A 115,343-nucleotide genomic window follows, 5' to 3' on the forward strand; every position below is an offset into this window, starting at 1 on the left:
GTTGCAGCCGAGACAGCACCCATCCTTGGCTTCAACGACGGCAACACCTTTGCGCTGGTCCCTCAGCCTCTGGTAACGCTTCACCATGGTTGCCGGAAGGCCTTTGACCGTTGCGTCTTTAGCTGAAATACCCACGGCGATCTCAGATTCCAGCTTGTCCACCTTTGACTGTACTTCGCTCTGCTGGGCGGAGATATTCGTTTCCAATGACTTGAGGTTTTCCTGCTTTTCCGCTATCTGGGCCTGCAATTCTTCCAGCTGGGCGGATTTCTGCAAAATCTGCTCTTCCAACTCGGCAGTTAGCTTCTTGGCGCTGGAGATTTCCTTGGAAACCGCCTGGTATTCCTTCTGGGTTTTTATTTCCTTCAAACGGGCTTCGGATCGGACGATGTTTTCCGCTTCAGTGGCTAGATTTTCTTCCAGGCTCTTTTTTGCCGCCTCCAGCTCTTCCGCTTCGTTGTTTTTCTCCTGAATCGCATTGCGAGCAACAGTCACGTTGTCTTCCAGCGCAGCTATTTCCCCCAGGAGTGCATCTTTCTCTCCATGCAGCACGTCAATTTTAAGGTCAATTCCCTGCAACTCGCCCAACAGTTTCAAATTCTTCCGCAAAATCAGCCTCCCGTTACCTTTATTTTCTCACATCGGAGAGATCACACATATTGAAATGGATCTTTCTCCCCTTTGTATCCGACAACTTCCGTTCCATAGCCCTTTTCTCCCAATGCCCGGGTTACCCTCGCGGCAACGCCGTCAATCATGATGGCTTCAGTTGGGAAATGCCCTGCATCCATAAGCGCGAGACCAAGAGCCTCAGCCTCCCGCGCATCGTGATATTTGATATCACCGGTCACCAGCACATCCGCCCCCTGGCGCACGGCAGTCTTCACCAGGGAAGCCCCGCTTCCGCCGCAGACGGCGATCTTTTTCACCGGCCGGCAGGCATCCCCCACAAACCGGATACCGGTGGCGTCAAGGCCTTCTTTGACCATGCCGGCAAATTCCCCAAGAGGAACAGCCTCGGCAAGGACTCCGATCCTGCCCAGGCCACGGGCTTTACCCCGATTCAGGAGGGGATAGAGGTCATAGGCAGGCTCTTCATAGGGATGCGCTGCGACCATGGCATTCACGGCAGCAGAGATATTCTCTTTATTCAGGAGCACCTCGATGCGGGTTTCCGCAGCCTCTTCCCGCGTTCCAACCTGGCCGAGAAAAGGACGGGCGCCATCCAGCGGCGTAAACGTTCCCACACCACTGGTTCGAAAGGTGCAATCACGGTAATTGCCAAGCCTTGCGCCGAAACGATACAGCGATTCAAGCACCTGCGGCTCGTGATCCCTGGGGACAAAAACGCTCAGTTTTACCAATTCATCGGACCCTGCAGCTTTGAGCGGCTCCCAGGAAACGAGTCGCAGCCGTTCGGCCAGAAGGTCGTTCAGCCCACCTTCGGCAATATCGTAATTGGTATGCAGGGAGAGTATCGACAGGTTGTTTTGCAATAAAAGTGCAACGATTTGGCCGGTAGGATCGTTAAGGGTGATCTTTTTGATCGGAGAGAAAAACAAGGGGTGGTGGGTAAGCAACAGCTGACATCGGGACGCAACCGCCGCCTCGACTGCTCCCTTGCCGGGATCGAGTGCCACCATGATCTTTTCCACCGGCGAGGCGGGGTCGCCTGCCTGGAGCCCCACATTGTCCCATTCTTCTGCATGGCTAAAAGGGGCAATTCTATTAATGATTCCAACTATGTCCGAAACTCGCGGTGTTTTCATCGGCCTCAAAAGAAAAAGAGTGCAACCTTTCGGTGTGCACTCTTTTTCCTCACGTGCTGCGTATGTCTTCTTCTGACCAGGTGCTTTAAGGGCATCCCCACATCATCCTGTTTTTTAGATGGTGGGCCCACCAGGACTCGAACCTGGGACCGACCGGTTATGAGCCGGTAGCTCTAGCCAACTGAGCTATAGGCCCGCAAAGCGAAAATTCATAGTATGATAGTACGGAAAAGGTGTCAAGATTTTTTTGGCCTTTTCCGTAACAAACTAAGGGTTTTCCTCAATAGAGTTCATACCTTAAAAGCCTGCATTCAATTGGGCCGTTATAGAGAACCGTCCGTCGCGAAGCTTTCAGCCCCACATATTTGGCCAGCTCCAGGTTGCCGGTAAAGAGATGGGCCACGTAGCCCTTGCAACGCTGCTTCATGGTATCTCCCATTTCCCGATAAAGCGCCTTCAGCTCTTCCACCTCGCCCAGCCTCTGCCCATATGGAGGATTGAAGAGAATTATCCCCGGACCTGGCGGGGGTGCCATGGAGCGCATATCCGCCACCTGCAACCGGATCATGTCCTGCACCTCGGCTCTGGCGGCATTGCTGCAGGCAACTTCAATCGCCTTGGCCGAAATGTCGCTACCGATTATGGGCGCGGCAACCGCCTCCTCCACCAGCTGTCGCGCCTCCCGCACCAGTTCTTTCCACCTGCCCGACTCAAATCCGGGCCAGCGCTGGAAGCCGAAACCGTCTCGCAACAGGCCAGGCGCGCATTTGGAGGCCTTGAGAGCCGCCTCGATGGGAATAGTGCCCGAGCCGCACATGGGATCCACCAGCGGCGTCGTTCCATCCCAACCACTCAATGCCAAAAGCCCTGCAGCCAGGGTCTCCCTGAGGGGAGCTGCGGTTCTCTCCAGCCGGTAACCGCGCCTGTCCAGGGGAGAGCCGGAAGTGTCCAGACTGACGGTACAGTGGTTGCGGAAGAGATGCAGGTTGACCTGCAGATCGGGATTCTTCACATCAACATCGGGTCTGTGCCCGCAGCGATCGCGGATCTCATCGACAATGGCATCCTTCGCCTTGAGTGCCGCAAAACCGGAATGGGTCAGGGTTGAATCGCGCAGGTTGCAATCGACAGCCACCGTCATCTTCGGATTCAGGAAATCATTCCACGGGATCGCCCGCACCCCGTCATAAAGGCTCTGGGGCGAATCGCAGGGAAATTCCCCCACAACCATCAGCACCCGGTTTGCCGTCCTCAACCAGAGGTTCGCCCGGTAGCATGGGGCCATGTCACCGGAAAAGCCGACCCCACCGCTCCGGACATCCAAGTCGCTAATATCCAGGTCCTCCAGCTCGCGGGCAAGGACCTGCTCGAGCCCTTTGGCGGTAGTGACAAAAAAACGCTGATCCATTAAGGTAATCTCCAGGAATTGATGTGATGGCCCCCTTGAGAGTATGCCGTGCAGCACTACCATTACCCCAAAAGCGGCCATAAGGAAAGGGGGATATTGGCGCGTCCCCTTTCCACCACCCTTTTGCTTTTCTGCAACGCCTCATTTAAATAAAGCGATATAATTGGAGAATCTTGCTCCGGTCGCCTTTCTTGAAATCGACAGAATTTGTGGTAACCGTAAAGGCAATTAATTCGGAAAGGGGTTCCTGTGAACATACACGAATACCAGGCAAAAGAGATCCTGAGCGCATTCGGCATAGCGGTGCCGCGCGGCAGGGTCGCCCTGACTTCGGACCAGGTTGAGCGGGCGGCAAAGGAAATGGGGGGGCGGTGCATCGTCAAGGCGCAGATCTATGCGGGGGGCAGGGGCAAAGCCGGTGGCGTCAAGCTGGTTCACCATCCCGAACAAGCACAGGACCTGGCCAAGGACCTTTTTGGGAGAAAGCTCGTCACACCTCAGACAGGAGCCCAGGGGCTCAAGGTACGGAGGATTCTCGTCGAGGAGGCGGTGGAAATAGCCCGGGAATTCTACCTCTCCATCACCCTCGACAGGGAAACGTCGCGGTATTGCCTGATCGCCTCCGCAGAAGGAGGGGTTGAGATCGAGGAGGTGGCCCAAAAGTCGCCGGAAAAAATCCATATTCTCACCATCGATCCCTACACCGGCCTACGCCCCTATCAGGCGAGAAAAATTGCCCTGGCCCTGGAGCTCAAGGGAGCCATCTGTGAAGATTGCGTCGAGCTCATCCTCAATCTCTACCGTTGCTGTCTTGAGCGGGACTGCTTCCTCGTGGAGATCAACCCCCTTGTCATTACAAAAGCGGGATGGCTCATGGCCATGGACGCAAAGATCACCTTCGACGATAATGCAATGTTCCGCCACCGGGAATATCCCGACATGCAGGATTACTCCCAATTGGACCCGCTGGAGATCAGCGCTGGCAAGTTCGATCTCTCCTATATCAAACTGCAGGGAAACATTGGCTGCATGGTCAACGGCGCCGGTCTGGCCATGGCCACCCTGGACGTGCTTAAGGAATCGGGGGGAGAGCCTGCCAACTTCCTCGATGTGGGAGGTGGGGCAACGCGGGAAAAGGTCACGGAGGCCTTCAAGATCATCCTCCAGGATACGGACGTCAAGGGGGTGTTCGTCAACATCTTCGGCGGCATCATGCGCTGCGACATCATCGCCCAGGGAATCATCGAAGCCGCATCGGAAGTCCATTGCGCCCTCCCCATCGTCGTCAGGATGGACGGCAGCAAGGTGGAAGAGGGAAAGAAGCTCCTCCTGCAATCGGGGCTCAACGTGCAGATCGGCAACAACTTGGGTGATGGTGCCACTAGGATCGTCCAGATGCTGAAGGCGGGGCGCCCCCAATGATCATGACAAACACGGAGAATGCTCATGTCGATTTTGTTGAATAAGGACTCGAAAATCCTCGTCCAGGGGATCACCGGACGTAGCGGGCTCTTCCATACCCAGCAGTGCCGCGATTACGGCAGCAGAATCGTTGCCGGAGTCACTCCCGGCAAGGGGGGCATCCATATCGAGGGCATCCCGGTCTTCAACACTGTTGAGGAGGCGGTGCATTATACCCAAGCCAACGTCTCGATGATCTTCGTCCCCCCTCCGGCAGCAGCAGATGCCATCCTGGAAGCGGCCGATGCGGGAATGGATCTGGCGGTCTGCATCACCGAGGGGATTCCGGTGCGGGACATGGTCCTGGCCCGTCGGGTGCTGGAAGGAAAAAAAATGCGGCTGGTGGGCCCCAACTGCCCCGGGGTCATCACCCCCGGCGAATGCAAGGTCGGCATCATGCCAGGACATATCCACAAGAAAGGAAGAATCGGCGTCGTCTCGCGCAGCGGCACCCTCACCTACGAGGCGGTCAAGCAGCTGACCGATGTGGGGCTCGGTCAATCCACCTGCGTCGGCATCGGCGGCGACCCGATCATCGGCATGAAGTTCATTGACGTACTGAAACTGTTCAATGAAGACCCGGCCACCGACGGGGTCTTCATGATCGGCGAGATCGGCGGAGCCGCCGAAGAAGAAGCGGCTCAATGGATCAGGGACAACATGAAAAAGCCGGTGGCAGCATTCATAGCCGGCATCACCGCCCCCCCGGGCAAGCGGATGGGACATGCGGGAGCGATCATCACCGGTGGCAAAGGGAAAGCGGAAGATAAGATCCAGGTTTTGCGGGAATGCGGAGTAACCGTCTCCACCAGCCCGACGAAAATGGGGGAGACCATGCAGTCGGTCATGGGAACGGGGAAAGGCAGGGGGAAGAAGTCGTGAAGCAAAAACAGGCGCCGGCAACACTACCGACGCCTGTCGGCAGGTAACGATCAGAAAAAGAGGAAAAAACCATCGATGAACCAGGCAATGCCGAAAAGGCCAACACCCGATCCGATCAGCCAGATATAGCGCTTCTTCAAGAGAGCGGCGATGGAAGAAAGCAGGATGGCAATCTGCAGGAATATGACGGCCAGGCCGAATGACTGTGCGTGTTTCTGGGCATCGTCACGGATTTTCTCGAATCGCTTGGCATCCTTCTGAATGGTCGCTTTCTCTTCCTCGTATTTGGCAATCTTCTTGCCGTAGGTCTCTATCTTCTTCCCATATTCCTCAGCCAGGGCGCGGGGCAGCCTGCCGCCGTCAGCTTTGAGCTCCAGCTCTAGTTTTTCCTTCTGCATCTCATAGAGGTAGCCCTTGATGCTCTTGGACTGGAAGAAGGCCCACTGGTCCGACGCCTGTGTCTGGCTCATCACCGAACGGGTGGAAAATCCACCTCCTTTGAAGGTGGAAAGGGTGGCGCAGACTGCCAGGATAATGGTGGTCAGTGCCAGGTAATTGAGCCACGGTTCTTTTTTCTCTTCTGCCACACATACCTCCTCGATCTCCGAGCGGAGTTGTTACAGCCCACCGACAATCAACCAGCCCCGCCCCGGTTCCTTGCGCAGGCGTATCGATTCTTTCCCCTCCAGTTCCAGTACCTGACTTTTCCTGGCGATTTTCAGCCGGTAGCTTCCCGACACGATTGCCCCGCTGCCATCGATGACGATGTCGTAACCGTCGGAACGGTATTCGATCCGGTCAAAGGAAGCGAAGTTAGCCGCAAGTTCCTGCTTCTTGGCGGCCAGATCCTGGCCTTTGTCCAGATAATGGGGAGATATGAGCGAAAGGTAACTGTCGATATCTTTACTGCGGAGCGCTTGCTGTCGCTGCATCATGACCGCCTGTATCGCCTGCCGCTCATCGTCTCCACGCACGCAGCCCGAAACCAGCAGGACGGCCGGAAGAGCCAGGAGGAGAAAATGGAGCAAGCAGCACCGCAAAAGGTCGGCAGGCAATCGGTTCCTCAGGAAACGCATCTTCAGTAGTATTTTTCCATCACCTGCCGCGCCTCATCCAGATATCTGCTGGATAGATACTGCTTGGCCAGCCGGTTGAACGCCTCTTTCCCCTTCGCCTTGTCGCCGGAGAGGAAATAGGCCTTGCCGATATAAAAGAGCGCCTCATCGGAATTCTGCGCCCGTGGATACTTGGCGAGGGCCTCTTCGAGCCGCTTTATGGCCGCCTGGTACCTACCGGAACGGAGGTAGAAGCGACCAACATAGACCTCGTATTCCACCTGTTTGCCGATACATTCGGCGAGCTTTGCCTGGGCTTCCGGCACAAACTCTGAATTGGGGTAGAGCTTCAGGAAGGATTCGAAGAATTTCACCGCATTTTTAACCGGCGTCTGATCGGTATCGATACCGGTGATCTGGTTGTAGTGGCATAGGCCCAGGCGGTAATAGGCATAGGCTGCCTGGGGATGATTGGGATGAAGCTTGCGGAAATCGTCGTAGGCGGCAGCAGCTTCGATATAGCTGTGGCTCTCGAAATAGGCATCGGCTATCTTCAGCTCGGCCATGGTCGTAAGCTCCGGAGAAGAAAAGGTCTCCTTGACCTTCTTCCACTCGGCAATGGCGTCCTCATAGCGACGGGAGGCATAGAAGTCCTCTCCCTCCTTGAAGTAGGTATCGGCCGTCTTTACCGTCTCGGTGGTACCGGCACAGCCGGCAACAAAAAAAACGAGCCCGAAAAGAAATCTTCTCATATTCATAGGTCCACCTGCAGTTTTTTTGAAGAAAGTAGTGTAAAACCCTGAAGTTGTCAAATTCAAATCTGCATTGAAAAGGTTGTAAAAAAGGCGAAGGAAGATCCTTCGCCTTTTTGCTTACTTGGATGACCGCTTGCGCCGGTTCGGATCGAGTTCCTTCTTGCGAAGCCTGATGGACTGGGGGGTCACTTCCACCAGTTCATCGTCATCGATGAATTCCAGGGCCTGCTCCAAAGTCAGCAGGCGCGGTGGCGTAAGTTTGATGGCATCATCGGAACCGGAAGCCCGGACGTTGGTCAGCTTCTTCCCCTTACAAGGATTGACGTCCAGGTCGTTGTCCTTGGCGTGCTGACCGATAATCATGCCGCCGTATACCTCCACACCCGCGCCGATGAAGAGGACACCCCTCGGCTGCAGGGCATCCAGGGAATAGGCGGTCGTCTCGCCGTTTTCCATGGCAATGAGTACCCCGTTTTTGCGCCCAGGAATATCCCCCTTGTAGGGTGCGTAATCGTGGAAGGTGTGGGTGACGACAGCGGTGCCCCTGGTTTCGGTCATGACCTCTCCGCGGAGGCCTATCAGGCCCCGGGCAGGGATGACGAATTCCAGGCGGATGGTGTCTCCCATGGGATTCATGGCAACCATCTCCCCCTTCCGGGGACCCATCTTCTCGATAATTGCCCCCTGGTACTCGGAAGGGACATCCACCACCAGGTACTCCATTGGTTCGAGCTTCTTGCCCCCCTCCTCGCGGAAGATCACCTCCGGTTTGGAGACCGCCATTTCGAAACCTTCACGCCGCATGTTCTCGATGAGGATGGAAAGGTGCAATTCGCCTCGTCCGGAGACCTTGAAGGTATCGGGATTAGCCGTATCCTCCACCCGCAGGGAAACGTTGGTCCGCAGCTCCCGGTCAAGGCGCTCGCGAATGTTACGGGAGGTGACCATTTTCCCTTCCCGTCCGGCAAATGGAGAATTGTTGACTATGAAATTCATGGCAATGGTCGGCTCATCTATGGAGACATAGGGGAGGCCGACCGGGTTGTCTGCCGACGCCAATGTCTCGCCGATCCCCACTTCGTTGAAACCGGCTACGGTGACTATATCGCCGGTACATGCCGAAGGGATCTCCACCTGTTTCAGCCCCTCGTAGCCGAGTAGTTTGGAAATTCTTCCCTTGACGACGCTGCCGTCCCGTTTTACCAGGGCAATGTTTTCACCGGCTGCGACCTTACCGTTGAAGATCTTACCGGTGGCGATCCTGCCGATGTAATCGTTGTAATCGATGTTGGTGACCAGCATCTGGAAGGGAGCGGTCTGATCCCCGGTTGGGGGACGGACATTGGACTCGATGACGGCGAAGAGCGGCTCCATGCTGGAGGAGGCGGCATTCATGTCCAGCATGGCGTAGCCCATTTTGGCGCTGGTATAGACGATGGCGAAATCCAGCTGTTCATCGCTTGCGTTCAGTTCGCAGAAAAGATCGAACACCATATCCACCACCTCGGCCGGACGGGCTCCCGGGCGGTCAACCTTGTTGATGACGACGATCGGCTTCAGTCCCAGGTCGAGGGACTTCTTCAGCACGAAACGGGTCTGGGGCATGGGGCCATCGAGGGCGTCCACCAGGAGCAGCACCGAATCCACCATTTTCAGGACCCGCTCCACCTCGCCGCCGAAGTCGGCATGGCCGGGAGTATCGACGATGTTAATCTTATAGCGTCCATGGTGCACGGAAAGGTTCTTGGAAAGAATGGTGATACCCCGCTCCTTTTCCAGGTCGTTTGAGTCCATCACCCGTTCGGTGATCTGCTCGTTTTCCCTAAAGACGCCGGCATGCTTGAGCATGGCGTCAACCAGGGTCGTCTTGCCATGGTCAACATGGGCGATGATGGCGATATTTCTTATCATTTCCTGCATTACAACACTCCTCTTTCCTTTTGCAGCGTCTGCCACAATTATTGAAGCCTTTGACAAAAAGAAAAGACGGGCTGTGAAGCCCGCCTTTTCGGACGCCAATATGGCAGGTTTTACCGACAAATACAAGCTTATTTTCTAATGATGCGCCTCTTCACACCCATGGCCGCCATCTGCTGCTTCTGGATAGTGCCGATGCTCTCCAGGTGGAACTGTAGCCACATGTCGCCATAGGCTTTCATCTTCATTTTCTTTCCCTCGTTCAAGAGCTGCAGATTCTGCTTGAGCTTCTCATCCCCGGGAAGTTTCTTCAGGCCTCGCTCAAGCACTTCCTTCGCCTTGCCGGTGTCGCCGCTGTCGCTCAGACAATAGGCATAGAGGCTCCAGAGCAGCGATTCCTTCGGGCTGGCGACCACCGCCTTTTCGAAGGTGTCCTTCATCTTGTCCTTCTTATTGCGCTTCATGTAAGTGATGGCCAACATGCCCATTGTCACCCAGTTTTTAAAGAATCCCTTTTCCAGGTAGGGAAAGGCATTGGAAAAATCGCGTTTCACATAGTAGACCATGCCGATGGTGGAATTGATCTGTCCGGTGACGTAGATCTGCCACTTGCCGTATTTGAAGGCGCTCTTCAGCTCGCGCAGCCCTTTTTCGAAGCGCTGTGCCTGGATGTCTTTCATGGCGCCGGACATGACCGCTTCCAGCTTTTTGGCAACAATGCGGGAAATGAGCAGAAACGAACCGAGGAAAAAGGGCAAGGCGATCAGGAACGCCCCCCACCAGGGAAGGTGAACGGCGAATTTCATCAGTATGAAGACAATGATGGCGGTGCCGGCGGAGATCAGCAGATTGTACATCTTTATATCCTTTCAGGTATGGATCGTTGCATGATGGGGAGTAGACAGCTCAACCGTTATCCTCGGCACTGGTCATTTCGCCCTTCTTTTCCACATACTTGGCGACGATAATCCGTTTGCCGGGGCGTAGCGCAACCTTTGCCTTGATATTGTTCCATGCGGACAGGATCTTGGCGGAGACGTTGAAGCGTTTGGCGAGGGAAGCAAGGGTATCTCCCTTCTTCACCGTATAGTACTTATTAAAGGTCTGCTTTTCCGGGACGGCCGCAGGAACCGGTTTGGGCGGCTCTTTCGCCACGGGCGCTGCAGCTGAAGCGACTTTTAGCGGAACAATCAGGGACCGCCCCTGCAGGCGCCTCACCTTCCCCAAATGGTTGAGCTCCTCCAGAACGGCAGCGGTGGTGCCGAAACGTTTGGCAATGGATGCCAGGGTATCCCGCTTTTTCGCCCGGTAACGGGTGTATTCCGTTTTCTCTGCGAACCTCTGGTCCGCCGGAATCTTTGCGTATTCAGTCTCGAACCCCCCCTTCTTCCCCTTGGGGATCTTCAGCTGGTAATCGGGATAATCGGGGGGCGTGGCCGAGCGTCTGAGCTCGGGATTGAGCCCCTTGATCGCCTGATAGGGAACGTCGCATATTTTGGCGACCAGCTCCAGATCGGTCATGGAAGGGACCGTTACCGTATCGAATTCAATGGGGGGCAGGTATGCCACATCGGCAAAGCCGTATCTGGCCGGCTCTTTGGCAATTATTGCCGCAGCAAGCAGCTTCGGCACGTAATCCTTGGTCTCGCGCTTGAGGTACGACCCCTTGGACAACTCCCAGAAATCCCGGCTGTTATACCTGCTGATGGCGCGCAGGATCTTGTTTTCCCCAGCATTGTAGCCGGCTGCAGCAAGATACCAGTCGTTGTTGAACAGGGCATAGAGTTCTTTGAGATACAATGCCGCGGCAACGGTTGACTTTAGCGGATCGCGCCGTTCGTCGATCCAGGAGTTGATACGCAGGGAATACCGTTTGCCTGTGCCGGACATGAATTGCCACGGTCCCACAGCTGCAGCAACGGAATAGGCATGGGGAGAGAAGCCGCTTTCGATCATGGCAAGGTAGACGAGATCTTCGGGAAGCCCCTCTTTTTTCAGCACCTGACGCATCATGGGAATAAAGCGTTCCGACCGGGAAAGCCACTTGGAAAAGGCCTTCCTGCCGCTGGTCTGAAAATAGCGGATGAAATACTCCACCTTGTTGTTGAAGGTCAGGGGGATGTCCGACTCGGGAAGTTCTTCATCGGGCAGTTTAAGCTCGAATCCCTCTTCCACCTGCTTGGTCAGGGCTTGTTCCAGAGAGAATATTTCCGACGGGGACAGCTCCACCCCTTCGCTCACCCTCATATCAGCAGGCAGAGCGGCGACCTTATCAAGAGGCTGGTTTGTATCCGACGCACCAGGCAGAGGCACTTCCGGCCTGGCAAGAGCCGCGTCATGGGTCATAATTTCCTGCAGCAGGCGAGGATGCTCTGCTGCCGCATGGGAAACACCCGCAGAGAGCACGATCATTGCCACAAAGAGGAGCTTTTTCATTGGAATCCCTTCCACGATAAATTGACGGACAGAAGCAATGGAAGCCGCTTATGGCAGAAGACGCGAAGGGCAAAGGGTAGCCGAAAAACGCTGTTTTGTCAACCGAAAGGCCGCTGATACCTCGGCTGGTCCAGCGGGAAGCACAGGAGCGGCGTTGAAAATGAAAAGGCCCCCTTTTTTACGAGGGGGCCTGGTGAGAACGCCCGCCGCCGCAACGGCGGGCTAACTAGGGCAACCTTCTTTGCAGCGGGTTACCGGACGAAGCATATAGGTTGTAGTCCACATAGTTCGGTTGGTCTCCTTTCGCTGTTATTTTCCACCCCTCATTTTCCTTGAGGATGTCTCAATAATAATCCGGAAGGGCGACATGTCAACGGCCCAGTGCAATATATAGATTTATTTAAATGATTTAATCATCTTCAACAGTGCCCCTTCTACGACATCCAATGCTCCTTCCGGGCAGAGTTCGCGGCAACAGAAACAGCGGATACATGCATGATAATCGAAGGTCAGTTTGCCATCCCGTACTCCGATGGCATGGGGAGGGCAAGCATCTTTGCAGATGCCGCACAGCCTGCAACGTTCTGTATTTACAGCCGGGCGGGAGGTGAGATAATGGCGCAGACGGTTCTTCAGGAACAGGGGCAGGCCGAACTGCACATCCGAGATGTGGGGCAAGCGAAAATCCGCCACGCGTGCCTCATGGAGGGGCAAACCGACGGTCTTGATCGCGGAGCGTTCCGCACCGGAAATTCCGAGCTGTGCCGCCACCCTTTCCATGGGGAGCAGCTTTTTCGGAATGCCGGCAATCTCGGCAGCAATCACATCGACCGCCACCGCGCTCTGCCCCGCCAGGAGCAACCCCACGTCGCATGGATCGCCGTTTCCCGGACCGTCCCCTTCCATGGCAACAATGGCATCCACGATATTGAGATCCGGTTTTCGCACCAGATAGAGTTCCACCAGCATGCGGGCAAAGAGCTCTCGGTCCGCCCCCGCCTTCAGGTGCCAGCCCGCCTTTGCCGTCCCCACCACGGAACCGAAGAGATTTTTGACGGCACAGGTCATGGTCATCATCTCATGGGTTTTCAGTTTCGGCAGGTTGATGATCTTGTCCGCCTCAAGGTATGGGCGGGCCAAAGCAAAACGTCTGAAAACTCCCTCGCCCGAAACCTCGACCGCCTCGGAAAAATCAGCGAATTCGGCGCCGGTCTCCCGGATCACCTGCATAAGGCCCGTCTTCTCCGCCACACGCATGCTACTGCCGACACCGGGAGAGTCGCCGACAAGAACAATGCCCCCTGCTTCCTGCACCAGCCTGATGACGGCCCGCACCACTTCCGGATGGGTCGTCACTGCAGCATCCGGCGTTTTTGCCGAAAGCATGTTCGGCTTCAGCAGCACCCGCTCCCCCGGCCGGACAAAGGCTTCCATTCCTCCCAGCGGTCTGAGAAGGCGATCAATGCCCGCCTCCACGGCGGCACGCCGGTACGTACCGACCCGCTCTATGACGACCAGGTTCACGGTCTTCCCCCATTACCACAGTTAAACATTGTAAAAAAGGCGCTCATTGTTTAAGTTCATACCATGAAAGCACTGGTCGATCAATTCTGCCGCTACCTTGCCGTTGAGCGGAATGCCTCTTCCCACACGGTTGCCGCCTACCGCAGCGATCTTGACTTTTTTCTCTCCTTCCTTGCGCGGGAAAGGGATGCTCAGCTCGATGTGGCCACCATTGATCACCTGCTGATCAGGCGCTACATAGCGAGTCTTTACCGGGACCACCAGAAAAGCACCATCGGTCGGAAGCTTGCCGCCATCCGCGCTCTGTTCAAGTATCTGCTGCGCCAGGGGATTGTTGCCAGGAACCCCGCGGAACTAGTCAGCACCCCGAAAAAAGAAAAAAAAATTCCCTACCATCTCACCATTGACGAGGTGACGGCCCTGGTTGAAGCGCCGCGGCAGGAAAACCTCCTGTCACTCCGGGACCGGGCTATACTGGAACTGCTCTATTCGTGCGGCATGCGCGTCTCTGAGCTGACAGCACTCAGCGTGGAGGAGGTGTCAATGGACGAGCGGTTGGTCCGGGTCTGCGGCAAAGGGAACAAGGAGCGTATCGTGCCTATGGGCAGAAAAGCCCATCAGGCACTGGCAGCCTACCTCACGGCGCGGGGAAATCCTGCCGCTGAAGCACCTCTGATTCTCAATGTCCGCGGGACGCGCCTGACAAGCCGCAGCGTTGCCCGCATCATAGATCGGCACATCATCAAAATCGCCGCTATGAAGAAAATTTCCCCACACACCCTGCGCCACACCTTTGCCACCCATATGCTGGAGGGAGGCGCCGACCTGCGCGCCATCCAGGAACTTCTCGGCCACGCATCACTCTCCACTACGCAAAAATATACCCATGTGAGCATTGACCGCCTCATGGAAGTGTACGACAAGGCACATCCCAAAGCCCATAAGAAGTAGATGCGAAAGGTCATTTGATGCCGAGGACACCATCGCGCAGAAAGCTGTAGTTTTTATAACCGAATTTCTCCAGGTAGTACTGCAACCATTCCACCTGCCTCCCCACTGCGTCGAAAATCAGCAATTCCCTGTCTTTGAATTCACCCTTTCCCAGCCGCTCCAGCAGTTGATCCAGTGGAATGCTGTGCAAGTTTGGAAACCTGGGTATCATCCTCCGCTGGAAAGGGTCGCGAATATCGATGACGACAGCTTTGCGACTCTTTGCTTTCTTTCTGAAGTCGTTGAGGCTTACTTTTCTTTTTGCCAATTTTTCCGGGGGAATAAGCACCTGTGCCGGAGCAGGAGAGATCCCCATCAGCGTTGTTTTTTCCGGATGCAGTGTCACCCAGTCATGGATGCCGGAATCGTAGACGAAGATTTTTTTGAACTTCCATTCCATTGCCAACTCGGCAGCTTCATAAGCCTTAGCACAGCTGTGGCCGTTGCAATAGAAAACAATCGGCTCGCTGCCATCTTTGCCGGTAGCTTTTTCCAGGTTCCTGATAAAAGAGAGCTCGGCGACCGGAATATGCAGGGCCTTTGTGATATGGATCACGTCGTATTCCAGCCTGGATCTCACGTCGACAATGAAACAGTCACCATATTCTTCGTTGAGTTTTTCGCTGGACATGGTTTTTATTTGGGGAAACTGCTGGCGCAGGGGATAACCTTCATCGGCCAGGGACGGGGAAATGGCGGTTGTGGCAAAAAACCCACATATGGCCAATGCATGTACCCACAAACTGTTCATAGCGTCATCCCCCTGGATAGCACGGGCAAGAATTCCAGCTCCGTCTGTCGATTCCATATGCAGTGTATCTCAGGCTAATACTGCCCAAGCACCTTGTCCATATTTTATAAAAAGGGGCGTCGACCATGCCGACGCCCCTTTTGGCTCTTGATTTTTCAAGTACTTACATTATTGACACTTCTGAACTGGAAGGCCGGCACCGAAGATCAGCTGCGAGCTTGCGGAGGTGCCCACTTTTGTTTTGGTTGCATCGCGCCATCCCGTCATGCCGAAACGAAGGGTCCAGGCATCGTAGCCGAGTATTCCCAGCACTGCATTGCTGATACTTGCCGTATGGCCGGTATTGCAGATGACGAGGATCGGCTTGTCTTTGGGCAGCTTGGCAAGGTTCTCCGGTTTGGCAAGCTCGCTCATGGGAATGTTGACGGCACCCGGAACGGTGCCGGCGCAATATTCGGCAGGCGTTCTGACATCGAGGAGAAAGTAATCACCCAGTTCATCGGCCAGGTTAAGGTCGTCTTTACCGTCCATCAGGCTATCGGCATAGATGGTGCGATGCCCTCCTGGAGGGGTGCTTAGGAAAGCATCGGCATATTTTGCCACCATTGCATAATTCCCCGGCGGGATAACCTTCGTCGCCCCTTTCGGTGCCGCCTCGCTGACCAGTTCGCCAAGCCCCTCGTCGCTGAAGGCCGGAACAGCACATGCCATCAGCCCTCCGACAACCATCATGGAAAACAATCGCTTACCTACTTTCATACTGGTTCCCCCTTGGATTGAAATACCCGGTTCCGGCCGGGTTGCTACACCACATCGGTAACAAAAAACGCCTACCCCCGCGAAAGGAGTAGGCGCATGTAGACGGTGAGCCCGTTCACATACCGCCACTTCGACAAGCCCCTCTTTCCATTACTGGACAGGTAGCTTTGTGCCGCCAGGTTCCCCTGGTTTTACCCTTTCGGTGGCTACATCGTTTAATTTTTTTATTTAGATACTATTTTATTTTAATATTTAATACAAGCGATATTTATATATTTTTTCATCTTATTTCACACTCAGCACGCCGTCCTTGAGAAAACTGTAATTGCTGTAGCCGTTCTTCTCCAGGTAATACTGCAGCCATTCAACTTGCTTCCCCACAGCATCGAAGATGAGCAGATCGTTGTTTTTGAATTCTCCCTTCTCCAGGAGGCTCAGCAAGCGATCGGAGGGAATGTTCCGCAGTTTGGGAAACGGGGGGATGACCTTGCGCTGAAAGGGCTCCCGGATATCGACGACGACTGCTTTAGGCCCCTCGGCTTTCTTCTTGAACTCGCCCAAGGAGATTTTCTTTTTCGCCAGTGCCTCGCCAGAAATCAGCTTGTTCTTCGGAGCAGGAGTAACACCCATCAAGGTCGTTTTTTCCGGATGCATCTTCACCCAGTCATGGATTCCCGCATCATATGCAAAGACGTTTTTGAACCCGGCCTGCATCGCCTGTTCGGCAGCCTCGTACGCCTTGGCGCAGCTGTGACCGTTGCAGTAAAAGACGGCCGGTTTGCCGTTTTCCTTGCTTCTGGCCTTTTCCAGGTCCTTGACGAAGGTGGCTTGGGCAATGGGTATGTGCAGGGCCTTATTGATGTGTATGACGCTGTATTCCAGGTCTGATCGCACATCGACAATCACCGCCTGGGCATAATCACGATTCAGCGCTTCGGTCGTCACGTATTTCACCTTGGGAAACTTTGCCCGCAGGGGAAACCCCTCTTCGGCAAACGAGGCGGAAACGGAAACGAGAACACCCAGGGCGGCCACGGCCAGAACTCTCTTCAAAAATTTCTTCATGATCTTCTCCTTACGAAAGATATACGTACTTCAGACCTGGCATGGAACCGGCACCGGCAGGGCTTCCTCAGCCGGAACGGCCTCAATCGGGGTATCATGCCGGACATTGAAGATGCTCACTTCCCTGCGCAGGCTCTCCATCTCATCACGCATCCCGCTGATGAATGCCGCGATTTCGTTGACTTCACGTACTGTTTCGTTAGCCGTTCCCACCATGGCAGCAAGGGATTCTATGATTCTTTCGTTCAGCCGCTGCTGGTCTCCGGAGGCGGTGGCAATCTCTCCCGTCTTCTGGTTTGCAAAGTCAATATTGGTGGAGATGAGCCGGGCGCTTCCCGCTTGCTCTTCGGTAGCCTGCCGGGTCATCTCCATGGCATCCTTGATGGGGCTGATATTCTGCAGCAGGTATTCGGTGCTTTTCATCTGCTCTGCCGCCGCCCGATCCACCTCAAGGATACCCTTCCGTATCTGCTCCGTGGCGCCGACCACGAATTCCAGTCCAGTGGTTTGATCGAGTGAAGCATATTCTATGTTCTTGGCCATTTCCGAAGCACGCTGGGAAGCGGTGAGAATATCCGTAAGGACAAGGGAGGTCTTGTCGACGACGGTGGTGGCATCATTTATCATCACCACGGTCTCGGCAATGCCGGTAACGACCTCGCCGATCTCCCCATTGATATCGCTGACAATCCTCTCGATCTCCTTGGTGGAACCGGCAGTCTTGTCGGAAAGGGCTTTCATCTCGTTGGCGACAACAGCAAAACCTTTGCCCGCCTCCCCCGACTGGGAGGCGATGATCTGGGCATTGAGGCTCAATAGCCGGGTCATTTCGGTAACACCGACAATAACCTCGATGATGGTGGCGATATCCCGGGAACGGGCATTGAGCTTTTCAATGACTCCATTCAGCGAGGTCATGAATTCCCGTACCCCATTCATGCGGGTCGCCGCCTCGATGACCGCGCTCATTCCCTGCTCGGAAACGAGGGCCGTCGTCTGCTGGCTCAACTCCGCCGATTCCTTGACGAAAGTCTCCACTTCCTTCACCGATTTATAAACGGTGGAAACGGAATCGGAGGCATGGCCTACCGCCTGGGATACATCGCTGGACATGGCGGCAATCTGGCGCGCCGTCTGCGTCAACTGTGAGAGGGTCGAATAGGAATTCTGCAGGTTGCTGTTGAGGCTTACCGTATTGCCGGCTATCTCTTCGGAGGTGGCGCGCATCTCCAGCAAGGCGGAAACATTGTCGCTGGAGAGGGAAAGCAGTCTCTCCGTGGCGGTGACGATCTGCTTCTGGGAATCGGTGGCTTCCTTAACTGCCAGGGACACATCGTTGGTCAGGCAGTGCTCGTGGTCCACATTGGTCTGGACCCTGTTGAAGATATCCTGCAACTGTTGCGCGGCCCGGGTGACGTTTGCAGAAATCCCGTCAATCTTCCTGATGGTGCCGGAGAGGTTTTCAGACAGGAAGCCCACCCCTTTGGCAATGCTGCCGATTTCATCTTCCTGCAGGACCGGTACCTGCACCAGCAGGTCACCCGCCGTGATCCTGTCGATGGCCCGGTTGATCTCCATGAGCGGGCGCTTCACCGCCACACTGAACAACCGTATCAAGACCAGCGCCAGGACTACGAGCAGAGTTCCCTGGTACAAGGGAATGAGGAGGAGACTGCGTCTCATGCTTTGGTCGATGGTACCGGTGGTATATTCGATGGCCACTTTGCCGATGGTTTCCCCCATCAGCACAATGGGCTGGGCAAGCTTGAAGGCGCCTTTCCTGCTGCGCCCCTTTTCCTTGATGATCTTGCCTTCCTTGTCGTAAAACTGCATGGTGGCGATGTCCCGGTCCTTGAGCACCTCTTCAAGGTAGGCATCGATCAGGGTAAAGTTGTAATTGAGGATGGGCTCGGCGGTAATGCCGGCGGATTCACGGATAGTGCGCTGCATCCGTTCGTGGAGTGCCGAGGTCAGAATGGATCTGTTGTACTGCAGATAAAGGAAGGTCCCCAATCCCTGCCCGGCCACGAGGATGACCAGAAGCACGAGGATGAACTTGGCCGTAATGGAGTTTCTCAAGCTCATAGGAAAGTTGCCCTCTGTTGATGCGATTCGCCCTGGACAGCCTCAAGCCGCTGCAGTGCGAGGGATTAACCCACACAATGAACTCAAGAATTATTTATTTCATGACGAACTGTCAAGGAGATTATGCATATTAAATGATATTTAATCGTATTCTACAGTACTTTCTGAAGATAAATATATGTAGTTCTTACACTAACCGGTGTTAAAACTCCAATTCCCTTTACAAGCACATGGAGAACGATACAATCGAGAGGAAAGAAAGGGAGAGATTGATGACTCTGAACCAGCATCTTGCCATAACAGGCGTCGCAGCAGCGGCACTGCTTTCCTTCTGGTCAAAGATGGAAATCGCTCTGTTCTGTGTCGGCGGGATATTGATCGATGTGGACCATTATCTATGCTATATCCGACGCACCAGGCGCCTCAGCGTTGCCGGGATGTTCCGGTATTTCGAGGAGTTGTGGAAGATCGAGCATGGCATTCCCTACTATGGTCTCTGTCTCTTCCATACCGTCGATTTTTTCCTGCTCGTCGCTCTCGCAGCGTTCTATTACCCCCTTCTCATACCGCTGTTGGCGGGGCTTTTGTTCCACTTTGCCGTTGATCTGTTCGATCTGCTTCGCAAAAAGATACCCTTCATCCGCGCCTACTTCCTCGTTGAGCACCTCATAAGGCGGCGACAGAAAGGATATCCGTTCTTTTAGCAATGATGGGAGGAGTTATGAGAAAGGAAATGGAGGAGTTCTTTAAAGCAGAGGCATTCGGGGTGGTCGGGGCATCAAGCGACCGCGGTAAATACGGCAACCGGGTGCTGCGTTGCTACCGGGAGCATCGCCTGCGCGCTATCCCGGTCAATCCCCGGGAAAAGGAGATCGAGGGAGAAGCATGCGTGGCATCGGTTGCGGAGTTGCCTCCCGAAGTGACCAGCATTTCGGTCATCACTCCGCCGGCAGTAACGGAGAAGGTTGTGGAAGAAGCAGCCGGCAAAGGGATCAGGAATATCTGGATGCAGCCGGGAGCAGAGAGCCAGGCCGCCATCGAATTGTGCCGAAAACGCGGCATCAACGTCATCGGCGATGGCAGCTGCATCCTCATCACCCTTGGTTTCAGCGAACATTAGCTGTAAGAGTAAATCCCTGCATCTCCTGCTGGAGCGATGCGGTATTCACCCCCATGGTGTTCCCCCCCCCTGTCCACGACCTTGGTTTCATCCAAAACCGTAGCGGTAGACGCCTGGATGCTCGCCACCATCTTACTGATGCGTAGACTGCCCCCTGCCTGCTCCCGGCACGCCTCACTGATGCACCAGCTGGACGCCAAGCACGATCAGCAAAAAGCTGAGCAGGGGAATGGACATGATCTTCAGCAAAATGGGCCAATTGCGATAGCGTTTGATTTTCATAATTTTTCCACTTTCCATCAGCAAAAGTAGTAGCCATAAAAGCAGCATACAAGGGGCGTATTGGCTTTATACACATCTTTATAACTCTGTTGACAAAAAAGTGGAGCGGCGACCGGAAAAAGAGAGCGCCTTGACAACGCACAGTCGATTGTTAGAGTTTATCAATATAATGTCAATCGCGGATAAAGAGAGGAAATAATGGAAAAGGGAACGGTAAAGTGGTTCAACGAAAGTAAAGGTTTCGGCTTCATTTCCAGGGAGAGCGGAGAGGATGTCTTCGTCCATTTTTCCGCCATTGTCGGCGAAGGATTCAAGACCCTCAGCGAAGGGGACTCTGTGACTTTCGACGTGGTCAAGGGGCCGAAGGGGCCACAGGCCGCCAATGTAAAGCGCGCCGGATGACGATCAGTCCTGGTGCGTCTTATCCCGGTCGCTTCTCATCTGAATGCCTTCCTCCTTGAGATCGATGTACCCCTCCTTGTAAAGGCCACCGATGGCTTTTTTGAAGGTCCTTTTACTCATCTTAAGCACGTCGGCGATGAGATCGGGAGAGCTCCTGTCGGTCAGCGGAAGAAAGCCACCTGTTGTGGCAAGGGTTTTGAGAATTCTCTCCCGGCTGAGATCGTGGCCGTGGGCGGGGCTTTTTTTCAAAGTCACATCGATCTTTCCGTCATCCCTCACCTTTTTCACATAGCCTTTGAGCCGGCTGCCCAAGCCAGGCCTACCATACAGTTCGCTTTTGAACAAAAGCCCTGAATGCATGCCATTGATGACGACCTTCGCCCCCAGATCTGTGAACTGATAGAGGATAAGGTCCACCTCGTCCCCCTGCTTCAATTGGATCCGCTCATTGTTCAGGAAGCGCTCGATGCGCGCCGAGGCCGATATTCTCCCGGAGCGATCCAGGTACACCCTGACCAGGCGCTTCTCCCCTTTCTTCATGGGAACTGGCTGCTCGGCAAAGGGGACAAGGAGGTCCTTGTCGAGTCCCCAGTCCAGAAAAGCACCGACCGCACCTGTTTCCTTGACGTTCAACAGGGCGAATTCCCCCACTTGAGCCCGCGCCTTCTTCGTTGTTGCCACCAGCCTGTCTTCCGAATCCAGGTAGATGAAAACCCGCAACCTGTCGCCAGGCTTCAAAGCTGACGGAACGTATTTACGCGGCAAGAGGATCTCGCCCTCTTCCGACAGGAGGTAGGCGCCCTGGGGGGTCAGCTTTTTTACCTCCAGCTCGTGGTATGTACCGATTTCTAGCATTACAACTCCTCACTTTTTATCAGTCACTTTCCTGAACTCTCTGCCAAAGCCTGACGAAGAGTATCATCATAGCCGGTCAGAGCCATTGGCAGCAGATCTCTGATCCTGTTATCCCTGCAGATTACCTCATTTTTCAGCCCTTCGATCAGCGGCATCGAGATGGAGGGTTTGACCGGTGTTATCAGCCCGACCCAGTAGGATGACAGGCGCGGGGTCAGGAGCGGGACCGGAATGATGGTCGTGAACCTCCCCCTGATCTTTGCGAAATGTTCCATCATTTCACGGTAGGTGAGCACTTCAGGCCCACCGATATCGAAGACCTCGCCGGCAGTCCGCTCATCCTTGAGACAGCCGACGAGATACCGGATTACATCAGCCACGGCTATGGGCTGGCACTTGGTGGAAACCCACCGCGGTGTTATCATGACCGGCAAACGTTCCACAAGATGGCGGATCATTTCATAAGACGCGCCACCGGATCCAATAATAACTGCAGCCCGGAGAATAGTCGTGCTGAACCTGCCGCTTTTCAGGATATTGGCCACCTCCAGTCGGCTTGCCAGATGCTCGCTGAGCTTTGCTGCCACCTCCCCCAATCCGCCCAGATAAATCACCCGACGTACACGGGCTCTGTCTGCCGCAACGGTAAAATTACCTGCGGCTGTTCTGTCCCGTTCTTCGAAACCAGCCCGTTTTCCTGCCATGGAATGGACAAGGTAGTAGGCCGTATCGACACCATTGACAACCGCAGGTATCGTAGCCGGTTGGAGCAGGTCGCCTTCCACCTGCTGGACAGTTTTAGGAAGCGTGTTGTTCCGATTTCTTACCAGGCATCGCACCCGGAAGCCGTCTTGTAGAAGTGCGTTTACCAGTCTGGCGCCGATAAATCCCGTTGCCCCGGTAACAAGGACCGTACTATCCGGTTTCATGCTGCCTCCCGTTCCGTAGGGTGTTCATAGGCAGTGTTACACAGATTGGGGCAAAAGCAACCTGATGAAGCCCTCCCCGGAGAGCTGCAAAGACAACGAAGGCAGTCTGTGTTACATTAACACATAAAGGGGGAAGGAGATGCCGCCGGCCGGGGATGAAAAACTGGAGGTATGGTCACAGCAGTTTCTGCTGTCGGACGCCTCGGTCTACTCAAGACAGTGGTTAAAGGTCCGGCACCTTCTGCCGTTGATAATGCCCGAAAACCTCCTTGACCTCTATCTGGACCATATCAGGCGCTGTACTTTGTCTATCATCAGGCCGCTGCAGTTACAGGGAGAAGGGGTTCAGTTCCGACTGCTCAATACCAGCATCAGCCTCCTCAGTTTTTCAGCTCCCCAATGCTTGCATCAAGGGAATTCATACCAGGTCACCCTTTGCCTCAACGGTGGATTCCTCGTCCAGCCGGGGGAATGCGGGCGGGGCAGGTTTTCCCTGGGGACATGCAGTGACGGCGGCGATCTCATCATCAGCGTCGAACTCAGCGACTACTGTCCCCTTATTCTGGGGAGCAGCAGCCCTTCCAGGCTAAGAAAGGTCCTCTATCGGCTGACCCAAGCATATATTCACAAGGTTGTGACGATTAGATTCCTTGCCCGTCTCCATGCGCGCCTCACCGGTCGTAAGCTGCCGGTTAAGGTAAAAAAACAGGTCTCCGATCTGGGAGAAGAAATCTGAGAGGTCCCCCTCAGGCAGCAGCATCAACCCGCGATTTGGCAAGATAATAGGAATAATCCCCCTCATAGACCCGCATTTCGCCATGGTCTACCTCAAAGACCCGGTCCACCAGCAGCCGGAGAAAATGCCGGTCATGGCTCACCAGTACGACCGTGCCGGAGAAATTCTGCAATGCATCCAGCAGGATCTCCCGGGACCTGATATCCAGGTGGTTGGTCGGTTCGTCAAGGATCAGCAGGTTCACTGGCCTGGCCAGCAGAGTCGCCAGCACCACCCGGCTCTTCTCTCCCCCAGACAGGTTGCCGACCCGCTTATCCACCGCATCCCCCTGGAAAAGAAACGCGCCAAGCAGGTTACGGATGACGCCGATCGTAGCCAGCGGCATGGCATCCTGTAACGTCTCGAAAACCGTCTTTCTTGCATCGAGCAGTTCCATGGCATGCTGGCTGAAATAGCCCACCTCCACGTTGGCCCCCAGGACGACGCTGCCGGTCGTAGCTTCGGTCTGACCCGCGAGGATCTTCAAGAAGGTCGATTTGCCGGCGCCGTTGACGCCGACGACCGCTACCTTGTTCTGGCGGCGGATGATGCCGGAAACGCCGCCGAAAACCGACTTCTCGGCTCCGTCCGGAGTCAACCAGCATTTTCCTAAACAGTCCATGGCCACGACGTCGTCACCGCTTCTCGGTGGATCATTGAACTGGAAGCGTACCGTTCTTTCCTCTGCAGGAATCTCGATCCGGTCGATCTTCTCCAGCTTCTTCACCCTCGATTGGACCTGGGCGGCATGGGAGGCCCGGGCGGCAAAGCGGGCAATGAATTCCTCTTCCTTGGCCAGCATCTCCTGCTGCCGCTTATGGCTTGCCAGGAGCTGCTCGTGGCGCACGGTGCGCTCCCGCTCATAAAAGTCGTAATTGCCCCCGTAGGTGGTGACGGTCTTGTTGGCCACCTCTACGATGCGGCTGACGATGCGGTTCATGAAATCCCGGTCGTGACTGGTCATGAGCAGGGCACCCTTGTATTCCGTTGCCAGCCATTCCTCCAGCCAGATGATCGATTCCACATCAAGGTGGTTTGTGGGTTCGTCCAGAAGCAGCACGTCGGGATTCAGGGTCAGGATCTTCGCCAGGGCGATGCGCATTTTCCAGCCACCGCTGAAGGACTCCACCGGATGGTTGAACCGGTCGGGACCGATCCCCAGTCCGGTTAACACCGCCTGGGCACGGGAATCCAGGTCGTAGCCCCCCTTGTGCTCGAATTCCTCCATGGCGGCACCGTACCGTTCCAGCAGCTCAGCCATGGCATCGTCCGCCATGGGGAGGCACATGGCCTCTTCCATCTTTTTCAGCTCGGCCGCCAACTGCACGGTATCCCCGGCACCGGACATGACCTCGGCCAGGACGGAACGCCCTGCCATGTCCCCCACATCCTGGGAAAAGTAGCCGACCACCGTGTTCTTTGACACGGTAATCTCGCCGGCATCCACCTCCTCTTCGCCGGTGATGATACGGAATATACTGGTCTTCCCTGCGCCGTTAGGGCCTACTAGGCCGGTGCGGCTGCCGGGCAGGATCTGAAAGGAAGCGTCGCGGAAAAGCAGTTGGGAGCCGTGCTGCTTGGTAATATTCGACAGGTGAATCATTGATTTATTCTCTCCGTTTATTTAAATCTGGCGGTTGAATAACAATACATCCCGCCGGATATCCAACATCAACGAAAAAAGGCCCGCACCGGCAGACCTTTCGTCTTTCAGCCTCTCATGGGAACGATGCTAGGGCTTTTGTCCCTTTTCGTTCACCAACTTGATGATTGCATCGGTAACATCCTGCACATCGACACCCGACGCCAGATACAGGACATCCTTCTTTACACAGATGGCCGTGAAGCCATTGGCTTTGCCGTAGCTATCCACCACCTGCTCGATATCCTTGTATAATTTGCGGGAAACATCCTCCTGCAGGGTCTGCATCTCCTTTTCAGCCTTCTGCACGTATTTCTGAAAGTCCTCAACCTTGCGATCGAATTCCTTTGCCTTGGTCGCACGCTGCTCAGGGCTCATACCGGCCAGTTTTGCCTGAATGGCCTTCTTCTGCTTCTCCAGCTGTTTCTGCTTGGCGGCAATCTGCCCCTGGTACTTTTCTGCCCTGGCCTCGAATCTGGCCTTGGCCGTCTTTCCCTGGGCCGAATCGCTGCCGACTTTCACCATATCCACATAACCGAATTTTATTACCCGCTCTGTTTTCGCCGGTCCGGCAGCAGGCTGCTCCACAGCCGTAACCGGAGCCGCCGCCTGCGCAACAGCTTTGTCGGCCGAAGCGGCCTTCGTTATCCCCTCTTCGGCAAAAGCTAAGAAGGGAACGGCGGTAAGCATGAGAATAAGTGCGGCTCTTCGGCAAAGGCGCTGCATAAGAACTCCGTTTTCCATGGAATGTCAAGCAGTGGCAAGAATATCCGGTTTGGGACAAATAGGCAAATAAAGAAGTGTGAAAAGGGATTTCAACCTAAGTTTTTCCCCACCCCATGCCGAAGAGTATAACAGAGAAGCAACATCTTCTTTCTATGCAGGAAATCCATGGCCGAGACCATTCTTTTTGTGGATGATCAGAAAATTTACCTGGACTACACGCGAGAACTTTTCGGAAACCGGGGGCTTGCCGTCATGACTGCCGCCTCGGGAAGCGAGGCGCTGCGGATAGTCAACGAAAATATCATTGCCGTAATCGTGGCTGATAACCAGATGCCCGGCATGAATGGACTTGAACTGCTGGCAAAGGTAAAGGAAATCTCGCCCCACACCGTAAAGGTCATGATGACTGGCAGCGCCGACCTTGCCACGACCCTTTCCGCCATCAACAACGGTGAAGTATTCCGCTTTGTCGTCAAACCCTGGAAAGATGCGGAGATGGTCAAGGCCGTAAAGGACAGCATTCGCAGATTTCGTATTTTGCAGTCGCTGAAGCGGGAAGATGAATTCGTACTCCACTCCCTGGCCCAGACCATCGAGCTGAAGGATGCCTGCACCAAAGGGCACTGCGACCGTGTTGCCACCATTGCCCTGCAGATTGCTGCCAAACTCGGTTTAAGCGAAGGGAAGCAGGAAGAGATCAAATTCGGCAGCTGGCTTCACGACTGCGGCAAGATCGGCGTCCCGGAAGCCGTTCTCAACGCCCCCCGTCCCCTCACCGAAATGGAATTCGAGCTGGTAAAAAACCACTCCGTATGGGGGTGCACCGTGGTGCGCAAGGCGAATCTCTCCGAAACGGTGCAGAACGTCGTCCTCTACCACCACGAACGCTATGACGGTCGAGGGTATCCGTCAGGTCTGCAAGGAAAGGAAATCCCTCTGGAGGCCCGGATCGTGGCAGTTGCAGATGTCTTCGATGCCCTCTCCGTCGACCGTCCCTATCGCAAGAAATTGTCCCGGGAGCAGATCATCGAGACCATCGACGGCATGCGCAACACCCATCTCGACACGGAGATCGTCAATGCCCTCTTTGCCGTCATCGGAGCCTGAAGTCATCCTCCATAGTTCGCGGCAGTCCCGATCTTTCCAGTACCAGTGACAAAAAAAGCCCCACGGAAACCCGCGGGGCCTGCATTACATCACATTCTCCGAAAATTCTATTCACAAAGATCGATCTTTACATCCCAGTTCTTGATTTTCATGGTGCCGTTGCGCTCCAGGTTAAGATGCATCTTGAAGGCGCGGTCCCACAGCTGGGGCTCGTGGCCCACTTTGCGCCTCAAGCAGTCGGCGGAAGCAATCTCAAGGTACTCGGTGAGGATCGGCTTGTACTCAGGATGGGCGCATTTTTCGATGATCCGCTTGGCCCGGTCTTTCGGGGCCATACCACGGAGGTCAGCCAGACCCTGCTCGGTGACGACGCAGTCCAGATCATGCTCAGTGTGGTCGATGTGCGAGCAGTGCGGCACGACGCAGGAGATACCAGTCGGGTCGGTCTTGCTCGGGCGGCTCGACGGGGTGTGCATGATCTTCAGGAAGCCGTTGCGGAGGAAGTCGCCGGAACCACCGAGGCCGTTGATCATACGAGTACCGCCAACCAGGGTGGAATTGGCATGGGCATAGATGTCAATCTCGACCGGAGTGTTCATGGCAATGCACCCGAGGCGACGGATCGGCTCAGGAGCGTTGGAGATGGATAGCGGACGCAAGGTGATCTTGTCGAAGTATTTTTCCCAGTTCTCGAAGAAGCGGGGGAAACCCGGGGTCTCGGAAAGGGACAGGGAGCAGGATGAAGCGGCATCCAGCTTGCCCGAGTCGAACAGGTCGAGCATGGTGTCCTGGAGGACCTCGGTGTAAACGGTCAGGTTGGAGAAAGGACCCTTTGCCAGACCGCCGATAACGGCATTGGCAATGGAACCGACGCCGGATTGCAGCGGCAACAGGTTCTTCGGCAGGCGGCCCGCTTTCACCTCATGGCTGAAGAAGTCGATAATGTGGTTGGCGATGGCCTCAGAGGTATCATCCTGCTCGGCAAAGGCACGCCCTTTATCGCGGAGCTTTGACTCGACGACGGCAACGATCTTGCTCGGGTCACAAGGGCAGAAGGTGGTGCCGATGCGGCTGCCGGCCTTGGTGATGTTGAAAACTTCACGGTTAGGCGGAGTCTTGCAGGAGAGGATGTCATGAATCCCTTCGAAAGATGGCTCGCCGGTATTGACCTCGACGATGATCTTGTCGCAGATCATGAGAATTTCGGGAATGACACCGCATGAGGTGGTGGGTACCAGGCCGCCGTCTTCGGTAATGGCCGAGACTTCGATGATAGCCAGGTCCAGTTTACCGCTCTCGGTATCCTTGGTATAGAAGCCGTAGCCCAGGTCCTGGGCAAAAAGGGAAAGGTGTTTGTCTCCCATGCGGATACGGCCTTCGTTGATGCCGGCAGCGATGTTCTTACCGGTCTGGTACGGCCAGCGGCGGTCGATCATGTCGAGGCTCGCCCAGCGATCTTCGGTCTCGGCACCGACAGATGCACCGATGAAGAGATTGAACTTCATTTTTCCCTGCAGGTTGTTCTTCTCCACATGGTCAGCGAGAGCAATGGGTACCACTTTAGGATAACCGGCCGGGGTGAATCCGGACCAGCCCAGGTTCATGCCGGGTTTAAAAAACTGGATTGTGTCCTCAGCCTTCATGACCTTGCTCATGAGGGACTTGCAACGAACGCGGTCTTGCAGGGTGCCGTACTCAGACATTTTCTTCCTCCTGTTTTGTTTTAATGTTTACAAAGAAGATCGAAGAAGATCTTTTGTAATAAGGACAACAGTGAAATCTGATGATGCAAACCGGTAAAGCAGTGGGAGGAGCTGCCTTTCGGCTAAAATTAAAACCGGATTTTACGTAAAGCGCTGCTTCTAGTCAAGTTAAAAAACAACTTAACAATCACTATTCAGGGTAAAAAATGTTTTTTCCCATTACACCTGTATCTCAAAATCGACAGTTTTCTCAAGACGTTCCCTGAATGCTATCTCTCTCGGCCGCACCACCTTTTTTTACTAAGACAACAATTTATTTTACTGAGAATAAATCCTTATTTTCTACTAATAGTTCCTCGTGGATCAGCCGATCCTGCGTTGACAAGAAATCCTGAATAGATAGAATAATGTTTTTTTTAAAAGACAAAAGGATTCTCATACATGGCCAGAATACTCGTTATAGAGGACAGCAAGGTTGCCCAGGCCCAACTGGCCGATATACTTGCAGACCGTTACTCCCTGGATTTCAGTGACAATGGGGCGCACGGCATGAGCACCGCCAAGGAAACCCCGCCGGACCTCATTCTCCTGGATGTCCATCTCCCGACAATCGATGGCTACGAAGTGTGCCGGAGGCTCAAGTCCATTGAACGGACCAGAGACATCCCAGTCATTTTCATCACTGCCATGGACACCGAGCGTGAAAAGGTCAAGGGATTCGAAGCCGGTGCCGTGGATTATATCGTCAAACCGTTCTACCCTCAGGAGCTCCTGGCAAGGGTCAAGTCCCACCTGGCTGCCCAAAGCCTCGCCAGACAGTCCCTGGAACTGGAAAAGCTGAAACTGTTCAAGGAAATGGCCATTGCCCTGAGTCACGAAATTAACAACCCCCTGACTGCTGTCTACGGCTCCCTCTACACACTGGAAAAGGAAAATGGGGAGCAGGGGGCAGCAGCTCTGCAGCAGATCCGGCAGGAGATGGGAAAGATCAGGGAGATTGTGGCAAAACTTGCCAACACCACCCGTATTGCACAAACTGAGTATGTGGGAGATGAAATGATGATTGACCTGCATAGGCTTTAGCCGGCAAAACCGGATCCCAGAGTCTCAATTGCCATGGGCAAAGGTTTAGCTATAATTAATGTAAAAACGACAGGGGAGGCTGTTATGCATCTGATCACAAGATCCATACTCACCTTCGGCTTGCTTTTGATGCTGGGTGGTTGCGCGGCGCACCAGAAAAGTGAATCATCAGGACAATACCTGGATGATTCCGTCATCACGACGAAGGTCAAATCGGCAATCCTTGGCGATCCGGCGCTAAAGGTGATGCAGATCGCGGTCGAGACTTACCAGGGAAAGGTTCAGCTTAGTGGCTTCGTCGACTCTCCCCAGAGCGCCCAACGGGCCGGCCAGGTTGCCGGAAGTGTGGCAGGTGTCAGAGAAGTCCAGAACAATCTGATCGTCAAATAGCAGCACGTCAGTTCAAGTCGACAAAAAAGATGGCAGGCGATCTTCGAAAGCCTGCCATTTTTCAACATGCATAGGTAATAAACCATTTCTCACCCGAGGGATACCGACCCCACATAACCACCTAATAGCGGAAGCCGAGATCGGCCGTTGCGGTAAAACCATCCAGCTTTCTCACATCCGTAGTACCCCATGAAGGCTCCGTCCAGATATATCGCCCTTCGAAGCCGAAAAACGCTGCGTCGGTAACATTGAAATTGATCCCTGCCCCGGCATGGAGACCAAAGATCGCCTTGATATTCTTATTGGGGAGGTCGCCTCCCCGGTACAGTTTTGAAAAGTAGCCGCCGACGCCAAATTCGCCATAGGGTTCCAGGGGACCCAGGGGAAGGAGGACTTTTGCGGTGACGACCACAGGCACTGCACGAAGCTTGGCATCGGCGCCTGCCACTTCTTCAGCTGTTCCCCTGCTTTCAAAATAACCCGCCCCCAGTTCCATGGCCAAGGCCGGCAAAAAGTAATGCCCCACTGCCAGTTCACCATTGAAGCCGATCTTGCTGTCCAGGCGATGGGTGGTGCTGCTACCCACCGCCGCCTGCAAGTCGAACTTGTCGGTGGGAGAATAAATACCGCCTTTGATCGCGAAGTAATTGGCTGGCTTATCCCCCCCATCCGCCGCCTGTGACGAGTTAACGCTAAGAAGAAATGCAATGAGCAGGGACAACAGGACTATTTTTTTCATTTATTCCTCCTTGCAAAATTTGTATTGTTTTCTGCAGAACCGTAGGGCCTTTCCACCGAATTTATGTCTGCGCCATGGCGACCTCCTTTTTCATCTCTGTATTTAAAACCTCATGCTGAAGCTGGTCATCCAGGGTAAAGTAAAAAGTTGCCCCCTTTCCTGCCTCACCTTCACCGACAATCCAGCCCCCGTGGCTCTGGATTATGCGTTTGACGGTGGCAAGCCCGATGCCGAACCCTTCGAATTCCTCCGTGTCTCCCAGCCGCTGAAAGACATTGAAGAGCTTCTCCGCGTTGGACATGTCGAAGCCGGCGCCGTTATCCCGAACATAGCAGGCCCGCTTGCCGCCATGGTCGGTGACACCGAATTCGATATGCGCGCGCTCCTTCTTGCTCGTGTATTTCCACGCATTGCCGAACAGGTTCTCCATAACCACCTGCAGCAGACTCATATCTCCGTAAACGACGACACCGTCTGCTATTTTAAAGGTCACCCTCCGTTGCGGCTCCATCAACTTGAGTTCCGCGGCCACCGCCCTTGCCGTCTCGGAGAGATTGACCCTTTCACGGTGCAATTCCGATCTGGAGACAAGGGAAAGATTGAGCAGGCTGTCGATGAGCTTGTTCATGCGCAGCACGCCATTGTTTATTTCCTGCAGGTAGCCCAGATACTGGGAGTCCAGAATGTCGCGACAGAGCTCCATCAGCAGCTGACAATACCCGTTTATATTGGTCAGCGGAGCACGGAGGTCATGGGAAACGGTGTAGTTGAATGCCTCCAGCTGGCTGTTGGCAGCCTCCAGCTCCGCCGCCCTGGCTTCCAGGTAGGTATCGAGGATCTTGACCTGCCCTTCCGCCCTTTTGCGGTCGGTAATATTGCGCATGTTGCACTGGATCACCTTCCGGTCGTCCACAGCATAGACGTTACTGATGAACTCCACGTCGATCTGCTGCCCATCGCGGGTTATCAGGGGCATGTCGTCATAGCGGATGTAGCCTTTTTTCTCCAGCTCGTTAAAGGCCCTCTTGCTGGCGAAGGTATCGGCGAAGATATCGGTCTTCCACAACTTCTTGCCGATCAACTCTGTGCTGGAACAGCCGAGCATCTCCAGGAGAGATGGATTGACATCGGTAATCTTGCCGGTTTCCGCGTCCAGGATCAAAATCCCGTCCTTGGCCGTTTCAAACAGGCGTCGGTAGCGGATTTCCGAAGCAGCCAGCGCCGACTCCATGCGCCTGCGCATGCGGTTCGCCTCAACTTCCCGCAATTCACGCTCTATTGCCGGAACGATACGAGCCAGCTCACGTTTCTGGATATAATCCTGCGCCCCCCCCTTCATCAGTGAGACGGCGAGATTCAGGTCGATCTCTCCGGAGACGATGACGAACGGCAATTCGGGATGCATCTCCTTGGCCAGGGCAAGGGCCTCGGGTGCGCTGAAACAGGGCATGGCGTGGTCCGAGACGATCAGATCCCACTGCTCCATTTCCAGAGCAGTACGCATCGCCTCCAAAGTGTCCACCAGTTGACAGGTAACCGCGTAACCGCCAAGCTTGAGAGTATGCAGCATCAATTCCGCATCTTCCCGCGAATCGTCCACAATCAAAAGCCGTAAAGCTTTATCCATACATTCCTCAGGATGGTGAATCTATTTGTTTATCGCTCGATTGGGAATTGCAACGGCAGGCATAGCTGCAGATCCTGCGGATGGGTAGGAACGAACCGGTGGGCAGCATCAGGACAAGCAGCCGAATTTCCGCATAGAATCTTTCCCTGCAGGTTTTGGGTTTTAACGAGGGTTTTCAGAGAAAAAAAGAGCCGGGTGCCCGAAGGAGGAGCAGCGCCCCGGCCAAAGCATCAAATGCACTTTCTCTTTTTTCTCATGTTCGATTCCACCAGATATCGTTGAAGATGCCTGAAACAGGCTCCCTGTCGCCTGCAAAATGTAAGCTTATTTTAATCTAACCATCATCAATGTCAACAGTTTTAATTTATTTTTTATATTTAACTTATATTAATTTTTATAGCGGCTGTTCCCCGATCCGTTCAGTTATTTTCCTGAAATGAAAGCCATAGATGGCATAGGTGATGGCCAATGGGAATACCCGCGGCCGGCGAATGAGTGACCAGAAGAAGAGTTTCCAGTACTGGACCCGCTCCTTTCCGAGGACTCCAAGAAAGAAAATGGACTTCCAGAGAGCGGCCATATATCCCCTCTGCACGGTAAACCGCCCCCCGGGCATCGGACGGTATTCCCTGAGAAGCGTCATCACCCGCTCGTAATAGTTGTCCGGAGCGTAGATGTGATCCAGCAATTCCCGGTAGCCCCTGATGAGAGCCGACCGCTCCATGCGCGGCACGAAATTGAGGGACACCGCCATGTTGTTGCCGTTGGCATCACCGATCAGCCTGCCCTCCTGATGAAGACGATTGTAGAGCTTGGTTCCGCGGAGGGCGGTGAGAATGCCGACCATGGCGGTGGCAATGCCGCTCTCTTGGATAAATCTGATCTGGCTGTCGAATACGGAAGGGGGGTCGCTGTCGAAACCGACGATAAAGCCGCCATGCACCTGCAGTCCCGCCTGCTGTATTCGTTTAACCGAAGCAAGAAGATCCCGGTTCTTGTTCTGCACCTTCCCTATTTCCGTCAGTACTTCCCCATGGGTTGTTTCGATGCCGATGAAAACCTCCTGAAACCCCGCCTCAACCATCATCTGCATCAAGACGTCATCATCGGCCAGGTCTATGGAAGCTTCAGTATAAAAATAAAACGGATAGCCCCGGCGCTCCATCCACGCCCTTATGGCCGGAAGGATATGCGTTTTCAGTTTTTGCTTGTCTCCGATAAAATTATCGTCCACAAAGAAGATCGAACCGCGCCAGCCTCGCATGTAAAGGCTTTCCAGCTCCTGCAGCAACTGGGAGACATGCTTCGTCCGAGGTTTGCGTCCAAATAAGCCGGTAATGTCGCAGAATTCGCAGTCGAAGGGACAGCCCCGGGAGTACTGGATGTTCATGCCCGCATATTTTCGCAGGTCTGCCAGCGCCCAGAGGGGAACGGGGGTGGCGGATAGGTCCGCGCGGCGCTCGTCCCGATACAGGTGTCCCGGCACGCCCCGTTCCAGATCGTCGAGAAACAACGGCAGGGTTACCTCCGCCTCTCCCAGCACCAGGTGATCCACCTCCGGAAACTCATCGTGGAAGGCGATGAAGAGTGGCCCCCCGGCGACAGTTTTCACCCCGAGAGCACGGCAACGCCCGATCACAGCCTCCGCAGATGAGCGCTGGATGGTCATGGCGCTGATAAAGACGTAGTCGGCCCACTGGATATCGGCGTCGGTCAACTGGGTAACGTTCAAATCCACCAACCTCTTTTTCCATGCGGCCGGGAGCATGGCTGCAACCGTCAGCAGCCCCAAGGGAGGAAAACTGGCCTTTCTGCCGATGAACTTCAGGGCATGACGGAAACTCCAGAAAGTATCGGGATAATGGGGATAGACCAGCAAAATTTTCATGGCAGGCTCCATTCGTTAAAAATTAGTTATCTACAATTTTAAGTGCTTGAAGGATTGCTGTTGTAATTGTTTGGTAAAAATAAATGAGAAGCAGAAAATGCGGCTCGGCAGGAGGGATTTGAAAAAAATGCACATGCTGAAAAGATATTGACATTTATTTTCATTTTCACTAGATTCTATTCTATCCATTGCTTGTCTTCAGACGCTTTTAGGGGAAAATGTGGAACAATTTCAACTTGGTCATTTTCGGGAATCCGTCGGCAGAGATGACAATTTTGCCGGCAAGAAAGAGAAACGGCGGGCGGTCTGGAGAGATATTTCGTGGCGCTTCAATGAACCGCGGGAGTGCCTCGCTTCTTTTCTGGCACTGGAATCAGCAGAGGTACTGGCAGGGGTCAAGCCGGCAAACCTCTTTTCCATTCCGAATCGCACTTTTCCATGCGGCAGGAACCTCTACGAGCTGTGGAAGAGTTGGGGGGAAAGCATCATTGCTGCATCTCCTCTTGAGGCCTATGAGCTGAGAGACCGGGGAGAGGCGATGCTCCTCCTTCTGTTTCACCCCCATGTCCTCGCAAGGCTCCTGGACAAACCAGCGATCGGTGTCATCCTGGCCAGGGCAGGCCATGAGGAGAGCTCGCCCCTCCCCCAGGTGCTGAAGCGACTGGCCGAAAACCTTGCCGCAGGCACATTTCCACATGAGATCGGCGTCCTTCTCGGCTATCCGCTGAAGGACGTGGTAGGCTTCATGGGACTTGCGCCACTCCCCTACACCTGTCAGGGGCCATGGAAGATCTATGGGGAAGCGAAAGAAAGCCTCTGTCTTGCCGAGACGTTTCGCTGCTGCCGAAGACGGATGGCTGAGGGTCTGGCAGGTTGCACATCCCCATTTCAATGTCTGGCAGGCAACCCCTTCAGCAACGGCCGATTTCCTTTCGAATCGCTCGAAAAAACGGTCGGTCCTGCCACGGCTCAGGCAGCTAAAGTATTTCATCAAAGGGCACGATACGAAGAGCAGATGTAAAAAATAAGACTCAGTATCATCTTTCAACACTTTCAAAGCGACAGGGGTAAGATATGAGATTGCCTGCATTACTATTTTTCGTCACCCTCCTGGCAGCTGGAAATGCGTTTGGCGCCCCGGATATCCCAGATAGGGAAACCGGCGATGGAGCCGGCCAGCATCAGGAAAAGCAGGAGGAAGTGAAAGACCCGCTCCAGTTCGGGCCGCTCAAGGTGGGTCTGGACGCCATGATCAGGGGGGAGTCCACCAATAACTTCAATTTTACCGATTTCGCGTTCACGCCGGAAAAAAGCGATGGCCGGCTCCTCATCCGAGTCCGTCCCTCGCTGACCTTCACCCCGAACGATTATCTAAACGCGAGGGTTGAGGGGCAATGGTACGCATTCTACAACCATACCGACAGCGATACGATGCGTCTATACCAGGGATATGTGGAAGGGAGCATGCCCAATAAAAAGGCGAGCCTCAAGGTAGGGCGGCAGGAACTGGTTTACGGCAGCTCCTTCATGCTCGGCGCCGACACCTTTTTCGACGGCCTGAGTTTCGATGCGGTCAAACTGCAGGTGAAGCCTGTCGAGCCTCTTACTGTTGATTTCTTCGCCGGGAAATACGTCAAGGACAACTCCGGCGGCATAACCGGCGAACTGTATGGGATGTACGGCACCTACACCGTGAACGAAGGACTCGGCGTGGAACTCTACAGCCTGCTTGACACCGGTGGAGCCGGATTGACCCACGAGGGAAAGGATGAGAGAACTGCTTCCGTCGGGGCACGCCTCACAGGGAAGCTGGGCAAGGCGGTCGCCTTTGAACTTGAGCCGGTCTACCAGTTCGGGCGCCACATCGAAAGCTCATCCCACCAAGATATCAATGCTTTCGGCGGTCACGTGGACCTCACCATCGATCCGGCCATCGGCAGTTACCCCACAAAAGCATTGGTCAGCTATGCCTTCGGCTCCGGTGACAGCGACCCTGCGTCCGGAAATTTCACCGAATTCCACAACCCGAACAACGACACCCCTCTGATCGGCGATACAAGCGTCATCGGTGACCTCTCTGGTGTGAACGCCGTCGATTTGTCCGGCAACGAAGTTCGTGCCAGCGGTCTTCACGTGATCACCGCAGGCGGAGGTATTGATTTGACCGACAGGTTCAATGTCTCCCTCGACGGCCATTACTTCAGGGCGGTCCTGCCCCCTGCCGGGATCAGCAAGGATGTGGGTTTCGAAACCAATCTCATTCTAACCTACAAGCTCACCAAGCAGGTATCCCTCCTGGCAAGCGCCAACCGTTTCTTCACCGGCAGGTTCTTCAAGGATGTCACCGGCAGCGGCAAGGACATCAATTACGGTTATTTGCAGGTGCAGGCGACTTTCTGATTCAATATCCGAAAGAAACAGGGCGGCTCGGTCACCCGCACGGCAGGTTGCTCAGATCGTCTTCCGGTCCAGGCTCCGGTACTGGATCGCTTCCGAAATGTGATTTTCCCTGATAGTCTCGCTTCCTTCAAGATCGGCAACAGTTCGAGCAACCTTGAGGATGCGGGTGTAGGTGCGGGCGGAAAGACCGAGGCGGTCGGTGACCATCTCCAGCATCTTTTGCCCGGCAGCATCAGGCTCGCAATACTTCTTGATAAAACGCGGCGTCATTTGGGCGTTGCAGTGCACCTTTGTTCCTTTGAACCGCTCCAGTTGCCGGTTCCTGGAGAGTTCCACCCGTCCGGCTATGGCCGCTGAACTTTCTCCGTCGCTGCGATCAGCTAGGTCACGGTATTTCACGGCAGGAACTTCGATATGGATGTCGATCCTGTCCAGGAGCGGACCGGAAATGCGGGAACGGTAGCGGTGAATCATCACGGGGGTGCAGGAGCACTGGTGGAGAGGATCGCCAAGATAGCCGCAGGGACAGGGATTCATGGCGGTCACGAGCATGATCCGTGACGGATAGGTGAGGGATGTCAAGGCGCGGGAAATGGTGACCTTACCGTCCTCAAGGGGCTGGCGCAGCACTTCCAGCACATGTTTCTTGAACTCCGGCAATTCGTCGAGGAAGAGCACGCCGTTATGGGAGAGGCTCACCTCCCCAGGCTTGGGAGTGTTGCCGCCGCCGATGAGGCCGATGTCGGAAATTGTGTGGTGGGGGCTGCGGAAAGGGCGGCCGGAAACCAGTGCCCGGTCCCGGTCCAGAAGCCCCATGACGCTGTAGATTTTCGAGGTCTCGATGGCCTCGTTGAAGGACATGGTGGGGAGGATGGAGGGAATGCGCCGGGCAAGCATGGTCTTGCCCGAGCCTGGCGGGCCAATCATCAGAATGTTATGCCCACCAGCCGCCGCCACTTCCAAGGCGCGCTTGGCGTGTTCCTGCCCCTTCACCTCGGAGAAATCGTCGCTGTGATCCAGGTTCTGGCGGAACAGCTGCTGGACATCCACCACGCAGGGAATGACTGGGCGCTCGCCGTTGAGAAATTCCACCACCTGCGCCAGCTCGGAGACTCCGATCACCTCGATCCCCTCGACTACCGCCCCTTCGCGGGCATTTTCCTCTGGGACAATGATGCCGGCAAGCCCGGCGTTTTTTGCCGCCACCGCCACGGAAAGACAGCCCCGGACCGGCTTGACGCCGCCGTCCAAGGACAGTTCCCCCAGAAGCAGGTATTTCTTCAGGTGATCCGACTTAACTACCCCCGTTGCGGCCATAATGCCGATGGAGATGGGAAGGTCGAAGGCCGCACCTTCCTTTCTCACGTCGGCGGGGGCAAGGTTGACGGTGATCTTTCGGTTGGGAAATTCGTAGCCGGAGTTTTTCAGGGCAGACTTGACCCGGTCCTTGCTCTCCTTCACCGCCCCATCGGGAAGGCCGACGGTGGCGAACTGGGGCAGCCCTTGGGCGATGTCCACCTCCACATCCACCATGATGGCGTCTATACCCAACAGGGCACTGCTCAATACCTTGGCAAGCATGGAACCTCCATCTTTCTCAGTGAAGAGTGAGGTGTTAGGGGTGAGGAGTCAAGGCGGTTTTTTCACCTCACTCCTCACTCCTCGCGCCTCAAGATTTCAGCATGTCCAGGTAACGCTCCGCATCCAGTGCCGCCATGCAGCCGGTAGCGGCCGAGGTGATTGCCTGACGGTAATACTGGTCCTGAACATCGCCGGCAGCGAAGACGCCGGGGACACTGGTAGCGGTCATGTTTCCCTCCGTACCACAGAGAGTACGGATATAACCCCCTTCCATATCCAGCTGTCCTTCGAAAATCTGCGTATTCGGCGTATGGCCAATGGCGATGAAGCAGCCATGGACGGAGAGGTCCTTGGTGGAACCACTGGTATGGCGGATGCGGATGCCGGTCACCCCCGACTCGTCACCCAGTACCTCGTCCAGGGTATGGTGCCACTCGATGGTGACATTGCCCCTCTTGGTCTTTTCGATCAGCTTGTCGGCGAGGATCTTCTCCGAGCGGAATTGGTCACGACGGTGGATGACGAAGACATGGCTGGCAATATTGGCTAGGTAGAGTGCCTCTTCGACTGCGGTATTGCCGCCGCCGATGACGGCGACAGGCTTGTTGCGGTAAAAGAAGCCGTCGCAGGTGGCGCATGCGGAGACCCCCTTTCCCTTGAAGGCCTGCTCAGAGGGAAGCCCCAGGTATTGGGCCGAAGCGCCGGTGGCGATGATAAGGGCATCGCAACTGTAAGTGCCCGAGTCCCCCTGGAGAATGAAGGGGCGCTGCTGCAGATCCGCCTTGTTGATGTGATCGTAAATTATCCGGGTATTGAAGCGTTCCGCGTGTTTGAGCATCCGCTCCATCAGATCGGGACCCTGAACGCCGTCGAAGTCTCCCGGCCAGTTGTCCACCTCGGTGGTGGTCATCAGCTGCCCCCCCTGCTGCAGCCCAGTGATTATCACCGGATTGAGGTTGGCCCTGGCCGCATAGACTGCCGCCGTATAACCCGCCGGTCCGGAACCGAGAATAATCAGCCTGTGATGTTCTGTCGCCATGTGCAACTCCCGTCGTTATATAAGGTTGCGATAACATACCAGCATGAAAGGCAAATTGCAAGGCGGCAGCCGGGTCTTTGTCATTGACCGTGCCCCGGCCCTCTGTTAAACTTCACACACATATATTGCTATGCACAAGGAGGAAACAATGGTTAAACGGATTGCTTCGTTAGTGCTGTGCCTGAGTCTTGCGATCGCCGGCACTGCTGTAGCACGGGATATCAGGTTCAGTTCCGGGCTCACCCAGGATGAGTTCAAGCATCTGGTCAAGGAAGCCGGTACGGCCATGGCTTACCGCAATACTACCCCTGCCGAGCCCCTCGGCATTACCGGTTTCGATGCCGGAATCGAAGTAAGTGCCGTTTCCATCAAGAAAGACGGAGCTAATTGGCAGAGCGCCTTCAACGGCAATGCCCCTTCATACCTGTACCTGCCGAAACTCCGTGTTCGCAAAGGGCTCCCCTTCGGCCTCGACATCGGCGCCATGTATTCCTACATTCCCGACAGCAATATCAAGCTTTATGGCGCCGAAATCAGCAAGGCGATCCTGGAAGGAACAGCTGTGACTCCTGCCCTCGGCGTCCGCGCCACCTACACCAAGCTTGCCGGTGTGGGCGATCTCGACCTGCAGACGGTGGGAGTGGATGCCTCCGTAAGCAAAGGCTTCCTCTTCGTTACCCCCTATGCGGGAGCAGGCGCGGTCTGGATCGACAGCAAGGCAAAGGGGAATCTCCAAACACTTTCAGCTTCACTCCCGACTGGCCCGCTTAAATCAGAAAAGCTCTGGCAGCCCCGCGTCTTCGGTGGTCTCAAGCTGACCCCCCTGCCGCTTGTGGGCATCACCGCCGAAGTTGAATATGCAGCCCGCCCCATCTACTCACTGAAGGCGGCCGTCAACTTCTAAGTGCTACCGAATACTGACACAAGGCTCAACAGGAACGGATATGAGCGCTGAAACACATCTGGATCAAAGCATCGCCGGCAGGTTCAAGTATGCCATCATCCTTACCGCTTTGACCCTGGTTGCCGAAGTTGCCGGCGGCATCTGGACGAACTCCCTTGCCCTTCTGTCCGATGCCGCCCATGTCTTCCTCGATATGTTCGCCCTGCTCCTCTCCCTGGGGGCGATCAGGCTTGCCGCTATACCCGTTTCAGAGACCCGCACCTTCGGCTGGCACCGCACCGAGGTCTTCGCCTCGTTCGTCAACGGAATCTCGGTGCTGCTTATCGCCCTGGGCATCATGTATGAGGCATGGGGAAGGTTCCTCCAACCCCAGGAGGTCAAGAGCCTCCCCATGTTCATCATCGCCCTGGTCGGTCTGATCATGAACCTGCTGTCCGCCTCGGCCCTGCACCAGCACTCCCACGATGACCTCAACGTCCGCAGCGCCTTTCTTCATGTCATCGGCGATGCGGCAGCCTCCGTCGGCGTCATTGCCGGCGGCGTCATCATGTATTTCACCGGCTGGTACGTGCTCGATGCCGTTGTTTCGGTCGCCATAGGCTTCGTTATCTTTTCCGGCTCCTGGCGGGTCATCCGGGAATCGGTGCACATCCTGCTGGAGGGGGTGCCGCGGAACATGAGCGTGACCGAGGTCTCGGAAGCGATGCGCTCCATCGACGGGGTCAACAGCGTTCACCACCTGAATATCTGGACCATTTGCTCCCATATCCTGGCGCTTTCGGCCCACGTGGACATCCTGCCAGATCACAAGGACAATCAGACCGAGGTCCTGCGCCGCATCGAGGAGCTTCTCTTCGAACGCTACCACATATCCCACACCACCCTGCAGGCGGAGTGCACCAGGTGCGTGGAAGGTCCGATCATCAAGGAAATGCGCCATCGTCCCCGCGCCGCCCACAGCCATGACCATAGCCATGAGCACGGCACCTGCAGCCACGGCCATCACCATCACTAACCATATTGAAAAACGTCATGAGGAGATCGGTATGCAAGGCTCAGGCGAGGGAAGGAAGGAATCGTACAGGGTGTACGTCGGATTCCCAAGCAAGCGGCAACACCGCAGACCGCCCCCGCAGTAGTTTTTCTCGGAGTTTCCCTCCATGCTTGAATATAGCCTGATTCACGAAGCGGACGATCGCCTGAAAAAGCGGGTGCGCCGCACCGAATTAATCCATTCCCACTATTTCACCGAAAAAACCGGCACCCCCGTCTTCCTCAAATGCGAAAACCTGCAGCGGACCGGCTCCTTCAAAATCCGCGGGGCTCTCAACTTCATGACCGCCCAGCCGCGGGCCAGACTGGAAAAGGGGGTAATTACCGCCTCGGCGGGCAACCATGCCCAGGGTGTGGCATTTTCCGCCGATCTCCTCGGGGTGAAGGCCATGGTCTTCATGCCGGAAAGCACCCCGCCCCAGAAGGTCTTTGCCACCAGGGATTATGGTGCAGAGGTGGTTCTCACCGGAAAGAATTTCGACGAGGCCTACGCCGCCGCTCTTTTGACCCAGAAAGAGACCGGGGCGCTGTTCGTCCACCCTTTCGACGATCCCTTGGTCATGGCGGGCCAGGGAACGATCGGCCTGGAAATCCTCGAGCAGTTGCCGGACCTGGGGACAATCCTCGTCCCCATCGGCGGTGGAGGCCTCATCGCCGGTATTGCCTCCGCTATTAAAGAATCCCACCCACGGGTGCGGATTATCGGCGTCGAGTCGGTCGCCGCTCCCTCCATGCACGGCTCGCTGCAGAGGGGTAAAATTACCGAGATGCCGTTAAAGGTCAGCCTGGCCGACGGCATTGCGGTGAAAAGGGTCGGGAAGAACACTTTTCCCATTATCAGGGAACTGGTGGACGAGGTGGTGTTGGTTGAGGAGGAGGAAATCGCCCAGGCGATCGTCTCCCTGCTGGAAAGGAGCAAGCTTTTGGTGGAGGGGGCGGGCGCCGTCACACTGGCGGCAATTCTCAACGACAAGGTGGATGCCTTGCGAGGCAAGACGGTCTGTCTCCTCTCCGGCGGCAACATCGACGTCAAGACCATCTCCATCGTGGTGGAGCGCGGACTTTTGGCTTCAGGACGCTATCTGAAGCTGAAGGTGGAGTTGGACGACGTGCCGGGATCCCTGGCACGCCTCTCCGCAGACATCGCCGAAACCCGCGCCAATATATCCCTCATCACCCACGACCGCCGATCCAAGTCCTTACCCATCGGCAAAACGGAAGTGCTGCTGGAGCTGGAAACCCGTGGCTTCGAACATATCCGCGAGACAGTCGATTATCTGGACAAGCGGGGTTACGGGCTGGAAGTACTGAAGTGACCGGACAGCGATAAGCTGCGACTGGCTAGAAAGCTGCGGGTCAAGGGGGCACCGTTTTCCGGATCGAGCAGTTCCGGCCTGAGCAGGTCCGCGGCGGTATCCACGTCGTACCAGGGGGGCAGCAGCGCCGCTGAAATGCCCAGCCGCTCCGCAGCAGCTAGGCTTTCGCCCAGCACCGTGCTGCTGGACCAGGCAATATTGCGGAAAAGCTCCCCATGTAGCTGTTTCAACCCAAGAAGATAATACCCGCCATCGAGGCTCGGGCCGAAGACAGCCTGAACATGCTCATCCGCCAGCTTAGCGAATGCCTCCTCCACATATGCGGCGGGCAGATCGGGGGAATCGGTGCCGATGATCGCCACCTGCCTGTAACCGCGCCCGAAGGCCTCCAGAAATGCATTCTGCATCCGCTCGCCAAGGTCGTTGCCGGCCTGGGGTAGCACGGTGATGCCTTCGCCTACTCCACGGAAATAGTGGCCGGCCCCTACCCCACCCTGATAAAAGAGGTGCAGCGCCACGTCTTTAATGGCGGTCGCCTTGGCCAAGGTATCAAGGAACATGCAACGGTACAGTTCGGCGGCAGCATCAGGAGACAGAAAGGGCACGAGGCGGGTCTTGACCATTCCCGCCATTGGCTCCTTGGCAAAGATGAGAAGGGCTCTTTTCGTCAAACCTGGAACCTTAGCAACCATGCACGAAGAGCAAAGTATAGCTTTATCCACAATTTCCGCTGTTTTCAACAGGCTTATCCACAGCCAGCTCCCGTTTGTCCCGTTCGATGGCGGCATAGGCGGAATGCTTGTGAATAGATTCGAAATTCTCCGCTTCCACGGAAAACCAGGTGATGTTGTCTATGGCAAGAAGCTTCTGGGTCGCCTCGCGCACCATGTCCTCCACGAATTTCGGGTTTTCGTAAGCCCGTTCCGTGACCAGCTTTTCGTCCTCGCGCTTCAGCAGTGAATAAACCGGGCTGGATCCGCATCCTTCCACGATCTCGATCAAGTCCTCAATCCAGATGAATTCCCGGTAGCGGACCTTGACCGTCATGATGCTGCGCTGGTTGTGTGCGCCGTACCGCGAAAGCTCCTTGCTGCAGGGACAGAGGGACGTCACCGGCACCTTGATGCCGAGGACGAAATCGAAATGGGAGGAAAGGCTGGCGCTGAACTCGCAGGTATACTCCATGAGGCTTTTGGCACCGGAAGCCGGAGCCTGTTTTTCGATGAAGTAGGGGAACTCTATCTCCAGGTGGGCGGTGCTAGCCCCCAGTTTTTCCTTCATCTTCTCCAGCATGGCCTCCATCTTGTCCAAGGCGATCTCCTCGCGGTAGACATTGAGGATCTCGATGAAGCGGCTCATGTGCGTCCCCTTGAAGTGATGGGGCAGGTCCACGTACATGTTGATCCGGGCCACGGTGTGCTGGATGGACTTGTTCTTGTCCATGACAACGATGGGATAGGAGATGTCCTTGACCCCCACCTTGCCGATGGGGATGTTGCGGTTATCGCGGGATTTCTGCATGTCCGGCATGACGTCGGTTTCTTTCACTTTTCTCTCTTCACTCTTCACCCTTCACACCTCACTGCATAGGGGACCGGATCGGCAACACCGGCCTCGGCAAAGCCCTTCAACCTCAGACGGCAGGAATCGCACAGACCGCAGGCAAGCCCTGCGGGGGTCGGATCGTAGCAGGAATGGGTTCTGCCGTAGTCAACCCCCAGGGTAAGCCCGGTGCGAATTATCTCAGCCTTGGTCATGGCAATGAGTGGCGCATGTATGGCAAATCTGCCAGTACCTTCAACCCCTGCCTTTGTGGCAAGGTTCGCCGTCTTCTCGAAAGCGGCGATGTATTCGGGGCGGCAGTCGGGATAGCCAGAATAATCCAGGGCATTGACACCGATGAAAATGTCGAAGGCTCCCAGCACCTCGGCCCACCCTAGGGCAAAGGAAAGAAATATGGTGTTTCTCGCCGGCACATAAGTCACTGGAATGCCTGCTCCCACTCCTTCCTTGGGCACAGCCACGTCTGCGGTGAGGGCGCTCCCCCCCATTTTGCGCAGGTCGAAGCTGACCACCATGTGCTCGGCCGCCCCCATCGCCTTGGCGTTGGCCTTGGCAGTCGCCAGCTCCACAGCATGGCGCTGTCCGTAGTCAAAGCTCATGGCATAGGGCTCGAAACCCTCATGCCGGGCAATCGCCATGCAGGTGGTGGAGTCCAGCCCGCCACTGTATAGAACTACTGCTTTCTTTTTCATCCCGCTCCCTCTGCTTCCCCAAACTAAAAGGCCGCGCCGTTCTCACGGTGCGGCCTCATTGCTCTCTATTCCACGAAACTCTTCAATTTCTTCGCCCGGCTCGGGTGGCGCAGCTTCCGCAGCGCCTTGGCCTCGATCTGGCGAATCCTCTCGCGGGTCACCTCGAAGTCCTGGCCCACCTCCTCAAGGGTGTGATCGCTCTTTTCGCCGATGCCGAAGCGCATGCGCAGAACCTTCTCTTCCCGCGGCGTCAGGGTGGAAAGCACCCGGGAAGTCTGCTCGGAAAGGTTCGCCTTGATGACCGCCTCCAAGGGAGAGACAACCCCCTTGTCCTCGATGAAATCACCAAGGTGGGAATCTTCCTCCTCCCCAATGGGGGTCTCCAGGGAAATGGGCTCCTTGGCGATTTTCAGCACCTTGCGCACCTTATCCAAAGGCAGGCTCATCCGCTCGGCAATCTCCTCCGGCGACGGCTCGCGGCCGATCTCCTGGACCAGCTGGCGGCTGGTGCGGATCAGCTTGTTGATGGTCTCGATCATGTGCACCGGAATACGAATGGTCCTGGCTTGGTCGGCGATGGCCCGGGTGATGGCCTGGCGGATCCACCAAGTGGCATAGGTGGAGAACTTGTAGCCACGCTGGTACTCGAACTTGTCCACCGCCTTCATCAGGCCGATGTTCCCCTCCTGGATCAGGTCGAGGAACTGCAGGCCTCGGTTTGTGTACTTCTTGGCAATGGAGACCACCAGGCGCAGGTTGGCCTCGACCAGCTCCGACTTGGCCAGCTTGGCCTTCCGCTCCCCCTCGTCAATGGCCTGCAGGGCGTTGGAAAGATCGGAGGCCTTGAAGCCGGATTCGTGTTCGATCTTTTTCAGCTTACGCTCGGCAGTCTTGAATCTTTTTTCCAGCTTCTGCACGTCTTCCAGGGAAAGCCCCAGTTTCTTCAGGATCTTTTTCTCATCTTCCGGGCTCTTGGCCATCTTTGCCAGCATGGCAACTAGGTCAGCCGAGGAAACACCTGCTTCCTTCTCCAGGTCGGCAATCTCCTGCATCATCTTGTCGACTTTGTGGGAGAGTTCCTTCAGCCGCTGGGAAATTTTCTCGATGTGGCGGTCCTTGAGGCGGAGTGATTTCAGGAGTTCGGCCATTTTGGCCTTGAATTCCTGCTGTTCGGACACGAGCGCCTCGCGCTCCTTCGCCGGGAGAGTTCCCTGGTCAAGGACGGCGACGATTTCTTCCACCCGCCGGTCGTACTCCCGGATCTCGTCGATGGTTGCCAGCAGGCGGTTTGCCTGGACATCCTCCTCGCCTTCCTCCAACTCCTCCTCTTCCACCTCTTTACTGATTTCAATGGCGGCAATCTGGAACTTGCGCAGCTTGTCCCCCAGGGAGATGACCTCTTTCACGGTGATGGGAGTATTAAGGATAACGCTCGCCACATCCCGTTCCCCCACCTCGATCCGCTTGGCAATCTCAACTTCACCTTCACGGGTCAAAAGGGACACGGAGCCCATTTCCCGCAGATACATGCGCACGGGATCGCTGGTCCGTCCCAGGGTTCCCGGCTCGAATTCCACCTCTTCCTGCTCCCCTTCCAGCTCCTCTTCATCCTCCAGGTCCAGCTTCACCTTGGGGATCTTCACCTTCTGGGCGGAATCGACTATTTCAATATCCATATCACCGAACATGCTCATGACGTCGTCGATCTGTTCGGATGAGACAATATCAGGGGGAAGAAGATCGTTGACCTCTTCATAGGTGAGGAAACCTTTCTCCTTGCCCAGGTCAATCAACTGCTTGACTTCATCCATGTTCTTCTTAGCCATTACTTCACCTCATTGCCGTGTATATCTATAGTAATTGCGATTTCCTGTTTCGCAAGGTATCCAATTTCCTTAATATTTCCCAATATCGCTCCGAATCGGAATCCAGTCTGGCCAGCTCCCTCTTCAGTTCCTTCACTTCACCGTCCTTCAATTGAGACCGGTCCCGGCTCATGCGACACTGGTCGAAGGCCTTTGCTGCATCTATCTCTTCCAGGCGGTCCTCGTCCATGAAAATGGCGGCAAGCCGGCTGCGCTCCTCGGGTGAGCCGATCTGCTCCAGTATCAGCGCCCAGTCTATACCGGCATGGGATTCGCTCTGGGCGATGATCGATTCGGCGACTGGCAAAAGGTCGGCAGAAAAGAGATTGGCCGGACCCGATTGTCGCACCCGTCTGATAACGCCCGGATATTTACCCATCAGGGCAAGGAGCGTCTCTTCAGGGCCGTTGGCACGGCGCGGGGCGCTCCGTTCTTTCCTTGGGGCAAGATCGGCAGCGGTGATGGCCCCCCGGCCGATCTTCCTTTGAAGCTGCCGTAAATCCACCCCCAGCTTCCTGGCTATCTCCTTGACGTAGAGCTCGCGCTCGATGGGGTTGACGATCTTCGCCAAGCGCGGCGCCAACGCCTCTATTATGGCCACTTTCCCTTCGACGGTACCACTGTCGAACTGTCCCAGGAGTTCGGCGAAAAAGAACTCGAATATGGGTCGAGCCTTGGCCAGATGATCGGCAAAGGCCGCAGCCCCCTTGGTCTTGAGAAAGCTATCCGGATCGTCCCCCGATGGCAGCTCTATGACCCCTGCCGGCAGCTTTTCATCGAGAAAAAGCTTCATGCTGCGCAGGGTTGCCTTCTTGCCGGCACTATCCCCGTCGAAGAGGGTATAAACCTTCTTTGCATAGCGCTGCAGCAGCTTGATGTGCCCATTGGTCAGAGCCGTGCCGCAGGTTGCTACTACATTTCTGATGCCGGCCTGGTAGAGGGCCAAGTGGTCGAAGTACCCCTCGACAATGATGCCGTTTTCCTTCTCCCGCATGGCGTGCTTGGCCAGGTTAAGGCCGAAGAGCACCTCGCTCTTGTGGTAAATGGGGGACTCGGGCGAATTTATGTACTTGGGGAGCGAGTCGTCCAGTACCCGCCCTCCAAAGCCGATAGGCCGCCCATGCATGTCGGCAATTACAAACAGCAGCCGGTTGCGGAAGGTATCATAGTGGCGTACGCTACCTTCGCGGCGCTTGACCAACCCCAACTTCTCCGCCAGGTCCATGGGTACACGCTGCTGTTCCAGGTGCCTGGTCAGGCTGTCCCATTTATCGGGGGCAAAGCCGATGCCGTACGCTTCGGCGGTGGCAGCATCTACACCGCGCCTTTCCAGGTAGGCTCGCCCCGCCTCCGCCGCCGGGTCGCTAAGCAGCAGCCGTCGGTAAAACCTCGCCGCCTGCTCGTTGATCCGGTAGAGCAGTTCCCGTTCATCGCTCTGCCGCTTTTCTGAAGCAGTGCGGGGGCGATCCTCGATAGTGACGCCAACACGCTTGGCCAGGAACTTAACCGCTTCCGGAAAGGTGAGCCCCTCTATCTTCATGATGAAGGAGATGGCATTGCCGCCGACCCCGCATCCGAAGCAATGGAAGATACCCCGCGCCGGGTTGACGTTGAACGATCCGGTCTTCTCCCCATGAAAGGGGCAAATCCCCTGGTAGTTGGCCCCCGACTTCCTCAGGCTGACGTAATCCGAAACAACTTCCAGGATCGAGGCCCGTTCCCGTACCTCGTTAACCTTATCGTCGGGAATCATGGACATCTTGAAACCTTCATGGAGCGACAAACACTATTTCTGTCTGCTCGTCCCCGTGCGATGAACCGCAGCGCCATCCCACCCGGCAATGATCTCCCTGCCCGAAGCAATGAACGGCTGGGCCGTCCGGGATCTGAGCAGGTACCCCTTGATCCAGTCCGGTGCCGGCTTGGTGGTGGCAAGATAGAGAATCATGCAGAGAATGAATGCCCCTTCGAGAAAGCCGAAAACAATGCCGCCAACCCGGTTCAATCCACCAAGCAGCATGATCTTGAGAATGGTGGTCAGCAAGTGTCCGAGGAGATAGAAAAGCAGCCCGAGAACAATGAAGATGAGGAAAAACGACAGGACCAGCGCCACACGCTGGGGCAAGTGAATAAAAGGTCTGATTGCTTCCGCAATATATGGATAATATCTGAAGGCAGCCCAGCCCCCAGTAACCAGGCCAAGGAGAGAACATGCCTCTCGCACCAGACCTTTCATGAAACCCTTGACGACAAAACCGATGAGAATGGCCCAGATAAGGATATCAAGAAGGATCATGCAAATACCCGCTGCCGGTTGTAGCCCATAAAGTAAAAAGTAGGGGCAATTACGAAAATCGCCCCCACCTGTTTAAGTAAGCCTGTCGTCAGGAAAGTCTGGTCCTAGCCATAAATCAGGCCAGCTGTTCCTTGACCACATCGCTGACTAATTTGCCGTCTGCGCGACCGGCAACGCTCGGTTGCAGGGCCTTCATGACCCGGCCCATATCCTTTGGCCCCTGCGCGCCGCATTCGGCAATGGTCTTTTTGACAAGTTCCTGCAGTTCTTCACGGGTCAGTTGCTGCGGCAGAAATTCCAAGAGCAGCGACAATTCCCGTTCTTCCTTATCCACAAGGTCCTGGCGCTTTGCCTCCTGAAAAAGCCTTATGGACTCCCTGCGCTGTTTGCAGAGCGTACTGATGATTTCAATGATTTCCCGGTCGTCGAGTTCGTGCTGTCGCTCGATCTCCCGGTTCTTTATCGAGGAGCGGACCATGCGAATTACGGACAGCTTGAGTTCATCTTTCGACTTCATGGAAGCCTTCAGTTCATCATTTAGCCGTTCCCGTAAAGACATAACTACCTCTTAATCGACCATTTTACGTTGCTTCTTCAAGGCGCGCTTGCGAGCAGCGATAGCCTTTTTCTTCTTCTTGATGCTCGGTTTTTCGTAGTGCTCTCTTTTGCGGACTTCGGAAAGAATTCCCGCTTTTTCGCACTGTTTCTTGAATTTCTTCAAGGCAAGCTCAAACGGCTCAGCTTCTTTTACCCTTACTCCCGGCATTCATATTCCCCTCCCTCCTGTATATAAATTTACTTAGTTAACAAGGTTGAGGCCGGCAGACTATTCACAAGGACTATGCATATTAACACCTGTCAGCATAATGTCAAGAAAAACTTTAACGGTTTTTCACCTGCCCCGGGACGCCTTTTCGGCTATTCCGGACATGCCGAACCTGCGGCGAAGTTCGCCGTAGATTTCTTCAGGGTCTATCCCATAGTAGCCCAGTAGCACCAGGGAGTGAAAAAAGAGATCTGCCGTTTCATAGATGATCTCATCACGCGCGCCTCCCTTACCGGCTATTATCACCTCCGTTGCCTCTTCCCCCAGCTTTTTCAGGATCTTGTCAATCCCCTTGGCCATGAGGGAAGCGGTATACGATTGCTCCGAAGGATTTGCCTTCCGCTCCAAGATCACCTGGTAAACGGCCTGCAGGATATCATCGTTCACGTCACTCATTTTTCATTCCTCACTCCTTACCAATCACTAATCACTGTTTAAAGCCTCACCGGCACACCCTTGCCCTGCAGGTATTCCTTTGCCTCATGGATGGTGTATTCCCTGTAATGGAAAATGGATGCGGCCAGGCAGGCGCTGGCCCCCCCCTTGGTAAAGCCGTCATAGAGGTGTTCCAGGTTGCCGACGCCGCCGGAAGCGATTACCGGTATCCCCACGGCGTCGGAGACGGCCCTGGTCAGAGGAAGGTCATAACCATCCTTGGTGCCGTCGCAGTCCATGCTGGTGAGAAGTATCTCCCCGGAGCCGAATTCCTCCATGCGCTGGGCCCATTCAACTGCATCGATGCCGGTGGCATTGCGTCCGCCATGGGTGTATACCTCCCAGCGCGCCTCTCCCGGCACACGGCGTGCATCGATGGCCACCACTGTGCACTGGGAGCCGAAACGCTCGGCCGCTTCCTTGACGAATTCGGGACGATGCACGGCAGCCGTGTTTATGGAAACCTTGTCGGCGCCCGCATTGAGCAGGCGGCGGATATCATCGACGGTCCGCACCCCGCCCCCCACCGTGAGCGGCATGAAGACCCGCTCGGCAGTGCGGCGCACTACATCGATGATGATATCCCGGGCATCGCTGGAGGCGGTAATGTCCAGGAAGGTCAGCTCGTCGGCCCCCTGGCGGTCGTACATCTCGGCAATTTCAACCGGGTCGCCGGCGTCACGCAGCTCCAGAAACTGCACTCCCTTGACAACCCGCCCCCCCTTCACGTCGAGGCAAGGGATGATCCGCTTGGTCAGCATGCGGCCCCCCGCTTGGTCAGAGCGATAGCCTCGGAAAGCTCGATGGCGCCTGAATATATGGCCTTGCCTGTAATGGCACCACTGATCCCGGCAGATTCCACCGCCATCAGGTTTTCAATGTCCCGCAGTGTGGAAACGCCCCCTGAAGCTATCACCGGAATGCTGATCGCTTCCGCCAGTGCCCTGGTAGCCTCGATATTCGGCCCCTGCATCATGCCGTCACGGCTGATGTCGGTGTAGACGATGGCGGCAACGCCGAAGCCTTCGAATTTCTTTGCCAGATCGATGGCCGTCACCCCGGTAACCTCGGCCCAACCCTGCACGGCGACCATGCCGTTCTTGGCATCGATGCCGACGACGATCCGACCGGGGAACTTGGCACATGCCTCCTGCACAAGTTCCGGGTTCCGCTGGGCGGCAGTGCCGATGATTACCCGGCCGATCCCCATGCCCAGGTAGGCCTCGATGGTTGCCAGGTCGCGGATGCCGCCACCCAGCTGCGTCGGGATCTTCAGGGCTTTGACAATGGCCTCGATGGCCCCCCTGTTCTTGGGTTCACCGGCAAAGGCCCCGTCAAGATCGACAATATGGAGCAGTTCCGCCCCCTTGGACTCCCAGACAAGGGCCTGGGCAGCCGGATTGTCGCTGTATACCGTGTCGCGCTCCATGAGCCCCTGCTCCAGGCGGACACATTTTCCTTCTTTCAGATCGATGGCTGGTATGACGATCATTTATTCCCTCTGGACACTAGTTTACGCCTTCAGCTCGGCAAAATTCTTCAGCATCTGTAGCCCCTTTTCCTGGGACTTTTCGGGGTGAAACTGGGTTGCCATAACATTGTCCCTGCGGATGGCCGAGCAAAATTCCATACCGTAGGCTGTCTTGGCGGCTACCACACTCTCGTCGTCCGGTTTAACGAAATAGGAATGGACAAAATATACGTTGGTGCCGGCCTCGACCCCCTTGAAAAGCGGGGAGTCGCCGCACAGCGTCAATTGATTCCAGCCCATGTGCGGCACCTTGAGCGCCTCGCCGTTCTCTGCCAATCCTTCGGGGAAGCGCAAGACGCGGCCGGGAATGACGTTCAGCCCTTTATGGATGCCGAACTCCTCGCTCTCGGTAAAGAGGAGCTGCAGCCCAAGACAGATGCCGAGAAAGGGGCGCCCGTCGGCGATCACCTTGAGGATCGGCTCGATGAATCCCCCCTGCTCCAGGTTGTGCATGCAATCGGCAAAGGCACCGACCCCGGGAAGAACGACCTTGTCCGCCTCCAGGACAACTTTCGGTTCAGACGTAACCGCCGCCTCGAAGCCGACCTTTTCAAATGCCTTCTGCACGGAGCGCAGGTTGCCCATGCCATAATCAATTATCGCTATCATAGAAACCTGTGAGGAGTGAAGAGTAAGGGGTAAGGAGAGGGCATTACGCCTCACTCCTCACGCCTCCCCCCTCACCGATTTTAAAGTTTGCCTTTGGTGGACATGACCCCGGAAATGCGTGGATCATGTTGGGTCGCCTGATCCAGTGCCCGGGCAAGGGCCTTGAAGCATGCTTCCAGGACGTGATGGACGTTGTCGCCGTACATGACGTTGATATGGATGTTGCCGGCCAGGTTGTTGGTCAGGGCCTGGAAAAACTCCCGGGCCAGCTCCACGTCGAACTCACCGATCTTAACCTTGGGAAGCCTGACGTTGTAGACCAGGTAGGGGCGACCGGACAGATCTACCGCAACGCTGGCCAAAGTCTCATCCATGGGGATGGAGGCCTGCCCGTAGCGGCGGATGCCGCTCTTGTCCCCCAGGGCCTGTTTCAGCGCATCGCCAAGAACGATGCCGATGTCCTCCACGGTATGATGGAAGTCGATGTCGATGTCACCCTTCGCTTCCACCTCCAGGTCGAAGAGGCCGTGGCGGGCGAAGAGATTGAGCATGTGATCGAGAAACGGGACGGATGTACAGATCTTTGCTTCCCCGCTGCCGTCGATATTCAGAGAAAGCTTGATCTGGGTTTCTTTGGTGATGCGTTCAACGACGGCTTTCCGCGACATATTCGCCTCCTCCTGGGGATTATTTCAAGCGTTTGCTGACCGATTTCCCGTGGGCTTCCAGCCCCTCCAGCCCGGCGATCCGTACAATGCCCGGGCCAAGCCGGTTGAGCCCCCCTTCGCTGAAGTAGATGATGGAGGATTTCTTGACGAAGTCATCCACCGACAACGGCGAAAAGAAGCGAGCTGTGCCGCCGGTGGGCAGGGTATGGTTCGGACCGGCCAGGTAATCGCCAGCAGCCTCAGGGGTAAAGTACCCCATGAAAATAGCCCCGGCGTTGCGGATCTGGGGCAGAATCCCAAAGGGATCGGCCACCGCCAGTTCAAGGTGCTCGGGGGCTATACGATTGGAAAACGCTATGGCCTCGGCAAGGTTGCCGGCAACGATCACCGCCCCATAGGTCTCCCACGACTTGCGGGCGATGGATTCACGGGAAAGCTGCGTCAATTGGAGCTCCACCTCTTTGGCAACCTTCTCGCCGAAGGCACGATCGGTGGTAATGAGTATGGAGGAAGCCAGTTCGTCATGCTCAGCCTGGGAAAGAAGATCGGCGGCAATGTGAGCGGGATTGCCGCTGCCGTCATTGATCACCAATATTTCAGAGGGACCGGCGATCATGTCGATTCCCACCTGGCCAAAGACCAGCTTCTTGGCGGTCGCCACATAGATGTTGCCAGGACCGGTGATCTTGTCCACCCGGGGAATGGTCTCCGTGCCGTAGGCAAGGGCTGCCACCGCCTGGGCGCCGCCGATCCTGAAAACCCGGTCTACTCCGGCAAGACGGGCCGCCACCAGCACGTGGGGGTTGATCTCGCCGCCAGGAGTGGGCGCAACCATGATCACTTCATCTACGCCGGCAACCTTGGCCGGCACCGCATTCATGATGACGCTGGATGGATAGCTGGCCTTGCCGCCTGGAACATAGATTCCCACCCGCGCAAGTGGCGTCACCATCTGGCCGAGCATGATGTCCGTTTCTTCAGTGGAAAGCCAGGTTTCCTGCTTCTGCTTCTGGTGGAAACGGGCCACCCGCTCCACCGCCAGCTTCAGGGCCGCGATGTCCTCCTCCGCGACCCGGGCAAAGGCCTCGTCGAATTCCCTGTCGCTCACTTCCAGTGACTTGACCGAGTCCGCTTCCAGGCGGTCGAAGCGACAGGTGTATTCGAGTACCGCTGCATCCCCCCCTGAGGCTACCTCTCCAAGGATCTGCCGAACCGTCGGCTCGACCTCCGTATTTATTGCCTCGGCACGATTGAGGATGGTGAGAAACTGGGCCTCGAAATCCTTATCCTTGAAGTCGAGAAATCTCATATGTGCTTCTCCAGCCCTTCGATTATTTCCGTAATGCGCTGGTGCTTCGTTTTCAGGCTGGCCCGGTTGACTATCAGGCGGGTGGTAATTTCGGCAATGGTCTCCACCTCCACCAGACCGTTCTGCCTGAGGGTCTCGCCGGTGGAAACCAGATCGACGATCCGCTCCGACAGGCCCACCAGTGGGGCCAACTCGATGGAGCCGTAGAGTTTGATGATCTCCACTTGAATCCCTTTGCCGGTGAAATATTTTTCCGTAAAGTTGGGATACTTGGTGGCGATGCGGATGTTGGTCCAGCCTGCCGGATCATCGGTACGGGAAAGCTCGGCCGGTTCAGCCACCATCATGCGGCAGTAGCCAAACTTCAGGTCCAGCGGCTCATAAACATCCTTATCCTGCTCCAGGAGCGTATCCTTGCCGACGATCCCCAAATCCGCGCAACCGTACTCCACATAAGTGGGAACATCGGTGGCACGAACGATCATGTAGCGCATGCGCTGCACCGGGTTCTCGAAGATCAGCTTTCGGGTGTCGGAAAGAAGCTCTTCGCAGTCGATGCCGATCTTCTTGAACAGGGCCACCGAATCCTGCAAGATCCGCCCCTTGGGAATGGCAATGGTAATGAAATCGGTCATTCTTGCACCCGCTTAATATCTGCTCCCAGCCCAGCGAGCTTCTTTTCAATGAACTCATAGCCGCGATCAAGGTGGTAAATGCGCGAGACCTCGGTGGTATTGTCCGATGCCAGTCCAGCCAGGATCAGCGATGCCGAAGCGCGCAGGTCGGTAGCCATCACCGGTGCGCCGGAGAGCTTCTTCACCCCTTTGACAGTAGCCGCGTTGCCCTCGGTGGTAATGTCGGCACCGAACCGCATCAACTCGGAAACGTGCATGAAACGGTTCTCGAAGATGTTTTCACTGATGACGCTGGCGCCATCGGCAAGACACATGAGGGCCATGAACTGGGCCTGCATGTCCGTCGGAAAGCCTGGATAGGGGCGGGTCTTGATATTAACCGCATTGATCTTTTTCGGTCCCTTGACCCGTACCACATTGTCCTTGTTGATGATTTCCACGCCGGCATCCTGCAGCTTGAAAACCAGGGCATCCAGATGCTCCAGCTGCATATTGTGGATTTTCACATCACCGCCGGTAATGGCCGCAGCGATCATGAAGGTGCCCGCCTCGATACGGTCAGGCATCATCCTATGTGTTACCGGGCCAAGCTCGCTGACGCCGGTGATGCGGATGGTATCGGTGCCAGCGCCCTCAATGCGTGCGCCCATCTTGATCAGCACATTGGCCAGATCGACGATTTCCGGCTCGCGAGCCGCATTTTCGAGAATGGTTTCGCCTTTGGCGGTCGCAGCAGCCATCAACAGATGCTCCGTGCCGCCGACGGTGGAAATGTCGAAATTGATCCGCGCCCCCTGCAGCTTCTTCGCCTTCGCCTCCACATAGCCGTGGGATAGACTGATATCGGCACCCATGGCCGCCAAGCCCTTCAGGTGGAGGTTGATCGGTCGGGCGCCGATGGCGCAGCCGCCGGGCAAGGAAACGCGGGCCTTGCCAAAGCGGGAAAGAAGTGGCCCAAGGACCAGCACCGAAGCGCGCATGGTCTTGACCAGTTCATAGGTAGCCTCGTGCTTGTCGATGCCCCTGGTGTCGATCCGGACCACGTTGCCGTTGCCCTGGATCGTTGCCCCCAGCTGTTCCATGACCTTGATAGTGGTGTTGATGTCACGCAGGAAGGGGACGTTGCTGAACTCATGCTCCGCCGGAGCGAGAATGGTGGAAACGAAGACAGGAAGGGAAGCGTTTTTCGAGCCGCTGACGGTCACGTCGCCGGAAAGCTTCTTGCCACCGTGAATCACTAACTTGTCCAAAATGATACCTCTGCTGATTGGTTATGCCGGGTCCCCGACTACTTCAGCTGTCCGCCGACAACCCGGTCAATATCGGCGGCGTCCTTTGCGGTAAAAGTTCCGGTAAACTTCCCTCCACCGGCAAGGAGTCCCTCCACTGCTTCAGCCTGGCCGATACCTACTTCGAAAAGCAACCACCCCCCCGGTGCCAGGTAATCTGGTGCTGCGGCAACGAGGCTGCGGTAGAAATGCAGCCCATCCTCACCCCCGTCGAGAGCCGCGACAGGCTCGTGGTCGAGAACCTCCGGCTGCAGTGCTTTCAGATCTGCGCTGGGGATATATGGGGGGTTGGAGACGATGAGATCGAACCGCCGGCCATGGACCGGCTCGAACAGCGAACCTTGCAACAGTTCCAGGGACACCCCATGGGCCTGCCGGTTCTTCTCGGCCACGGCAAGGGCCTCCGCCGAGCTATCCACTCCGGTAACCGTCGCATCGGGTAACGCCTTGGCCAGTGCGATGCTGATGCAGCCGCTGCCGACGCCGATATCGAGAATACGGGAACCTTTGTGAGCCCGTTTCAGCGCCTCGTTGACCAACACTTCAGTATCGTGGCGGGGAATGAGCACCGCCGGGGTCACCGCAAACTCGAGTCCCATGAATTCCTGGGAGCCAAGGATATACTGGAGCGGTTCGCGCCGCCCACGCCGGGCTATCAGACCACGGTAGTCGGCCAGTTCCCGTGGCGTCAGCGGCTTGTCGAAATTGACATAAAGCCCCATCCGATCAAGACCAAGCACCGCGCACAACATCCATTCAGACTCCAGGCGCGCGTTCTCCACACCCTTTTGTGAGAGGAACTCTTTAGTCCAGGTCAAGACCTTTAGTACCGTCCAAACTTCAGCAGACATGGTTGCAATCCCTAGGTATGAAGAATTTCTCTCTGAGCCACTGTTCCAGCTCATGCTCAAAAATGCCCAGGTGCGAGGCGCCCGAGTCAGAGGAGTGAGACGTAGCAGCGCTACGTCGCAGCGACGAGGACGAAGGGCAACGCCGCAGATGGGCGTTTTTCAGCATGAGCTAAGCGGCCTCGGATTGGGCTTGTAGCGCCTCCATCTGATAATGCGCCCTCAACGCATCGGCAATCTCGGCAATATCCCCCGCCATGATGGCATCAAGGCGATACAGGGTAAGGCCGATGCGATGGTCGGTCATCCGTCCCTGGGGAAAGTTGTAGGTGCGGATCCTTTCGCTCCTGTCGCCGCTTCCCACCTGCTGCTTGCGGTCTGCCGCCAGTTTCGCGTTCTGCTCCTGTAGGATATTGTCGAGAATTCGAGTCTTCAGCACCTTCATGGCCTTGGCCCGGTTCTTGATCTGACTCCGTTCTTCCTGGCATGCTACCACGGTTCCGGTTGGAATATGGGTGATACGCACCGCAGAATCGGTGGTATTGACGTGCTGGCCGCCGGCGCCGCTGGAACGGTAGACGTCGATCTTCAGGTCGGTCGGGTTGATGTCGATGTCCACATCCTCCGCTTCTGGCATAATGGCCACGGTGCAGGCGCTGGTGTGGATGCGCCCCTGGGCCTCCGTCTCCGGCACCCGCTGCACCCGGTGGGTTCCCGACTCATATTTCAGCTTGGCAAATACCCCTTCCCCCTCAACGGAGGCGACAACCTCCTTGAAACCACCTTTCTCCGACTCAGAGGCGGAAATGATCTCGACCCGCCAGCGGTTGGTCTCTGCGAAACGGCTGTACATGCGGAAGAGATCGCCGGCGAAAAGGGCCGCCTCGTCCCCTCCGGTACCGGCACGGATCTCCAGGATGACGCTCTTGTCGTCATTGGGATCCTTGGGGAGGAGCAGCACCTTGATTTCCGCCTCCAGGGCGGTTTTTTGCTCCTCAAGGGACTCCAACTCGGCCTCGGCCATCTCCTTCATTTCCGGATCTGCCAGAAGCTCCCGGTTACCCTCGATCTCGCCGACAATCCGTTTATAGTTACGATAGGCCTGAACCAGCGCAGTCAGATCCGAATGCTCCCGCGACAGCTTGCGGAATTCCGGCTGATTCCCCAACACCACCGGGTCGGAAAGCAGTGCCTCCAATTCCTGGTAGCGCCGTTCAAGTTCCTCTATTTTGTCAAAAAGCATCGAACAACCTCAAGAGTTTATATGAAACAGCCTTAGACGACTAGCCGGTCGTCCTTGTAACCTGCATTGACTTCCAGCGCCTCCTCCATGGAACGGATCGCCACCTCAAGCTGGCTGTCGTCAGGCTCCCGGGTCGTCAGGCGCTGCAGGGCCAGCCCCGGAGCAATAAGCAGCTTGACAATAGGGGACCGATCGTTTTTAGCGCTCCACTTGAGGATCTCATAAGAGACGCCGGCAATGAGCGGCAGCAGAACCACCCGTGAGCCGGCCTTGAGATAAAAAGGCCACAGTTTCGGAATGAGCGAAAAAACGAGAATGCTCACCAACATCACGATAAGCAGAAAACTGGTGCCGCAGCGTGGGTGGAGGCAACTGTATTTGCGCACGTTTTCCACGGTCAGTTCCTCCCCCGCCTCAAAGGCGAAGATCGACTTGTGTTCAGCGCCGTGATACTGGAAAATCCGCTGGATGTCGCTCATGCGGGAAATGGAAAAAATATAGAGCAGGAACACCGCCACCCGAATCACCCCATCAACCAGATTGAAAATGATATTTGAGTCGCCGATGATGGGGACAAGCAGCTTGGTCAGGTAGAGTGGGAGGATAAAAAAGAGGAGGATGCCGAAACCGAAAGCCACAGCCATGGTGCCGGCCATGGCCCAGGAAGAGATTTCCTTTTTCTCTTCCCCCTTCTCTTCTTCGACCATGGCTTCGTTGGCGGAAAAGTTGAGAGCGGTGATGCCGATGATCAGAGAGTTGAAGAGTGCAACGGCGCCCCGGATAATGGGAAGTTTTACCACCGGGAACCGCTCCGAAAGGGGAATCACTTCATCCTTCTTGACCACGATTTCGCCGGAGGGACGTCTCACCGCAATGGCCATGGAGCGTGGTGCCCGCATCATGACCCCCTCTATGACCGCCTGTCCGCCGATATTTATTTTCTCCATGGATACCTCATCGTCTTCGGCAGTTTTCCTGCCCTTCCTTTACAGGTTGCTGAATCGTTCCCTGACCTCTGCAGCCATCCCACAGGTCATTTTCCCTTCGGGACAGGGGCCGGCAAGGCAACCGGGGCCGGCGTCTCTGAAGATAACCGGGGCTACTTCCCGGGCCAGTTTGAGCATCTCGACAGCCATGGCCCTGATTTCCCACTGTGCACGCTCACAGCACCGCACGGCGAAGAAGTGCAGCAGTTCACGAGCGTTCATGGTCACGACGATCTTGGTCTCGGTGGCATTGGGAAGCAGGTAGCGGGCGTCCTCGGCAGCAATCCCCGCATCCACCATCCTGGCATAGGCTGCATGGAGCCGGCGCATCTCTTCCTCGAACAGCTCCAGCATCTCCCCATGCTTGGCGACCTCAGGGGGTATCACCACCGCAAATTGCTCCTTGTGTGAGACGTAGCGCTGGGACTGCTGGGAATAGGATGCAACACGATGGCGCACTAACTGGTGAGAGGTGACCCGAGAAATGCCCTCGATGCCGAAGGTGAAGGAGGCATGCTCCAGGACCGACTGATGGCCCAGGGACATGATCTTGTCGAGGAAAGAGGTAATATCGCTGTTGGTAAGTTTCTGTTTCAGCTCGCCGATGCCCACCTTGGAATAGCAGAGCCGTGCAGCAAGGGCTACGGTGAGTTCCGGATCGGGGGTGTGTTGGAGAAGAGCGACCTTCATTGATATCCTTGAATTGGGCTTTTGCAGACCTGCCTAAAAAACAGATAAGGGGATTTCGCCATGGACAAAATCCCCTCATTACTCCTCAAGGCCGGGGCCCTGTTACATGCCGTATCTTTTCTTGAACCGCTCGACGCGACCGGCGGTATCAACCAGCTTCTGCTTGCCGGTGAAAAACGGGTGGCAGGCAGAGCAGATTTCCGTCGAAATTTCCGGCTTGGTGGAACGAGTCTGAAAGGTATTGCCGCACAGGCATTTTACCGTAACCTCGTTGTACTTGGGATGAATTCCTTCTTTCATAGCTTCCTCCTTAGCAGGGACACTTCCCTGATGCGCTTATTGACAATCAGTGGTGACTCGAAAGTACTAAAACTAGCATCATTACCCTAATTTTTCAAGCTCTTTTTCACTTGTTCATGGAGTCGAGAAAGGCTTGATTGCTCTTGGTTCCATCCAGTTTGGACAGGAGAAATTCCATGCTGTCCACCACATTCATGGGGTGCAGCACCTTGCGCAGGATCCAGATCCGATTGAGAGAATTCTTCTCGATGAGCAGCTCTTCCTTGCGAGTGCCGGACTTGTTGATGTCTATGGCCGGGAAGGTCCGTTTTTCCACGAGCTTACGATCAAGGTGGAGTTCCATGTTGCCGGTGCCCTTGAATTCTTCGAAGATGACCTCGTCCATCTTGCTGCCCGTATCCACCAGGGCAGTGGCGATGATGGTCAGAGAGCCCCCTTCCTCAATATTGCGGGCGGCGCCGAAGAAGCGTTTCGGTTTGTGCAGGGCGTTGGAATCCACACCACCGGAAAGGATCTTGCCGGATGGGGGAATGACGGTGTTATAGGCACGGGCCAGACGGGTGATGGAGTCGAGGAGAATAACCACATCCCGCTTGTGCTCCACTAGCCGCTTGGCCTTCTCGATGACCATCTCGGCCACTTGGATATGCCGCGATGCCGGCTCGTCGAAGGTGGAGGAAACTACCTCGCCGTTCACCGAGCGCTGCATGTCGGTAACTTCCTCCGGCCGCTCGTCGATGAGGAGAACGATAAGAAATACTTCCGGATGATTTTCGGCAATGGAGTTGGCGATATTCTGAATGAGCATGGTCTTGCCGGTCCGTGGAGGGGCGACGATCAGGCCGCGCTGCCCCTTGCCGATGGGGGCGATCAGCTCCATGACCCGCATGGACATGTTTTCCGGGGTTGTTTCCAGCTTCAGTTTTTCTTCGGGATAGAGTGGGGTGAGGTTGTCGAAGAGGATTTTGTCACGGGCAACGTCGGGTGATTCATGGTTGACCGACTCCACCTTGAGAAGTGCGAAGTATCGTTCACCTTCTTTAGGGGGTCTGATCTGTCCGGAAACCGTATCGCCAGTGTGAAGGTTAAAGCGGCGGATCTGACTCGGGCTCACATAAATATCATCCGGCCCCGGCAGATAGTTGTAATCGGGCGCCCGGAGAAAACCGAAACCGTCCGGCAAGGTCTCAAGCACCCCCTCGCCGAAGATCATGCCGTTTTTTTCGGTCTGGGCATTGAGGATGGCAAAGATCAGATCCTGCTTGCGCAGGCTGGAGGCACCCTCGATGTTCAAACCTTTGGCAATTGCCGCCAGTTCATTGATCTTTTTGCCTTTTAGTTCTTGTAAGTTCATAGGTCTCCTGCAGTGACGCAAGTATGCCTTCGTGGCAAAACTCGGGTAAGCTTTATTTTTCCATGTGATTGCACATAGGGAGAAGGAGGAATGCTGTTTTTCGTCGGAGTTTGTAAAATATCAGTTGGGTTCTACGCTTGGGGTGTCGGCTTTTTCTCGGTATGAGTGCTGAGGCAATATGAAAACTGGGGCAATTGAGGACTAACAATTTTATAAACCGCAAATATTGCCTTTGTCAATACAATTTATTGACAATTCCACCGACACACATTATTAATAGAATCTCATACTAGTAAAAAAATTCAAGCTCTTTTTGGTTCATTTCTCAACTTTTATTGACGCATGTCCGCTTGGGCCATATAATTTCCTATACCTTCTGCTTCGAAGGAGAAATGCCCGTGGTTCAACCATCCATCACCGACCCGGCAGTGCTGATAGCACTGAGTGCCTGCCTCGCCGCAACATCAGGCCTTCTTCCCTTGTTCTTCAGAAGGCGGCAATCGTCCGTTCAAGCTGCAGCGCCCCTTTTCGTCGTCATTGCCGCACTTATTGGGCTAACAGGGGTCGGCATCTTCTTTGCGACCGGGAAAACCACAACATTCAGCATCTTCGAAACACTGCCGTTCGGACCGTGCGATCTGGGGCTGGATTACCTTTCGGCCTGGTTTCTCCTGCCGGTCCTTGTCGTCTCCTCCTGTTGCAGCATTTATGCCACCCGCTATTGGGCAGCCGAGGTCAATCCCAAAACCTGGCGCCGGCTGACCTTTTTTTTCGGCCTGCTGACCGCATCGCTCCTGATCCTCATTATTGCAAGAAACGGCATTCTTTTCCTCATAGCTTGGGAAGTAATGGCACTGTCAGCCTTTTTTGTCCTGACCACCGAAGACCACAAACCTGATGTTCAGGATGCCGGATTGCTTTACCTGGTTGCTACCCATACAGGCACTCTGGCGTTATTCGCCCTCTTCAGCCTGCTCGGCGTCGCCGCTTCCTCCTACCAATTTTCGGCCATGAGCGGCATTGCCCCGCCTGCAGCGGTTGCCGCCGCCATTTTTTGCACCGCCCTCTTTGGCTTCGGCATAAAAGCAGGACTGATGCCGTTGCACGTCTGGCTTCCGTCCGCCCATGCCGCTGCCCCCAGCCACATCTCCGCCATCATGTCCGGCGTCATGATCAAGACCGGCGTCTACGGCCTGCTCCGGATTCTCTCCTTTTTCCCCCATCCACCCCTGTGGTGGGGGGTGACGCTGCTGCTTGCCGGGATCGCTTCGGCCATTCTGGGGGTTGTTTTCGCCTTGGGGCAGCATGATCTGAAACGCCTGCTCGCCTATCACAGCATCGAAAATATCGGCATCATCTTCATCGGCATCGGGCTGGCTGCAATCGGCCAGACATCGGGCCAAAACCTGCTCACCATGCTCGGCATGGCAGGAGCACTCCTCCATACCGTAAACCACGCACTCTTCAAATCCCTGCTCTTTTTAGGAGCCGGTTCGGTCATCCACGCCAGCCACACCCGGGAAATAGACCTGATGGGTGGACTGGCCAAACCAATGCCTTGGACCTCCGCCCTGTTCCTGCTGGGAGCGGTGGCCATTTGCGGCCTGCCCCCCTTGAACGGCTTCGTCAGCGAATATCTGATTTATCTGGGCATTTTCAATGGAGTCAGCGGAGAAAACGGCCCTGCCGTCCCGGTCATGGCGCTGGCCGCTCCGGCCCTTGCCATGGTAGGAGCATTGGCAGTAGCCTGTTTCGTCAAGGCATGCGGCATTACTTTTCTGGGCACCCACCGCAGCGAGGAAGCGCACAAGGTCCATGAAGCGGGATGGCCGATGCGGCTGCCGATGGTCGCTCTGGCGTCACTCTGTGTCTTCATCGGCATCTTTCCACAATGGGCGGCGAAACTCCTGCAACCTGCCGTCTCGGCCTGGGCACAGACACCGGCCAGTAGCGACAATCCATTGCTGCAGACCGCAGCGCCACTGGGATGGATAACGATCCTCGCCATGGTTCTGCTGATGGCGGCAGTGATTCTGCTCCTTACCCTCGCACGCACATACCGTAAAAATACAAGGGCACGCTCGGTCACCTGGGGCTGCGGATATCTGCGGCCCACGCCGCGCATACAATACACTTCTTCGTCATTCGCCGAAATGATCGTCAAACTCTTCGCCGGGGTGCTTCACCCTCACCTGCACCGGCCTGAAATTGCCGGCACCATCCCCGCGAAGACCCGCTTCAGCAGCCACGTGCCGGAGGCAGTGCTCGAACTGGCGATCATTCCATTATGTGCCGCCGTGGATCAAAGGTTCAACCGGATGAGAAAGCTCCAGCACGGCCAGCTACCTCTCTACATTCTCTATATCTTTGTCACCCTGTGCCTGCTCCTTACCTGGGCCGTCTGAGCCGGCCGGAGCATATTTTCCCTTAGCCCGCTTTTTCCGTCTCGCCTTCTGCTTCCGAGCCTTGTCCCGCTTCAGCTCCGCCGCCGTACCCTTGCCCACCGCCGACTCCAGTTTTTCCAAAAGCTCCCGCCTGGCAAGAAAGCGATTGATGGACTGGCTTCGCTCGGCCATGCACTTGACCTCGATCTCCGTCGGCTTATGCTTGAGATAGACACAGGTGGAGGTCTTGTTCACATGCTGGCCCCCTTTTCCCGACGAACGGATGAAGCGCTCCTCAAGGTCCTCCTCCCTCACGCCGAGCTGCGCCATCTTCTCCCGCAGCCAGCGGTTCTTTTCTTCGCTTACGGCAAAGGTAGGCATGGGCGCTCTATCCCCTTTAGCGGCGAAAGACCAGACTGGTGCCGGCAATGAGCAGAGCGACGCCGACGGCCCGTTTCAGGTCGAACGGTATCTGACGAAAGCCGAAGAAGCCGAAGGTATCGAGAAAGAGCCCAGTCAGCAGCTGGGCGGTGATCGTGGCGGCCAGGGCGGCAGTGGTCCCGATGCGCGGCACGGCCAGGATAGTCATGGAAACGAAATATGCCCCCAGAAGTCCACCCGAAAGCTCCCACCATGCCGCCTCCGGCAAGTTTCTAAAGTTGCCGCGCCCGGCGACAAGGGCAACGAAGTAGAGTGCCAGCGTGCCGACGGCAAAGGAGATGCAGGAACTTTCGATAAAGCCGATCTTCTGTGCCAGACGGCTGTTGATAGAGGGTTGCAGTGCCACGGCCAATCCGCCGCAAAACATGAGAAAAAAGAGAATAATGTTATTCATGGGGCACAAAATCCTTTCTGCTCCGCTCCTTGAGAAAAAGACAACACCTCCGCCAAGTAAGGATACCCCCTGTCGTCCCCCGACTTCGAGCATTTGAGATGCAAAAGCCGTTTCCTGTAAAGGGAAACGGCTTTTGCCAACTGATTTTTATGCTTTCTTCCTTTTCATAACCAGTAGAACCAGGAGCAGAACGATCAGCAATCCTCCCCCTCCGGCCTGAACGACCAGCGGGTTTTTGTAAAAAGGTTCCGGTGGCGGGGGTGGAGGCGGAACATATTTTACGGCAGGACGCGGTGCAGGCTTAGGGAGCTGGGATGCAGCGACATTCCCCTTTGCCGAAGACGGGGCAGCCTGTTTAGCTGCGGCGGCCGGTGCCGGTGGAGGAGTTGCCGGCGCAGGTGCGCCTCCCTTCACCGCATTCTTTTCAGCGGCAGCATTGGGGGCCGGTGCACCCTTGGCCGGAGGTGTTATGCCGGTCTTTGCGACGGCAGCCGGTTTGGCAGGTGCAGCAATTTTTGCCGATGAAACTGGCTTCTGGACCGGTGTGAAGGTTGTGTGTGCAATTTTTCGTTTCGGGGCCTGGCGCAGGTGCTTTTTCTTCCCCTTCGCCACAACCCCCTTTTTTGCAAAGGTTTTCTTCAGGTCAACCTCAGCAGGGGAGAAATCGAGAAGCACGTCCCGGTTGACCCTCACCATGACCTTGCCCCCCGAGCGCCACACCTTCTGGCATTCAATGACGGCACCATCGTTCAGATAGACCTTCCCGGCACGAGCTGCCGATGCCGGTCCTGCGGTTATTGCTGTGAAACAGAGCACGACAAGAAAAAACGACAGATACGTTCTCATTGCTCCTCCTTATCACAAAATTGGGCCATTATGCTAGAAAATGGCCCAAATGGCAACCTGCCAGGTGTTACTTTTTCTCCGGCCAGTAACTTCCGCCGGTAAGGGTAGCGGTGATGCTGCCTATCTTCACCTTTGAGCGCATCTTCACCGGGATGCGCCGCTCATCGTCGGTGAGCCAAATATGGATATCGCCGGTCTTGCTGAAGATGCCCTCTGTCTTCAAGATCGGCGTGATGTGGATGGTGGAGAATTTCCCTAGCCCTGTCTTTACCGTCTCCCGGCCGATCACCTTCACTTCCGTATTGTGCAGCCGCTTGCCGTCGAAAACATCCACGTAGAAAGAGGTCCCCGGCTCCATCTTCTGCATGCGGGCAAAGTAAAAGCAGGAGAGGGAATCGTGGGTGATGGGGGTGACGGGAAAGGAGACCCTGGTTTTGCCCAGCAGGTCGTCGACGACTGCCTGCCGCTGGCGGTGGTTGAAGGTAACCAGCTTGTGACGGCGGGTGGGCCCTTCGTGGACCTTTTCACTGTAGGTGACGGGCAGCCCCAGGGGGAAGTCGCCGCTCCCTTTGCCCATGAGCGACTCGATCCGGTCATCGACCGTGAAGAATGCCGAAAGCCATGCTGCCGAACGGGCAGTGGAGACCATCCGCAGGATTTCCCCATCCCGCAGTATCTCCTGGGTGGCGGTGCCCGCCGTGATGCCGCTCCAGCTGATGTCGTAGACCAGCCGTTCCGGTATGGTAAAGGCAACGGCAACAGAAGTGAACAACGACAGCAGCATGATGCCGCACGAGCAAATAACCGGGTGCAGTGCTTTCTTCATTGGGGCCTCACCGGAGTTGATAGTGGTGATCGCGTCTACAATGTAGAGGATTCAGCGCCGGCTGGCAAGCCGATTCTATGGAAAAGGAGGCAGGGGGGAAAGCGGTAGCTGAGGCGCAGGAGCATGGCAGCTCTGGTATCTCAACCTATGTCTGGAAAGTCAGGCACCATGAACTCCGGCTCCTGCCGGGGGAAACCGCGCTCCATCTTCAGCCGATAGCGGTCGTACAATTGGGGGAACATCTCGCGCCGGTAGCGGTAATCCATGTGCATGCTCCTGATTACCGCATCTCCGATCCGGGCACAGCCGGCGCTGAGAAATGTACCCAATATCATCGAGAGCAGTATCTGCCTGGTGCCCATGGTTGTCCGTGCCTTTGTCGGCACCCTCCCTGGGAGAATGAAAGCGATGATCCAATTTTACTCCCCGCCCCGCCTTTAGCAACGGCTACGGGCGATGCAAATTCCCTTTCCTGTAATAAGAGGCTGTGGCATAACAAGCGAAAATCACCTACGGAGCACGTCATGTTTCATATTATCGATCCCCGCGTCGTCAATTATATCTCCAGCCTGAGAGCGAAAGAAGACCCGGCGCTCATGGCCATGGAAGAGAAGGCTCAGGCCATGAAGTTTCCCATCATCGACCGTCAGGTTGGGCAATTCCTCCACCTGATCACCCTTCTCAAAAGGCCGAAGCTGGTGGTTGAACTGGGTTCCGGATTCGGCTATTCCGCCCTCTGGATCGCCCGGGCGCTGGAACCAGGGGCGCGGATCGTACTGACCGATTATGCGGAGAAAAACATGGATCATGCCCGAGAAATCTTTTCCACAGAAGGCCTTGCCTGCACGGCAGAGTTCCGCACCGGCAACAGCCTTGAACTCGGTCAGGATTATGACAACATCGACCTCCTCTTCATTGACATGGACAAGTATCTCTACCCCCAGGCCCTGGAGATAATGCTGCCCCGCCTGACAGCAGACGGGCTCGTCGTCGCCGACAACGCCCTCTGGAGGGGCAGGGTCGTGGAAAATGACGGCAGCAAAGACAGCGAACCGATCAGGCGATTCAACGAGCTCATGTGTGGAAATAAAGAATATTTCGCCACCGTCGTGCCGGTGGGGGATGGGTTGCTGCTTGCCGCCCGCCTTACCTGATCTGCCTGCAGCGTCGGATCAAAAATTTGACACATCTCCCCCAGGTTTTCCTCAAGGAAAAGTTCCCCATGACGATAAGAAAAGAAGATCGTGGTAAGTCGAAGGGGTGGGCCGATGGAATCCATGTCAGGAGCGGACAAACTTTTTGCTGCCTTCAACGATGTTCAGTCGCAACGGCAGATGACCGCCAACTACGCCATGAACGGAGCCTTGCAGGCCATGCAGGATGGCAATTACGACAAGGCCATCTCCCAGTTGAAGCGAGTTCTTGCCCTCACACCCGACTCCACCGATGCCTATAAATACATGGGGATGGCCTATTCCAGCCTGGGAAAATCGACCGACGCCATCGCCGCCTACAAGAATGCGGTGCGGCTGGAACCCGGCTTGTCTTCGGCCCACAAGGACCTAGGCAATGCTTACCTTGGCGCAAAACGCTATAGTGAAGCGGAAAAGGAATTCCAGACCACGGCCCGCATCGATCCCACCTCCACCTATGCCCCCTACACCCTGGGATTTCTCTATCTCAACACCGGGCGGGAACAGGAAGCGGAAACAGAGTTCAAGAAGGTAATCGCCATCGACCGTAAAGATGCCCATGGGTACTACGGCCTCGGCATGACCTACAGCAAGATGGGCAAGTACGACGCAGCCATCGAGCAATTGCAGATAGCAGTCAAGTCGGATAAGGATTTTGCCCTTGCCCATTCCGAATTGGGCAAGGCATATGCGGCTACCGCCCAGAAAGACAAGGCCCAGGTGGAAGTGGATACCCTGAGCACGCTGGACCCCTCCCTGGCCGACGAGCTGGGAGGCATCCTCTTCTCCCCCGCCTTCATTACCAATATTTATAAGGAAAATTCCTTCAATACCATCCTCGGGCCGGGCACCAGGGTGGCCGATCTCGATCCATCACTGGCATCCCCTTCCGCATCCAAAGACTTCTCCATGGTGCTGCAGTTCAATGCGGAGATGGATGCGGTCTCGGTGCAGAACGTGGCCAACTGGAGCATCTCCAAGGCTGCCAGCGGAAAGGGAGGAATCTACAACAACGGCATTACCCTGAATCCCGACGCAGAAATAGCCATCCCCCCCACCCCGCTTATGGTTACCTATGACGCCACGAAGATGCAGGCCACCGTCACCTTTACCATTTCCCAGAACGAGACCGGTGATGGGGTCTTGGACCCCAGCCATCTGGTCTTCAAGTTCAGCGGCACCGACATCAACGGCAAGACCATGGATCCCGGTGCCGACGAATTTGACGGTTTCGCCCTGCGCCCCTTCTAAAAGTAGACACATCTCCTTGCGCCACCCAAAGATATTTCTTCTCCTGCTCTATATAAATCCGTTCAATATTTTGACCGCAACAAACTTCAAAAAGACTTGCAGTATCAATAGCTTATACACAGAAAGCTGCTGGCATTACAGTTGCACAGAGACTTGATGCACCACTATCCATACATGTCCAGCCGGCGGGGAATTGGAATTCACCAAGAGCGGAAACTGGAGCATATGAGTTACATAGATATCATAAGTCACTTGTCGCGTAAGCTGATGCTATACGAGCACATAAGCATCCACCGGCAACTGATCGAGTTGTTTCGCGCCGAGTTCACCGATGAGCAAACACCTTTCATGGAATACTACGAGATAGAACTGATCTGTTTTCTGCTGGCCCGCCTTAAGCCATCGAAAGTGTTGGAATACGGAAGCGGTAAAAGCACCTTGTTTTTCCCCGCCTTTATCCCTACTTGTGCAGTTTGGCATTCTATTGAGCATATTGAGGACTGGGCAAATGCCGTCAGAACCGCAAACTCAAGACCTAATGTCCGCATCCATCACCGTTTTCCGGATAATCCCGGACTGATTAACACACAGCAGCCGGGCGCAACCTATGAAGACTACCGCCATTACACAGATGCAGCCGCTGACCTAGGGCCCTTCAACCTTATCATTGTCGATGGGAGGGCCAGAGAGGCATGCCTAGTTCAAGCTCTACGGCAGCTTTCCCCAGGAGGCGTGGTTATCCTGCACGATGCGAATAGATGCAGATACTGGCCCGGGACAGCAGGGTACGCCCACCAGATGTTTCTGCTCAGTTCAACCGATGACGGCGGCGGCATATGGATCGGCAGTCAGGATGTCCAAATCGACCAGCTGATCAAGCTTCGTAACTTTCAAGAAGCCAAGGAGTTCTATCGCTCGGTGGTTGCACCAACAGCAGGACAGCGCCAGCGTTGGCCAGTGGAGTGGGACGACATTTATGCCAGTGGCATCATAAAGCTCTATGCCGGCGATCTTCCGGATAAAACCGAATACAGTGGATGGACCGGACTGTCCATTACCAGATGTGATCTGCGTCATATTCCCCATGACATGACCCTCCCCTTGCCTCTGCCGGAAAATTCCGTCGATGCATTCCAGTCCGAAGATGTTTTCGAGCACATCACCTACGACCGCCTGCCCCAGGTAATCAATGAGATCCACCGCATTCTCAAACCAGGGGGGCTATTCCGCCTCTCTTTGCCCGATTATCGGTGTGATGTGATGCAGGCCAGATCCCTGAAAGATGCCGCCGGCAACATTACCTTCGACCCGGCAGGGGGAGGATCACCGGAAAATCCGGGGCATGTGTGGTTTCCCCGCTACGAGACGGTCCGTAATCTGTTGGAGAACTCGAATTTTGCCACAGCAGGAGAATTCAATTTCCTTCACTACTATGACGAGCAGGGGCAGGCGGTAACCAACACAATCGATTATTCGAAGGGATTCATTCAGCGCACACCAGATCATGACCCTCGGGTTCGCTCTCCGTACCGCCCCATGTCCCTAGTTATAGATCTTGTTAAAGCAAAGATGCCTCGTATCAATAAAGTAGTGAAAATAAACCCATTGAATACCGTTCCTGTCGTTCTCATTTGCTACAATCGCCCTTGGCACACATCAATGGTATTGAGGGCACTTAAAGACCACAATATCCAAAATCTAATCATTTTTTCCGATGCTCCTAAAACCGAAAGCCACGTGGATGGAGTAAGAAAGACTCGACAGCTCCTTGAGGATATTAACTGGACCCAACCTGAAATAATCATGCAGACTGAAAACCAGGGCCTTGCCAAATCTATCGTCTCAGCCACTAACTATGCGTTTGAGAAGTCGGATTGCCTGATTTTGCTTGAAGACGACTGTGTTCCGCAAAAATTTTTTTTCGATTTCATGCAGAAATGCCTGACTAAATATGCAAACAACGAAAGGATATTTGGTATCAGTGGCTATACTGTGCCGATACCAGAAAGGCTGTTACAGGAATATTCTTACGACATATATTTCTATCCGCGTATCGGAAGTTGGGGATGGGGCACATGGAAAAGAGCTTGGCAGCACTATCAACCAGACTTTACTGCCCTTTGCAACTATGCCCTCTCAAAAGAGATAGACCTATGCCGAGGGGGAGTTGATGTTCCAGCCAACATTTTACGGTTTCTGCAGGGCGAATTGAAAGATGTATGGACCCTCAACTGGTTGCTCTCTGTCTATATAAACAACGGTTACTACATCTATCCAACAGCATCGCACATCGACAACATCGGCTGTGACGGCACAGGCGTGCATTGCGGCGCAACAGACAGATTTTCTACGCAATTTGCTACAAAGCCAGCCGCATTTATGCCCGAGAATATCGTCTTTAATGAAGAACTTATCGCCCACTACAACTCTTACTTCGGTGGGTCTGCCTCACCCAGTTCCAAAAGACTATCAATCTCAACTGCCATAACACCGCAGACGAGTACCCAACAGAATCAACTCTCCATTTTGCACATAAATACCCATGACCATGTCGGTGGCGCAGCAAAAGTAGCTTGGCGACTGGCTGAATCTCAGCGAGCTGCTGGCCATAAGGCCCATATCCTCGCGGGATTTAAGCATAGTGATTCCCCTTTCACATCTTCCTTTGATATCGATATTGATCCAGTCCTCCAGCTCCGCTGCCAGTTAGAGGGGCAGCTGTTTTACGAATTCCAGGGAAGCCATCGTCTAACCAAGCACCCGCTGGTACAGCAGGCTGGACTTTTGAACTTGCATAATCTCCACGGTGGCTACTTCAATCCGTTTTCACTTCCGTCGCTTTCCCGACTCAAGCCATTAGTGTGGACTCTCCATGATATGCAGGCCCTTACCGGCCATTGCGCTCATGCCTTTAACTGTACCCGCTGGATGAGTGGCTGCGGCCAATGTCCTGATCTGACAATCGAACCGGCCCTGGGTATTGATAGCACCGCTCAGCTCTGGCACGACAAAAAACTGACCTACGACCATTCCCGACTACACATTGTCACCCCTTCCCTCTGGCTAAAGCAGAAGGTGGAGCGGAGCATTCTCAAAGATCATCCGGTCGAGCTGATCTATAACGGCGTTGACACCAACACCTTTTACCCCCATGACAAGCGAGAAGCCAGGGCCTTTTTCGGCATCCCGGACGACCTCCTCGTTATCGGCGCTGTCGCCCACGGCGGCACTTTGAGCAATCAGTGGAAAGGGGGAGAGTTTGCTCAACAGATCCTGGATGGGCTGTGGCAAGAAATTCCCGGCTTCATCTTCCTCAACATCGGCAGCGACAACAAGGGCAGCGATCCACGCTGCATTTATACCGGGCACATTACCGATGAAGCAATCCTGGCCAAGATGTATTCATGTCTCGACATCTTCCTCTACACCCCTAGGGCCGACAACTGCCCATTGGTAGTGCTGGAGGCATTGGCCTGCGGTGTCCCGATAGTGGCACTCGCTGTAGGTGGAGTGCCTGAATTGGTCAGGCATAAAGCAGAGGGATTCGTCCTCGAGAGCGAAAACGTAGCAGAGGCCGTGGCAGCATTACGAGAGTTGGCACTGACACCAAGCTTGCGACAATACTTCAGCGCCGCTGCGAGGGAAAGGGCGACCTCTGTTTTTGACCACCAGCATTGTGTTGGCCAGTATGAAAGGCTGTATCAAAAGGTTATGGAAGAGCACAGGGAAAAGAGAACAAAACCACGCATGAGGCGAACAGAGGTACCAGCGGTAGTCGCGACCAAAGATTTTCTCGCCGCTGAAAATATAATTGCTCCTTCAACAAACACCATCGGCTGTGAATCGCCTTTGGCCGGACCAAATGAAATAGGGGCATCATCCCAGTGGCCTAAGATCTCCATAGTCACCCCTTCTTATAACCAAGGGGAGTTCCTGGAAGCCTGCATTCAATCGGTACTTAGCCAAAATTATCCCAACCTTGAATACATTATCATGGATGGGGGGAGTACCGACGGATCAGTCGAAATCATCAAAAATTACGAAACATATCTGACCTACTGGCAAAGCTGCTCCGATGGCGGCCAATATCAGGCGATTAATGCAGGTTTCCAGCGGGCAAACGGAGAGATAATGGGCTGGCTCAACTCCGATGACAAGTTGCATGCCGGCTCCCTTTCGCTTATCTCTCGGATTTTCAACTCTTTCAAAGAAGTCGAGTGGCTTACCGGGCGCCCCACTGCCTGGGATGACCAGGGCGAATTAAAGCTTGTCCTTGATTATCTTCCCATCTGGTCACGGGAAAAGTTCCTGAACCGGCATGATGGAGAATCTTTTATTCAGCAAGAATCTACTTTCTGGCGCCGGTCCCTGTGGGAAAAAGCAGGCTCGTCTCTACAGGCTGGCTTGAAATTTGCCGCCGATTTTGAGCTCTGGGGCCGCTTTTTCCGCCATGCCCAGCTATACACGGTGGATGCTCTGGTAGGAGGATTCCGATACCAGAGCCGGCAGAAAACAGCCAATCACATGGAGGAATATCTCTGTGAGGCTCAGCAGGTTATAGAGAAGGAAAAGTTCGAAACTGCCGAATCATTATCACCTTCTTTGCCGGCACCCATCCCCATCACCATTGCCAATCTGGCGGCAAAGGAAAAGATAACAGATAAAAACTTCTCGACCTTCACTTACTCCCAATTTGCACATTTTACCTACTTTCGTGACTACGACTTTTTGCTTTACGGCAAGAAAGTAGACATGCACTCCTGCGACCTGAAGACTTACCAGGACCTCCTGGTCTTCACCTTCATCATGGATAATGTCCCCCAAGGGGCAAGGATCCTGGAGGTAGGGGGTGGAGAGTCGCGGGTCCTGGCTGCATTACACAAGCGTTACGAATGCTGGAATCTGGACAAATTAGAAGGCATCGGCAACGGCCTGCGTATGATCAAAAACAATGACTACCGCCTGATCCGTGATTATATCGGCAGTTTCAGCAGTGAACTTCCGGAAAAATATTTCGATCTGGTCTTCAGCATTTCAGTACTGGAGCATATTGTCGAGAACAAAGAAACCTGGCAGGCTATTTGCCGTGATCTGGAGAGGATTATGGCTCCGGGAGCCTATTCACTCCACTGCTTCGATGTGGCCATCACAAAGAACGGTCCTTGGAGCAACAAGCTTCTGCCCTATCTCTTCCAAAAGTTCCACACATCTAATCAATTCGTTCCGCTAACACATCCGGCACAGGACCATAACACCTTCTACCTTTCAGAGAAGGCGTACAATGTCGGCTGGGCGCACATTACCGGCAAAAGCTACGAGGATTTCGGCAAGCCGTTATCCTATAACATCCTTTGGAAAAAAAACGAGGAGTGCCAGAATGAAAACCGAAGGAAAATCCCAGCCACTATCGCCACCTCCATCGCCCCGGTAAACATACCTCTTCAGCAACAAGCCATCGCCTCCTGGCAGAAACTGGGATTCCATGTCATCTCGGTGAACTCCAAGGAGGAAATCGCCATCATCGGCGAGAGTTTCCCAGGGATAACCTTTTTCGAGGCCCATCGCGATGCAACTGCAATAATTGGAAAACCGCTAATTTACCTAGATGATGTTCTCAAGGCCTTAGACCAGTGCGGAGCCGACACCTGCGGCATCGTTAACTCCGATATTCACCTGGCCGCCAACGATGGATTCCTTGAATTCATCTGCCGCGAAACCACAGACAGCTTCATTTTCGGTGCACGGGTCGAAGTGGAGTCACTCGATAATCTGAACGGCCAAGTCTACCCACGAGGATTCGACTTCTTCTTCCTCGATCGAAAGCTTCTCCAGCGCTATCCATCCAGCACCTTTTGCCTTGGTGCCCCATGGTGGGACTATTGGGCACCGTTTATCCCCATGGCCGTGGGTGCACCGGTAAAACTGTTGACAACGCCGGTAGCCTTTCATCTCAGCCACCCCATTAAGTGGGCGGAGGAAATCTGGACCTATTACTGCAGATTGTATTATGCATCTCTACCGCAACTGGCCCAAAAAAGTGAAATTGCCGAAAAATTGAGAATCTCTGCCACCACAGGGGATGCAGGAGCCTTTGCCACGGAAGTCCTGGCACAGCTCACGGAAAATGCCCAGGTACTTGAATATCCCTTTTCCGGAGGGACCACCGAGCAAGATTTGAACAGCGCAACATCCCATGGACGTGAAATGGAAGAGAGCGATCAGTTGAACAGCGCACCTGGCACTTCATCACCCAGCGAAGGGAGCGGATCCATGATCCTTAATGAAGAGGGAAGTTCTCCGGAAACAGAAGCTAATGACATTTATCGAGACGTGACCCCTCTGATAGCTGCCGGCAGAATAGATGAGGCAATCGTGGCCCTGAGTAAGCTTATCCATAGTTATCCACATTTCGCCCTCGCCCACAATGACCTGGGAGTAATTCACAGCAACCGTGGCGAGATGGATAAGGCACTTCAGCACCATGAGGAGGCGGTCCACTTGGACCCGCTCAATACCACCTTTCAAAAGAATCTTGCCGATCTGTACCAGGTGGCATTTGGCAGAACAGAAGAAGCACTGCAGATCTACGTGCGAATTCTGGCAGCACAGCCAAAGGATGTGGAAACTTTGCTGGGCCTTGGCAACATCTGCATTTCGGCGAATAAACTCGATGATGCTAATTGTTTCTTCACCCGAGCGCTAGAGATTGAGCCCTGGAACGCGGAAGTCAGGCAAAGCCTTGAAGCGTTACGCAGGTTCAGCAAAAAAGCTCAAATTATTGAGCCTCCGGATGAAATGCACCGTAAGGCGCTGAGCTTGGCTGCGGCCAACAGTGATGATGAAGCTATAGCAATGCTGGAGAAGCTCCTGCAGAATTACCCCCAATTCGCCGTGGCATATAACGATCTTGGAGTTCTCTACAGTGACCGTGGAGAGACTGAAAAAGCGCTCCTGAATTACGAGAAGGCTGGCAGAATAGAGCCAACCAACATCACGTTTCAGAAGAACCTGGCCGACTTCTACAACATGGTCATGGGCAGAACTGAGGAGGCACTGCAGATTTACCTATGGATACTGGCTGTTCAACCGAAGGATGTGGAAACCCTGTTGGCGTTGGGAAATATCTGTATTCCCTTGGACCGGCTCGATGATGCGGATTACTTCTTCAACCGCGCACTGGAAGTTGAGCCATGGAACAGGGAGGCGCAGGAGAGCCTTTCGGCACTGAAGCGGCACCGGACGACAGCGCCATCTCCTCCACCCACCACAACACAGCAGATTCTCCAGCCGACAGCGCACCGGCAACCAATTGGCAGCAGGCCACTGGTCTCGGCCATTGTATCCACCTACAACGCGCAACGGTTCATTGGCGGATGTCTGGAAAACCTGGAAGCGCAAACCATTGCCGACCGGTTGGAGATCATTGTTGTGGACAGCGGCTCGCAAGAAAACGAGCACGGCATTGTGCGCGAATTTCAGGCCCGGTATGACAATATCCGCTACATCCGCACCGAGGAGCGGGAAACGGTCTATCAGGCCTGGAACCGCGGCATCCGCGCTGCTTCGGGGGTATACATAACCAATGCCAATACCGATGACCGGCACCGGCGGGACGCCCTGGGAAAACTGGCCGCCACCCTTGATGCCCATGGCGATGTGGATCTGGTCTATGGTGACATCTTCATCACCTACGATCCCGACCTACCATTTGCCGAGGCAATGCAGGCGGAAACGGTAAGGCGCCCAGATTTTTCCCCAGAGATGATGCTCTCCGGCTGCCACATGGGCCCCCAGCCCATGTGGCGCGCCACCGTCCATGAAACCGCAGGCTACTTCAACGAGGCGTACCGGTCAGCCGGCGATTACGAGTTCTGGTGCCGTATGGCCCTCGCCCACGGAATGAAGATGCTGCACCTGCCGGAAGTTCTCGGCTGCTACTACTTTAATCGCAACGGGGTGGAAATCAGCAACTTTGACCTCAGCGGAGCAGAAACGGCGACCATCAAGGAGACCTATGCCGCGCTGCTGACCAAACAGGACCGGCAGAAACGCCCGGAACAGCCGATCGACATCATCTTTCTCACCTATAACCGGCCCTCCTATTTTCAGCAGGCGCTGAATGCTCTTATTGCCAATACCCGCTATCCGTACCGCCTTATCGTCGTCGACAACCACAGCAACGATGAAATGGCCACGTATCTCCAGCAGGTTTCCATTTTCTTCGATCACCTGATAGTGAATGACGACAACTACTTCACCACCGCCTTCCGCAGGGGCATCCAAGTCGCCACCTCCGACCCCTACGTCGTCTCTGATCCAGATATCCTCGTCCCCGACCTGCAGGGCAAATGCTGGCTGGAACAGCTCGTGGAGATGCACCACCGTTACCCGGAGATGGGACTCATAGCCCTCAACCTGGACCCGGCCAACAAGCCCACGCAACTGCCCGAGGTTTATCTAGGAGATAAAGAAATTTATAATGAAGAGATCACTCTGGCCAACGTGGGAACGGTGATGCAGTCCATCAAACGCCGCTTCTTCGACGGCGGCTACATTACCGACTGGGAGACCTGCCAGCAGATCAGGAAGAAGGGCGGCAAGGTAGGCTTCGCCACCAACATCCAGGCCTACCACTTGGGCTGGAATGAAGACAGCGACTATCCCGATTACCTGGTGGAGAAGTACCACCTCTTCAAGGATAAATTCGGCTCAGACCTCTACAGCATGTACACCGACAGCGCCGAGATTCTGGCCAGGATGGGTGAGAAGCCAGCTGCCTACTATGGGTTTTCCCGGCCGGAGGTGCAGGAACTGGTCAGTCCCAAGGCGAAGCGGATTCTCGATGTGGGATGCGCAGCCGGTACCATGGGAGGAGAGCTGAAAGAGAAGCTCCAGGCGGAGGTGTGGGGGATCGAGTGCCAGCCGGAAGCGGCCGGGCTGGCGGCGAAGAAGCTGGACAAGTTATTGACGGGTACGGTTGAGGAAAAGCTGGCGAAAGTGCCGGACGGCTACTTCGATACCATCATCTTCGCCGACGTGCTGGAGCATCTCCGGGACCCCGCCGCCATACTCAGCGCAGCCCGGGCAAAACTGGCGGCAGGAGGGGAGATCGTCGCCAGCATCCCAAACGTCCGCCATTGGTCGGTGGTGAAGGGGCTTCTGGAAGGGGAATGGGACTATACCGATGAGGGGATCCTCGACCGCACCCATCTGCGCTTCTTTACCCGCCAGGGGGTGATGGAACTCTTCGGCAATGCAGGCTTTACGCCTACAACCATGAGCGCAACAGTGCTTAACGAGGTGCAGGTTCCCCCCCAGATCCCAAAAGCCCTTGCGGAGGCGGGACTGGATGTTTCCACCCTGGCCGATGAAGGCAGGCACTATCAGTACCTGCTGCGGGCCGTGCCTCAACAGGCCCGGCAGGCGAAACCAGTATTCCTCCCACCGGCGAAAGAAGATAAACCGGCACAGGTCAAGGTGGCCGCTGAAACGAGCGCCTTAACCTCCATCATCATCCTCACCTTCAATCAGCTGGAGTACACCCGGGAGTGCCTGTCAAGCATCCAGAAACACACCCCGGAAAATCACGAGGTCATCTTCGTCGACAACGGTTCCAAGGACGGCACGGTCAAATGGCTCCGGCAACAAATGAAAAGCCACAAAAACTACCGGCTCATGGAGAACAAGAAAAATCTGGGCTTCGCCAAGGGGTGCAACCAGGGGATTGCTGCCGCCAAGGGTGATTACCTGCTTTTACTCAACAATGACGTAGTGGTAACGGAGGGATGGCTTACCGGGATGCTGGAATGTCTCGAAGCCTCCGCCGAATACGGCATCGTCGGCCCCATGACCAACAACATAGCCGGTCCGCAGCAACTGCTGTCGGTCCCCTATGCAAACATGGACGAGATGCAGGCCTTCGCCGCCGGTTTCCGCTCCGCACACCGTCACCGGCGCATCCCGGTCAAGCTGGCGGTCGGTTTCTGCATGCTTGCCCGCCGCAGCCTGGCGGACAAGGTGGGGATGCTGGATGAAGCCTTTGCTCTGGGCAATTTCGAGGACGACGATTTCTGCCTGCGCGCCTCCATGGCCGGGCTGCAATCGGTCATTGCCGGCGACGTCTTCATCCATCACCACGGCAGCCGGACCTTCGAGGGGAACAAGATCGATTTCAAAGCGGCCATGGCCGCTAACCGCAAGGTATTCGACCGCAAGTGGGATCTGACCAAAATGGACAAGGCCGAGGCCTTCCGCCTGGCCGCGCACAACGCCCGCATCAAGGGGGAGGAGCGCTTCCTGGCCGGTGACCTGGACCAGGCGGTGAAGATCCTCCTGGAAGAAGGGATAAAGTTCGCGCCCGCCGACCACCGGCCGTACCGGCTCCTGGCCGGCTTCCTCATGGAGGCGAAACGTTATACCGACGCACTGGCCATCGTCAAAGAGATGCCTGGGAGCGAACAGGATGGGGAAAGCCTGGTCCTGGAAGGGCTCTGCCGGGAGGGGCTCGACCAGCTTGCCGAGGCGGCCGCCTGCGCCGACCGTGCCCTGGCCATGAATGGCTCCTTTGCCCCCGCCTTGAACCTCAAGGGGGTCCTCGCCTTCCGCAACGACGACCGGGCCGGTGCCGAAAGGCTGTTTAAGGCAGCCATGGCTGCCGATCCCGGCTTCGGCGAGGCATATACCAACCTGGGGGTATTGCGCTGGTCTGCCGGCGCCCACGACGAAGCACTGGAGTTGCTGGAAATGGGCTTCGTCCTCAACCCCGCCGGCGGGGACGCCATGGACCGCTATCACACCGCCATCACCGCCTGCGAAGCATTCAGCCGCGGAGAAGCCGCCTTCCGCGAGGCCCGCGCCCTCTTCCCTGCCTGCAGAATGCTCGCCTTCAAGCTGATCGACCTGCTGCTGAGCCAGGAGCGTGACGAAGAGGCCATGGCCGAAATCGAGCAGGCCATGGTCCGCTTCGGCGCCGATGACGGGATCGTCGATGCGGCGCTGCAGATCCGGGCTAGGCTCGATGAGAGAAAGGAGCCCCAAGGGGGCAAAGGGGGCATCTCCCTCTGCATGATCGCCAAAGACGAGGCTGCCCACATTGCCCGGGCTTTGAACAGCGTCAAGCCGCTGGTCGACGAGATGATCGTCGTCGATACCGGTTCCAGCGACCGGACCGGGGACATTGCCAGGGCCTTCGGAGCTACGGTCTTTAACACTCCCTGGCCCGGCAGCTTTGCCAAAGCCAGAAACGAGTCGTTGGCCAAGGCTGCTGGGAAGTGGATCCTGGTATTGGACGCCGACGAGGTGATCTCCGCCAGTGACCACGAGCTGTTGCGCAAGCTGGCCACCGGCAAGCCGGCCGGCTATGCCCTCTGCCAAAAGAATTACACCAACCTGACCAACACCAAGGGGTGGCAACCCCATGACGGACAGTATCCGAAAGAAGAGGCGGGCACCGGGTTCCAGCCCAACCATATCGTCCGCTTTTTTCCCAACGACGGGCGCGTCAGGTTCGAAAATCCCGTCCACGAGCTGGTGGAGCCTTCCCTGAGGCGGGCAGGGATTCCCGTGCAGCAAATCGACCTCCCCATCCATCATTACGGCAAGCTGGACAAGGAGAAACTCCGGAAAAAGTGGGAGTTCTATTATGAGCTGGGCAAAAAGAAGCTCGCCGAGCAGGGGAGTGATGTCATCGCCCTGAGCGAACTGGCCATTCAGGCCGCCGAGCTCGGCAGGTACGACGAATCATTGGACCTGTGGCGGCAGGTAACGGCGCTGGAGCCTGATCTGTCACAGGCCCACTTCAACATGGGCTACGCCTATCTCTGCCTGGGGAGATATTCGGAGGCCCTGAAAGCATCGAAGAAAGCCATGGAACTGGACCCCCAGCTGAAGGAAGCGGTCTTCAACTATGGCTGTTGCGAACTGTATGCGGGTGAAATCGGCTCCCTCGTCCCGCTCCTGGAGAATCTGCTCGCCAGGCACCCCGGCTATCCCTCGGCCCTTGCCCTGCTCGCCTCGGTCCACCTCTGCCAGGGAGAGGGTAAAGAGGGAAAACAGCGCCTGCAGCAGGTCAGGGAACTGAACTATGACTGCGGCGATTTCCTCTTTCAGCACGCCAAGGTGCTCTATGCCCAGGGAAGATTTGACTGGAGCCGCCGCCTCCTTGAGGCAGCCGTCGACAATGGCGCGGTTACAACAGAAATCACCAGACTCTTAGCTGAATGCACACGGAGGGCTGCATAGATGGAACTGCCATTCGCTGGCTTTGCCCGCCTCCACGAGTTCCTTAAAAAACTGGAAAAGGACACCTACCCGGAGCTGCCGACCCAGCTCCATACGGAAATCACCAGTCAGCAGCTGGACAGTCTGCTGGCAAAATACCCTCTGCCACCGGGTGCGGCCATCCTCGATGTGGGGTGCGGCCAAGGGCCGGCCCTGGATATTTTCCGGGAAAGGGGCTACCGGCCCACGGGTATCAGCCTGAACGACGACGATGTGGCGGCCTGCAGGAACAAGGGGCACCAGGTGGCCAAGATGGACCAGTCCTTTCTCGATTATCCCCCGGAAACCTTCGATCTCATCTGGGCCAGGCACGTGATCGAACACAGCATTTTCCCCCATTTCACCCTGGCCGAATTTTCCCGGGTGCTGAAAATGGGTGGCATCGTTTACCTTGAAGTGCCTGCACCTGAGACGGCCTGCCACCACGAGAACAACCAGAATCACTACAGCGTCCTCAACCGGGGCATGTGGGTGTCGTTGCTCAGCCGTAGTGGCTTTCAACTGCTGGAACAGGTGAATTTTAATTTTACCACCGGCCTCGGACCGGATGAATATTGGGGATTTGTCTGCAGGAAACAGGATTGAACATCCGTTACCATCGTCTGGATATAGCACTGGACACGCCGGATGTGGCGTACGTGGTGCAGGAATCAAGCGTAGAGGAAAGAAAGCTTTTCCGACAACTGTGGATGCCGGTCATATTGATGGATGGTGTTGACGATCTTTCCGGCAGCATTGACAAGCAGACCGGCCCCATCAAAAGACAGTGTATCCGCCGACTTGTAGCCAACAGTCATCACGGGTCCATCCTCGTTGGCGAAGATGGCTACCTCAGGAATCTGGCGCGTGTAGATCAGATAGTTATGCACGGCGGTGTCATCACCGGGGATGGTGAACGGGGGGGTCAGATATTCCAGCAGCGCCTTCAGGTAGGCCTGCACCTGCGGCTGTCCGCCGATAATCGTGCCGACACACGAAATTGGATTATGCCCAATCCCTGCCAGGACAGTGTCACCGAACTTGCTCCGCAGCCACTCGCTGTTCATTGGGCAATCAAGGATTCTTTTCTCTTCAGCTTCCAGAAAACAGCAGACCTTGCCCGATAGATTGAATTCAAATGGGTCCAACTGAAAAAGCACATCTCGCACATCGGTCAACATCACCCCACCATAATCCATATCCTGCCGGGCAAGAAATGCCTGGTAAAGCATAAATCGGGTAATGCTGATGGCCATGCCCGAAAACTGCTCTTCCTGGGGCAGTGTCACCACCTGCACATCAAGCAGCTGGAGGTAATGCTTCGTCATGTCGGATATCCCGGATGCGAAGAGACAAATGTCGCCGGCAAAACCGGTTTTTCTCAGGGAAACCACAAAGGGGCGGATCAGGCTGAAGTCATATCCGGAAACGGCACCCATCACCAGGTTCTTTTTCATCGGGCAGAGCACCTCTAAAAAATAAAGCCCCGCGATCTTTAAGGATGCAGGGCTGTTAACGGCAGTTTTTTGCTTTCATACGACATCACCGGGACCCGATCTCAGCCCGGCAGCAATGTTCATGTTAATGTCGATCACTATGGCCAGTTTTTCAGATTCAGGAAAGGCAATTATTTCAAAAATGCGTTTATCCACGAAAAGACTGAGACTGAGGATATCTTCCCGCAGCTTTTTCGGCAGCGGGTTATCCGGAGCGGACAGTTCCGCCTGAAAAAAACTCCAGATCTTCTGGTTGAACTTGAGCGCTTCCTGCAGTTTTTTTTCACGGTCGGGCGCGCCCCAGTTATCCTGACAGGCCTTCAGCATCTGCGCAGCCCTGGTCAGTACCGAGGCTTCCAGTTCTCGTCCGGTCAATGCTTCCTTTTGAAGGTTGGCGTATTCCTTGATCTGATTAGCAAGCATTTTTGATGAGCTCCTCTTCGTAGTCGATAAGGTCTTGTGTCAGTTTCAATGCCTGATAGCAATTGCCGCCGACGAGAAATTCGCTGATCCTGTCCAGCGTCGGGACCATGCTGGGTGCAGCATCCACAAGAGCCTTGACCAGTTCCCAGTATGTACCGGTGTAATTGGAAAGATTGCCGTCATCGATGTACATGAGCTGGATGACTAGGTAGAGCCTTCGGCAGGGGGTGGTGGCCTCCTGCTCAGCCAGGATGTCCTTCTCCCGAAGGATCGCAACCTTGTTCTCAACGTAGAAGTCAGTCGCCTTGGCACCGTTCCTGATGACGGCACCACCGATGATCATCCGTTCGCCTGGTTTAAGGGAAATTTTAAGTGCCATCCGTAACCATTCGTTCTAGGCCAGCAATCTCCGTGCATCGGCCGCCAACCCTGATTGCTTTATGCCAAGGGTTGTTACGGCCACATCGAGCTTGCCCAGTGCGTGATAAATCTCGTCATCCGTTGCATCCCGCTCCGGCATCGCCGGTAGTTCGGGGAGGTCAAGACCGCCGGGACCTGCATGTACCTCCTGGGCATTGATCATCACCACGTCCCCCTTTTCGGTGGTGACCTTGATACCGCCGGATTCCCCCGCAGCCGGATCACCCACTATTTTAGCATACTCCGTGCCATCGGGAGGTAGTGGCGGCACCGTCAGGGCATCGATCTGCTTGCGCAGTGAGCTGTAGCTGCGAAGCAGCTTGAGCCTTTCATCGCTTCCCGGAGGAAAGGGTGGATAATTTTTGACGATTGCCTCCAGGGTCTCTTTCATCTTTGCAATGTTGTCGCTTATGGCGTTCATGACCTTTCCGGCGGCATGAATGGCTCCGGCGGCAGAGGCAATGGCTTCCTTGGTGGAATCGATGCGGACAAATTCCTGGTTTGCTCCCCCTGAGGCAACAAATGCCACGGAATCCCCCGCAGCATTTCTGTTCTTCATTCCGTTCTGTACGTCAACAGTTTGACCGACAGGTGCGGTACGGGTCAAATTTACCGGCACTTGGTCGTTATTTAAGGGTTGTATGGCCATTGGAGTCACCTCCGTAAAAAAGGGGTGGAGGGGATTTCCCCTCCACCCGGTTCTGCGGCCTCTTATTAGAACAACCGGAGAATCGACTGTGCTGCCTGAGAAGAAAGGCTCAGGGCCGTGGTACCCAGAGACTGGCGGGTCTGCAGCATCAGCATGTTGGCGCCTTCCTGGTTCATATCAGCCAGAGTCAGGTTATCGGAGCCGGTGCTCAAGGTATTGATCATACTGGTGGTGAAATCCTGGCGGGTAGTGATGATGTTCAGGTTGGCCGACAGGGTCTGTGTTTTGGACCGCAGGGTAGTAATGGCGGAATCCATCTTGCCGGAGTCGGTAGTGATATCGGTATCTGCCGACCAGCTGTTGGAGTTCGCGGTCATGGCAAGACCGGTCGAGTTGGCGCTGAAGCCGGAAACTGACAGGGTCGAGGTTGCGTCTTCATTGAAGTTGACGGTGATGTTCTGGTTTTGCAGCAGGTTCTTTCCGCCATAGGAGGCGTCGGAGGCCAATTTGTCGATCTGTTGACGCAGAGTATCGTATTGGCCTGCCAGGGTGGCGCGGGTTGTCGTGTTGGAAGTGGAAAGAGCCGATGTGGCAAGACCTTTGGCGGACTCGATCAGGCTGGTGATAGCGGAAATACCGGCATTGGCGGCCTTTACCTGCTGGACGGCCTCGCTCATACCGTCTTTACGGGAATCGAGGTCGCCGGCACGTTGTACATAGCTCTGGGCGGCGAAGTAGTTGGTCGGATTGTCGAGAGCCGAGTTAACTTTCTTGCCTGAAGAGAGACGGTCCTGGGTGCGGTTGAGAAGATCTGAGGTTTTCTGCATGGTAAGAAGGTTGCTTCTCATGCCTGCGGTCAAAGAAATGTCGCTGATAGCCATGGTGATTCTCCTTTTCTAGGTTTTTTCGGCATTCTTGCCGATTGTTGCACCGGTTGCCCGGCTTGCCGTAGTGCAGTGGAGGCTCACGATTCTTCGTAATGCCCCGGTGACCGGTCTCACATTCTGCATTTGGAAATCTCTTCGGTGTCAAACCGGGGAACTTTAGGAGAATAAGCATCTGGCTGTATTTTTTTTCTTTCATCTTGGCACCAGCTTTTTTTATGCCGTTGCAACATGCCCAGCAGCATCGAGTTGATTCCCGAAAAGCGGCAGTATTTTTCCCAGGCCTGCCTGGCCCGGCGGCAACGGCCAAGTAGCTCGGTACTGCTCTGTTGCGATATCCATTCATAGAGCAGCTGGCCGGCCCGGTATACCTCCTGCTCGGGAATCCGCACCATGAAGGCAGCGTAATCAATATCTGAAGCAAACGGCAGGATGCAGCCATCACCCACAAGAACCGGAATCCGCCCCATGGACATGGCTTCGAAAAACCGGAATGTGTTTTCTCCTGTTCCACGGGGGCAGAGAACCGTCAGAGACCGGGCCATATATTCCAGGAACCGGGCCCTTCGACGGGGAAGCTCATCCACCGGGAGATGGCCGTAGAAGCGCTCGCATGTGTCAAGATAGCTGACAAGGCGTTTCTCGCCGATTATGCTGTCCATGAGTGGGCCACGGATCGGACTGGAGCCGATGAAGCCTATAAAACTGGTATGATAATCAATGCGCGCAAGATCGTAGTGGAGATAGGCGCTGAAATCCTCGGTGCGGTAAGGGAAAACGCAGGTAGCAGGGTCGGCATTGAATGTAGAGGCACTGGTCCTGAAGATGACCGACTTTATGCCCAAAGGCTCGCTGTTATCGTGAACGGTGAGGAAGACATGCTTTTCCTCGTCAGTGGCGAAATGGGGAAGCTGGCGAAGAAAGCGGGCGGCCCCCTCCCCGCCGAAATTCTCCAGCAGCTCGTCGATTCGCTCGGGAAACACTATGAAATCGGCATCCGCAGGTGAATCGACCTCGTCGTAGCTATCCCGGCATGGGGAGATGGGCTTGCCCAGTTCATCTTCCTGCCAAATGCTCAGCACATCGTAGCGGGGGGCTGCAACCTCCTGTCCCCCCTTGGGATCGTCATAAAGCAAGGGAATTTTCATCGCATGGAGCAAGGGGGGCAGCAGATAATCAATCCCTGATCGGTAAAAGTAAATTTTCAGTTTGGGAACGGCACGCTCTAGAAGAGCCTCCTCCACCCGCGCCATGACCGATGACCAGTCCCCCGCCTGATCCTGACGGAACAGGCGCATGGACGGATACCAGGGGCTGTCGTTACGATCCAGGAGCCAGCGCCAGTCGGCTGACCTGCAAAGGAGCGTCCAGACCTCTTTCCCCAAAGCTCCGGCAAGATGACAGACCGAGGTGTCGATGGAGATAACCAGGTCCAGATTGGCAATCAGGGCGGCTGTATCTGCGAAATCAGCGATCAGGTAAGTCAGATCCCTGATCTGCCCGCCGAAAGGCACCGCTTCAAGCTGCTCCTTACCGTCCCCCATCTGCAGTGCATACCAGCTGATCCCGGCAACGGTGAACAGGGGGCCAAAGTCCTCCAGGGAACAGGCGCGGCGGCGGTTTTTCTCCGTATTCAGCCGGCCCGACCAGACCAGTCCCACCTTGAACGCACGGTCGTTCTCAAGCCGCCTCGCCCATTCCTTGACCTCCTCTTGCTCAGGCTGCAGGTACGGTACCTTCCCCGGGATAGTCTCCAGTTCAGTCCCAAGAATCAGGGGCAGCGACATCAAGGGTATATGCAGGTGAAATTCGGGCCAGGCATCGCCGTCAACCAGCACCCTCTCCACCCCATCCACCCTTGCCAGCAATCCCTTCAACTCGGTAGGGCCCGCCACAACGACCTTTCCTCCAAGCCCAGCCACAAGTGGGATATAACGGATGAATTGAATGATGTCGCCGAACCCCTGCTCCATGTGCACCAGAAGAGTCCGGCCGGGAAAGGGGCTACCGTCCCACTGGAGCTGAGTGAAGTATCTCCTGGGGGTGCTGAAGCCTTTGGTCACCCAGCGCCACTCGTATTCCTGCCAGCCCTCCCGGAAACTCCCGGTGAGGAGAAGCAACAGCGCCAGATTAAAGTGTGCCTCAGCATAGTCGTGACGAAGGAGGATCGCCCGTCGGTTGCAGGTCATGGCATCCGACCAGTTTCGCTGTTCTTCCAGGGCAAAGCCCAGGTTATACCAAGCCTCAGCATACAGGGGGTCGAGGGCAATGGCCTTGCGAAAAAGCTCCGCTGCCTTCTCCAGGTCTCCAGCCATCTGCACGACAACGGCCAGATTGTTCCACGGCTCTGCATTTTCCGGGTCAAGGGCGATGAATCGCTCGAAGGTAGCCCGGGCCTCTTCCAGCTGCCCGTTTTCCATATAGGCAAGACCCAGGTTGTTGAGGAGCGCCGGCTGCCGGGGGGCAAGCTGCAACGCCTGCAGGTAGGCGGCAATGGCCCCCGCGTAATCCCCTGCTCCGGCCAGGGCATTACCCTGCCGGTAAAAGTCCTGGGCATGGTTCACGGCAGCATCTCCCCGAGAGCCTTCTTCACCTCCGCCATAACCCCCTGCCAGTCCCCCGGCTGCCGCTGACGGAAAAGCCGCATGGTCGGGTACCAGGGGCTGTCGTTGCGCTCAAGCATCCAGCGCCAGTCAGGAGCATAATGGAGCAGGGTCCACACCGGCCGGGCCAGTGCCCCTGCCAGATGGGCAACCGAAGTATCGATGGTGACAACAAGATCCAGATTGGCTATGAGGGCTGCGGTGTCGGCAAAATCCATTATGTGCGACGTCAAATCGACCAGCTTTCCTTGAGCGACCCACGGCGCCGCCTGGTCCGCATCGGGGCCTACCTGGAGGCTATAGAGGGTGACTCCCGGAATTTCGGCCAGGGGGGCAAAAACCTCCAAACCACAGGTCCGCTTGCGGTTGCGCACCAGGTTCTGTCTACCGGCCCAGACGATCCCCACCTTCAGCCCGGAATCGATGTCAATCTTTCCCTGGAAAACCTGCAGACGGTTGGAATCGGGAATCAGGTAGGGAACCTCTGACGGAACGTTTTCCAGCGTAGTGCCGAACAGCAGCGGCAAGCTCATGAGGGGGAAATAGCAATCGGCCTGCGGCAGTGTTTCTCCAGCAACAAAGGCTTCTTTGACCATCGGCACCCGTTCCAGGGCCGGCTTCAGGGCTGCGCTCTGACATTCGACCAGAACCGTGCCTCCCCTGCCTGCGACCATGGGGGCATAACGTACGAATTGAAAGGCGTCCCCGCCCCCCTGTTCGGAGACAAGAATAATTTTCTTGCCCCCCAAGGGCTCCCCGTCCCAGAGAGGAAGGGGCAGCTCTCGGCGCGGCACCGGCACGCTCTTTTTCCAGCGCCATTCATAACCCTGCCAGCCTTCCATGAACGTCCCTTTCATCAGGCAGGCCAGGGCCAGGTTCCATCGGGCGTCAGCATAGTCGGGATCCAGCTCCAGCACCCGTCTATGGCAACTGATGGCCCGGTCCAGGTCCCCCCACTCCTTGTAGGCTACCCCCATATTATTGAGGGTCATCGGGTCGTCGGGCCTGAGTGCCAACGATTGCCGGTAGGCCTGGAGCGACTCTTCGTACTGCCATTGGGAGAGCAGGGCGTTGGCCAGGGAGTTCCAGGTATTTGCCTTGAGAGGATCAAGGGCCAGCGCCTGGCGGTACAACGAAACTGCCCCGGGCAACTCCCCCTTCTCCTGCTGGATATCCCCCATGTTGTGCAGGGTGTCGGCATGATCGGGCCGTAGAACTCGGGCCTGCGCGTATTCCGCCACTGCCTCGTCCAAGAGATTCTGTCCCTGAAGAACAAGCCCCAGATTGTAATGGGCCTCGGCAAAATTCGGATCAATCTTCAGTGCCTCGCGGTAGCAGCCGGCTGCCTCCTCAATCCTGTCCAATTTTTTCAGGGTGTTGCCCAGGTTGAAGTTGATGACGGCCGAGCCGGGAAGGAGAGAAAGGGCCTTCTGGTAGTAGCCCAAGGCTTCTTGATGCCGTTCCTGGGCATCCATGGCGCTTGCCAGGCAGTTGTAAATCTCCGGCGAGAAGGGGTCCATGAGGCGCGCCTTGAGCAGAATGGACTCCGCTTGTACCGGATTGCCGCTCTCCAGAAACGCCATCCCTTCACGGAGATAATCCTCGGCAGTCACGGATTTCCCCGCTTGCTCCGGCTGTTCTCCAATGGTGATAACTTGTCTCTTTTGCGCCGCCAGGCGGCAAGCCAGAGCATGGAACTGCTCAGCAGCCTTGTCCCAGCGCAGCCCCTGCATATCTTTACCGGCATGGATGCTTCTGGCCCGCAGAGCCTGGCGGACGGCCATGGCAAGCTCCACCGTTTCCACCACCTCATCCAGTAAAGGTTCGAACCAGAGGGCGAAGGGAATATTGTTGCGATTGACGAGGAGCGGTTCATAGCAGGTCAGGGGGAAGGCATTGGCAGGGGTGATAACGTCCCCATGGCCGCTGGCGTCCGAAGCAACGACCGTCCTGCCACAGGCCATGTATTCGCACATGATCATGTTGTTCCCCCCTTCGCAGCGGTTGGGAAAGAGCCCCAGGTCCGTCTCCCGGTAGACATCCCGCATCCGGGCATTGTCCAGCAAGGGATGGAGGATGACCCGCTCCAGGGGAAGACCGTTCTCCTCCAGCGTCCTGCGCAGGATGGCCATGCACTCCTCTTCGCCATGACGGTAGGTGATATACCGGGAACCCTGCATGGTGGCCATGGAGAATGGCCAGTGGTTGTACCAGGCACAGGAGAGCCACAGCTGCGGATGGCAAGCCATGAGGATCTTCATGGCGGCAATGACGATATCCTGGGATTTGCGGCTCTCGAACTTCCCTCCAGAAAAGATGATGAATCGCCCGTCATCCGCTCTTTGCGGTGCGGGGAAAAAATTGACAGGGTCGATCCCCTGGAGGATGGTGCTGGTATTTCTGATTCCGCCGATGCGGAGATGCTGCTCGCACCAGCTGGATCCGGCAACGATGTGGTCCCACTCGGCGGCGGCCCGCCTGGTATGGCGGAGCACCTCGATGTCATCCTCGAAAAAGGTGTAGCCGATATTGATCCTGTCCCAGGCTTCGGGGTTCAAAGGCTTTAGATCGAACCCGCCTATACAGTGGAGGGTGACCCCCTCGACCGGGGGCAGTTTTGCCACTTCCCTTGCCAGGTATTGCCCGGCTATTCCCCATCCATGGGCGGAACCGGACGGCATGGACACTTTCATCGTTTGAACCTCTTGATTTATATTCTCTGTGGAAAAGAGCAACTACTGTACCAGCCGTGTTGAGCAGCACTGCAACTGGATTTACGGGAAGAGAGTTGTTGTGTCATTAAATTGACCAGCCAATGCCGATCATTACACCGAGGAGCAAGTATCCATTAGAACGCCATGCAGTAATTATTGCTGCATGGGGTGAGATATGTTAAAATTTGCCCGGCAAAACAGCCAGTAAACCAGGGAAGCCAATGACCGCACCGACCGTCAACTACGCAGACAATTTCAAGCCCGATCAGCAGATTCTTGCCGCCATCCGCTTCAAGGACAATAAACTGTTCGAAAGCAACGCCGTCGTTACATCCATCCAATCGAACATCCTGACCATCGAACTGCTCGGTGAGGGGCTCCGCGACGATTGGCAGATGGCGGCGGGCACGGAACTCCATCTCACCTTCTGGACCGGTTGGGCCCATTATCGCTGTAACGGCAGAATTGAAACGATGGATTCAGACCGCACACTCCGGGCGAAGCTCTCGGGTCCCGTTATTGAGCAGCAACGGCGGGATTACTTCAGGCTGAACCTGGTCATGCCGGTAGGATACCGGGTCCTGAAAAATCAGCTGCCGGCCACTGTGGAAGAGGAATGGACGGCTGAACGGCAACGCTGTCTCTCCCTTCCGGAACCGGTCATGGAAGCTTTCGGCGATAGTTTCAAGGTGGTGGATTGGTGCGGCGGGAAAGACCTGCTCCCCATGGAGATCAATCTCAGCGGCGGCGGCATCCGCCTGAAGATGCCAGAAGCGGTGGCGGCTGGAACCCTGTTGAGCGTCGACCTTTTTCTTCCTCTGGTCCCGCCGCGGATCATTCACACGGTGACAGAGGTGGTCCGCTGCAACGAGGTCAACCTCCACTGCGAAAAGGGGACCCAATACCGGGTCGCCATGCGTTTTCTGCACATCGACGAACAGGAGCGGGAAACCATCATATCCTTTATTTTCAGCGAGCAGCGCCGGCTGCTGCAGCTAAGCCAGGACCGCATCGTCCCCATCCACTGAAATGAAAAAGCGGCTCTTTTCGCATCTGGCGAAAGAACCGCTGGGACCTCTTCACTCTTCAATCTTCACTCTTCTACGGTTCTCCCCTCTCGCTCTCCGCCGACAGCAGCACTATATCCACTCGCCTATTCCTGCTTCTCCCGTCGGCAGTGCTGTTGTCCGCCACCGGCCGGTATTCGCCGAATCCTGTCGCCGAGATTTTTTCCGGCTCGAAATCGTAATGCCTGACCAGATACTGGACCAGAAAGATGGCCCGGGCCGTGGAAAGTTCCCAGTTTGAGGGAAACATCCGGGAATTGATGGGAACGTTGTCCGTGTGCCCCTCCACCCTGACCGGATTGGTGTAGTTGCCCAGCGATTCTGCCACATGAGCCAGGAGAGGATACGCGCTCTGCTGTACGATGGCGCTCCCCGAATCGAAAAAACCCGCCTCCTTGAGGCTGACCACCAGACCCCGCCGGTTGATCTCGACGCTGACTTTGTCCTGGGCGCCCGTTTTCATAAGATAAGCTTCAATGGCCGCCTTGACCGCCTTGAAATCCTTCTCTTCAGCATGAGCCTTGGCCTTGCCGCCCCTCACCGCTTTTTCCGGAACGCTCTGCGGCCGCAGAGTGGGAATGATACTGATGTTGCCCGAGTCGATGATGCGGGGCTTGGGGGAGGAAGAAGTCTTGTTGTAGCCGAATGATTCCCGCAGGGATTCAACGACCTCTTCCACCTTTTTCTTGTCGGTCTGACTCATGGCGTAAAGGGTGACGAAAACAGCAAAGAGCAAGGTTATGAAATCGGCGTAGGAAACCATCCACCGCTCCATGTTGGGTTCTTTTTCAGGTGCCTTTTTCCTGGCCATCTATTTGCCCTTTTTGGCGCCAGCGCCCCCTTCAGGCAGGTAGGCACGCAGCTTCTGCTCGATGAAGTGGGGATTTTCGCCATTCTGGATGGCAATCAGCCCCTCGATAACCATCTCCTTCTGCAGAATGGCCTCTTGCAGCCTCTTTTTCAGTTTCGTCCCGCAGGGGATGCAGATGATGTTGGCGGTCATCAGGCCGTAAATGGTGGCGACGAAGGCTACGGCGATGCCGGCCCCCAGCTTGGAAGAGTCAGACAGGTTGTTCATGACGTGAATCAGCCCTAAAACGGCACCGATGATGCCGATGGTGGGGGCATATCCTCCGGCCGCCTCGAAAATTTCTGCGCTGACCTTGGCGTGCTCTTCGAATGAGTTCAGCTCAATCTCCATGGTTTCCCTGAGCTTTTGCGGGTCGATACCATCCACCACCAGGGAGATGCCCTTCTTGGTGAAGGCGTCCTTGACCGTCTGTGCCTCCTGCTCAAGGGAGATCAAGCCGTTGCGCCGGGCCTTGGCCGCATAATTGATGATGTTCTTGATCACCGCCTCAGGGTCGTCCTTCGGCGGGAAGAGGGCCTTGCGCGCATCCTTCAGCGCATGCAGGATGCTCTCAAGGGGAAAACTGACAAAAGTTGCGCCCATGGTGCCGCCCAAGACGATGAGGGCGGCCGTGGGCTGAATGATGGCGCTGACATGCCCCCCTTCAAGGATCTGTCCGCCGATGACCGCGCCGAAACCCAGTATCAGACCGATTATAGTTGCTATGTCCATTATTCGAGCCCCTACGGAAAACCGCTGTCAGAGAGGACAGACCGGCCGGTAGTTATCCTTGCGTTGCCGCAGGAGGTACTTTCGTTTCACATCTGTAAAGGAACGGCGTTGAATGCCGGCCTTGAAGGTGATGATCCGGCCGACGATCACCGCCGCCGGCTCAAGGACCAGGTAACGGTTACCGTTCAACAGGGCAATGTGGGTATCAGGGGTCTCCTCGATGGTCTCGATTAGATCCGGATTGAGATATAACTCGCTGCCGTCCATTCGCGTCAGTCTGATCATGCCGCACCTGTCTCCAATGTTGCTCTTTACCATTTGTTTCGGTCTGAAGAACCGAATCTTTAGCCCGATTTTGGATGAAAGTTGCCGCAGGCTTTGAATTCGCGCTGAAAAAAAAGGCCAACTTGTGCGCCAAAGCGCTCGAATGGCCTTTAAAGAAGGGCAGAACAGAGTAACTGCCTGCTTTTCAAATGTAGTCAAGCAAGGACAACTGGCTGATTTTGGCGGTAGCGGACAAGGCGGCCTGAAAGGCGGTCTGCTGCTGGGTGAGTTCCGTGGCTGCCTTGGCATAATCCACATTCTGCTTGCTGCCGATGATGTTTTTCAAGGTGTTCTGGTTGTTGACGATCATGGTCTTGGCGTTGTCCAACCGCATCTTGTTCCCCGCCACCACGCTCTGGGCCGCGTTGATCTGATCGGCCGCAGCCTTCATGTTCTTTACCCCATCGGTGATATCGGCGGAGGAACCGGTGGTGATGGCATTGATCAGGGCATTGATGTTGGCAATGATGTCGGTCGGTCTGGTACCGGCACCGGCACCTGAAGCCGACCCCACCGGAGGAGTCCCGCCGCGAAGCAGGTCACCGCCGGTGATATTGATGGCGACGGACGAGTTTTTGGCAATGTTCACATAAATGTCGTCATCGGTGCCGTTGAAGGTCCCGGCGGCATCGAAAGGTGCCGTACTGTTGTCGAAACCGCCGAAGACATACTGGTTGCCGATCTGGGTGTTTCCAAGGTCGATCAGCTGGTCTTTCAGCTGTGTGAGATTGGTTGTGGCATTGGCGATCATGTTGGGATCGGTGCTGGTGCTGATCATGTTGCTGGCGACGGTTTTCACCTGGGCCATGATCGACGCCATACCGCTCAGGGCCGTATCCGTGATGCCAAGCCAGATGTTTCCCTTATCGATGTTGCTCAGGTACTGGTCCCCCTCGGTGACCCCGTTCTGCAAGGCGAGGATCTGCCGCGTCGAAATGGGATCGTCGCTTGGCCGGTTGATGTTGGAGCCGGAAGCCAGCTGTTCCTGCAGCTTGTCAAGTTTCGACCTTCCCTGTTGGAGGTTATAAAGGGCATTGTCTGCCGTCATACCCGGAGTAACACGCATCGTCATATCTCCTGTCCCTGTATTACTACCGCACCATCGCCAGGATGGTATCCATCATTTCGCCCCCGGCCTTAACCAACCGTGCCGCCCCTTCGAAGGCCCGCTGATACTTGAGGAGATTGGTCAGTTCCTCGTCCAGTGAAACGCCGGAGTTGGATTCCCGCAAGGTATTCAACTGTTTCAAAAAGGCCTCGCCCTGTGCCGTGGTGTTTTTCGCCTGCTGCACATCGACGCCCACGTTACTGACGAAGGCGTTGAAAAAGTCGGCTACGGTGCTGTTGCCGGTGCTGAAGGCAAGGGCCGCGTCCTTGATCCCGGCAATAAGCAGGGCATTGCGGTTGTCCCCAGGACCGGTGGTCGGGTTGGCGCCCGCGGCGATTATGGCAGGATCGGCAACTATGGCGCCGCGAACGGCGATATCGGCGCTTGTGGTGCCGGTGAAGAAATCTTCGTTGGTGGTGCCGCCGAGGCCGGTGCCGGCCCGGTGCTGGGTGTTGACCTGGATGATGACATTGCCCGCCAGTTCGTTCAGCATGCCCAGGTAACCCGGCACGATGTCGTCCCGCACCTGCAATGTGCCGCCGATTTTGCCGTAGGCGTTGCCGGCGCCGCCGATCGTGGCGGTCACATCTGTAAGAGGGGCGCCTGTCGGCGGGTTTGCCAGATCGGTGATGTAAATATGATTCTGCGGCGGCACCCCGACAGCTCCGGTGACCACATTGCGGTACTGATTGCCGCTTACCAGTGTCTCTCCGCCAAGAGTGGAAACGGTTATCGTTCCATTCGCCTGTTCCGCAGTGGTTACCCCCACCTGGCCAGAGAGTTCCTGGATGAGATAGTCCCGCTGGTCCTTCATTTCGTTGACATTCCCCCCCATTGCCTGGGTGGTCATGATCTGCTGGTTGAGCTGAGCGATGCTACTCAATTTGTCGCTGATGTCGGCGGTGATGCTGACCAGGTCCTGGTCCGAACGGGTGATCACTGTATTGAGACTGGTATTCAGCTGGTGAAAGGTGTCCACCAAAATTTGGGAACGGGCGAGCATTGCCTGCCGCTCAGGGCTCCCCTGGGGATTGAGGGAAAGGTCCTGCCATGCCCCGAAGAAACTCTCCATGGCCTTCCCCAGGCCGTCGGTCGTCACCTCGTTGAAAAGGGGCTCCACTTGCTCCAGTGCTGTCTGTTTCGCCAGGTTCTGCTCATAAGTGCTGTTGCCGTTGACTACCTGCGTCTGCAACAGATTGTCGTAAGAACGCTGAATGGCAACGACCTCTACCCCACCGCCAATGGGAAAACTGGAGGCAATATTAGCCGGCCCGCTTTCCATGATGACCCGTTGCCGGGAATAGCCGGCAGTGTTAACATTGGCGATGTTCTCGCTGGTCACCTCGATCGCCTGGCGCTGGGCGGCAATCCCCCTTGTGGCAATACTGAAGATGTCGTTAATCCCCATTCATATCTCCTTGCACACCAGCCTGGCTCCGCCGCTGCCGGTTCGCAACGTCCCGGCTTCGCCATAGGTGGCGGCATTATTGAATACGTTGTTGAAGAATTTGAGCGAACGGCCCACCAACCCCAGGGAATCCTGGAGCAGGTTACGATTTCGGGAAAGGAGGGTATCCAACTCCGTGGTAGAGCTAGTGAGATTATCCTGCACTCCCTGCAGAACGGTACGCTCCCGTACGGAGATCCGTGCAATGAGGGGCGACAGCCTGTCGTTACCCTCAAGCCCCAGCGCTGTCCCGGCCTTTGCCAGAAGGACTTTGCAGTCACCATTCAGGCGTTCGAGCCGAGCCATGGCATCGTCTATTTCCGCCTGATTGGTCTCAAGCCGTGCCAGATCAAGCGCGGTTATGCAACTCTGTTCCTCTTCCAGCAGCCGATGCATATCGTCCAGAAGCGCCCCTTTTTCCTGCAGGGTCATTATGAGCTCGTCTATACCAGCAGTCATGCCCAACCTCCAGTCCCGTAACTCTCCATCATCTTTGCCGCCACCAGCTCCGCATCGACCCGGTAAGTGCCGAAGCCGAGCTCTTGCTTCATCAATGCCACCCGCTCGAGTCTCATTTCCGGCAGGGCGGCAACCGATTTTTTCAGTGCATCTATTTCCCTGCCTGCCGGGGATATCTCGATAATATCTGACGGGCCGGGTGTGCCGTTTGCTGCTTCCGTTACTGCGGTTTTACCGTGATAGAAATCAATGATGTGTAACTGGCTCTGTTGATCTACTTTCACCGAAACCGCCTTTCGTCATCGCAGCTCTGCCGTGTCAGTCACTGCCGGGCTTTTTCCTTCCCGCCCCTGCAGCCGTCAATTGTTTTTCAATAATGCGGGCAAGGCCTAGACTGCCGTTTTCCGCCACAGCCTTTGCGTATTCCTGGTCCAGAAGGGAACGGTACACATCTTCGCCGTGGCCGCCGCCGGTCAGGGTGTCCCCGCCGACCGTTTCGCGCATGGATTTGAGCATCATGCCGACGAAAAGGCTTTCGAATTCCTTGGCCACCTTCGCGGCATTAATATTCTTCTTTTCGGCCGATTGCTGCCCGAGCTTTAGGGATTGTGTCCGAAGGGTCTCCAGCGGCACGGTCGGCAAGGCCCTTTCTTTGATCTCCATCGGTTCGTCCCTTTCATCTGCTGTCATATGCCGGTTCCGGGCCGCTGTCCGTCATCCTATATGACCGACAGTTCCGCGTTCAGCGCCCCTGCTGCCTTGATCGCCTGCATGATGCCGATCAGGTCGCGAGGTGTTACCCCCAGGGCGTTGAGGGCACGCACCACATCGCTGATGTTGGTTCCCTGTGGCACCACAGCCAGGCTGCCCCGATCCTCCTTCACCTTCACGGCTGTCCGTGGGACGACCTTGGTCTCGCCGGTCCCAAACGGTGCCGGCTGAGAAACCATCGGCGTTTCCTTCACATGGAGGGTCAGGTTTCCATGGGAGACCGCCACGGAAGAGATGCGCACATTCTCGCCGATGACGATGGTGCCGGTGCGCTCGTTGAGCACCACTTTGGCCATGACGTCGGGGTTGACCTCAAGCCGCTCCAGCTCGGCGACGAATTCCACCGGCCTGCCGAGAAAGCTATCGGGCAGAGCCAGCTGCACCGAACCCGGATCGGACAGTGAGGCAACCTGGGCCTTGAACTTCCCGTTGACCGCTGCAGCTATCCTGGAGGCGGTGGTAAAGTCGGGCTGATGCAGGTTGAGGCGCAGCACATTGCGGCCGGCCAGCACGTTTGGCAGTTCCCGCTCCACCAGCGCCCCGGCCGGGACCCGCCCGGCTGTAGGATGATTCTTCTGCACGGTCGCCGCCTGTCCGCCGTAGGAAAAGGAATTGGTCAGCACCGCCCCTTGGGCTACGGCGTAGACCTGGCTGTCTCCCCCTTTCAGCGGAGTCATGAGCAAGGTCCCGCCAGCCAGACTCTTGGCATCCCCCACCGACGAAACGAGCACATCGAGGGTATTGCCCTGCTTGGCAAAGGGGGGGAGCGTGGCGGTCACCATGACCGCCGCCACGTTTTTGACGGTGATGTCGGCACGGTTGATGGTGATACCCATCCGCTCCAGGGTGTTCACCAGGGACTGGACCGGGAACTTGGTCTGATCGCTGTCGCCGCTGCCGTTCAGCCCGACGACGAGGCCATACCCCATTAACTGGTTTTCCCTGACGCCGTCGAAAGCGGCAATGTCCTTGATCCGCACCGCAAGTGCCAACTGGGGCAGCAGAAGCAGCAGTATTACTAAAGTACAAAAAGTCCTGGTCATATTCCCATGAACCTCGTTATGGACAATGGTCAGAACGGCCAGATGACGTCCAGTATCCCCATGAGCCAGCCCGGCTTCTGTCTGTCGCTGATGATACCTTTGCCGCTGTATGTGATGCGGGCATCGGCAATATAGATGGAGTTGACCACGTTGTCGGCACTGATATCGCGGGTGCGGACGGTGCCGGTAAGGACGATAACCTGGTCCTCGTTGTTGACCTTGACGTTGCGCTTGCCTTCGATGAGCAGGTTGCCATTGCCGATGACGTCGATGACCTTGGCAGTGATTGTGGCGTGCAGGTTTTCTTCGCGGGTGGTTTTGCCGCTGCCGTCATATTTGGAGTCGTAGCTGGCGCTCAAAAGCTTGTTCAGGTCCATCCAATTGGAGATGCCGGTGACGTTGGTTTCCAGCCCCATCAGTTTTGGGATTCCGGCGGAAATACTGCTGCCGCGGCTGGTGCCGGTCGTGGCTTCTTTACTGGCGCTGGCCTGTTCCGTAATGACCACGGTAACCGTATCCCCTCTCCTGCGTGCCTTGAGATCTTCGGCAAAACCTGCCGAGGAGTCCTGCCAGATGGAGCCATTGGCATAGCTGGGCCTCGCCTGCTGCAGCTGTTCGTCAAAAGCGGGGGTCCTAACCTCCGAACTCTGGAAGGAGCAGCTGGTCAAAAACAGGGGAACAGACAGCACCAGGCATTTTGCGACCGTTCGAAGATCCATGGCTAAAAGTCCACCTTTACCGTTTCCCCATCGATGACCCGTGCCGGGAACTCCTTTTGGGAGGAGAGGTTTCTCACCATGATCGTATCCCCTTCCGCCCCCGCATTCCTTGCCTTGCCGGCAGCCGTAATGCGCAAGGTGCCGCTTTCCGCGATGATGGTGACCAGCTGACCGCTTTTAACGAGCGGCACCCGTTCCAGATTATCAGGCCTTATGGGGTTGTTGCCGCGCACGGCGGTCCGCACCCGCTTGCCGACGACCTCTTCCACCGAGCGGACGAATCGTCCCTGCAACCGGGAGAGTCCCCTCTTCTGCACCGCCACGTCCGCCGCGCCGATGATCTGACCATGTTCGAGAGGACGAGCCGCCACCACCATCTCGGCAAAGGCTTCCACCTCCACCTTGACCGGCACGTTGCGCTCGACCCGCCCGTCCACCCTGACGATCAGGGCAAGATTGGCGTTCCCCCACCCTTCCCAGCGATCCGGCGCCACCATCTCGTAGCTCACCTCTCCGGCAGGAAGGGACAAGTCGCCACTGTAAGCGATCGTCCTGATGTCGATCTCCAGCCCCAGGTTGTCGCATTTCTGCCGCAGGTAGTCCGAAACCACCCGGCGCACCTCCGCCTCCTTCACCACCTGTCCTGCAGCCAGTGCATGGGAACCGAAAAGAAGCAACATTAGCGCTGTCAATAAAATGACTCTCATTGCCATGCTTTCTGGGGCGAGTTTTTTTCGTGAGTTCAAGGCAGTCAAAGGATTACGCGGAGGCGTACCGGTGGGTACGCCGCACAAGCAATCCTGCAGACGAACGCAGAAATCGCGGAAAAGGCTCGTCCTCCTATCTACCGCTTCAGGTTATTTGCGGTCTGCAGCATCTCATCCGCCGCCTGCACCGCCTTGGAGTTGATCTCATAGGCCCGCTGGCCGACGATCATGTTGACCATCTCTTCGGCGACGCTGACGTTGCTCATTTCCAGATAGCCCTGGCTGATGGTGCCGATGCCGTTCTGGCCGGAGGTTCCGGTCGTGGCCGTTCCCGAGGACTCGGTTTCCTTGAAGAGATTGTGCCCCTGACTGGAAAGGCCGGCCGGATTGGAAAAAGTGGCCAACTGGATGGTGCCGACGTTGGTGGGCGTGCTCTGTCCCGACTGGATGACCGAGACGGTGCCATCATTGCCGATGGTGATGCTCGTGGCATTGCTGGGAATAACCACCTCCGGCAGAAGCGGATAACCCTCGGAGGTCACCACCCGCCCCTGACTGTCCTTTTTGAAGGCACCGGCACGGGTGTACTCAGTGGAGCCATCAGGCATCTGGATCTGGAAAAAACCATCACCTTCGATGGCGATATCCAACTCATTGCCGGTCTGGGTAACGTTGCCGGTGGTAAAAATTTTGGTGACGGCAGCCGGCTTCGAACCAAGACCGACCTGGATGCCGGTGGGAATCTGGGTGGAGTTCGTGGATGGCGCCCCGCTGGTGCGCATGCTCTGGTACATGAGGTCATGGAAGTCGGCACGGCTCTTCTTAAAGCCGGCGGTGTTGACGTTGGCCAGATTGTTGGCAACCACATCGATATTCAGTTGCTGGGCCTGCATCCCCGATGCGGCCGTCCATAATGCCCTGATCATTGCTACCTCCGTAAATCGGTTCTATGTTCTATGTTCTATGTTCTATGTTCTATGTTCTATGTTCTATGTTCTATGTTCTATGTTCTATATTCGGGGCGTAAGTTTTAACCTAGAACCTCGAACCTAGAACCTAGAACAGCCTTAAACCCTTCCCAGATCGTTGGCCGCTTTCCCGGTCAGATCGTCATAGCTCCGCACCACTTTCTGGCACGATTCGAAGTAGCGGGTGGTCTCGATCAGCCGCACCATCTCGGCAACCACATTGACATTGGATCCCTCAAGGGCTCCCTGTTGCACGGTCGTGGCCGTAACGGCGACCGGCGTATCCTGGGGATTGATGGGGACAAACAGTCCCTCCCCCAGTTTCTGCAGGTTGTACGGCTTGGGGAAATCCACCACCTCCAGGGTGCCTACAGGAGTGCCGTCCACAAGGATCGCCCCCTTGGCGTCGATATCCACCTGACCACCGCTGATAGTGATCGGCCCGTTACCCTGTACCTGGTAGCCTTCGCTGGTCACCAGCCGGCCGCCGGCATCGAGACGAAAGTTTCCCTGACGGGTATAGGCCCGCCCCTGTGGAGTGGTGACGACGAAAAAGCCATCCCCGTTCAGGGCCAGATCGAGAGTGTTGCCGGTCTGGGTGAGCGGCCCGGGTGAATAATCGGTGAAGAACTTTTCACCGCTGAAAACGGGGGAATCGCTGAGCGTCCCCGGCTGTTGCGTCTGGCTCTTGGATGAGGCAAGGACGCTCTCGAACTGCAGGCGGTCCCCCTTGAATCCGGCAGTATTGGCGTTGGCCAGGTTGTTGCTGATCACGTCAAGCCTGCGCATGGCCGCCAAGTTGCCGGAGAGCGCCGCATAAAGGCCGCTGTTCATGTATTAGCTCCTTTTCTTCAGGGATAACGGTTTCCAAGGCCGTCTATTCATGGGCGGTGCAGCTTCATCCTGCCCCGCAGCCTAAGCAGCGCCTGGCTGTGCAGCTGGGAGATGCGCGATTCGGTAAGATGGAGCACGGCGCCGATCTCCTTCAGGTTCATCTCCTCATAGTAGTAGAGGGTGATGACGATCCGCTCCTTTTCCGGGAGGTTGTCGATGGCCTCGGCGAGCCCTTCCACGGTCTGCCGGGCGATGAGCTGATTCTGGGGGCTTTCGATCCCCTTGTCCTCCAGGACGTCCAGGAGCCCCAAGGGGCTGCCGTCCTCATCCATCCAGGCGTCATCAAGGCTGACAAAGGAGAGGAAGTGGATCTCCTCCAGGAGGTGGAAGTAAGCTTCCAGGTCAAGCCCCATGGCTGCAGCGACCTCATCGCTGGAGGGATTCCTTCCCAGACGCTGCTCCAGGGCCGAGAATTCCCGCTCCAGGCGCTTGAACTTGTCCCGCAGCGACCGGGTCAACCAGTCCTGGGAGCGGAGTTCGTCCATAATGGTACCCCGGATGCGCTGCTCGGCGAAGGTCTTGAACATTACCCCCCGGGAAGGATCAAAGCGCTCCGCTGCGGAAATAAGACCTATGACGGCGGCGCTCCGCAGATCGTCCCGGTCCAGGTGAGGAGGAAGAGCCGAAGCGATGCGATCCACCAGGAACTTCACCAGGGGAAGATGGGAGACGACCAGTTCGTCCCGGTCGGGAACCGCACCACGCTGAGCCTCTTGTTCATACGCCTTGAGTAGACAGTTCATATACGCTCCGATCCTGCGGCACCGGGGAACTCTTTCCTGGAAAGAAACTGAATGTTTCCCTTCAGCCGGTTGTCGCAACTGCTTGCCATAATCCTTCTCGCCAATGCCGTGTAGCAGCGGGAGGCCCTGCCGTTGGGGTAGAGCTGACAGACCGGTCTCTGGCTTCTTACCGCCTCTCCCACCAAGTCGTCCCGCAGGATGCAACCCATGAAATCCATGGAGACTTCCAGAAAACGATCCGCCACATTGAAGAGCTTGTCATACACCCCCACCGCTTCCTTCTGGTCCCGGGCCATATTGACCAGCACCTTGAAATGCCGCTCGCCGTAACGGGTGGAGAGCAACTTGATGAGTGCGTAGACATCGGTAATGGAGGTGGGCTCCGGCGTGACCACCACCAGTATCTCCCGGGCCGCCACATTGAAGTAGGTGACATTTTCCGAGATGCCAGCTTCGGTGTCGATGATGAAGACATCGAAGTTTTCCTCCAGCCGGTCCAGCTCATCCAGGAGCTTGAGCCGCTCCGGCGTCCCCAGGCTGGTATATTCCTGGACCCCTAACCCGGCAGGGACGACCTTTATCCCCCCCGGTGCGGAGATGATGATGTCGTTCAGGTCCTTTTCCCCCGAGAGCACATGATTCATGGTGAAAACCGGGCGCAGTCCCAGGAGGATGTCGATGTTTCCCACCCCCAGATCGGCGTCGATCACCAGGACCTTTTTTCCCTGGTTCGCCAGCGCCACCGCCAGGTTGACCACCACATTACTCTTACCGACCCCCCCTTTGCCGCTGGTTACGGAGATGACCCGGATATTCTGACGGCTGCTGATCCTTCCCGCATAAAGGTTCACATCGCGCCTGGTGGCGTTTACCGTACCGGCCAGATGTCGCAGGGTATCGGCTTGATCACTGCTCATTGCTCCGTCTCCCGCAGCACCAGGTTGGCCAGTTTCCGCGCCGTCGCCACCTCGATGTCCTCCGGCACCTTCTGGCCCGTTGTGAAGTAGGAAAGGGGATACTTGTTGCGAACCTGGGCGTTGACGATACAACCGAAGCTCTCGCTTTCATCGAGCTTGGTGAAAAGCAGCCTGCTGATGGGAAGAACACTGTAGTTGGCGACGATCTCATTCATCTCCCTGTCCCTGGTGGTGGCGGAAATGCAGAGGTAGGTCTCGATGGCCGGATGGGATTCCAGGTAAACCTTCAGTTCCTCCAGTTTTTCCCGATCCTTGGGACTCCGGCCGGCCGTATCGATGAGAATCAGGTCCTTGTCCGCATGCTTCGCCAGAACCGTCTCCAGTTCCTTGACCGTAGCTGCCACTTCAAGGGGGACATCCATGATCTTGGAATAGGTCTTCAACTGCTCGATGGCACCGACCCTGAAGTTGTCGGTGGTGATCATGGCGACCCGCGCCCCCTTGTTGAGGGCATACATGGCGGCCAGCTTGGCGATGGTGGTGGTTTTACCGACCCCGGTCGGGCCAACGGTGGCCATGATGCGCGGGCCGGCCTTTTTCAGGCGCAGCGGCCCCGAGCACTTGATGATGCCGGCAAAGGCATCGATCAGCCGCTCCCGCAGAGCCTCCAGTTCTTCGCCCAGTTCCGCCGCCGGGCGGATCAGCTCAAGGAGAGCCTGGATGCTATCGGCACCCACCTCTTCCGAGCGCAGCTCAGTAGCCAAAAGCTCCAGCGCCTCTTCCGACAGGTCGCCGTCGTCAGCCAAATTTTTGACTTCCAGCATCTCCCCGCCGGCAACAACCGGAAAGGAGACCGGCTTGGAGGCTTTCTCCTCCTTGGCAGCCACCGCATTGAGCAACAGTTTCTTGATCTCCTCCATATCCTCCCGAGCGAAGGTCCGGGGGGCAGCACCTTCACGCTGGGGCTGAAACGGCTTGACCTCGCTTTCCGGCATTTCAACCACCGCCACGGGAGCAGGCTCCTTTTTTTCGGTCTCTTTCTTCGCCAGCGCCTCGACCCGTTCCTTCAGTTCCCGCAGTTCCCTGGCCAGGGGGGCAAGCATGGAATTCTGGAATTCCTCCTTGGTGCTCAGCTCCCGTTCCGGCTTTTCCTGGTAATAGACCGGGCGCTGTACCGGCTTCTGCTCAAGAGCTGCGGTTACCTCGTAGTACGGCTTGGAAAAGAGGCCAAGAATCCCCTTGCGCCGCTCCTGCTTCGAAGAGAGGATCATTGCATCCAGTCCCATTTCGGCCTTGACCATTTTCAAGGCCTCCGACATGTCTGCCGCCTGGAAAGTTTTAACTAGCATCGAGACTTACCATCCCTAACGATTGGATTTTTATGCTGGGCGGAATCTCATTGTGGGAGATAACCGCGAGGTTCGGCATGTACCGGTCGGTGAGTTTCTTCATGTGCCTTCGGACACTGGGAGAGGCAATAACTACCGGTGCGGTCCCGGTCTGGTCGAACCTCTCCGCCCCTTTGCGTATGGCAGTCAAGATATTCTGGGCAGTGGCCGGTTCGATGGCCAGGTAGCTTCCCTGCTCGGACATCTGCACCGCATCGGCGATTGTTTCCTCCACCTCCCGGTCGAGGGTCAGTACCCAGAGGGTGTCGTCCTCCCGCTTGTACTGCTCGACGATATAGCGGCCGAGGCTCTGGCGGACGAACTCGGTGAGGGTATCGGGATCCTTGGTTACCCCGCCGTAATCGGCAAGGGTTTCCAGAATGGAACGGAAATCCCGGATGGAAACATTTTCCCGGAGCAGATTCTTCACCACCCGCAGCACCGTCCCCAGGCTCAAAAGCGACGGCACCAGCTCCTCCACCACCTTGGGGAGAGTTGACGACAGGGTGTCCAGAAGCTGCTGCAGCTCCTGCCGCCCCACCAGCTCGTGGGCGTGCTTCTTGATGATTTCGCTGATGTGGGTAGCCAGGATGGTCGTGTTATCCACCACGGTGTAGCCGCAGACCTGGGCCTGCTCACGGTCCCGCCCCTTAATCCAGATGGCGGGAAGGCCGAAAACCGGCTCGGTGGTCCGTGTCCCCTCCAGGGTGCCGGAAGCACTGCCGGCATCCATGGCGAGATACTGGCCGTTGAGCTCGCCGCCGCTCACCTTGGCACCGTTGATCATGATGTTGTATTCATAGGGTTTCAGCTGCAGGTTGTCATGGATATGGATGGGAGGGACGATGAAGCCCATGCGCTGGGCATATTGCTTGCGGATGGAGCGGATGCGGTCGAGCAGCTCGCCGTTTTGTGCCGCATCAACCATGGGCACCAGTCCGTAGCCCACTTCCAGCTCCAGCATATCCAAGGGGCGGATCGTCCCGATCTGGTCCGCTTCCTCCGCCTCCTGGGCATTCGCAGCATCTAGATCCTCCTGCTGCACTTCTTGTTTCTCCACCGCCAGCCGCCCCGCGAAAAAGGCCGCACCGGAGATGAGCAGAAAGGGGAAGTGGGGCAAACCGGGAATGAGGGCAAAGACGAACATGACGCCGGATGCGATGTAAAAGGCCTTCGGGTAATTGAGGAGCTGGCCTGAAATTTCGTGGCCGAAGTTCTTTTCATCGGCTGAGCGGGTGACGATGATGCCGGCGGCGGTGGAGATGATCAGCGCCGGAATCTGGGCCACGAGCCCCTCCCCCACCGTCAGCAGGGTATAGTTGGAAAGGGCCGTGGCCAGCTCCATTCCCTGCTGCCAGACACCTATGACAAAGCCGCCGATGATGTTGATGAGCATGATGAGAATGCCGGCAACAGCATCCCCACGGACAAACTTGCTGGCACCGTCCATGGAGCCGTAAAAGTCGGCCTCGCGGGCGATTTTCGACCGGCGGAGCTTGGCCTCCTTGTCGGTGATGAGGCCGTTGGAGAGATCGGCATCGATGGCCATCTGCTTGCCCGGCATGGCATCCAGGGTGAAACGGGCGGCAACCTCCGCCACCCTTCCTGCGCCCTTGGTAATGACGACGAAATTGATGACGACGAGAATGAGAAAAACGACGGCGCCGACCACGTAGTTGCCGCCGACGACAAAGAGGCCGAAAGCCTTTATCACCGCCCCGGCAGCCTCTGCCCCTTCACTGCCGTGGAGCAGGATCAATCGCGTCGAAGCGATGTTCAGGGCCAGTCGGAAAAGGGTAGTGATGAGGAGTATGGAGGGAAAGATGGAAAAATCCAGGGCCTGGATCGTGTAGAGGCTGACCAGCAGGATCACCAGGGCAATGGTGATGTTGGCGGCAAGAAAGACATCGAGGACGAAGGCAGGCAGCGGAATGATCATCAGGGCAAGGATGCCGATCAGGGCAACCGCCATGTAGATGTCGGAATTCTTCCGGAAGGGCTGAATATCGATTGCTTCTGCTGCCGGAGCCATCTATAAAATTCCTTTGAAAAATCAAGGGCTTTTTAGCTGCGCAGACTGTTGTGCAACCGTTGTGCCATCGGGGGGAAATGGTCATTCAGCCGCGGTGGAAAGGGATAGAGGGGAAAAGGCCGTTCCGGTTGCGGAGCAGGCATGGAGGTAAAATCGTCCGTAAAAGACAGCATTTTGAATGGCCTCAGGTCAAGATTTTGACCCCATGGCAATAACTGGAGTGGTGCTTATCGTTCCCGTATTTAACGTGGGCATGTTCACATTTCCGATTGAAAATTTACCTGTTTGGCTATATATTTTTTTCCTTTTTTAATCCTATGCGGGAAGAAGCACCCATGCGCATGAAAAATCTCCTTGTATTGCTGATGTCGGCCCTGTTCCTCGCAGGATGTACCACCATGGTACCGAAGGAAAACCTTCCCTTTCCCCTGACCAATCAGGAATTTCCCGATCCGGTCAAGGTCGTTTCCATTCCCCTGCCGATCATTGCCTCCAGTCCAAACGAAGGCATTACCTATGGAGCCCTGAACGCCTTTCTCCTCCACAACAAAAAAGGAGAGGTCAGCACCCTCGTCGCTCCCCAGGTCAACTACAACGAAAACTTCGGCACCACGACCACCCTCTTTGCCACCTTCTACCCCATTGAAGACCGCTATTGGGAAGTGGCGCTGTCAAAATCCACCAAGGTCAACGACGACTTCGAGTTCAAGCTGCGCGACAAAACTCTCCTCGACAAGAAACTTGAACTGAATGCCTTCCTCTTCTCCCTGACCGACGGCTCGGCACGTTTCTTCGGTTTCCAGCAGTCAAGCCAGAAAAGCGACGAAACCAACTACGCTGACAGTGAAACCGGCTTCAACCTTACCGCCGGCTATCAAATTCTCAAGCATGTGCAACTGGTGGTGGGGGAGCGCTTCAAGGATGTGGATATCAAGCAGGGAGCAATCACCAAGGTCCCCTTTATTGGGGAGAAGTTCGATTCGAGCAGCGTACCGGGCATCGGCGGTTTTACCGCCCATGCGCAAAAGATCGGTCTTATCTATTCCACCCTCGACTCCCCCACCCTCCCCACTTGGGGGGGTTATGCCAAGGCCTCTGTCGAAGGAAGCATCAAGCGGTTCGGCAGCAGCGCCGACTATCGCCATTACGAGGCAGAAATCAAGGCTTATTACCCCCTGATGAATGCCCGGTTCATCAGTGTCGGCCGGCTCGCCTACAACCAGACCCTGGGGAACGATGTCCCCTTTCTCGAAAGAAGTATCCTGGGCGGGGAAACGACCCTGCGTGGTTACGGACGGAACCGTTTCATCGACAGCAGTTATTTTCTCTGTAATCTTGAGGAAAGAATCAGGCTGTTCCGGTGGGAAATTTTCGATGTAAATGCGGACTGGGAAATAGCCCCGTTCATAGATCTGGGGGCGGTCATGGAAAGGCTGGACAAGGCCAGCACCAGGAGCTTCGAATTCAACCCGGGCATCGGCTTTAGGGCTGTGGTACGTCCCAACATCGTCGGCCGGGTCGATCTGGGCATCGGCAAGGAAGGACCGGCGGTCTTCGTCGGGCTGGGGTATCCGTTTTGAACCGGTTCTATGTTCTGGGTTCTAGGTTGTAAACATAGAACATAGAACTTAGAACCTTGAACCCTGGTGCGTACCCCTTCGCACCAGCTCGTTATCGATAGTGTTCAGCACCTCGAACTTCTGCAGCGACCAGAGCGGCGCGATGAGATGGTCGCGGTTGCCGTCGCCGGTCAGGCGCTGGACGCTCATGGCCGGGTCGAGCCTTTCCAGGAAGTCGCAGACCAGTCCCACGTATTCATCCCGGTCAAGCATCCTCACCCTTCCCTGCGCATATTCCTCTTCCAGGGGCGTATCCCGCATAACGTGGAGCAGATGGAGCTTCACCCCATCCACCCCCAGCTCGTTCAGTACCGCAGCCCCCGCCAGCATTTCCTCCCATGTCTCCCCAGGAAGTCCAAGGATGATATGGGCACAGACCCTGATCCGCCGCGCCTTGCATTCCCGTACCCCTCTGACGAAGGAGGCGAAATCATGCCCCCGGCGGATGAGACGCAAGGTCCGGTCCAGGTGAGACTGCACCCCCAGCTCCAGCCAGGAATAGGTCTGCTCTGCGTATGATGCCAGGAGATCCAATGTCTCGGGGGGAAGGCAGTCGGGACGGGTGCCGACAATGAGACCGACCACATCCTGCACGGCCAGGGCTTGATCGTAAAGGTGCCGCAGATGTTCGACAGGGGCATGGGTGTTGGAGTAAGGTTGAAAGTAGGCGAGAAATTTCTTCGCCTTGTACTTTCTCGTCATCACCTCTTTGCCATGTTCGAGTTGTTCAGGAATGGATGCGCCGCGGATAATGCCGAAGGATCCGGAACCGGAGCCGCCGCAATAGATGCAGCCGGCCGTCCCGACCGTGCCGTCGCGGTTTGGGCAGCTGAAGCCGGCATCCACGGATATGCGATGGACACGGCAGCCAAAGACCCGCTTCAGTTCTTCGGAAAAGATGTTGTAGCGTTTTCCCCCTGGGAACATCAGTGCAGAGGCCTCACTTTACAACCTCGAAGGCATTTCTTTCCCTGTTCCAGGTATATCCCCTGCCGCTCCAGATGGCCTCGATTGTTGCCCAGTCCAGCCCCAGCCCTTTCATCTCCTCGGTCACATAATAGGCAGGCATGATCTCACTGTCGTCAATGCGTCCGTCACCATTGCCGTCCGCCCAGTGAAAGGGAGCGATGCCGACCTTGCCGCTGCCGCCAATGACTGCAGCCCGATTGCTGCCCCCCGAATGGACGAGAATGGTACCCTTGAGTTGTGCCTGGCTGTTGAGGGGGGCGTCCGTGGGAACCTGCACCACGTAAGAGATTTTCACTGCGCCACTGCCCCCCGCAATCAACCAGCGGACCTCTTCCGAAGGGGATTTTGCCGATGCAGCCGGAGGCGTGGCATTGACAAGTCGCCAGCCGCTGGGGAGCTTTTCCTTGACAATCAGGCCACCACGGGTGTTATCCCGCCTGGTCACGGTTATCTGGACCGGCATCAGCTGCCCTGGGGCACAATAATGGGGCAGCCACCGCTCGGCAACTGCAGGTGCGGCCGCTCTTGCCAGGATGAAATACGCACCGAGACCAACCAATGCCGCGATTGCTACCGCCATAAGCGCAACCCGCCTCCGGCTTTTTTTCGGCGGCAGCGGCAGTTCAACTTGCGGGGGTTCCTCAGCCGGAGCAACGGATTCCCGGCGCAGGATCTCGTCCAGGCTCACTTCCAGCGCCAGGGCCAGTTTCTCGGCATTATCCCGCTTGATGGTCGGGTAGCGGTTGTTTTCCCACCTGGAAATGGTATCGGTAGTAACGCCAACCACATTGGCCACGTAAAGCTGCGTAAGCTTCTTCGTCTCGCGAATACTTTTTATGCTGGCGCCGTCGATGGCAACGCTGGCCGAGGTTGCTTTTTCTATTTTATCTGGTAGATTTTCCATATAAAAATTATTAATAAATTATCATTCCCAGGGAAGTTTCGTCGCCTGGAATTCGTCTTTTTGAACCCGACATCGGGTGGAATTACTATAGATGTCCATAGCTACCCTACCATGCGCATGGTATTTTTTAAACACCATAGTGCAGAAACATCAACCAAAAAAAGGAGAGTATCGCAATGAAAAAGATTATTGCAGCAACAGCACTCGTCATCTTCGCAGCAGGCGCCGCCATGGCGGCAGACACCATGACTTTCCCGGCAAAGAACGGGAATATCACCTTCGACCACAAGAAACACCAGGAAACCCTCAAAGACTGCAAAATCTGCCACGAGAAGGGGCCCGGCAAGATCGAAGGCTTCGGTAAGGACAAGGCCCATAAACTTTGCAAAGGGTGCCACGAAGAGAAGAAGGCTGGCCCGACCAAGTGCGGTGAGTGCCACAAAAAGTAGGGTACTCGGAACAGATTTTCCCAGCTGGGGCGAAAAGGGGCGGCATCTGCCGTCCCTTTTTTCGTTGCCAGCAGCGCCACAAAGCATGTATCTTCAGTGGAGATGAAACGCTATTTTTCCGAAAACGCCCTCCTGCAGATGCGCGAGGCCATCGCCGAAGCAGGGGGCAACGAGGTTTTTTTCCTTGGCCGTACCGACGAAGCCAAAGTAGTCATCGAGGCAGAGCCCCTCGCCCGGGGCAATACCGATGCAGTAGCGGCGATCATGATCGTCACCTCCTTCGGCGATGTGGTCATCCACAATCATCCCTCCGGTGTCCTCACCCCTTCCCAGGCAGACATAGAGATTGCATCATTACTGGGCAACCAGGGAGTAGGCTTCTATATCGTCGACAACGCCGTGGAGCGTTGTTACCAGGCAGTTTCTCCCTTTACCCGCACGGCAGTTGAACGTCTCTCCTATCCCGAGTTGGAGCGATGGTATGCACCGGGTGGAATCCTGACTGAGCACCTCAAGGGGTATGAACATCGACCTGAACAGACCCGCATGGCCTTCGCCGTCGCTGAAGCATTCAACGAGGAGCGCATCGCCGTCATCGAGGCGGGGACCGGCATCGGCAAATCCCTCGCGTATTTGCTTCCTGCAGCCCTCTGGGGACTGCGCAACAAGGAACGGGTTGTCATCTCCACCAACACCATCAATCTCCAGGAACAGCTCATCAAGAAGGACATACCCTTCCTGCAGAAACACGGAGAGCTGGATTTCCGGGCGGTGCTGGTCAAGGGGCGCAACAACTACCTCTGTCTGCGCAAGCTGGAGCACGTCAAGGCAGAGCCGAGCCTGTTCAAGGACGATGCTGCCAACGAACTGCAGACCATCATCGACTGGAGCGAAAAGACCGCCGAAGGCTGCCGCAGTGACCTTTCTTTTATTCCCCGGGATGAAACGTGGGAGGAGATAGCCTGCGAAGCGGACCAATGCGGCCGGGTCAAATGCCCCCACTATGCCCGCTGCTTCTTCTACAAGGCGCGACGGGAGGCTGCCGGCGCCGACCTCCTGGTGGTGAACCACGCCCTGCTCATGGCAGACGTGGCCGTGCGCCAGGAAACCGGCTACGGCTCCACCGCTATCCTTCCCCCCTTCGAGCGGATCGTCTTCGACGAGGGGCATCACCTGGAAGATGTGGCAACCAGCTTCCTCTCAGCCCAGGTCTCCCGCAACGGCCTGCTACGCATTCTCGGCAAGCTGCAGCATCCGCGCAAGGCCCAGCGGGGGCTGCTGCCGCTTCTTTCCACCCAACTTTCTCGGGAAGTACCGGAGGCCATGGATGATATTTACATGGAAGCGGCCGGTATCCTGGAAGGGCGTCTCATTCCCCGCCGGCTCGATCTTACCGAGGCCGTGAATCGCTCCATGGACGGGATCGGCACCGCCCTGACGGCACACCTGCGCAAGGATCCCGGCAGTAAGGAAGAGATCAAGCTGCGGGCAACCCAGACACTATATGGAACCCCGCTCTGGGCCGAAGTGGAAGAACGGGTCAATGACCTGTGCCGGGAAATCGGCGAGTATACAGTTGCCCTGAAGAACTTTCTCAAGGCGTGCGAAAAGCTGCCCGACAAGGTGCTGGAGAAGCTCTCGGGAAGCTTGGTGGACCTGAAGGGGGTCAGGGGACGCCTGGAAACGGCACAGGTGAACCTGCGTTTCTTCACTGCCCGGGACGAGGGATTCTGTCGCTGGTTCGAATCGAAAAAGACGACGAAAGGGCCGGTGGTCAAGCTCTGCTCCTCTCCACTGGAGGTGGCCGAGTCCCTGAAAAAGGTCGTCTTCGATCAGTTCAAGACCGTTATCGTTACCTCCGCCACGCTAGCCGTTGGCGAACGCTTCGATTACCTGAAAAAGCGCACCGGGCTGAGCATGATGCCCGGTCCGCGGGTCAGCGAGCTGCTCCTCGCCTCCCCCTTCGATTATCAGAAACAGACCTTCGTCGGCATCCCCACCGATATTCCGGAACCGGTCGCCTCGGGATTCGAGCCGGTCCTCAACGAATACCTGCTGCAGGCCCTGGGCATTTCCCAAGGGCGCGCCTTCGTCCTCTTCACCTCCTACAGCCTTCTCAGCCGTATCTATAACCGCCTGGCCGAGCCGCTCAAAAAAGCGGGGCTTACCCCCATGCGTCAGGGGGAGATCAACCGCCACCTGCTCCTCTCCCAGTTCAAAAAAGGGCACAATCCGGTTCTATTCGGCACCGATTCCTTCTGGGAGGGGGTTGACGTGAAGGGCAAGGCCCTGGAGCAGGTGATCATCACCCGGCTCCCCTTTAGGGTGCCGACGGAACCGATCCTGGAGGCACGCGCCGAGCATATTGCCGCCATGGGGGGCGATCCGTTCATGGAATACACCGTCCCTCAGGCGGTAATCAAGTTCAAACAGGGCTTCGGCAGGCTGATCAGGAGCAGAGACGACCGGGGTGCGGTGCTGATCCTCGACAGCCGGGTCCTGTCCAAGAACTACGGTAAGTCCTTTCTCCGCTCTCTACCGGATGTGCGACTCGTCAAGGGGGACGGGAAAGCGGTCTTTACCGCCATGGCCGAATTTTTCAGGGATTAGCCTTTATCTGCCGTCGGGCGACGAAATTGTAGCATTGGAAATAGCAGAGTGTCATGAGGATGAAGACGAAAAGGATGGAAAACTGGGCACCCGGAACCTGTGGAGCCCTGAGGATGAATACCAGGAAAAAGATGAAGACTGCTGCCTTGACGATGTCACCGGTGACCCTCTTGCGCCGCAGTGCCAGCAGGGTATCTTTAGAGAGCGAAGTGCTGCAGGACGAAACCTCCCGTTTCGCCTCATGGGCAGCGAAGCGGTAGACGGGGTAGAAGAGGACGATCTGGGCGACCACGGCCCTGATCAGGCTGTTGATGAACACCTGCTGCGGGGCCTGTGACTGGAGCCAAAAAGCGATTGCTGCAAAAAGAACAAGAAGAAATCCCTGAACCACGTAATAGATGGTGATCAGACGTTTCAACCGAGTGTAATCAAATCCGTTTGCCATAGTATCCCCGCTGTTATCAAGCATTTGAATTGACCTGCTGCACCAGGGACCATAACAAATAAAATGACGTTTTACAAGCAAAACATCCTGAGTTGGATAATGATCCAAGCATAAAAAAAGGCCCCCAAGAGAGGGCCTTTTTTCGCATGGATCAAGATCAGAGATTACTTCTTGTGGCACTCGCCGCACTTGGTCGGGCCGGCTTTCTTGGTCTCATGGCAGCCCTTGCAAAGCTTGTGAGCCTTGTCCTTGTCCAGGGTCAGTTTGCCAGGAGTACCTTCGCCGTGGCAAACTTTGCATTCATTGGCCCCGCTGTGCTTCTTGTGATCGAAAGTGACGTTACCGTTTTTTGCCTTCAGAACGACGGTGTCGGCAGCAAGGGCAGCCGATGCGGAAAAAGCGACCATCAATACAACAGCCAATACTTTCTTCATACTTAAATCCTCCAGCGAATTAAAATATACAAACATCGCTCTTATACCCTCACGATTAGTTCATGTCAATAAATTTATACCCATCATAAGGAGGCTGTCGGACTAGTGATTTGCCGTTTTCGCCGCCGGTTAATCTGAACCCGACATTTTCCTAACGCTGCAAAGCCCTGGCAACTGTTACGATGAATACCTCGGCTGCCCCCGCTTTTTTCAGAACCTTTGTGCATTCTTCAACAGTGCTGCCGGTAGTCAATACGTCATCGACAACAATGATCCGTCTGCCGGCGATCGTTTTCGGCTGTGAGACGCTGAAAGCTCCCTGCACATTCTGCCGGCGCTGGTCTGCGGCGAGATTTATCTGCGGCTCCGTCCAGCGCGTTCGCTGCAAGGCAGTGCGCGAAAGGGGAATCGCCCATTCCTTGGCCAGCACCCCTGCCAGAAGGACCGCCTGATTGTAGCTGCGCCAACGCAGCCTCTTTTTATGCAGGGGAACGGGTATGATCAGATCGGCTGCCGCCAGGGTGGCGAACCCCCTGAGTTGGCGGGCGACCATCAGGGCCAGGGGCCGGTAGAGGTGCGTCTTGTGCCCGTACTTGAAGCGGTGAATCAACTCCTGGATGGAGCCTTCAAAAACAAAAGCGGAACGTGCCGCAGCATAAGCAGGAGGATGGGATATGCAGGCGCCGCAAGGATGGTCGATGCCCTCTTCAGTGACAAAGGGAATGCCACACTGGGGACAAAGGGGCGAATCGATCGGCACGACCGATCGAAGACAATCGGTGCAGAGATGTACATCCCCGGCATTGGGGATGTACATCCTGCACCGATGGCAGAGGGGTGGAAAGAGGATGTCCAGCAGGGACCGGAACAGCAATGCCTAGAGACCCAGGTCCTCGTTGACCACCAGCACCCGTACGTCAGTCAGGCGCGGCTTACGGTCGATCACGGTTGTAATGCGGCAGATGCGGTCGGGGGAATTGCAGTCGGAACAGAAGCCGGTTTTCGCACAGGGGGTATTGTAATTGAGGCGCTTGGCATTGGCAGGGCCAGCATAGTCTTTGATCCTTTTTATTGCCACTTCGAGGTCACCATCCACCAGTTTGTTGCGCCCGGCAACAACGATGACTTTTTTCGGCCCGAACAGCATGGAGCCGACACGATTCCCGACCCCATCAATATTGACCAAGATTCCGGAAAGGGTCAGGGCATTAGTGCCGGCGAGGAAGAGGTCGCAGGTAAGCTGGCGCCGCATCATCGTTACCTTTTCGTCGGGGGACAGCCCGGGCTGGCTGTGATTCAATATTTCCTTCCCCTGGGCGCTGAGCTGTTCGGCAACATTCAGCTCAGCCACGGACATGGAGCCGCCGAAACCGACGTTTGCCGCATCAGCCGCCTCCCTGATGAT

At 55.9% G+C, this 115,343-nt stretch carries 105 protein-coding genes, 1 tRNA gene and 1 riboswitch (2 of these 107 only partly in view); of the genes, 24 read left to right on the top strand and 82 right to left on the bottom strand.

Translation table 11 applies throughout. The features are described 5' to 3' along the window. The 4 genes from ML541_RS01685 to ML541_RS01700 form a co-directional block, all read right to left on the bottom strand. On the bottom strand, positions 1-609 hold the 5' portion of the coding sequence (locus ML541_RS01685; RefSeq protein ID WP_243370078.1) for a C4-type zinc ribbon domain-containing protein. 111 nt of this gene lie to the left of the window's left edge; the window shows 609 of its 720 coding nt (coding positions 1-609); it begins with the start codon at positions 607-609; the stop codon falls past the left edge of the window. 41 nt (positions 610-650) lie between these two features. Continuing rightward, complete coding sequence (locus ML541_RS01690; protein WP_243370080.1) at positions 651-1,769, bottom strand: Nif3-like dinuclear metal center hexameric protein; 1,119 nt, start codon at positions 1,767-1,769, stop codon at positions 651-653. A 119-nt stretch (positions 1,770-1,888) separates the two neighbouring features. Next, positions 1,889-1,965: transfer RNA gene (locus ML541_RS01695), tRNA-Ile, on the bottom strand. 84 nt (positions 1,966-2,049) lie between these two features. Then, the gene (locus ML541_RS01700; RefSeq protein ID WP_243370082.1) at positions 2,050-3,177 is read right to left on the bottom strand and encodes a THUMP domain-containing protein; all 1,128 of its coding nucleotides are present in this window, start codon (positions 3,175-3,177) and stop codon (positions 2,050-2,052) included. Positions 3,178-3,426: 249 nt separating this feature from the next. Between ML541_RS01700 and sucC the strand changes: the two genes are divergently transcribed. Both sucC and sucD read left to right on the top strand, forming a co-directional pair. Then, the gene (sucC, locus tag ML541_RS01705; RefSeq protein ID WP_243370084.1) at positions 3,427-4,599 is read left to right on the top strand and encodes an ADP-forming succinate--CoA ligase subunit beta; all 1,173 of its coding nucleotides are present in this window, start codon (positions 3,427-3,429) and stop codon (positions 4,597-4,599) included. 24 nt (positions 4,600-4,623) lie between these two features. After that, on the top strand, positions 4,624-5,520 hold the full coding sequence (gene sucD, locus ML541_RS01710; protein ID WP_243370086.1) for a succinate--CoA ligase subunit alpha: 897 nt from the start codon (positions 4,624-4,626) through the stop codon (positions 5,518-5,520). A 50-nt stretch (positions 5,521-5,570) separates the two neighbouring features. On the opposite strand, the gene ML541_RS01715 is transcribed toward sucD, so the two are convergent. The 7 genes from ML541_RS01715 to ML541_RS01745 form a co-directional block, all read right to left on the bottom strand. Next, positions 5,571-6,107 (bottom strand): DUF4337 domain-containing protein, encoded by a 537-nt coding sequence (locus ML541_RS01715; protein WP_243370088.1) that lies wholly within the window; start codon positions 6,105-6,107, stop codon positions 5,571-5,573. A gap of 30 nt (positions 6,108-6,137) precedes the next feature. After that, entirely contained in the window at positions 6,138-6,575 is a 438-nt protein-coding gene (locus ML541_RS01720) for a nuclear transport factor 2 family protein (protein ID WP_243370090.1), read from the bottom strand. A 23-nt stretch (positions 6,576-6,598) separates the two neighbouring features. Continuing rightward, entirely contained in the window at positions 6,599-7,333 is a 735-nt protein-coding gene (locus ML541_RS01725) for an outer membrane protein assembly factor BamD (RefSeq protein ID WP_243370092.1), read from the bottom strand. A 114-nt stretch (positions 7,334-7,447) separates the two neighbouring features. Next, a complete protein-coding gene (gene typA / locus ML541_RS01730; protein ID WP_243370093.1) occupies positions 7,448-9,250 on the bottom strand; it encodes a translational GTPase TypA in 1,803 nt (600 codons plus the stop codon). A 128-nt stretch (positions 9,251-9,378) separates the two neighbouring features. After that, positions 9,379-10,104 (bottom strand): hypothetical protein, encoded by a 726-nt coding sequence (locus ML541_RS01735; RefSeq protein WP_243370095.1) that lies wholly within the window; start codon positions 10,102-10,104, stop codon positions 9,379-9,381. A gap of 49 nt (positions 10,105-10,153) precedes the next feature. Next, the gene (locus ML541_RS01740; RefSeq protein WP_243370097.1) at positions 10,154-11,683 is read right to left on the bottom strand and encodes a lytic transglycosylase domain-containing protein; all 1,530 of its coding nucleotides are present in this window, start codon (positions 11,681-11,683) and stop codon (positions 10,154-10,156) included. A gap of 396 nt (positions 11,684-12,079) precedes the next feature. Then, positions 12,080-13,207, bottom strand: a complete 1,128-nt coding sequence (locus ML541_RS01745) for a DUF362 domain-containing protein (protein WP_243370099.1) — start codon at positions 13,205-13,207, stop codon at positions 12,080-12,082. Between the two features lie 63 nt (positions 13,208-13,270). Here ML541_RS01745 and xerC point away from each other — a divergent pair, with 63 nt between their 5' ends. Beyond that, a complete protein-coding gene (xerC, locus tag ML541_RS01750) occupies positions 13,271-14,158 on the top strand; it encodes a tyrosine recombinase XerC (protein ID WP_243370101.1) in 888 nt (295 codons plus the stop codon). 10 nt (positions 14,159-14,168) lie between these two features. On the opposite strand, the gene ML541_RS01755 is transcribed toward xerC, so the two are convergent. The 4 genes from ML541_RS01755 to ML541_RS01770 form a co-directional block, all read right to left on the bottom strand. Next, a complete protein-coding gene (locus ML541_RS01755) occupies positions 14,169-14,948 on the bottom strand; it encodes a rhodanese-like domain-containing protein (protein ID WP_243370103.1) in 780 nt (259 codons plus the stop codon). 168 nt (positions 14,949-15,116) lie between these two features. Then, entirely contained in the window at positions 15,117-15,707 is a 591-nt protein-coding gene (locus ML541_RS01760; RefSeq protein WP_243370105.1) for a rhodanese-like domain-containing protein, read from the bottom strand. Positions 15,708-15,836: 129 nt separating this feature from the next. Then, positions 15,837-15,913: riboswitch (cyclic di-GMP riboswitch) on the bottom strand. 79 nt (positions 15,914-15,992) lie between these two features. After that, a complete protein-coding gene (locus ML541_RS01765; protein ID WP_243370107.1) occupies positions 15,993-16,772 on the bottom strand; it encodes a rhodanese-like domain-containing protein in 780 nt (259 codons plus the stop codon). Between the two features lie 30 nt (positions 16,773-16,802). Next, positions 16,803-18,857, bottom strand: a complete 2,055-nt coding sequence (locus ML541_RS01770) for a HAMP domain-containing methyl-accepting chemotaxis protein (RefSeq protein ID WP_243370109.1) — start codon at positions 18,855-18,857, stop codon at positions 16,803-16,805. A gap of 272 nt (positions 18,858-19,129) precedes the next feature. Between ML541_RS01770 and ML541_RS01775 the strand changes: the two genes are divergently transcribed. The 3 genes from ML541_RS01775 (at position 19,130) to ML541_RS01785 (ending at position 20,661) form a co-directional block, all read left to right on the top strand. Beyond that, a complete protein-coding gene (locus ML541_RS01775) occupies positions 19,130-19,561 on the top strand; it encodes a hypothetical protein (protein WP_243370111.1) in 432 nt (143 codons plus the stop codon). 17 nt (positions 19,562-19,578) lie between these two features. Continuing rightward, positions 19,579-19,977, top strand: coding sequence for a CoA-binding protein (locus ML541_RS01780; RefSeq protein ID WP_243370113.1), 399 nt, complete (start codon positions 19,579-19,581; stop codon positions 19,975-19,977). Positions 19,978-20,457: 480 nt separating this feature from the next. After that, a complete protein-coding gene (locus ML541_RS01785; protein ID WP_243370115.1) occupies positions 20,458-20,661 on the top strand; it encodes a cold-shock protein in 204 nt (67 codons plus the stop codon). A gap of 3 nt (positions 20,662-20,664) precedes the next feature. Here ML541_RS01785 and ML541_RS01790 read toward each other — a convergent pair whose 3' ends face one another. Together ML541_RS01790 and ML541_RS01795 are read right to left on the bottom strand one after the other, a co-directional pair. Beyond that, complete coding sequence (locus ML541_RS01790; protein WP_243370117.1) at positions 20,665-21,516, bottom strand: S1-like domain-containing RNA-binding protein; 852 nt, start codon at positions 21,514-21,516, stop codon at positions 20,665-20,667. Between the two features lie 23 nt (positions 21,517-21,539). Next, on the bottom strand, positions 21,540-22,445 hold the full coding sequence (locus tag ML541_RS01795; protein ID WP_243370119.1) for an NAD(P)H-binding protein: 906 nt from the start codon (positions 22,443-22,445) through the stop codon (positions 21,540-21,542). A 139-nt stretch (positions 22,446-22,584) separates the two neighbouring features. On the opposite strand from ML541_RS01795, the gene ML541_RS01800 reads away from it, so the two are divergent. Further along, the gene (locus ML541_RS01800; RefSeq protein ID WP_243370121.1) at positions 22,585-23,181 is read left to right on the top strand and encodes a hypothetical protein; all 597 of its coding nucleotides are present in this window, start codon (positions 22,585-22,587) and stop codon (positions 23,179-23,181) included. Between the two features lie 10 nt (positions 23,182-23,191). Here ML541_RS01800 and ML541_RS01805 read toward each other — a convergent pair whose 3' ends face one another. Both ML541_RS01805 and ML541_RS01810 read right to left on the bottom strand, forming a co-directional pair. Beyond that, positions 23,192-24,823, bottom strand: a complete 1,632-nt coding sequence (locus tag ML541_RS01805) for an ABC-F family ATP-binding cassette domain-containing protein (protein ID WP_243370123.1) — start codon at positions 24,821-24,823, stop codon at positions 23,192-23,194. A gap of 129 nt (positions 24,824-24,952) precedes the next feature. Further along, the gene (locus tag ML541_RS01810; RefSeq protein WP_243370125.1) at positions 24,953-25,588 is read right to left on the bottom strand and encodes an OmpH family outer membrane protein; all 636 of its coding nucleotides are present in this window, start codon (positions 25,586-25,588) and stop codon (positions 24,953-24,955) included. 165 nt (positions 25,589-25,753) lie between these two features. Here ML541_RS01810 and ML541_RS01815 point away from each other — a divergent pair, with 165 nt between their 5' ends. Next, positions 25,754-26,695: an HD domain-containing phosphohydrolase gene (locus tag ML541_RS01815; protein ID WP_243370127.1), complete on the top strand. Its 942-nt coding sequence runs from the start codon at positions 25,754-25,756 to the stop codon at positions 26,693-26,695. Between the two features lie 107 nt (positions 26,696-26,802). Here ML541_RS01815 and ML541_RS01820 read toward each other — a convergent pair whose 3' ends face one another. After that, positions 26,803-28,398, bottom strand: a complete 1,596-nt coding sequence (locus ML541_RS01820) for an acetyl-CoA hydrolase/transferase C-terminal domain-containing protein (RefSeq protein ID WP_243370129.1) — start codon at positions 28,396-28,398, stop codon at positions 26,803-26,805. Positions 28,399-28,839: 441 nt separating this feature from the next. On the opposite strand from ML541_RS01820, the gene ML541_RS01825 reads away from it, so the two are divergent. Together ML541_RS01825 and ML541_RS01830 are read left to right on the top strand one after the other, a co-directional pair. Then, a complete protein-coding gene (locus tag ML541_RS01825) occupies positions 28,840-29,481 on the top strand; it encodes a response regulator (protein ID WP_243370131.1) in 642 nt (213 codons plus the stop codon). Positions 29,482-29,565: 84 nt separating this feature from the next. Next, positions 29,566-29,871 (top strand): BON domain-containing protein, encoded by a 306-nt coding sequence (locus ML541_RS01830; protein ID WP_243370133.1) that lies wholly within the window; start codon positions 29,566-29,568, stop codon positions 29,869-29,871. Positions 29,872-29,992: 121 nt separating this feature from the next. Here the strand turns inward: ML541_RS01830 and ML541_RS01835 are convergent, their stop codons facing one another. The 3 genes from ML541_RS01835 to ML541_RS01845 form a co-directional block, all read right to left on the bottom strand. Then, positions 29,993-30,610: an outer membrane beta-barrel protein gene (locus ML541_RS01835; RefSeq protein ID WP_243370135.1), complete on the bottom strand. Its 618-nt coding sequence runs from the start codon at positions 30,608-30,610 to the stop codon at positions 29,993-29,995. Between the two features lie 61 nt (positions 30,611-30,671). Further along, the gene (locus ML541_RS01840) at positions 30,672-32,237 is read right to left on the bottom strand and encodes an ATP-binding protein (protein ID WP_243370137.1); all 1,566 of its coding nucleotides are present in this window, start codon (positions 32,235-32,237) and stop codon (positions 30,672-30,674) included. Positions 32,238-32,631: 394 nt separating this feature from the next. Beyond that, positions 32,632-34,125 carry a B12-binding domain-containing radical SAM protein gene (locus ML541_RS01845; protein ID WP_243370139.1) on the bottom strand — a complete coding sequence of 498 codons (1,494 nt, stop codon included), beginning with the start codon at positions 34,123-34,125 and terminating at the stop codon, positions 32,632-32,634. A 220-nt stretch (positions 34,126-34,345) separates the two neighbouring features. Here ML541_RS01845 and ML541_RS01850 point away from each other — a divergent pair, with 220 nt between their 5' ends. Further along, the gene (locus ML541_RS01850; RefSeq protein WP_243370140.1) at positions 34,346-35,146 is read left to right on the top strand and encodes a DUF3793 family protein; all 801 of its coding nucleotides are present in this window, start codon (positions 34,346-34,348) and stop codon (positions 35,144-35,146) included. 53 nt (positions 35,147-35,199) lie between these two features. Further along, positions 35,200-36,525: an alginate export family protein gene (locus tag ML541_RS01855; RefSeq protein WP_243370141.1), complete on the top strand. Its 1,326-nt coding sequence runs from the start codon at positions 35,200-35,202 to the stop codon at positions 36,523-36,525. A 51-nt stretch (positions 36,526-36,576) separates the two neighbouring features. On the opposite strand, the gene ML541_RS01860 is transcribed toward ML541_RS01855, so the two are convergent. Together ML541_RS01860 and trxB are read right to left on the bottom strand one after the other, a co-directional pair. Next, a complete protein-coding gene (locus ML541_RS01860; RefSeq protein ID WP_243370142.1) occupies positions 36,577-38,106 on the bottom strand; it encodes a YifB family Mg chelatase-like AAA ATPase in 1,530 nt (509 codons plus the stop codon). An 88-nt stretch (positions 38,107-38,194) separates the two neighbouring features. Further along, positions 38,195-39,145, bottom strand: a complete 951-nt coding sequence (trxB, locus tag ML541_RS01865) for a thioredoxin-disulfide reductase (protein ID WP_243370143.1) — start codon at positions 39,143-39,145, stop codon at positions 38,195-38,197. A 148-nt stretch (positions 39,146-39,293) separates the two neighbouring features. Here trxB and ML541_RS01870 point away from each other — a divergent pair, with 148 nt between their 5' ends. From ML541_RS01870 to ilvA, 3 genes are all read left to right on the top strand, one after another. Next, positions 39,294-40,049 carry a hypothetical protein gene (locus ML541_RS01870; RefSeq protein WP_243370144.1) on the top strand — a complete coding sequence of 252 codons (756 nt, stop codon included), beginning with the start codon at positions 39,294-39,296 and terminating at the stop codon, positions 40,047-40,049. A 40-nt stretch (positions 40,050-40,089) separates the two neighbouring features. Continuing rightward, positions 40,090-41,064, top strand: a complete 975-nt coding sequence (locus ML541_RS01875; RefSeq protein WP_243370145.1) for a cation diffusion facilitator family transporter — start codon at positions 40,090-40,092, stop codon at positions 41,062-41,064. 145 nt (positions 41,065-41,209) lie between these two features. Further along, positions 41,210-42,418 carry a threonine ammonia-lyase gene (gene ilvA / locus ML541_RS01880; protein ID WP_243370147.1) on the top strand — a complete coding sequence of 403 codons (1,209 nt, stop codon included), beginning with the start codon at positions 41,210-41,212 and terminating at the stop codon, positions 42,416-42,418. Here ilvA and ML541_RS01885 read toward each other — a convergent pair. From ML541_RS01885 to rho, 22 genes are all read right to left on the bottom strand, one after another. Then, on the bottom strand, positions 42,394-43,089 hold the full coding sequence (locus ML541_RS01885) for a TIGR04282 family arsenosugar biosynthesis glycosyltransferase (RefSeq protein ID WP_243370149.1): 696 nt from the start codon (positions 43,087-43,089) through the stop codon (positions 42,394-42,396). The genes ilvA and ML541_RS01885 overlap by 25 nt on opposite strands. 43 nt (positions 43,090-43,132) lie before the next feature. Continuing rightward, positions 43,133-43,948: a GTP cyclohydrolase FolE2 gene (gene folE2, locus ML541_RS01890; RefSeq protein ID WP_243370399.1), complete on the bottom strand. Its 816-nt coding sequence runs from the start codon at positions 43,946-43,948 to the stop codon at positions 43,133-43,135. Between the two features lie 35 nt (positions 43,949-43,983). Continuing rightward, positions 43,984-44,673 (bottom strand): 7-cyano-7-deazaguanine synthase QueC, encoded by a 690-nt coding sequence (gene queC, locus ML541_RS01895; RefSeq protein WP_243370150.1) that lies wholly within the window; start codon positions 44,671-44,673, stop codon positions 43,984-43,986. Positions 44,674-44,738: 65 nt separating this feature from the next. Next, positions 44,739-46,499: an RNA polymerase sigma factor RpoD gene (rpoD, locus tag ML541_RS01900; protein WP_243370152.1), complete on the bottom strand. Its 1,761-nt coding sequence runs from the start codon at positions 46,497-46,499 to the stop codon at positions 44,739-44,741. Positions 46,500-46,524: 25 nt separating this feature from the next. Then, positions 46,525-48,297 (bottom strand): DNA primase, encoded by a 1,773-nt coding sequence (gene dnaG / locus ML541_RS01905; RefSeq protein WP_243370154.1) that lies wholly within the window; start codon positions 48,295-48,297, stop codon positions 46,525-46,527. 27 nt (positions 48,298-48,324) lie between these two features. After that, complete coding sequence (locus ML541_RS01910; protein ID WP_243370155.1) at positions 48,325-48,834, bottom strand: CvpA family protein; 510 nt, start codon at positions 48,832-48,834, stop codon at positions 48,325-48,327. 115 nt (positions 48,835-48,949) lie between these two features. After that, positions 48,950-49,393 (bottom strand): GatB/YqeY domain-containing protein, encoded by a 444-nt coding sequence (locus tag ML541_RS01915; RefSeq protein WP_243370157.1) that lies wholly within the window; start codon positions 49,391-49,393, stop codon positions 48,950-48,952. A gap of 9 nt (positions 49,394-49,402) precedes the next feature. Next, the gene (gene rpsU / locus ML541_RS01920) at positions 49,403-49,600 is read right to left on the bottom strand and encodes a 30S ribosomal protein S21 (RefSeq protein ID WP_243370159.1); all 198 of its coding nucleotides are present in this window, start codon (positions 49,598-49,600) and stop codon (positions 49,403-49,405) included. 126 nt (positions 49,601-49,726) lie between these two features. After that, positions 49,727-50,056 carry a phosphoribosyl-ATP diphosphatase gene (locus ML541_RS01925; RefSeq protein WP_243370161.1) on the bottom strand — a complete coding sequence of 110 codons (330 nt, stop codon included), beginning with the start codon at positions 50,054-50,056 and terminating at the stop codon, positions 49,727-49,729. A 38-nt stretch (positions 50,057-50,094) separates the two neighbouring features. Next, positions 50,095-50,856: an imidazole glycerol phosphate synthase subunit HisF gene (gene hisF / locus ML541_RS01930; RefSeq protein WP_243370163.1), complete on the bottom strand. Its 762-nt coding sequence runs from the start codon at positions 50,854-50,856 to the stop codon at positions 50,095-50,097. Continuing rightward, positions 50,850-51,587 carry a 1-(5-phosphoribosyl)-5-[(5-phosphoribosylamino)methylideneamino]imidazole-4-carboxamide isomerase gene (hisA, locus tag ML541_RS01935; protein ID WP_243370165.1) on the bottom strand — a complete coding sequence of 246 codons (738 nt, stop codon included), beginning with the start codon at positions 51,585-51,587 and terminating at the stop codon, positions 50,850-50,852. The genes hisF and hisA overlap by 7 nt, the downstream gene beginning before the upstream one ends. Positions 51,588-51,608: 21 nt before the next feature. Beyond that, on the bottom strand, positions 51,609-52,235 hold the full coding sequence (gene hisH, locus ML541_RS01940; RefSeq protein WP_243370167.1) for an imidazole glycerol phosphate synthase subunit HisH: 627 nt from the start codon (positions 52,233-52,235) through the stop codon (positions 51,609-51,611). Positions 52,236-52,315: 80 nt separating this feature from the next. After that, positions 52,316-52,903: an imidazoleglycerol-phosphate dehydratase HisB gene (hisB, locus tag ML541_RS01945; protein WP_243370169.1), complete on the bottom strand. Its 588-nt coding sequence runs from the start codon at positions 52,901-52,903 to the stop codon at positions 52,316-52,318. Between the two features lie 19 nt (positions 52,904-52,922). Then, the gene (gene hisD / locus ML541_RS01950) at positions 52,923-54,212 is read right to left on the bottom strand and encodes a histidinol dehydrogenase (RefSeq protein ID WP_243370171.1); all 1,290 of its coding nucleotides are present in this window, start codon (positions 54,210-54,212) and stop codon (positions 52,923-52,925) included. Then, positions 54,209-54,847 (bottom strand): ATP phosphoribosyltransferase, encoded by a 639-nt coding sequence (hisG, locus tag ML541_RS01955; protein WP_243370173.1) that lies wholly within the window; start codon positions 54,845-54,847, stop codon positions 54,209-54,211. Before hisG ends, hisD begins: the two co-directional genes overlap by 4 nt. Beyond that, on the bottom strand, positions 54,844-56,097 hold the full coding sequence (gene murA / locus ML541_RS01960) for a UDP-N-acetylglucosamine 1-carboxyvinyltransferase (RefSeq protein ID WP_243370175.1): 1,254 nt from the start codon (positions 56,095-56,097) through the stop codon (positions 54,844-54,846). Before murA ends, hisG begins: the two co-directional genes overlap by 4 nt. 38 nt (positions 56,098-56,135) lie before the next feature. Continuing rightward, positions 56,136-56,987, bottom strand: a complete 852-nt coding sequence (gene prmC / locus ML541_RS01965) for a peptide chain release factor N(5)-glutamine methyltransferase (protein ID WP_243370177.1) — start codon at positions 56,985-56,987, stop codon at positions 56,136-56,138. A gap of 169 nt (positions 56,988-57,156) precedes the next feature. After that, complete coding sequence (prfA, locus tag ML541_RS01970) at positions 57,157-58,227, bottom strand: peptide chain release factor 1 (protein WP_243370179.1); 1,071 nt, start codon at positions 58,225-58,227, stop codon at positions 57,157-57,159. Positions 58,228-58,259: 32 nt separating this feature from the next. Next, the gene (locus ML541_RS01975; RefSeq protein ID WP_243370181.1) at positions 58,260-59,174 is read right to left on the bottom strand and encodes a DUF1385 domain-containing protein; all 915 of its coding nucleotides are present in this window, start codon (positions 59,172-59,174) and stop codon (positions 58,260-58,262) included. A gap of 39 nt (positions 59,175-59,213) precedes the next feature. Continuing rightward, entirely contained in the window at positions 59,214-59,903 is a 690-nt protein-coding gene (thyX, locus tag ML541_RS01980; protein ID WP_243370184.1) for an FAD-dependent thymidylate synthase, read from the bottom strand. 102 nt (positions 59,904-60,005) lie between these two features. Continuing rightward, positions 60,006-60,203: a 50S ribosomal protein L31 gene (gene rpmE / locus ML541_RS01985; RefSeq protein WP_243370186.1), complete on the bottom strand. Its 198-nt coding sequence runs from the start codon at positions 60,201-60,203 to the stop codon at positions 60,006-60,008. A gap of 106 nt (positions 60,204-60,309) precedes the next feature. Further along, positions 60,310-61,557 carry a transcription termination factor Rho gene (rho, locus tag ML541_RS01990; RefSeq protein ID WP_243370188.1) on the bottom strand — a complete coding sequence of 416 codons (1,248 nt, stop codon included), beginning with the start codon at positions 61,555-61,557 and terminating at the stop codon, positions 60,310-60,312. Positions 61,558-61,949: 392 nt separating this feature from the next. Here rho and ML541_RS01995 point away from each other — a divergent pair, with 392 nt between their 5' ends. Next, entirely contained in the window at positions 61,950-63,962 is a 2,013-nt protein-coding gene (locus ML541_RS01995) for a proton-conducting transporter membrane subunit (protein ID WP_243370190.1), read from the top strand. Here ML541_RS01995 and ML541_RS02000 read toward each other — a convergent pair. The 5 genes from ML541_RS02000 to ML541_RS02020 all read right to left on the bottom strand — a co-directional run bounded on the left by ML541_RS02000 (position 63,900) and on the right by ML541_RS02020 (position 66,834). Then, the gene (locus ML541_RS02000; RefSeq protein ID WP_243370192.1) at positions 63,900-64,322 is read right to left on the bottom strand and encodes a peptide chain release factor-like protein; all 423 of its coding nucleotides are present in this window, start codon (positions 64,320-64,322) and stop codon (positions 63,900-63,902) included. The genes ML541_RS01995 and ML541_RS02000 overlap by 63 nt on opposite strands. 16 nt (positions 64,323-64,338) lie before the next feature. Continuing rightward, complete coding sequence (locus tag ML541_RS02005; protein ID WP_243370193.1) at positions 64,339-64,776, bottom strand: DMT family transporter; 438 nt, start codon at positions 64,774-64,776, stop codon at positions 64,339-64,341. 147 nt (positions 64,777-64,923) lie between these two features. Further along, positions 64,924-65,622 (bottom strand): hypothetical protein, encoded by a 699-nt coding sequence (locus tag ML541_RS02010; RefSeq protein WP_243370195.1) that lies wholly within the window; start codon positions 65,620-65,622, stop codon positions 64,924-64,926. Positions 65,623-65,689: 67 nt separating this feature from the next. Continuing rightward, the gene (locus ML541_RS02015; RefSeq protein WP_243370197.1) at positions 65,690-66,448 is read right to left on the bottom strand and encodes a DUF3108 domain-containing protein; all 759 of its coding nucleotides are present in this window, start codon (positions 66,446-66,448) and stop codon (positions 65,690-65,692) included. 140 nt (positions 66,449-66,588) lie between these two features. After that, positions 66,589-66,834 (bottom strand): hypothetical protein, encoded by a 246-nt coding sequence (locus ML541_RS02020; protein WP_243370199.1) that lies wholly within the window; start codon positions 66,832-66,834, stop codon positions 66,589-66,591. A gap of 138 nt (positions 66,835-66,972) precedes the next feature. Between ML541_RS02020 and ML541_RS02025 the strand changes: the two genes are divergently transcribed. From ML541_RS02025 to ML541_RS02040, 4 genes are all read left to right on the top strand, one after another. Next, positions 66,973-67,602 (top strand): O-methyltransferase, encoded by a 630-nt coding sequence (locus ML541_RS02025; protein ID WP_243370201.1) that lies wholly within the window; start codon positions 66,973-66,975, stop codon positions 67,600-67,602. A gap of 114 nt (positions 67,603-67,716) precedes the next feature. Then, entirely contained in the window at positions 67,717-68,892 is a 1,176-nt protein-coding gene (locus ML541_RS02030; protein WP_243370203.1) for a tetratricopeptide repeat protein, read from the top strand. Between the two features lie 732 nt (positions 68,893-69,624). Further along, on the top strand, positions 69,625-81,132 hold the full coding sequence (locus ML541_RS02035) for a glycosyltransferase (RefSeq protein WP_243370205.1): 11,508 nt from the start codon (positions 69,625-69,627) through the stop codon (positions 81,130-81,132). Beyond that, positions 81,133-81,756: a class I SAM-dependent methyltransferase gene (locus ML541_RS02040; protein WP_243370207.1), complete on the top strand. Its 624-nt coding sequence runs from the start codon at positions 81,133-81,135 to the stop codon at positions 81,754-81,756. Between the two features lie 65 nt (positions 81,757-81,821). Here ML541_RS02040 and ML541_RS02045 read toward each other — a convergent pair whose 3' ends face one another. The 7 genes from ML541_RS02045 to ML541_RS02075 form a co-directional block, all read right to left on the bottom strand. Then, a complete protein-coding gene (locus ML541_RS02045; RefSeq protein WP_243370209.1) occupies positions 81,822-82,607 on the bottom strand; it encodes a hypothetical protein in 786 nt (261 codons plus the stop codon). 75 nt (positions 82,608-82,682) lie between these two features. Beyond that, on the bottom strand, positions 82,683-83,069 hold the full coding sequence (gene flaF / locus ML541_RS02050; protein WP_243370211.1) for a flagellar biosynthesis regulator FlaF: 387 nt from the start codon (positions 83,067-83,069) through the stop codon (positions 82,683-82,685). Further along, positions 83,059-83,448, bottom strand: coding sequence for a flagellar biosynthesis repressor FlbT (locus tag ML541_RS02055; RefSeq protein WP_243370213.1), 390 nt, complete (start codon positions 83,446-83,448; stop codon positions 83,059-83,061). Before ML541_RS02055 ends, flaF begins: the two co-directional genes overlap by 11 nt. Positions 83,449-83,463: 15 nt before the next feature. Next, complete coding sequence (locus ML541_RS02060) at positions 83,464-84,138, bottom strand: hypothetical protein (RefSeq protein ID WP_243370215.1); 675 nt, start codon at positions 84,136-84,138, stop codon at positions 83,464-83,466. Positions 84,139-84,203: 65 nt separating this feature from the next. Further along, positions 84,204-85,019: a flagellin gene (locus ML541_RS02065; protein WP_243370217.1), complete on the bottom strand. Its 816-nt coding sequence runs from the start codon at positions 85,017-85,019 to the stop codon at positions 84,204-84,206. 116 nt (positions 85,020-85,135) lie between these two features. Next, positions 85,136-87,586: a tetratricopeptide repeat protein gene (locus ML541_RS02070; protein ID WP_243370219.1), complete on the bottom strand. Its 2,451-nt coding sequence runs from the start codon at positions 87,584-87,586 to the stop codon at positions 85,136-85,138. Further along, positions 87,583-90,318 (bottom strand): tetratricopeptide repeat protein, encoded by a 2,736-nt coding sequence (locus ML541_RS02075; RefSeq protein WP_243370221.1) that lies wholly within the window; start codon positions 90,316-90,318, stop codon positions 87,583-87,585. Before ML541_RS02075 ends, ML541_RS02070 begins: the two co-directional genes overlap by 4 nt. Positions 90,319-90,560: 242 nt before the next feature. Between ML541_RS02075 and ML541_RS02080 the strand changes: the two genes are divergently transcribed. Continuing rightward, the gene (locus tag ML541_RS02080) at positions 90,561-91,367 is read left to right on the top strand and encodes a PilZ-like domain-containing protein (protein WP_243370223.1); all 807 of its coding nucleotides are present in this window, start codon (positions 90,561-90,563) and stop codon (positions 91,365-91,367) included. 73 nt (positions 91,368-91,440) lie between these two features. Here the strand turns inward: ML541_RS02080 and ML541_RS02085 are convergent, their stop codons facing one another. The 17 genes from ML541_RS02085 to flhA form a co-directional block, all read right to left on the bottom strand. Next, complete coding sequence (locus tag ML541_RS02085; protein ID WP_243370224.1) at positions 91,441-92,217, bottom strand: flagellar motor protein MotB; 777 nt, start codon at positions 92,215-92,217, stop codon at positions 91,441-91,443. Beyond that, the gene (locus ML541_RS02090; protein ID WP_243370226.1) at positions 92,218-92,988 is read right to left on the bottom strand and encodes a flagellar motor protein; all 771 of its coding nucleotides are present in this window, start codon (positions 92,986-92,988) and stop codon (positions 92,218-92,220) included. It lies immediately after the preceding gene. Between the two features lie 27 nt (positions 92,989-93,015). Continuing rightward, positions 93,016-93,273, bottom strand: a complete 258-nt coding sequence (locus ML541_RS02095; protein ID WP_243370228.1) for a flagellar FlbD family protein — start codon at positions 93,271-93,273, stop codon at positions 93,016-93,018. Positions 93,274-93,457: 184 nt separating this feature from the next. After that, positions 93,458-94,378 carry a flagellar hook-associated protein FlgL gene (flgL, locus tag ML541_RS02100; protein WP_243370229.1) on the bottom strand — a complete coding sequence of 307 codons (921 nt, stop codon included), beginning with the start codon at positions 94,376-94,378 and terminating at the stop codon, positions 93,458-93,460. A gap of 25 nt (positions 94,379-94,403) precedes the next feature. Continuing rightward, entirely contained in the window at positions 94,404-95,828 is a 1,425-nt protein-coding gene (gene flgK / locus ML541_RS02105) for a flagellar hook-associated protein FlgK (protein WP_243370230.1), read from the bottom strand. After that, entirely contained in the window at positions 95,829-96,326 is a 498-nt protein-coding gene (locus ML541_RS02110; protein WP_243370231.1) for a flagellar protein FlgN, read from the bottom strand. Then, complete coding sequence (flgM, locus tag ML541_RS02115) at positions 96,323-96,610, bottom strand: flagellar biosynthesis anti-sigma factor FlgM (protein ID WP_243370232.1); 288 nt, start codon at positions 96,608-96,610, stop codon at positions 96,323-96,325. Before flgM ends, ML541_RS02110 begins: the two co-directional genes overlap by 4 nt. Positions 96,611-96,644: 34 nt before the next feature. Then, positions 96,645-97,016, bottom strand: coding sequence for a rod-binding protein (locus ML541_RS02120; protein WP_243370235.1), 372 nt, complete (start codon positions 97,014-97,016; stop codon positions 96,645-96,647). Between the two features lie 29 nt (positions 97,017-97,045). Next, positions 97,046-98,140, bottom strand: a complete 1,095-nt coding sequence (locus tag ML541_RS02125) for a flagellar basal body P-ring protein FlgI (RefSeq protein WP_243370237.1) — start codon at positions 98,138-98,140, stop codon at positions 97,046-97,048. 29 nt (positions 98,141-98,169) lie between these two features. Next, on the bottom strand, positions 98,170-98,859 hold the full coding sequence (locus tag ML541_RS02130) for a flagellar basal body L-ring protein FlgH (protein ID WP_243370239.1): 690 nt from the start codon (positions 98,857-98,859) through the stop codon (positions 98,170-98,172). 2 nt (positions 98,860-98,861) lie between these two features. Beyond that, complete coding sequence (gene flgA / locus ML541_RS02135) at positions 98,862-99,566, bottom strand: flagellar basal body P-ring formation chaperone FlgA (RefSeq protein ID WP_243370241.1); 705 nt, start codon at positions 99,564-99,566, stop codon at positions 98,862-98,864. Between the two features lie 137 nt (positions 99,567-99,703). After that, positions 99,704-100,492: a flagellar basal-body rod protein FlgG gene (flgG, locus tag ML541_RS02140; protein ID WP_243370243.1), complete on the bottom strand. Its 789-nt coding sequence runs from the start codon at positions 100,490-100,492 to the stop codon at positions 99,704-99,706. 141 nt (positions 100,493-100,633) lie between these two features. Then, positions 100,634-101,368, bottom strand: coding sequence for a flagellar basal-body rod protein FlgF (flgF, locus tag ML541_RS02145; RefSeq protein WP_243370245.1), 735 nt, complete (start codon positions 101,366-101,368; stop codon positions 100,634-100,636). Positions 101,369-101,415: 47 nt separating this feature from the next. Then, complete coding sequence (locus tag ML541_RS02150; RefSeq protein WP_243370247.1) at positions 101,416-102,171, bottom strand: FliA/WhiG family RNA polymerase sigma factor; 756 nt, start codon at positions 102,169-102,171, stop codon at positions 101,416-101,418. After that, complete coding sequence (locus ML541_RS02155; RefSeq protein WP_243370249.1) at positions 102,168-103,088, bottom strand: MinD/ParA family protein; 921 nt, start codon at positions 103,086-103,088, stop codon at positions 102,168-102,170. Before ML541_RS02155 ends, ML541_RS02150 begins: the two co-directional genes overlap by 4 nt. Continuing rightward, on the bottom strand, positions 103,085-104,437 hold the full coding sequence (gene flhF / locus ML541_RS02160; protein ID WP_243370250.1) for a flagellar biosynthesis protein FlhF: 1,353 nt from the start codon (positions 104,435-104,437) through the stop codon (positions 103,085-103,087). The genes ML541_RS02155 and flhF overlap by 4 nt, the downstream gene beginning before the upstream one ends. Continuing rightward, entirely contained in the window at positions 104,427-106,508 is a 2,082-nt protein-coding gene (flhA, locus tag ML541_RS02165) for a flagellar biosynthesis protein FlhA (RefSeq protein ID WP_243370251.1), read from the bottom strand. The genes flhF and flhA overlap by 11 nt, the downstream gene beginning before the upstream one ends. Positions 106,509-106,843: 335 nt before the next feature. Between flhA and ML541_RS02170 the strand changes: the two genes are divergently transcribed. Then, the gene (locus tag ML541_RS02170) at positions 106,844-108,088 is read left to right on the top strand and encodes a BamA/TamA family outer membrane protein (protein WP_243370253.1); all 1,245 of its coding nucleotides are present in this window, start codon (positions 106,844-106,846) and stop codon (positions 108,086-108,088) included. A 48-nt stretch (positions 108,089-108,136) separates the two neighbouring features. Here ML541_RS02170 and ML541_RS02175 read toward each other — a convergent pair whose 3' ends face one another. Next, positions 108,137-109,054: a TIGR01212 family radical SAM protein gene (locus ML541_RS02175; protein ID WP_243370255.1), complete on the bottom strand. Its 918-nt coding sequence runs from the start codon at positions 109,052-109,054 to the stop codon at positions 108,137-108,139. Between the two features lie 13 nt (positions 109,055-109,067). Further along, a complete protein-coding gene (locus ML541_RS02180; protein ID WP_243370257.1) occupies positions 109,068-110,000 on the bottom strand; it encodes a helix-turn-helix transcriptional regulator in 933 nt (310 codons plus the stop codon). 176 nt (positions 110,001-110,176) lie between these two features. On the opposite strand from ML541_RS02180, the gene ML541_RS02185 reads away from it, so the two are divergent. After that, positions 110,177-110,449, top strand: a complete 273-nt coding sequence (locus ML541_RS02185; RefSeq protein WP_243370259.1) for a cytochrome c7 — start codon at positions 110,177-110,179, stop codon at positions 110,447-110,449. Between the two features lie 102 nt (positions 110,450-110,551). Further along, positions 110,552-113,059 (top strand): helicase C-terminal domain-containing protein, encoded by a 2,508-nt coding sequence (locus ML541_RS02190; protein WP_243370261.1) that lies wholly within the window; start codon positions 110,552-110,554, stop codon positions 113,057-113,059. On the opposite strand, the gene ML541_RS02195 is transcribed toward ML541_RS02190, so the two are convergent. The 4 genes from ML541_RS02195 to ML541_RS02210 all read right to left on the bottom strand — a co-directional run. Further along, positions 113,049-113,504 carry a hypothetical protein gene (locus tag ML541_RS02195; protein ID WP_243370263.1) on the bottom strand — a complete coding sequence of 152 codons (456 nt, stop codon included), beginning with the start codon at positions 113,502-113,504 and terminating at the stop codon, positions 113,049-113,051. The genes ML541_RS02190 and ML541_RS02195 overlap by 11 nt on opposite strands. A 164-nt stretch (positions 113,505-113,668) precedes the next feature. Continuing rightward, positions 113,669-113,938, bottom strand: coding sequence for a cytochrome c3 family protein (locus ML541_RS02200; protein WP_243370265.1), 270 nt, complete (start codon positions 113,936-113,938; stop codon positions 113,669-113,671). Positions 113,939-114,089: 151 nt separating this feature from the next. Then, the gene (locus tag ML541_RS02205) at positions 114,090-114,812 is read right to left on the bottom strand and encodes a ComF family protein (protein WP_279342299.1); all 723 of its coding nucleotides are present in this window, start codon (positions 114,810-114,812) and stop codon (positions 114,090-114,092) included. A 3-nt stretch (positions 114,813-114,815) separates the two neighbouring features. After that, a protein-coding gene (locus ML541_RS02210; RefSeq protein WP_243370269.1) for a lactate utilization protein crosses the window boundary here: on the bottom strand, positions 114,816-115,343 show its 3' portion. It continues 126 nt past the right edge of the window; only the last 528 of its 654 coding nucleotides appear in the window; the start codon falls outside the window, past its right edge; the stop codon is at positions 114,816-114,818.

The organism is Geotalea sp. SG265 (assembly GCF_022808985.1).
GTDB lineage: Bacteria > Desulfobacterota > Desulfuromonadia > Geobacterales > Geobacteraceae > Geotalea.

Coding starts and splice junctions, on each gene's coding strand:
- folE2 (WP_243370399.1), bottom strand. CDS start 43,948: ATGCCGGACATGCAGAAATCCCGCGATAACCGCAACATCCCCATCGGC.
- ML541_RS02120 (WP_243370235.1), bottom strand. CDS start 97,016: ATGACAGCAGATGAAAGGGACGAACCGATGGAGATCAAAGAAAGGGCC.
- ML541_RS02025 (WP_243370201.1), top strand. CDS start 66,973: ATGTTTCATATTATCGATCCCCGCGTCGTCAATTATATCTCCAGCCTG.
- ML541_RS02155 (WP_243370249.1), bottom strand. CDS start 103,088: ATGAGCAGTGATCAAGCCGATACCCTGCGACATCTGGCCGGTACGGTA.
- ML541_RS01830 (WP_243370133.1), top strand. CDS start 29,566: ATGCATCTGATCACAAGATCCATACTCACCTTCGGCTTGCTTTTGATG.
- rpsU (WP_243370159.1), bottom strand. CDS start 49,600: ATGCCGGGAGTAAGGGTAAAAGAAGCTGAGCCGTTTGAGCTTGCCTTG.
- ML541_RS02000 (WP_243370192.1), bottom strand. CDS start 64,322: ATGCCTACCTTTGCCGTAAGCGAAGAAAAGAACCGCTGGCTGCGGGAG.
- rho (WP_243370188.1), bottom strand. CDS start 61,557: ATGAACTTACAAGAACTAAAAGGCAAAAAGATCAATGAACTGGCGGCA.
- ML541_RS01925 (WP_243370161.1), bottom strand. CDS start 50,056: ATGAGTGACGTGAACGATGATATCCTGCAGGCCGTTTACCAGGTGATC.
- ML541_RS01780 (WP_243370113.1), top strand. CDS start 19,579: ATGAGAAAGGAAATGGAGGAGTTCTTTAAAGCAGAGGCATTCGGGGTG.
- ML541_RS01835 (WP_243370135.1), bottom strand. CDS start 30,610: ATGAAAAAAATAGTCCTGTTGTCCCTGCTCATTGCATTTCTTCTTAGC.
- ML541_RS01805 (WP_243370123.1), bottom strand. CDS start 24,823: ATGATTCACCTGTCGAATATTACCAAGCAGCACGGCTCCCAACTGCTT.
- ML541_RS01770 (WP_243370109.1), bottom strand. CDS start 18,857: ATGAGCTTGAGAAACTCCATTACGGCCAAGTTCATCCTCGTGCTTCTG.
- hisF (WP_243370163.1), bottom strand. CDS start 50,856: ATGCTGACCAAGCGGATCATCCCTTGCCTCGACGTGAAGGGGGGGCGG.
- ML541_RS01875 (WP_243370145.1), top strand. CDS start 40,090: ATGAGCGCTGAAACACATCTGGATCAAAGCATCGCCGGCAGGTTCAAG.
- ML541_RS01975 (WP_243370181.1), bottom strand. CDS start 59,174: ATGGAGAAAATAAATATCGGCGGACAGGCGGTCATAGAGGGGGTCATG.
- ML541_RS02150 (WP_243370247.1), bottom strand. CDS start 102,171: ATGAACTGTCTACTCAAGGCGTATGAACAAGAGGCTCAGCGTGGTGCG.
- ML541_RS02080 (WP_243370223.1), top strand. CDS start 90,561: ATGACCGCACCGACCGTCAACTACGCAGACAATTTCAAGCCCGATCAG.
- ML541_RS02015 (WP_243370197.1), bottom strand. CDS start 66,448: ATGAAGAAAGCACTGCACCCGGTTATTTGCTCGTGCGGCATCATGCTG.
- rpmE (WP_243370186.1), bottom strand. CDS start 60,203: ATGAAAGAAGGAATTCATCCCAAGTACAACGAGGTTACGGTAAAATGC.
- flgL (WP_243370229.1), bottom strand. CDS start 94,378: ATGCGTGTTACTCCGGGTATGACGGCAGACAATGCCCTTTATAACCTC.
- queC (WP_243370150.1), bottom strand. CDS start 44,673: ATGAAAAAGAAAGCAGTAGTTCTATACAGTGGCGGGCTGGACTCCACC.
- ML541_RS02045 (WP_243370209.1), bottom strand. CDS start 82,607: ATGAAAAAGAACCTGGTGATGGGTGCCGTTTCCGGATATGACTTCAGC.
- ML541_RS02065 (WP_243370217.1), bottom strand. CDS start 85,019: ATGGCTATCAGCGACATTTCTTTGACCGCAGGCATGAGAAGCAACCTT.
- ML541_RS02185 (WP_243370259.1), top strand. CDS start 110,177: ATGAAAAAGATTATTGCAGCAACAGCACTCGTCATCTTCGCAGCAGGC.
- ML541_RS02090 (WP_243370226.1), bottom strand. CDS start 92,988: ATGGACATAGCAACTATAATCGGTCTGATACTGGGTTTCGGCGCGGTC.
- ML541_RS01765 (WP_243370107.1), bottom strand. CDS start 16,772: ATGAAGAAATTTTTGAAGAGAGTTCTGGCCGTGGCCGCCCTGGGTGTT.
- ML541_RS02110 (WP_243370231.1), bottom strand. CDS start 96,326: ATGACTGCTGGTATAGACGAGCTCATAATGACCCTGCAGGAAAAAGGG.
- ML541_RS02060 (WP_243370215.1), bottom strand. CDS start 84,138: ATGGCCATACAACCCTTAAATAACGACCAAGTGCCGGTAAATTTGACC.
- hisG (WP_243370173.1), bottom strand. CDS start 54,847: ATGACCGATTTCATTACCATTGCCATTCCCAAGGGGCGGATCTTGCAG.
- hisD (WP_243370171.1), bottom strand. CDS start 54,212: ATGAGATTTCTCGACTTCAAGGATAAGGATTTCGAGGCCCAGTTTCTC.
- ML541_RS01735 (WP_243370095.1), bottom strand. CDS start 10,104: ATGTACAATCTGCTGATCTCCGCCGGCACCGCCATCATTGTCTTCATA.
- prfA (WP_243370179.1), bottom strand. CDS start 58,227: ATGCTTTTTGACAAAATAGAGGAACTTGAACGGCGCTACCAGGAATTG.
- ML541_RS02055 (WP_243370213.1), bottom strand. CDS start 83,448: ATGGCACTTAAAATTTCCCTTAAACCAGGCGAACGGATGATCATCGGT.
- thyX (WP_243370184.1), bottom strand. CDS start 59,903: ATGAAGGTCGCTCTTCTCCAACACACCCCCGATCCGGAACTCACCGTA.
- ML541_RS01820 (WP_243370129.1), bottom strand. CDS start 28,398: ATGTCTGAGTACGGCACCCTGCAAGACCGCGTTCGTTGCAAGTCCCTC.
- ML541_RS02170 (WP_243370253.1), top strand. CDS start 106,844: ATGCGCATGAAAAATCTCCTTGTATTGCTGATGTCGGCCCTGTTCCTC.
- ML541_RS02180 (WP_243370257.1), bottom strand. CDS start 110,000: ATGGAAAATCTACCAGATAAAATAGAAAAAGCAACCTCGGCCAGCGTT.
- ML541_RS01755 (WP_243370103.1), bottom strand. CDS start 14,948: ATGAACAGTTTGTGGGTACATGCATTGGCCATATGTGGGTTTTTTGCC.
- ML541_RS01740 (WP_243370097.1), bottom strand. CDS start 11,683: ATGAAAAAGCTCCTCTTTGTGGCAATGATCGTGCTCTCTGCGGGTGTT.
- ML541_RS01725 (WP_243370092.1), bottom strand. CDS start 7,333: ATGAATATGAGAAGATTTCTTTTCGGGCTCGTTTTTTTTGTTGCCGGC.
- sucD (WP_243370086.1), top strand. CDS start 4,624: ATGTCGATTTTGTTGAATAAGGACTCGAAAATCCTCGTCCAGGGGATC.
- hisH (WP_243370167.1), bottom strand. CDS start 52,235: ATGATAGCGATAATTGATTATGGCATGGGCAACCTGCGCTCCGTGCAG.
- ML541_RS01810 (WP_243370125.1), bottom strand. CDS start 25,588: ATGCAGCGCCTTTGCCGAAGAGCCGCACTTATTCTCATGCTTACCGCC.
- ML541_RS01700 (WP_243370082.1), bottom strand. CDS start 3,177: ATGGATCAGCGTTTTTTTGTCACTACCGCCAAAGGGCTCGAGCAGGTC.
- typA (WP_243370093.1), bottom strand. CDS start 9,250: ATGCAGGAAATGATAAGAAATATCGCCATCATCGCCCATGTTGACCAT.
- ML541_RS01815 (WP_243370127.1), top strand. CDS start 25,754: ATGGCCGAGACCATTCTTTTTGTGGATGATCAGAAAATTTACCTGGAC.
- ML541_RS01845 (WP_243370139.1), bottom strand. CDS start 34,125: ATGAAAATTTTGCTGGTCTATCCCCATTATCCCGATACTTTCTGGAGT.
- flgF (WP_243370245.1), bottom strand. CDS start 101,368: ATGAACAGCGGCCTTTATGCGGCGCTCTCCGGCAACTTGGCGGCCATG.
- flaF (WP_243370211.1), bottom strand. CDS start 83,069: ATGCTTGCTAATCAGATCAAGGAATACGCCAACCTTCAAAAGGAAGCA.
- flhF (WP_243370250.1), bottom strand. CDS start 104,437: ATGCTAGTTAAAACTTTCCAGGCGGCAGACATGTCGGAGGCCTTGAAA.
- ML541_RS02095 (WP_243370228.1), bottom strand. CDS start 93,273: ATGATCAGACTGACGCGAATGGACGGCAGCGAGTTATATCTCAATCCG.
- ML541_RS02040 (WP_243370207.1), top strand. CDS start 81,133: ATGGAACTGCCATTCGCTGGCTTTGCCCGCCTCCACGAGTTCCTTAAA.
- ML541_RS02130 (WP_243370239.1), bottom strand. CDS start 98,859: ATGGATCTTCGAACGGTCGCAAAATGCCTGGTGCTGTCTGTTCCCCTG.
- ML541_RS02075 (WP_243370221.1), bottom strand. CDS start 90,318: ATGAAAGTGTCCATGCCGTCCGGTTCCGCCCATGGATGGGGAATAGCC.
- trxB (WP_243370143.1), bottom strand. CDS start 39,145: ATGGCGACAGAACATCACAGGCTGATTATTCTCGGTTCCGGACCGGCG.
- ML541_RS02085 (WP_243370224.1), bottom strand. CDS start 92,217: ATGGCCAGGAAAAAGGCACCTGAAAAAGAACCCAACATGGAGCGGTGG.
- ML541_RS01795 (WP_243370119.1), bottom strand. CDS start 22,445: ATGAAACCGGATAGTACGGTCCTTGTTACCGGGGCAACGGGATTTATC.
- ML541_RS01690 (WP_243370080.1), bottom strand. CDS start 1,769: ATGAAAACACCGCGAGTTTCGGACATAGTTGGAATCATTAATAGAATT.
- ML541_RS01760 (WP_243370105.1), bottom strand. CDS start 15,707: ATGAAAGTAGGTAAGCGATTGTTTTCCATGATGGTTGTCGGAGGGCTG.
- ML541_RS01800 (WP_243370121.1), top strand. CDS start 22,585: ATGCCGCCGGCCGGGGATGAAAAACTGGAGGTATGGTCACAGCAGTTT.
- hisA (WP_243370165.1), bottom strand. CDS start 51,587: ATGATCGTCATACCAGCCATCGATCTGAAAGAAGGAAAATGTGTCCGC.
- ML541_RS01785 (WP_243370115.1), top strand. CDS start 20,458: ATGGAAAAGGGAACGGTAAAGTGGTTCAACGAAAGTAAAGGTTTCGGC.
- flgA (WP_243370241.1), bottom strand. CDS start 99,566: ATGAGAGTCATTTTATTGACAGCGCTAATGTTGCTTCTTTTCGGTTCC.
- ML541_RS02190 (WP_243370261.1), top strand. CDS start 110,552: ATGAAACGCTATTTTTCCGAAAACGCCCTCCTGCAGATGCGCGAGGCC.
- flgK (WP_243370230.1), bottom strand. CDS start 95,828: ATGGGGATTAACGACATCTTCAGTATTGCCACAAGGGGGATTGCCGCC.
- hisB (WP_243370169.1), bottom strand. CDS start 52,903: ATGTCGCGGAAAGCCGTCGTTGAACGCATCACCAAAGAAACCCAGATC.
- prmC (WP_243370177.1), bottom strand. CDS start 56,987: ATGTCTGCTGAAGTTTGGACGGTACTAAAGGTCTTGACCTGGACTAAA.
- dnaG (WP_243370154.1), bottom strand. CDS start 48,297: ATGTCCATGATTCCCGACGATAAGGTTAACGAGGTACGGGAACGGGCC.
- ML541_RS02010 (WP_243370195.1), bottom strand. CDS start 65,622: ATGAGAACGTATCTGTCGTTTTTTCTTGTCGTGCTCTGTTTCACAGCA.
- ML541_RS01995 (WP_243370190.1), top strand. CDS start 61,950: ATGCCCGTGGTTCAACCATCCATCACCGACCCGGCAGTGCTGATAGCA.
- ML541_RS01825 (WP_243370131.1), top strand. CDS start 28,840: ATGGCCAGAATACTCGTTATAGAGGACAGCAAGGTTGCCCAGGCCCAA.
- ML541_RS02125 (WP_243370237.1), bottom strand. CDS start 98,140: ATGACCAGGACTTTTTGTACTTTAGTAATACTGCTGCTTCTGCTGCCC.
- ML541_RS01790 (WP_243370117.1), bottom strand. CDS start 21,516: ATGCTAGAAATCGGTACATACCACGAGCTGGAGGTAAAAAAGCTGACC.
- ML541_RS01855 (WP_243370141.1), top strand. CDS start 35,200: ATGAGATTGCCTGCATTACTATTTTTCGTCACCCTCCTGGCAGCTGGA.
- ML541_RS01870 (WP_243370144.1), top strand. CDS start 39,294: ATGGTTAAACGGATTGCTTCGTTAGTGCTGTGCCTGAGTCTTGCGATC.
- ML541_RS01910 (WP_243370155.1), bottom strand. CDS start 48,834: ATGATCCTTCTTGATATCCTTATCTGGGCCATTCTCATCGGTTTTGTC.
- ML541_RS02030 (WP_243370203.1), top strand. CDS start 67,717: ATGGAATCCATGTCAGGAGCGGACAAACTTTTTGCTGCCTTCAACGAT.
- ML541_RS01775 (WP_243370111.1), top strand. CDS start 19,130: ATGACTCTGAACCAGCATCTTGCCATAACAGGCGTCGCAGCAGCGGCA.
- flhA (WP_243370251.1), bottom strand. CDS start 106,508: ATGGCTCCGGCAGCAGAAGCAATCGATATTCAGCCCTTCCGGAAGAAT.
- ML541_RS01840 (WP_243370137.1), bottom strand. CDS start 32,237: ATGGATAAAGCTTTACGGCTTTTGATTGTGGACGATTCGCGGGAAGAT.
- xerC (WP_243370101.1), top strand. CDS start 13,271: ATGAAAGCACTGGTCGATCAATTCTGCCGCTACCTTGCCGTTGAGCGG.
- ML541_RS02200 (WP_243370265.1), bottom strand. CDS start 113,938: ATGAAGAAAGTATTGGCTGTTGTATTGATGGTCGCTTTTTCCGCATCG.
- ML541_RS02175 (WP_243370255.1), bottom strand. CDS start 109,054: ATGTTCCCAGGGGGAAAACGCTACAACATCTTTTCCGAAGAACTGAAG.
- flgG (WP_243370243.1), bottom strand. CDS start 100,492: ATGATCAGGGCATTATGGACGGCCGCATCGGGGATGCAGGCCCAGCAA.
- ML541_RS02005 (WP_243370193.1), bottom strand. CDS start 64,776: ATGAATAACATTATTCTCTTTTTTCTCATGTTTTGCGGCGGATTGGCC.
- ML541_RS01915 (WP_243370157.1), bottom strand. CDS start 49,393: ATGTCTTTACGGGAACGGCTAAATGATGAACTGAAGGCTTCCATGAAG.
- ilvA (WP_243370147.1), top strand. CDS start 41,210: ATGCTTGAATATAGCCTGATTCACGAAGCGGACGATCGCCTGAAAAAG.
- rpoD (WP_243370152.1), bottom strand. CDS start 46,499: ATGGCTAAGAAGAACATGGATGAAGTCAAGCAGTTGATTGACCTGGGC.
- ML541_RS02195 (WP_243370263.1), bottom strand. CDS start 113,504: ATGGCAAACGGATTTGATTACACTCGGTTGAAACGTCTGATCACCATC.
- ML541_RS01860 (WP_243370142.1), bottom strand. CDS start 38,106: ATGCTTGCCAAGGTATTGAGCAGTGCCCTGTTGGGTATAGACGCCATC.